Source organism: Sinimarinibacterium thermocellulolyticum (assembly GCF_040327995.1).
Taxonomy (GTDB): Bacteria; Pseudomonadota; Gammaproteobacteria; order Nevskiales; family Nevskiaceae; genus Solimonas; species Solimonas thermocellulolyticum.
In genome coordinates this window covers 167,401-279,089 of the sequence record NZ_JBEPIJ010000001.1, presented here as the reverse complement: position 1 = coordinate 279,089, position 111,689 = coordinate 167,401, and the positions used below count along the sequence as shown (strand labels likewise).

Sequence of the window (111,689 nt, the reverse complement as noted above, 5' to 3'; positions counted from 1 at the left end):
CTTCGGCGGTGCGAACGCGGGAACGCTCTACGACGGGGATCGCCGTTACGACATCGTAATCCGGCTCTCGGATGCGCAGCGGGCCGATCTGCAGATCCTCGCGCAGCTCACCGTCCCGTTGCCCGATGGTGGCTACGTGCCCTTACAGGACGTCGCACAGATCGAAGTCGCCCCTGGCCCCAACCAGATCAGCCGCGAACGCGGCAAGCGCCGCGTCGTCGTCACCGCCAACGTCCGCGGGCGCGACCTCGGCAGCTTCGTGCAGGAGGTGCGCGAGCGTGTGCGGGACGAGATTTCTTTACCTCCGGGCTATTGGCTGGATTACGGCGGCACCTTCGAGCAGCTGCAGTCCGCATCGAAGCGGCTGTCCATCGTCGTCCCCGCGACGCTGGCCTTGATTCTGGGTTTGTTGATTCTTGCGTTCCGCTCTCTGCGCGATGCTCTGGTGATTTTCAGCGGCGTGCCACTGGCGCTCACCGGCGGCGTGCTCGCGCTGTGGCTGCGCGGCATCCCGTTTTCGATCTCGGCTGGGGTCGGCTTCATCGCGCTGTCGGGTGTTGCGGTGCTCAATGGTTTGGTGATGGTCAGCTTCATCCGCAGCCTGATGGAGCAAGGCAAGGCGCTCGACGACGCCATCGTCGAGGGGGCGCTCACGCGCCTGCGACCGGTATTGATGACCGCACTGGTCGCGGGTCTGGGCTTCGTGCCCATGGCCTTCAACACCGGCATCGGCAGCGAGGTGCAACGGCCACTGGCGACGGTAGTGATCGGTGGCATCCTCTCCTCGACGCTGCTGACCCTGCTCGTGCTGCCGGGCTTGTTCCGGCTTGCGCAGCAGCGCCGTGCGCCGCGCCTCGTGTCCGAATGCGCCGCATGAGTCAGCGAGCCGAGACCGTTGCGTTCGGGACCGATCGCCGGCGCCGGGCGTCGCGACGCGGATCGACGCAAGGTCCGCGCAGAGCCCGGGCGGACGCTCACCTGGCCGCGGTCTCGATGCGGCGGAAGTCCACCTTGTCGCGCACCGCGCAGTCGGGGCAGGCCCAGTCGTCCGGAATCTGCGACCAGCGCGTACCCGGCGCGAAACCTTCGCGCGGGCAGCCGAGCGCCTCGTCGTAGACGTAGCCGCAGTCGGTGCACTGGTAGCGCTCGGCGCCGCTGCCGCTCATCGGCGCCGGGGCAGGGTCGCCGGGCAAGGCCTGGGGGCGGTCGTCATCGAGCGGTGCGCGCTGCCAGCGCCGCATCAGCGCCTCGCGCTTGGGCGGGTGCAGATTGGCCAGGCGCAGGTCGCCGTCGTAATGCTTCGCGACCAGCGGGTCCATCTGCCGGAACCACAGCCAGGGAATGTAGGCGAGGATCAGCATCGACGCATAGCCGGACGGAAGTTGCGGGCTTTCGTCGAAGTGGCGCAGGGCCTGGTAGCGGCGCGTCGGGTTGGCATGGTGGTCCGAATGCCGCTGCAACTGGTACAGGAACAGATTGGTGACGATGTGGTTGCTGTTCCACGAGTGCCGCGGCGCGCAGCGCTCGTAGCGGCCGCTGGCGAGTTTCTGGCGCAGCAAGCCGTAGTGCTCGATGTAGTTGATCACTTCGAGCAGGGACGCGCCGTAGAACGCCTGCAGGGTGAGGAACAGTAGGGCCGGCCAGCCGAGCCAGGCGGTCAGTGCGCCGAACAGCAGCACGGTCATGCCCCAGGCCTGCAGGTTCTCGTTGTCCAGGCTCCAGACCGGCTTGCCGATGCGCGCGAGGCGCTGTTTTTCGATGTCCCAGGCCGAGCGCAGGCTGCCGCTCATCGTGCGCGGCAGAAAGGCCCAGAAGCTTTCGCCCATCTTCGCGCTGGCGGGGTCTTCGGGCGTCGCCACGTTCTTGTGGTGGCCCTTGTTGTGTTCGACGAAGAAGTGTCCGTAGGCGACCGGCGCCAGCGTCAGCTTGGCCAGCCAGCGGTCGAGGCTTTCCTTCTTGTGGCCGAGCTCGTGCGCGGTGTTGATGCCGATGCCGTTGATCGCGCCGACCGTCAGCACCAGACCGACGTACTCCCAGATCGCGAGCCCGCCGCTGGCCGCGATCCACGCACCGAACACGGTGACGGCGTACTGCGTGGGCACATAGGCGTAGACGATCGCGCGGTAGTAGCGGTCGTTCTCCAGATGTGCGACCGCGGACTCCGGCGGGTTGTTGCGATCATCGCCGACCAGATGGTCGAGCACCGGAATGATGCCGTACAACAGGATCGCACCGGACCAGGCGAAGACGCCCCAGCCGAGGATCTCGTGCAGGCAAAGGCCGATCAGGGCCAGCACCGGCACCGCCGGACTCAGCAGCCACAGATAGCGCTTGCCGTCGGACCAGGCCGAGGGGTTGAGCGCGTCGAGGGTTTGCGTGGTCATGTCGATCTCTCCTGTTCCCGGATCTCGCGCCGCAATCGCTTGCGGGATGCGGGCATTGTTCGCCGCCGTCGGCGCTCACGACCTGTCATTTCTTGACATTGACCTGTCATTTCTAGACAGTGAGGCCATGCCTGCGCCACGATCGCGCCGCCGTCCGGTCACCGGCACCACCGTCCGGGTGCCGGCGCGCTACTACGCGCGCGCCGCCGAGGTGTTGCTGCGTCAGGGCGTCGATGTGGCACGGGCGCTGCGCGCCGCGCGGGTTGCGCCCGAGCGCATCGGTCATCCGGACGCGACGATGCGTCTGGACCAGGTCGAGGCCCTGGTCGCCGACGTGGTCGCGCAGACCGGCCGCACCGACTTCGCGCTCGATGTCGGTCGCGCGCTCAAGCTCAGTTCGCACAGTCTGGTCGGCTACGGGATGCTCAGCAGTCCCACGGCGGACTACGCGCTGCGGCTGGCGGCGCGCTTCTTTGTCCTGATCATGCCGAGCTTCCGCCTGCGCTATCGCGGCGGCGTGCCGACGCAGCTCCATTTCGAGCCCACGGTGCGGATGAGTCCGCTGTGCCTGCACTTTCATCTCGAAGTGCTCGCCGCCGCGGCGCATTGGGAGCTGCGCGAGCTGCTCGGCGGCGAGCTGCCGGCCTACGAGCTGTCGTTCTCGATGGCCGAGCCGCCACACGTTGCCCGCTATGCGGAACTGGTCGGCGCGCGGCCACGCTTTGCCAGCGAGAGCACGCCCGGCGTGCGCTTGCGTTTTGCCCACGACTTTGGCGCGCGACCGCTGGCGCTGGCGGATCCGACCTCGCTGCGCATGGCCGAGCTGCGCTGCAAGGAACTCGTGCACAAGGTCGTGGCCGTCGGCAAGGTGTCGGACTGGGTGCGCATGGTGTTGCGAGAATCCGGCGACGGCATGCCGACGCTGGTCGAACTGGCGCACACGCTCAACCTGTCGCCGCGCACGCTCGACCGCTACTTGGTACGCGAGGGCACCGGCTATCGGGCGCTGCTGCGCGAGGCGCGCCAGCAGAAGGCACTGGCGCTGCTCGATGGCGGCCAGATGTCGATCACCGAGATCGCGCTCGAACTGGGCTATACCGACGCTGCGAACTTCACCCGCGCGTTTCGCCGCGAGGCCGGCGTCAGCCCCAGCGCCTGGCGTACCCGCGGCCGAACTACGTCGTGATGCCGGACAGCCGTGCGGCCAGCCCGAGCAGCGCACAGGCGGCGAGTGTTTTGAGCAGCCCGACGCGCCAGCGCAGCAGCGCCAGCATCGCGCCGGCAGCGAGCGCGAGGGCGACGAGGTTCAGCGACGACCATCGCGGCAGCGCGAGCTGCAGCGCTCCGGCCTGCCAGCGTCCGACCTCGTCGAACAGCACGTGCAGCGCAAACCAGATCGACAGGTTCAGGATCACGCCGACGACCGCGGCGGTGATGCCGGTCAGCGCTGCAGCGAGCCAGACGTTGCCGCGCAGCCGCTCGATGAACGGCGCGCCGAGGAAGATCCACACAAAGCAGGGGACGAAGCTGACCCAGGTCGACAGCGTCGCGCCGAGCGTGCCGGCGAGCAGCGGATCGAGGCCGGCCGGATCGCGGTAAGCGCCGATAAAGCCGACGTAGGTGAGCACCAGAATCAGCGGTCCCGGCGTGGTCTCGGCCAGCGCCAGGCCCTGCACCATTTCGCCCGGGGTCAGCCAGCCGTAGCGTTCCACGGCCTGCTGCGTCATGTACGCGAGCACGGCGTAGGCGCCGCCGAAGCTGACGACCGCCATCTTGCTGAAGAACAGGGCCTGCTGCGTGTAGACACTGTGCAGGCCGAGCGTCGCGAGCAGCAGCAGCACCGGCACGCCCCACAGCGCCGCGCCGCTGAACAGCACGCGCAGAATCCAGCCGGCCGGCGGATGCGTGTGTGCCGGTGTCGTGTCGATCCCGGCGCCATCTTCGGAATTCTGCGCGGCGCTGCCGCCGAAGACCTGCGGCGCAAGACGATGGCCGGCGATGCCGATCGCCGCAGCCGCGGCGATGATCAGCGGAAACGGCACGCCGAAGGCGAAGATCGCGATGAAGGCGGCAGCGGCGAGCGCGTACAGCGCGCGATGTTTCAGCGCCTTGCGTCCGACGCGGATCACCGCCTCGACGACGATCGCCAGTGTCGCCGCCTGCATGCCGAAGAGCAGGCCCTGCATCCCGTCCAGCTCGCCGTAGCACACATAGGCAATCGCGATCGCCGTCATCAGGATGAAGCCGGGCAGGATGAACAGCACGCCGGCGACCAGGCCGCCGAGCGTGCGGTGCAGCAGCCAGCCGATGTAAGTCGCGAGCTGCTGCGCCTCGGGACCCGGGAGCAACATGCAGTAGTGCAGCGCGTGCAGGAAGCGCGCTTCCGAGACCCAGCGCTTCTCCTCGACGATGAGCCGGTGCATCAGCGCAATCTGGCCCGCCGGACCACCGAAGCTGAGCAGCCCGATCTTGAGCCACACGCGCACGGCCTCGGCGAACGGCACGGGGTTCATGAAGGGGATTCCTGGAGGCAACGAGGCGACATCGAGGCCGAAAAACGGCGCGCCGTCATGGAGGCCTGGCGGTGCTTGGCATCGCGACCTGACCGTGTCCATCCGCGCTGATTCGATCCGATCATGAAACGCAACGCGCGTATGCGCCCTCGCGCTGAGAATGCGGCGGCGTTCTCGGCTGCCGGTCGGGTCGTCGCTGAAACCGGCCATCGCTGGCGCGCCCGGCAGGAGTCGAACCTGCGACCCACGGCTTAGAAGGCCGTTGCTCTATCCAACTGAGCTACGGGCGCGTCGATGGCGCGCGGATTCTACGCCAGACGGTCTGGGGCCATTGAGCGCGCCGCCCCTGCGCGCGCGAGCCGACTACGGCGCCTGCTGCAGCGCCTCGACGTTGTGGATCGGTGCCGGCGCATCCTTGACGACGACGTCGATCGCGATGTCGTTCTCGAAGAACACCGACCAGCCGTCGTAGTCCCAGCGCGTGATCGGCGGCTGCCGCGGCTTGCCGCCACCGACCGGCGGGTGGCGACGCAGCGGCTCGCCGAACTGACGCACGACGGCACTCTGGTGCATGCCGCGGCTCGGCGCGCTGATCGCGGCGGCCGGATCGCCGGGCAGGCTGAGGACGTCCGCGTACGCGCTGCAGGCGAACACCGAAGCCACGACCACGAGCAGGCGAGTAACCGTGTGCATGACAGGACCAGGGCTGGAGCGTCGCAGCCGACTATAGCACCGGGCCGCCGGCGGCAGAACCGCGCTCAGCACTCGTCTGCGCGCGATGCTGTGGTCTAATGCGCACGCATGCGTAATCCCTACGAGCTCCATGCCGGCCTGCGCTATACGCGGGCGAAACGGCGCAATCATTTCATCTCCTTCATCTCGCTGGCGTCGATGCTCGGCATCGCGATCGGCGTGACCGCGCTGATCACGGTGCTGTCGGTGATGAACGGCTTCGAGCGCGAGCTGCGCACCCGCATCCTCGGCATGGCCGCGCACGCGACGATCTCGGGTTTCGACGGCGGCCTGCGCGACTGGCCGGGCGTCGCCGCGATCGCCGCGCAGAACCCGGACATCACTGGGCTTGCGCCGTACATCGAAGGCGAGGGCATGGTGCGCGTCGGCCAGGCACTGTCGGGCACGCTGCTGCGCGGCGTGCTGCCGGAGGAGGAGGTGAAGGTCTCGGACATCGGCCAGCACCTCGTCGCCGGTTCGCTGGATTCGCTTCAAGCCGGCGCCTTCAACATCGTGCTCGGCTACGAGCTGGCGACGGCGCTGGGCGCCACCGTCGGCGACAAGATCGACCTGATGATTCCGCAGGCCAGCGTCACCCCCGCCGGCGTGTTGCCGCGTTTCCGCCGCTTCACGGTGAGCGGCGTGTTCCGTGTCGGCATGTACGAGTTCGATCGCGGCCTGGTCGTCGTGCATCTGGCCGACGCACAGGCGCTGCTGCGCATGGACGACACCGTCACCGGCGTGCGCCTGAAGCTCGCCGACATGTTCCAGGCGCCGCGCGTGGCGCGCGAACTGGCCGGCGAGCTGCCGGGCATGTTCTACGTCAACGACTGGACGCGCAGTCATTCGAACTTCTTCCGCGCCGTGCGCACCGAGAAGATGGTGATGTTCATCATCCTGTCGCTGATCGTGGGCGTCGCCGCATTCAACATCGTCTCGACCTTGGTGATGGTGGTGCAGGACAAGCAGGCCGACATTGCCATCCTGCGCACGCTCGGGGCGACGCCGCGTTCGGTGATGGCGATCTTCATGGTGCAGGGCTCGATCATCGGCATCGTCGGCACCCTGCTCGGCGTCGCTGGCGGCATCGCATTGGCGCTCAACGTCGAAAGCCTGGTACCGCTGCTCGAACGCCTGATGGGGCAGCAGTTCCTGTCGCCGGACGTCTACTACATCAGCGACCTGCCCTCGGAGCTCAAGTCGAGCGACGTCGTGCGCATCGCCACGCTGTCGCTGGCGCTGGGCCTTTTGTCCACGCTGTACCCGGCCTGGCGCGCCGCGCGCGTGCAGCCGGCAGACGCGCTGCGCTACGAGTAGTGCCGATGACTGACGCGATTCTCAAGGCCGTCGGCCTGTCCAAGACCTTCGACGACGGGCGCCTGCGCCTGCAGGTGCTGCACGGCATCGACTTCGAAGTGCGGCGCGGCGAGCGCATCGCCATCGTCGGTGCCAGCGGTACCGGCAAGTCCACCTTGCTGCATTGTCTCGGCGGACTCGATGCGCCGAGCGCGGGCGAGGTCTGGGTCTGCGGCGAGCGCATGTCGGCGCTCTCCGATGCCGCACGCGGCAAACTGCGCAATCGCGCGCTCGGCTTCGTCTATCAGTTCCACCACCTGTTGCCGGAGTTCAGTGCGCTGGAGAACGTCGCGCTGCCGCTGCTGATCCGGCGCTTGCCCACCGATCAGGCCTATGCGCAGGCGCGCAGCCTGCTCGAACGCGTTGGCCTTCGCGAGCGCATCGCGCACAAGCCGGGCGAGTTGTCCGGCGGCGAGCGCCAGCGTGCCGCGGTGGCGCGTGCGCTGGTGACCCGGCCGGCCTGCGTGCTCGCCGATGAGCCGACCGGCAATCTCGACCGCAGGACCGCCGAGCGCGTGTTCGATCTGATGCTCGAACTCAACCGCGAACTCGGCACGAGCCTGGTCGTCGTCACCCACGATATGGCGCTCGCCGGGCGCATGGATCGGGTGCTGACGCTGGATGGCGGCACGCTCAAGGCCGCATAGTCGCGCCAGAGGCCGCCACGAGACGGCCGGGAGGATCGCGATGTGGATGCCGACTCCGCTCCGCCCGTGAGGGGCGCGGCCCCGATCATCGACCTGCGCACGCTGGCGCTGGCGTACAGCGCCGGCATCACCGCGGTGTTCCTGCTGCCGACGCTGCCGAGCCTGAGCGTCTGCGTGCTGCTGGCGCTGCCGGCGCTGCTGCCCTGGCGCGGCCGCCCGCTGTACGCCGCGACGCTGCTCGGCGTGCTGTTCGCCTGCTGGCAGGCGCAGCGCGCGCTCGATCAGCGCTTGCCGGCTGCGCGGCACGGCGAGAACCTGTGGGTCGAGGGCGTCGTCGCCTCGCTGCCCGAGCGCCAGACTCACGACGACGGCACGCTGACCTCTCGCTTTGCCTTCGAAACCGAGCAAGCCGGGGTGCCGCCGCGCCTGCGGGTGTCGTGGTATCGCAGCGAGGCGCAGATCGCCGCGGGCCAGTGCTGGCGCCTGCAACTGCGCCTGCGCGCGCCGCGCGGATCGCTCAATCCCGGCGGTTTCGACTACGAGGCCTGGCTGCTGCGCGAGCGCATCGGCGCGACGGCGAGCGTGCGCAGCGGTGAGCGCTGCGAGGATGCGCGCGGGCATCGCATCCTGCGCTGGCGTCGCGACATCGTCGCCGCCATCGACGACGTGCTCGGCGAGCGGCCGGCGGCGGCGCTGCTCGCGGCGCTGTCGGTCGGCGACACCTCGGCGATGCGCGAGGTCGACTGGCAGCGCTTTCGCGTCACCGGCACCACGCACCTGATCGCGATTTCTGGCTTCAACCTCGCGATCGTCAGCGGTTTCGCGTTCTTCGTGCTGCGCTGGATCTGGTCGCTGTCGCCGGCCCTGTGCCTGCGCCTGCCGGCGCAACGCGCGGGCTTGTACGCCTCGGCGGCGGTGGCCTTGGTCTACGCCTTGCTCGCCGGATTCGAGCCGCCGGTGACGCGCGCCTTGATCATGCTGCTCGTACTGATTCTCGCCGCGGCCTTCGACCGTCTGCAGCAGCCGTCGCGTGCGCTGATCTACGCGTTCGCGCTGATCGTCACCCTTGATCCCTTCGCCGTGCTCAGTCCGGGGTTGTGGCTGTCGTTCGCCGCCGTGGCGGCGATTCTGTACGTCAGTCTTGGCCGGGCCCGGCGGCCACCGGCGTGGCGGCTCGCCTTCCGCGTGCAGCTGTTCCTGAGCCTGGCCCTGGTGCCGCTGACGATGGGCTTTTTCGCCGGTTTCGCGTGGCTGTCGCCGCTGGCGAATCTGATCGCGGTGCCGGTGTTCGGCGTTCTCACGCCGATGCTGATGTGTTCGCTGCTCCTCTACGGGCTCTGGGCGGCGCTGGGCGAATGGTGTTTGCGCGTCTCCGGCTGGCTGCTCGACGGTGTCTACGCGGCGCTCGCCTGGGCCGCGGATGCCGCGCCGCTCGCCTGGTGGCCGGCGCGCCCGCATGCGGCGGCGCTCGCGCTGGGCACGCTCGGTGCGGTGCTGCTTTTTGCGCCGCGTGGTCTGCCGCTGCGGCCGTTGGCGCTGATCGGCCTCGCGACGCTCGCGTTGCCGCGCGCGCAGACCGTCGATGACCTCGACGTCACCGCGCTCGACGTCGGGCAGGGGACCGCCGTGGTCATCCGCACGCCGCGGCACACGCTGCTGTTCGACGCCGGGCCGGCGTTCGACGAGGGCTTCGACGCCGGGCGCTCGGTCGTCGTGCCGTATCTGCTGTCACAGGGCATCCGCCGCATCGACGCGCTGGTGCTGTCGCACGGCGACAACGATCATGCCGGCGGCATTGATGCGGTGCGTGCAGCACTGCCCGTTGCTCGCGTGATCGGCACCGCCGATGGCGAACCCTGCATGGATGGTCTGTCGTGGAGCTGGGAGGGCGTGCGCTTTCGCTTTCTGCATCCCGATCAGGGCTACTGGTCGCCGAACAATCGCTCCTGCGTGCTGCACGTCGACGGTGCGTTCGACGTGCTATTGCCGGGCGACATCGAGCGCGGTGCCGAGGCGCGCCTGTTGCGCACGCATCGCGAGCGCCTGGACGCGGATCTTTTGCTGTCGCCGCATCATGGCAGCGGCAGCTCCTCGACCGCGGGCTTCATCGCCGCGGTGTCGCCGGCGATCGTCATCCATCCGGCCGGCTGGCGCAGTCGCTACGGCCACCCGCGCGCGGACGTCGTCGCGCGCTACGCCGCCGCCCGGGCGCGGCAGTACGTCACCGGCGTGGAAGGTGCACTGCGCGTGTCCCGCGACGCGGCCGGTGAACTGCGGGTCGAGGGCTGGCGGCGGCGCGCGGCGCGCTGGTGGAACGCACCGGCGCAGCCGTGACCGGCGTTGTTACAGCTTGGTCGGGTTCGGCGCGTCGCCGTAGACGAGCTTCGGATCGAAGGTTTTCTCGCTCTCGCGGTAGATCAGCTCGCGTTCGGGCGGGCCGTCGCCGATGGGCACCGAGCGGTAGAAGCAGGAGCGAAAGCCGACGTGACAGCTCGCCTCGCCGACCACGTCGACCTTGAGCCACACGGCGTCCTGATCGTCGTCGATGCGCAGGTCGACGACCTTCTGCACCAGGCCCGAGGTCGCGCCCTTGTGCCAGAGCACCTGACGCGAGCGCGACCAGTAGTGCGCCTCGCCGGTAGCGATGGTGCGCTTGAGCGCCTCGGCGTTCATGTAGCCGAGCATCAGCACCTCGCCGGTCTTGGCCGCGGTGGTCACGCAGGGAATCAGGCCGTGCTCGTCGAACTTGGGCGCCAGTTCATGGCCTTCCTCGACCTGCTCGACGCTGACGCGGGGAAAGAAGCGGATGTCCGGAGCGGGTGCGGTGGCCATGATGAAGCGCTCGCCGGGGGCCTGAAAAGGGGCGCTGTTATACCACAGGCCCGCTCGTGGGGCGGAGCGTCTACCGTGCCAGCTGCTCGCGCAGCTTGCGCGCGTGTTCGATGGCGGCCGCCGCCGGGGGCTCCTGCTCGGCGCGTGGCGTCGGTCTTGGCGCCGGACGGTGCACGGGCTTGGGTGCGACCGGCACGGGCGCCGCAGGTGCGCGGGCATCCGGCGCCGGCCGAAGGACCTGCCCGGGCGCCGGCTCGTCATCGCGCAGCCGGATCAGGCGCGGCGGCTTGGGGGCGTAGACCGGCGGGGGATCCGCTGGCGGCGGCTCGGATGGCGGCTTGGGATGTGGTGGATGCTGATGCACCGGCGGTGGCGGAAATCCGCCGTAGTAGCCACCGTAGTAAGCGCCGTAGTACGGGTCGCGGTAATAGGGGAATGCACAGCCGTACCAGAGCTCGTGGCAGTATCGGTGGCCGCCGCGGTAGAACCACGGATCGTCGATGACGTAGACGCGACCGGCGGGCGGCGCGTAGCCGGGGCTGGCCACGCATGCCGATAGCGCACTGGCACTGGTCAACAGCAGAGGGCGCAGCAAGGCCATGATCCGGTTCATGTGCGCAGGCTACGCCGATGCACTGAACCCGGTCTGAATGCCGGTCAGACCCTGGCCCGCGCGATCGCGCCCTTCATGACGCCTTCGTAGGCGCGAACCTCGATCTCGCGGCCCGGGCGCAGCGGCGCCAGCAGGCGTGCCAGATGCTCGGCGATGCACTCGACGGTGCTGTCTCGGTCGAGCAGATCGACGTGCGTCTGCGGCATCACTAACTGATAGTGCCCCTCGGGGGCGGTATAGGCGAAGCGCACGCGGCCATTGCCCTGGGCGACGAGGTCGGCGCGCGTGCCGAGATAGACGTCGAGCCAGCGCGTCGCGACCTGCATTTCGAGTTCGGCGTCGCGCTGACCGGACACGTGCACGTGGATCTTCGAGCGGTGGCCGTGGGCGATGCGCTGGCAGGCGCCTCGATGCTTTCGCAGTCCATGGGTGTAGTGGTAGTACGCGCCTTGGATGCGCTCGGCGCGCAGCGTGGCGCGCACCGCGCCGACGTTCGCCGGCAACACCGCATGCAGGCGCGGCGCGAGGTCTGCCGCCACGACCTCGGGCGTGACCTCGGCGGCGTCGACGTAGAGCACCGCGACGGCGGGCGAGCGGTGCTCGATGACGCCGATGTCGGCGCGGAACACCAGATGCACGGCATCGTCCTTTTGCTCCAGGGTCTGCAATGCACTCGCCCGGGCGGGAACCAGCAGGCGGTGATCGGCGTGGGCGTCGACGACCCGCTTGAGGCGGCGTTTGACCTCGCCGAAGTCGATCACCATGGACTCTTCGTCGAGCGCACCTTCCAGTTCCACGTCGACGATCCAGCTCTCGCCGACCAGGCCGCGCGCCGAGTCGAGATAGGCGCAGTCGATGACGCTGAGGTGCTCGACGAACAGACGGGTCATGGCAAGCGGGGGATGGCGGAGCTATAGTCTAAAATGCGCGGCTTTCCGCCGCCGTAGCCCATCCGATGACCGTCGTCACCCGCTTCGCCCCGAGCCCGACTGGCTTTCTACACATCGGCGGTGCCCGCACGGCGCTGTTCTCCTATCTCTACGCCAGGCGTCATGGCGGCAAGTTCCTGTTGCGCATCGAAGACACCGACCGCGAGCGCTCGACGCAGGCGGCGGTGGACGCGATCTTCGAGGGCATGGCCTGGCTCGGCCTGCACTCGGACGTCGAGCCGGTCTACCAGACGCGGCGGTTCGAACGCTACCGGGAGGTGATCGCGCAGATGCTGGCCGCCGGATGCGCCTATCCCTGCTACGCGACCAAAGAGGAGCTTGATCAGTTGCGTGCCGAGCAGATCGCGCGCAAGCAAAAGCCGCGCTACGACGGCCGCTGGCGTCCCGAGCCGGGCAAGACCCTGCCGCCGCCGCCCCCGGGCGTTTCCCCCGTGGTGCGCTTCAAGAATCCGCTCGACGGCAAGGTGGTGGTCCGCGATCTGGTCAAGGGCGAGATCGTCTTCGACAACCGCGAGCTCGACGATCTGATCATCGCCCGCGCCGACGGTACGCCCACGTACAACTTCTGCGTCGTCGTCGACGACATGGACATGGGCGTCACCCATGTGATCCGCGGCGACGATCACGTCAACAACACACCGCGCCAGATCAACATCTTCAAGGCCCTCGGCGCCACGCCGCCGCAGTACGCGCACGTGTCCATGATCTTGGGCAGCGACGGTGCCAAGCTGTCCAAGCGTCACGGCGCGCTGGGCGTGATGGAATACCGGGCGATGGGCTTTCTGCCCGAGGCGATGCTGAACTACCTCGTACGCCTGGGCTGGTCGCACGGCGACCAGGAGCTGTTCACGTTGAAGGAGATGATCGAGAAGTTCGATTTCGATCACGTCTCGCCGTCACCGGCGCGCTTCGACATGGAAAAGGCGTACTGGGTCAATCACCAGTACCTCAAGACCGCGCCGCTTAATGCCGTCGTGCCCGAGTTCGAATGGCATCTGCGCCGCTTGGGCCTGGACCCGGCGCGGGGGCCGCGGCTCGAAGACGTGATCCTGGCCCAGCGTGAGCGCTGCCGCACGCTGCTGGAGATGGCCGAGAAGTCCGCGTTCTTCTTCGCCGAACTGAGCGGCTATGACGGAAAGGACGCTGCCAAGCACCTGACGGCCGACAGCGCGAGCCTGATCGAAGCGCTGGCGGAGGTGCTCGGCGCGCTGCCGCACTGGGAGGCAGCGGCCCTGCACGCCGCGATCGGAGGCTTCGCCGAGGCGCGCGGCCTGGCCCTGGGCAAGGTCGCGCAGCCGCTGCGCGTCGCCGTCGCCGGCATGGCGGTGTCGCCGCCGATCGACCAGACGCTGTTCCTGTTGGGACGCGAGCGCACGCTCGCGCGGCTCGAGGCCGCCGTCGGCTTCGCACGCAGCAAATCCATCCATGCAGACTCGCCGGTGAAACCCGAACATGGCGATTGAGATCACCTTCCCGGACGGCAACAAGAAGTCGTTCGACGAACCCGTCACCGGCCTTGCGATCGCACAGGGCATTTCCCCGGGCCTTGCCAAGAAGGCCGTCGTGGTCAAGGTCGACGGCGAACTCTGGGACCTGACCCGGCCGATCGACCGCAATGCCGCGATCAGCATCCTCACGCGCGATGCGCCCGAGGCGCTCGAAGTGATCCGTCACGATGCCGCGCACGTGCTGGCGCAGGCGGTGCAAGAGCTCTATCCGGGCACGCAGATCACCTTTGGGCCGGCCACCGAAACCGGCTTTTACTACGACTTTGCGCGCGAGACGCCGTTCACCGAGGCCGATCTCGACAAGATCGAGCAGCGCATGCGCGAAATCGTCAAGCGCGATCTGCCGATCCGGCGCGAGATCTGGCCGCGCGAGCGGGTCATCGAGCACTTCGACCGCCACGGCGAGACCTTCAAGGCCGAATGGGTGCGCGAAGGCATCGCCCCCGATGAGCCGATCAGCATCTACCGGCAGGGCGAGGACTGGCTCGACATGTGCCTCGGTCCGCATCTGCCGTCCACCGGCCAGCTCGGCACCGCGTTCAAGCTCACCAAGGTGTCGGGGGCCTACTGGCGCGGCGATGCGAACAACGCGCAGTTGCAGCGCATCTATGGCGTCGCCTTCGCCACCGAGGATGAGCTCAAGGCCTACCTGAAGATGGTCGAGGAGGCGGAGAAGCGCGATCATCGCAAGCTCGGTCGCGCGCTCGACCTGTTCCACATCCAGGACGAGGCGGTCGGCCAGGTGTTCTGGCATCCCAAGGGCTGGACGCTGTACCGCACGCTGGAAAACTACGTGCGGCGCCAGCTCGAAGCGGCGGGCTACGTGGAGGTCAAGACGCCGCTGCTGGTCGACCGCAAGCTTTGGGAAGCGTCCGGTCACTGGGAGAACTACCGCAAGAACATGTTCATCGCCGAGGTCGATGAAGGCGATGAGGCCGGCGTGCAGCGCAAGTCCGTGCTCGCGGTCAAGCCGATGAACTGCCCCTGCCACGTGCAGATCTTCCGTCAGGGCATCCGCTCTTATCGGGACTTGCCGCTGCGCATGGCCGAGTTCGGCGCCTGTCACCGCTACGAGCCCTCCGGGGCCTTGCACGGCCTGATGCGGGTACGCGGCTTCGTGCAGGACGACGCGCACATCTTCTGCACCGAGGAGCAGGTGTCGTCGGAAACGGTCGCCTTCTGCGACCTGCTCAAGCGCATGTACAAGGATCTCGGCTTCGACGACGTGCGCGTGAAGTTCTCGGATCGGCCGGCCCATCGCGCCGGCGACGACGCCGTCTGGGATCGCGCCGAGGGCGCGCTGCGCAAGGCGGTCGAAGACGCCGGCTTGCCGTATTCGATGAATCCAGGCGAGGGCGCGTTCTACGGACCTAAGCTGGAGTTCGTGCTACGCGATGCGATCGGTCGCGACTGGCAGTGCGGCACGCTGCAGGTGGACTTCGTCCTGCCCGAGCGGCTCGACGCCGAATACGTCGCCGAGGACGGTTCGCGAAAGCGGCCGGTGATGCTGCACCGCGCGGTGCTCGGCAGCTTCGAGCGCTTCATCGGCATCCTCATCGAGAACCACGCCGGGGCGTTTCCGTTCTGGCTGGCGCCGGTGCAAGTCGTCGTCGCGCCCATCGTCTCCGACGCCGACGGCTATGCCACCGAGGTCTGCGAGGCGCTCAAGCGCGCCGGCATCCGCGCCGAGACCGATCTGCGCAACGAGAAGATCAACTACAAGATCCGCGAGCACGCGACGCACAAGATTCCGGTGATCGCCGTCGTCGGCCGCAAGGAGGCCGAGGAACGCACCGTCACGCTGCGTTTTCGCGGTCAGGACCAGCAAAAGACCGTGCCCTTCGACGCGGTCCTCGCGCATCTTGAGCCATGATGCCGGCCGTGCGATGCGCCGTGCTGGCCGTGCTCGGCGTGTGCTGGGCCGGCGGCCTTGCCGCCGCCGAGCTCGCGATCCCCGGCGTTACGTTGCAAGGCGAATGGCGGCAGGGCAGCGTCTTGTTCGGCGAGGCCCCGCCGGGCACGCGCGTGTGGTTCAACGGCAGGCCGCTGCGTCTGACGGACTCTGGCCGCTTCGTGTTCGGCTTGCACCGCGACGAGCCGGCACAGGCCACCCTGCAGGTGCAACTGCCGGACGAGCCGATGCCGATCGCGATCCACGCTACGGTCGAGCGGCGCGAGTACAGCATCCAGCGCATCGAGGGTTTGCCGCAGCGCATGGTCACCCCGCCGGCCGAGGTGCTGCGTCGTATCGAGGCCGAACAGGCGCTGGTGGCGCGCGTGCGGCAGCGCGACAGCGCCCTCGACGGATTCACCGAGCGCTTCATCTGGCCCTGTCGAGGGCCGATCTCCGGCGTCTTCGGCAGCCAGCGCATTCTCAACGGCGAGCCCAAGCAGCCGCATTACGGGGTCGACATCGCCGTGCCGGTCGGTACTCCGGTACGCGCGCCGGCGAGCGGTGTGGTCAGTCTGGCGCAAGCGGATCTGTACTACACCGGCGGCACGCTGATGATCGACCACGGGCACGGCTTGCAATCGACCTTTTTGCACTTGTCGAAGCTGCGCGTGCGCGAGGGCGAGCACGTGCGGCGAGGGCAGATCGTCGCGGAGGCCGGGGCGACCGGACGCGCCACCGGTGCGCATCTGGACTGGCGCGTGAGCTGGTTCGACGCCCGCGTGGACGCCCAGACTCTGGTGCCGCCGATGCCGACGTCCGCGCGGGCCGAATGACGTTCAGTACGGATTCAGTCGCCAAGGCCGATGCTGCGTCGGCGCGAGGCGCGCATGCGCGCGTTTCGGGCAGACAGGAGGAAAGACCGATGAAACGCACCACCACGGCGCTTCTCATGGCTTTGATGAGTCTGGGGGCGGCACAGGCGCTGTCGGGCTGTGCCGGCACGCCCGGCAAGAACGACCGCGACACCGATCGGCAGCTCTCGCAGGCGCAAGAACTGGCCGCGGAAGAACGCGGCCGCCGGCGCGCCGAGGAAGAGGCGCGTCGGCGCGAGGAGTTGCGGTGCGCACAGGATCCCTTGTGCACGGGTTTGCCCAGGATCGGCAGCGTGGCTCTGCCCCCGCTGCCCGATCTGTCGCTGCCGCGCTGACCGGCGCGATCGAGCGGCGGCGCCGTTCGCAGGCTCAGTCGCCGCTGCGGCTGCTGTCCCAGGCTCCCGCACCCAGCATCACCAGGCGCATTTGTTTCTCGGCGTGGCGGTAGATCCGCACCAGCGCCGCCTTGTCCTTGGGCGGCGTATCGAGCAGCAGCTCGGTCGCGGCGATGACCACGTTGACCATCAGCCCTGCGAGCATCTGCAGGTCCTCGGCGCTGAACTTGCCGAGTGCCGGAAAGCGCGACAGGTCCACCGCCAGCTCGCCGACCCAGAGCCGTACCTCCTTGCGGATGGCGACGCGGATGGCCGTGGAGCCCGAGAAGCGCTCCTTGGCGATGAAGCGAAAATGCGCGCGATGCGCGTTGACGTGATCGAGGAAGGTCGTCACCGAGGCGCGGATCATGTGCGTGCTCGGCAGCCCGCCAGCGCGCGCCTTGCGCATCATCTCGTGTAGCGATTCGAAGGAATCCTCGATCAGCGCGTGGCCCAGTTCCTCCATGCCGGAGAAGTGGCGATAGAACGCGGCCGGGGTGATGCGCGCGCCGCGCGCAACCTCGCGTAGGCTCAGACTGGAAAAACTGCGCTCGCCTTCGAGCAGCGCCAGAGCCGCATTGATCAGGGCGCGGCGCGTGCGCCGCTTGCGCCAGTCGCGGCCGCCGTCGGACTCGGCGGCGACGGTCGCGTCGCCCTCGAGCATCGGCCCGGCTTCATCCGATCGCTTCCTGCTGCGCATGGTGAACACAGCATAACAGCAGGCGCGGTCTTCTGGCGACGATAAATCCAATAAAAACAGACCTGAAAGAAACAAAAGTAAACGAGTGTTGACTAAACGACGCCCTGCGTCTAAAGTTTACGAACGTTTACTGAATTGCCGATGAGGTCTGTATGGCTTTCGATCGTCTCGTGGTTTCTGCACTCCCCACCGGCCGCTGGCTGCAGCGTGCTGCCGCTGCGCTGACCTGGCCGCTGGATCCGGCCGACTATCTGGGTGCGCTGCGCGCCGATGCCGGCGCCGGCAACGCCGTGGTCGAGCGCATCGAGCACCCAACGCCGGATGCGGTGACGCTCACGCTGCGAGTGCCACGCGGCTTTTTGCGCCATCGGCCGGGTCAGTTCGTCCGTCTGGGTGTGGACATCGACGGCGTGCGCCACACGCGCTGCTATTCGATCGCGTCCGCCCCCGAGCGCGGCGACGGTTGTATCGAGATCACCGTCAAGGCCATCGCCGGCGGCCGCGTGTCCGTGCATCTCAAGACGCGGCTCGTGGTCGGCGCACGCGTGCAGCTCGACGCGCCGGCCGGCGACTTCGTGCTGCCGGAGCAACTGCCGGCACGCATGCTGTTCATCGCCGCCGGCAGCGGCATCACGCCAATGATGAGCATCCTGCGCAGCCTGGATGCGCGCGGCGCGGTGCCGCAGTTGACGATCGTTCACTGTGCGCCGGACGCGGCGTCGATGCTCTATGGCGACGAACTCGCGGTGCTGGCGGCGCGTCATCCGCGCATCACCCTGCACCGCATCCACACGCGCAGCCAGGGTCGTTTCGACGTGGCGCAGCTCGACACGCTGTGCCGCGGCTGGGCGCAGTGCGAAACCTGGGCCTGCGGCCCGGACGCGATGCTGCAGCAGATCGAGGACCACTGGCAGCGCTACGGCATCGGTGAGCGCCTGCACGTCGAGCGCTTCCGGCCGCGTGCGCTACGCGCGGTGGACGCGGCTGCCGGCCGCGTGCAGTTCGTGCGCAGCGGTCGCATCGCCGACGGTCGTAGCGATCAGCCGGTTCTGGAACTGGCCGAGCAGAACGGCATGGCGCCGGCACACGGCTGCCGCATGGGCATCTGCCACGGCTGCACGGCGACGCTCAAAGCCGGCTGCGTGCGCGACCTGCGTAACGGCAAAACCTACAGCGATGAAGGCGACCTCGTGCAGATCTGCGTCTGCGCGCCGGTCGGCGACGTCCAAATCGATCTCTAACGCGGTACCCAACGGAGTTCCACGATGCCCTACGCATACCTGACCGACGAGCAGGCCGAAGCCTTCGGCCGCGAACTCGACGCGATCCGCGACGAAGTCAAGACCAGCCTTGGTGAGAACGACGCGGCCTACATCCGTCGCTTGATCCGCATCCAGCGCAGCCTCGACATCGGTGGCCGCGGCCTGCTGTTCCTCGGCTTTCTGCCGCCGGCGTGGCTGGCCGGCACGGCGATGTTGTCGGTCGCCAAGATCCTCGAAAACATGGAGATCGGCCACAACGTCATGCACGCACAGTGGGACTGGATGAAGGATCCCAAGATCCACTCCTCGGCCTGGGAATGGGACACGGCCTGCCCGTCGGACCAATGGAAGCATTCGCACAACTACATGCACCACACGTATACCAACGTCGTCGGCATGGACCGCGACGTCGGTTACGGCATTCTGCGCATGAGCCCAAAGCAGCCGTGGCGGCCGTGGAACCTCGGCCAGCCGGTCTACAACGCGCTGCTTGCCGGGCTGTTCCAGTACGGCGTGGCCCTGCACGACGTCGAGTTCGAGCGCGTGCTCCAGGGCAAGAAGCGCTGGCGCGATGCGTTCACGCAGCTCAAGGCCATCGGCCGCAAGACCGGGCGGCAGACGCTCAAGGACTACGTGCTGTTCCCGCTGCTCGCCGGTCCGTTTTTCCTCTTCGTGCTCAGCGGCAACCTCGCCGCCAACCTCGTGCGCAACCTGTGGGCGTACACAATCATCTTCTGCGGTCACTTCCCCAGCGGCGCGCACACGTTCAGCGCCGGATCGGTCGCTAACGAATCGCGCGGCCGCTGGTATCTGCGGCAGCTGCTCGGCTCCTGCAACATCCGGGGCGGCAGGCTGTTCCACATCCTCTCCGGCAACCTCAGCCACCAGATCGAGCATCACCTGTTCCCGGATCTGCCGAGCAACCGCTATGCCGAGATCGCGCCGCGCGTGCAGGCGCTGTGCGCGAAGTACGGCCTGCCGTACAACACCGGCTCGCTCGCGCGCCAGTTCGGCACGACGATCTGGCGCGTGTTGCGCCTGAGCCTGCCCGGCGGAGCGTCGCTGGAGCCGCGGCTTGCTTGAGCGCGGGTGAACCGCCCGAGCGCTCGGGTCGGCCGGGGACGGCCGCGCTCGGATCAGGCCGAGCGCGCTCGGATGAGCGCTCGCGACGTCCGACCGTAACCAGACCGAAGGCAAGATGAGCCCGGGATCTCATCGACCACACCGACGCCGAGCCGACGCATGCCCGGTTGCGGATCGCTCGCGTCGCTAAGCCGAGGCGCCACACGCACCGATGACGTCGGCTTGCGGTCTGTAGAGCTCGGTGTCGACCGCGAACAGGCCGAGCACGATATCGAAGACGTTGTCGTGGCTGAGACGCCTTTGCGTTTGCTGCTCCAGACACTCGACTGAGAGCGCTCTGGACGCGATGAATGCGGGGGAAAGCCACATCAACATCGGCACCTGGGTCTGCGCCGCCGGTGCCAGGGCATACGGCAGTCCATGCAGGTAGATGCCGTTCTCGCCCAGGCTCTCGCCATGATCGGATACATACAGCATCGCCGTGTCGGCATCGGTGCTCGCGGCGGCGAGAAGCTGGATCAGTCTCGCGAGCACATGGTCCGTGTAGACAATGGTGTTGTCGTAGCTGTTGATCAGCATCTCGCGCGGACACCGATAAGCATCATCGGTCGTGCATTCCGGGGTGAACCGGGCGTAGGCGCGTGGATAGCGCCGGTGGTAACTCGGACCGTGACTGCCGAGCTGGTGCAGCACGATCAACTGATCACCTTCGGCATCGGTCATGCGCCGTGACAGGTCGTGGAGCAGAGCTTCGTCAAAGCATGCGCGGTCATCGCACAAGGCCGGTGTATCGGCTGGCGAAGTGTGCGCGTAGGCGACCCGATCACAGACGCCCTGACAGCCGGTGTTATTGTCCAGCCATTGCACGTGCACGTCCGCGCGCTGCAACACGTCCAGCAGGTTTTCGGTCCTGCGCGCCTCGTCGGAATCGAACTCGCTGCGGTCTTGTCGCGCGAACATGCAGGGTACCGACACCGCCGTCGACGTGCCGCAGGCGCTGACGTCGCGAAAACGCAGCAGCGTCGGGATCGCCGAAAGCGCGGGATTGGTATCGCGCGGATATCCGTAGAGTGAAAAATGGTCGGCGCGCGCGGTCTCGCCCACGACCATCACCACCACACGGCGGCGGCCGCTCGGCGCTCTGGGTTCGACACGGACGGCGAGTTCGCGGAACTCTGCGGCGGATGCCGACGTGATCAGACGGTCGCGCGCGAGCTTGTATGCAGACACCATCGGGAACACGGGGTTGGGGAGCTCGCGGACCTGCGAATGCGCCCGCGCCCACAGCGATGCCTCTTTGTAGTTGCTGCCGAGCAGCACGGCCGCCAGCGCCCACAGAAGCAGGGCGATGCCGCCGCGCTGCAGCAGTTGTTGCTTGAGCGGCCGCTGCGTGACGGGCACGAGTGCGATCACGATCACCGCGGTGCCACCGAAAACCACCACCTGCCAGATCAAGGGTCTGGTGATCAGCTCGGCGGCCTCGCGTGCGTCGGTGCGGATGACATTGACCCACATCTCTTGGTCGATGATCGCGCCATACCGGTGCATGAAGTGGTTGCAGACCACCGCGATCAAGGTCATCGCGATCAGTCCGATGCGCAGCGCCGGGCCCAGGCTGAGCGCGGCGGCGACGGTGAAGGTGCCGGCGAGGAGAATCGCGGCCAGAGTCGCGACCAGCAAGAGCCCTGTGGGGCTGCCCAGCCCGTCGACATGGGTACTGGCGAAACGCCACAGCGCATCGTTCTGCGACGCGGCGAGATAGAGGCTCGTGGCGAATACGAGACCGGTGTCGCTCAGCTTGAGGAACGAGCGTAGAGGTGCAAGGCCGCCGTGATGCGGCCGCTGATGGGCGATGTCGGGCATTGCGCCATCTTCAGACTCGGCGCATTGACGCCCATTTGCGCGGACATTACCGCGCCGTCACGCGCGTCCCGGACGCCGCCATCCACGCAGTCATCGCGCGGCGATTGCGCCGGCGCCGTCTCCCGCCCTGCGGGCACCGTCTCCTGCGAGCGGGAGAGGGAAGCAGGGCTCGCCCGTGGGACCATGCGCATCCACGCAGAACGCTGCCGGCTTCCAGCACCCTCATGCTCCGTATCACCGAACTCAGCTCGCCGATCGAGCATGCGCAAGACGCGCTCGCGCCGGCCATTAGCCAGCGGCTGAAGATTCCCGCGGCGAGGACTCCCAGAGCCTGAACACGCGCGGCCTGTATCCGGCGGGCGAGGGCGCGGGTTATGCCGGCAGCATCCTCTGCGCAGGCGTCGACGGCATCAGAGTGGCCGAGGCGGTGGCGCTGCGGATACTGGCGCGTCACGGCGCTGCAACCGGCACGGCCTAGCCTGCGCGCCGCGCGCCTGTCGGGCTTGGTCCTTGGCGTGATTGCGCAGTACGGCGCTTCCCGGCTTTCGTAGCATCCCGCGGCGAGGGGGCGGCGGCACCGCGCCGTGCGCCACGACAATGGGGAGAGCAGCATGCAGGGTCCGCAGCGGCGGAAGGCCGGCATCGTCGTCGCCGTCATCGGCGGCATCGCGTTGTCGGCCTGTGGCGATTCGACGGTGCCGGGAGACGGCGTCGGGGAGGCAGGTCGGGTGCGGATCGAGGGCCGCGGCCAGATGGTGTCGTCGCCGCGCACCCTCGACTGTTTCGCCGATTGCACGATGCCGCTCGCCGCCGGCGATCGTCTGCTCGCGATCGCCGCGCGCGACTGGCGTTTCGAGCGCTGGGACGGCGCCTGCGCGGGTCAGGCCACGGTCGAATGCGTGCTGCCGGCAGGCGGATCGATCGAGGTCGTCGCGCGCTTCGTGCCGGCGCCGCAGGATCTGTCCGGCGCGCAGTGGCGCCGCGGTGATCTGCACCAGCATTCCGATCATTCGTCCGACGGCAGCCTTGGCCGTCAGCTCGGCGACGATCAGGCACCGGGCAACATGCCGCTCGCCGACATCATCGCGCAGGCCGAGGCCGCGGGCCTCGATTTTCTGCCGATCACCGATCACCGCACGCATGACCAGCACTACGATCCGCAATGGGAGTCGTCGGGCCTGCTGCTGATCACCGGCGAGGAGGCCAACGGCAGTCCGCACGCGACGGTGCACGGCGCCGTCGACATGATCGACCAGAACGCGCGCATCGACGGCGAGCCGGAAAGCCGCGTCGTGCAGGAGTCGATCTGGCTCGCGCACAGCCAGGGTGCGGCCTGGGTCACCGCGCATCCGGACGACGGCTCGGTCGACGAGGGCGGCGTGCCCAATGCGCGCGCCGATGCGGTCGGCGTCGATCTCGTCGAGATATGGAATCGCGCCTCGTACGTCGAGGGCGAGATCGATTACGTCGAGAACCGCTGGAACGCGGGTTTCCGCTTTGGCATCGCCGGTGCGAGCGACAACCACTTCAAGGAGCTCTGGCCGCTCGGCGGCGGCACCGGCCGTCCGACGACCGAGGTGCTGACGCCTGAGCTCAGTGACCGCGCGCTGATCGATGCGCTGCGCGCCGGGCGCACCGGCGTCCATTCTGGCGATGCGCTGTCGCCGCGCCTGCGCATCGACGCCGACTTCGACGGCGACGGCGTCTTTGAGGTGCGTGCCGGTGAGGAGGTGTTCGTGCCGGCGGGCACGCCGGGCAAGCTGCGCGTGCGGATCGAGCAGGGTCTGGGCAACCGTGTTCTGGTCTATGCCGCACCCGGGCGCAGTGCCGGTGCGCTGGCGGAGGTGATCGCCACGTCGGTGATCGGCTTCGAGGAGCTGGTGCTCGACATCGTCGCTGGCGACACGCCGAGCTGGTATCGCGCCGAGATGCGTAGCCTCGGGCTGGCCGATCCGTCGAGCCTGCTGTTCGGCACCGTGCTCGGCCCCTACGATCTGGACAACCTGTTCCAGCAACTGCTGGCGCAGGTGCGGGCGCTGAGCGGGCCGATCTTCGTGTCGACCGCGCCGGTTACGCCGCAGGGCCAACACCTGCCGCCGCCGGATCGCGGCACCGACGACGGCGCCGAGTACGCGCTGGGCGCGCCCGGAGAGTTCGCCGGCTTCGTCGACGCCGCGCACGACGCGGCCAGTGGTCGCCTGCACCTCGTCGCCGAGGTGCACGACGCGGTATCGACGCGCGTGCACTACGCCGCGCGCGCCGCCGACGGCCGCTGGCGTGCGCCGCTCGAACTCAGCGCGTCGACCTCAGCGCGGTTTCCGCGCATCGCCGTCGCCGGCGACCACGTCGTCGTCGTCTGGCAGGACGAGCGTGCCGGCCAGATCCCGCGCCGTGCGGCGATCCACGCGCGCATCAGCCGCGACGGCGGCGCGCACTTCGGCGATGAGATCGTCGTGCGCGCCGTCGATGGTCGCGCGATGCACCCGGACGTCGCCCTCGCCGCCGATGGCCGCGCACACGTGGTCTGGCAGCAGATCCGCGCCGGCGAGCCCTTCGATGTCTGGTACACGATCCTCGATGCCGACGGCCGGCTCGCCGACCCGATCAACCTCAGCCGCGACGGCAAGGAGATCGTCGCCGCGAGCGGGCTCGATGCACGCAGCGCGCGCTATCCGGCATCGGTGCGGCCGGCGATTGCGATCGGCGCCGACGATGTGCCACTGATCGCCTGGCAGGACAACCGTTTCGACATCGATCCGCTGTGGACCGGGCAGGCCGGCAGCGGCGAGGGCACCGACCCCGACGACTGGCAGATCGCCGTCTACAGCCCCGGCCGTGCGATCGAGTATCTGGGTGCCGCCGATGCCGCCGACCGGCATGTCGATGTCATCGTCGATGGCCTCGGCCGCGCGCACGCGGTGTGGACCAGCAAGCCGCTCGCCGCCGCCGGCGCGAACCTGCGCGTGCTCGCAGCGGTGCGAGCAGCCGGCGCGGCATCGTTCGCGGCGCCGCAGGCGGTCGACGAGTTTGCCGCGAGCAGCGCGCGCGCACCGCGCCTCGGACTCGCAGCGGATGGCGCGGCGCGCCTGGCCTGGTTCGACAGCCGCAGCAGCGACTGGCGCTGGCGGGTGATGAGCGCGCGCTTCGAGCAGGGCGCATGGCGCGACGTGCGTCTCTACGGCGGTCGCGGTGTCAACACCTGGCCGGTGCCGGCGGGCGCGTTCCTCGCGTTCGCGACCACGCGCCATGCCGAGCGCGTGCAGCGCGATCGCACGCAGCAGATCTACGTGCTTGATGTCGAACCGAGCGAGTGAAGTCCCGGCCGCAGGCCTGCAGGCGGTCAGACGTGGTCGGCGAGATAGCGGCGTAACGCCGTTGCGGCCCGCTCGGGATCTTCCTGCATGAAACAGTGACCGCCGGGCACGGCGCAAACGGTGAGGTTCCGGTTCAGCCGCGCGGCGAGGCGCGCCGCCCGGGGCAGGAACGGATAACTCGATTCACCGTACAGGAACAGCACCGGACACCGCACGCGGCGGATCAGGCGCCACGGGTAGACCGGATTCTCGAAGATCGCGGCTTCGAGCTCGCGCGGGCAGCACAGCACGCGGCCGTCGCCGTCGTCGCGCGTCGCGTGATCGACGAAGCTCGCCAGCGCTTCCTCACACCAGCCGGCGTAGATGCCGCGGCCGCGCAGCCGCGCGAGCGCCTCGTCGCGCGAGGCCCAGCGCTCGCGGCGCCGGCGCGCGGCGTTGGCCATGGGGTTGCGGCCGAGCCGGCTCGCGAGCTTGACGCCGAGCCAGGACGGCGTCGGAAGCAGGATCGGATCTAGCAGCACCAGTACGCGGAACAGATCCGGTCGCCGCGCGGCGACGGCGAGCGTGACCGCCGCGCCGAAGCTGTGACCGACGCCGATCATCCATGCCGCCTGCGCGCACTGCTCGTCGATGATTTGCGGCACGCGCTTGATGATCGCCGCCGTGCCGGAATAGCGCGCCGGCGCGTCGCTGGCGCCATGGCCCTCCAGATCGTGACAGAACAGGTCGTAGTCGCCGGTCAAATGGCGCAGGAACGGCCAGTAGACGCCGCCGCAGAAGCCGTTGCCGTGCAGGAAGTGGATCAGGGCGCGGCCGTTGTCGAGGCGACGGCCGCGCAGCGTCGGGCCGGCGCCGGCATTCGACTGCCATGCGGTCGTGGCCTGCAGAAAATCGGCAGCGGGCGGCGTGTTCATTGCAAGGGCGGTGGTCAAAGACCCGCGAATCTAGCAGATGCGCTGCCGGCATCCGCGACCGCGACCGCGTTTTACTCGTCCAGCACCGGTCCGATCCGTGCGCCGTTGCGGCCGCCGCGCTTGACCTTGTACAACTGGGCGTCCGCACTGCGATACAGCAGCGACAGGCTGTGGCGGCCGTCCGAGATCACGCCGCCGGCGCTGATCGTGAGCTTGCGCAGCGGCGCGTCGTGGTTGTCGATGCCCAGCCCGCGTACCTGATCGACCAGCGCCTGCAGGCGTGTCTCGGCGGCGGCCGGATCGCAGTCGTAAAGCAGAATCGCGAACTCCTCGCCGCCCAGGCGCGCGACCAGATCCAGCGGACGCCGGCCGAACTGGCCGAGCACCACGCCCACTTCGCTGAGCGCGCCGTCGCCGTAGGCATGGCCGTAGCGGTCGTTGACGAGCTTGAAATGGTCCAGGTCGGCGAGCGCGAACAGCATCGAACAGCCGTCGCGCCTGGCCTGCGCCGCGGCGAGTTCGAAATGCAGTTCGAAGGCACGCCGGTTGCGCAGGCTAGTCAGCGTGTCCTGGTGGACCTGGAGCGTCAGCAGGCGCCGCGCCGCCCAGCTCCTGCGCTGCGTGGTCTCCATCCACAGCGCGGCCATCGCACTGACCAACAGCAGGCCGCCTTCGGCGACCCAGGCGATCGTCGTCAGCGGCGGCGTCCAGCCGAGCTCGATGCCGCCGACGACGATTGCGAGATAGCCGGCGTGGATCATCAGCACGCGATCGAAGCGAAAGCCGCCGAGCACCGCGAGCGCCACCGGGATCGCGAGCGCGAGTCCGTGATCGACGGTGTAGCCGAACGCGGCGCTTTTCGCGCGCAAGATCTCGAACGCCAGCAGCAGCACCAGGCCACCGGCGGCGATCACGGCGCCGGATACGGCGTGCTGCGGCAACAGCCAGGTGACCACAGCCGCGCACAGCGCGGTGGGGATGATTACGCACAGCGATAGCAGGCGCAGCAGTTCGACGACGGCCTCCGGCATGTCCAGCACGCTCGCCGGCAGCAGCAAGAGGAACCCGAAGACCAGAGCCGGCAGCACAGCGAGCAGCACGCGCATGTGATTGGCGGTGATGCGCCACTGCTCGCGGTAATGCGGCTCCACCTCGGCCGGCAGGCGCAGCAGCGGGCCGCTGGAGCGGGCGATGCGTTCCAGCGTCTGCACCGTCGCCGGCGGCAGTTCGTCGACCGGGCTGCGCTTGGAGGCGGCCACCACCAGCCCGCGGTGTCGTAACCGCAGGAAAAAACCCATCGGATCCGCCGTCGCTGGGCGGTCGTCGAACATGGGCCCCTCCCCAAAAGCATGCGGGGGCGCTCGGATCGATGCGGTGCGCACAGAGCGCACAGTGCGCTCGACATGGACTCCCCCACGACACAGTCTAGTCGCGGCCGTTGCCGTGCGATACCCCGCAAAAGGGGGGATCAGGGCGCGTCGAGGAAGGCGGCGATGGCTCGGCCGGTGGCCTCGGGCGCGTCGAAATGCAGCATGTGGCCGGCGCCGTCGATGCGCGCCACGGAATGATCGCGGAAGCAGGCGCGGCGCGCGGCGATCTCCTCAAGACCGATCGCCTGCGGGAAGATCGAATCGCCGGCATCGACGAACAGCGTGCGCGCGGTGACCTGTTGCCAGATCGCCTTGGATTCGGCGGCGCGGTACAGCGTCGCCATCGGCAGGTGGTGTTTGGGATCGGCGAGCAGGCGGATGCGGCCGTAGCCGTCGGCCGCGCCCCAGCAGCGCGCAATGAACAGCGCTCGCTCCGGTGACAGTCGCGGATGCTTGGCGCGCACGCGACGCGCCAGCGCCTCGAACGAGGGATAGAAGCGCTCGCGCGTGTCGCCGGGCCACAGCTCCAGCCAGCGGCGCAGCACCTTGGGTGCGCGCGCGGCCTCCATGTCGGGCAGGAACAGTCCGTCCAGACAGACGTAGCGTTCGACGCGCTCGGGCCGCAGGCCGGCGTACAGGCTCATGATCTGCGCGCCCATGCTGTGGCCGACCAGTTGTACCGGCGTGTCGGGCGCGTAGTGCGCGATCAGCGCGTCGAGATCGGCGACGTAATCGGGAAACCAGTAGCCGTCGGCCGGCCACTGCGTGTGGCCGAAGCCGCGCCAGTCCGGCGCCAGCACCTGCCAGCGTTCGAGCAGCGGCTGCACCATGAACTGGAAGGTCGCGGAGACGTCGAGCCAGCCGTGACCGAGGAACACCATCGGCGCGTCCGGCCGCCCCCAGCGGCGCACGTGGTAGCGCAAGCCGCGGATGCGCACGAACTCGGAGCGGCTGGCGATCGTGCCGGCCGGGACCGTCATGGCGCGCGGCGCATCCCGCACCGCGGTGCGACGACGATTCGCGCGGGTGCGCAGGCCACGGACGCCGTCACGGGCCGCTCCAGCGCGCCGCGCGCAGATCGAAGCGTACGCCGACCGCGTCTTGTACGGCGATAACGCCGCCGAGGACGGCCAGCGGCCTGATCCCGAAGTCGGTCTGACGCAGCACCAACTCGCCGCGGGCGCGCAGCGCCTCGCCATCGCGCTCGACGTGCACCAGCACGTCGTATTCGCGGCGCTTGCCGCGCCAGTCCACGGCGATGCGCGCGACCAGCATCGGCCAGTCGCCCTCGACCGCGAGCGAATGCACGCGCAGGTCCGGATGCCGCGCGACGTCGAGCACGCGCTCGCCGAGCATGTTGCGACGTGTGCCGGCGATGTCGGCCTCGGAGCGTACGCCGGCGAAGCTGCCGCCGGTGGCTGCGCGCAGCGCCGGGTCGTCGATGCTCAGGTCTTCGAACGCGAAGCGCAAATCGAACTGGGCGGTGTGCGCCGCCTCGCCGTCGAGGCTGACATAGCCGTCGAACGTCGGCGCCGACAGCACGTGGTTGTGGCCGAGCCCGGCCGCGCGGCCGCCGCGGAACACGTAGATGCGCACGTCCGATGCCGCCGGATCGACGCGATACACCGTGGCGCCGGCGGCGTGGCGCTCGCGGTAGCGAGCGGGCAGATCGAGCGCGGGCGCCGCGCCGTTCGCTGCCGCGGGCGCGCGCGGGACCGGCGTCTGGCAGGCACCGAGCCAGAGCAGTGCCGCGAGCAGCGCCGCGCGTGCCATCAGGCGGCGAGCCGGCCGCTGAGCACGCCTTCGAGCAGTTCGAGGCGGTCGTTGCCCCAGAACAGGGTGTCGCCGACGAAGAAGCTGGGCGCGCCGAAGACGCCGCGCCGCACCGCCTCGTCGGTGTTGGCCTTGAGCCGGTCCTTGACCGGCTGGGTCTGGGCCTGTGCGAGCAGCGCCTCGCCATCCCAGCCGAGCGAACCCGCCACCGCCTTGAGCACCTCGGGCTGGCCGATGTCCTGGTCCTGGCTCCAGTACGCCTGCATCACCGCCAGCGCCCAGCGGCCGACGTCGGCTTCCGCCAGTGCGCAGGCGATGCGCAGCGATGCGAGGCTCGCCACGGGAAACACCTTGGGAAACTTGAAGGGCACGCCGTAGTGCTGCGCCCACAGGGCCACGTCCTTGTATAGATACCGACCCTTGGCCGGTACCGCCGCCGGCATGCGGTTGCCCGTCGCCTCGAAGGCCTTGCCGAGCAAAAAGGGCTTCCACACCACGCGGGCACCGTGCCGCGCCGCCAGGGCCTCGATCTGCGTGGCGGCGAGATAGGTGTAAGGGCTGGCGGAGTCCCAGTAGAACTCGATCGTGGGGATGCTCATCGGACGGTCCGGTGGCCGGGCCCCGCAGTCTGGCACGCGCCTTTTCGCCGGCACAAGACGTGCGATCGAGCGGGTTTTCGGCGTGCGCGTCGCGGCGATCGCGAGCCGTTGCTAGAATGCGCCAACCGGTTTGCCGACATGACGCCGAAAAAAGCGCTGGAATTCAAGGGTCGCATGCTGTCGCTGACGCGGGCGCGCATCCTCGACCCCGACCCTGCCGCCATCACCGCCCAACTCCAGGCCTTCGCCCGCCAACTGCCGCAAGCCGTCAAGGGCATGCCAGTGATGCTCGAAGCCGACACGGCGGTGGATCTGGACGCGGTGCTCGCGGCGATGCGTGAAGTGGGCATGCAGCCGCTCGGTGTGGCCGAGGGGCCGCTCGCCACGGCCGCGCTGTCCTACGGACTGGCGGTGCTGCCGGCCGACGGGGCGCAGCGCGCGCGCACCGCCGCGTCCAGCGTCGAGCCCGCGCAATCGCCGGCTCCGGCGCGGTGTCCGGCGCGCATCGTCACCGATCCGGTGCGCTCGGGGCAGCAGATTTACGCGGCGGACGGCGATCTGGTCGTGCTCAATACGGTCAGCGCCGGCGCCGAGATCGCCGCCGACGGCTGCGTGCACGTCTATGGCACCTTACGCGGGCGCGCGATCGCCGGTGCGCGCGGCGATGCCCTCGCGCGCATCTTCTGCCGGCGCTTCGAGGCCGAACTGGTCGCGGTGGCCGGTGTCTACGCGGTGGCCGAGCAGATGCAGGGCGAGCTGCGCCGGCAGGCGGTGCAGGTGTGGCTCGCCGACGGCAAACTGCGTATCGAGCGGCTGGACGTCTGAGGGACGCAGCCTGCGGTGGGGTGATCCCGGCGTCCCCGGGGAGTGTGCACGGAAGAACAGGAGAACGCCTTGGCAAAAATCGTCGTCGTGACCTCGGGCAAGGGCGGGGTCGGCAAGACCACGACCAGCGCATCCTTCGCCACCGGCCTGGCCATGCGCGGCCACAAAACCGCGGTGATCGACTTCGACGTCGGCCTGCGCAATCTGGATCTGATCATGGGCTGCGAGCGCCGTGTCGTGTTCGATTTCGTCAACGTCATCCAGGGCGAGGCGACGCTGCGCCAGGCGCTGATCAAGGACAAGCAGCACGACAACCTCTACATCCTCGCCGCCAGTCAGACGCGCGACAAGGACGCGCTCACGGCCGAAGGCGTGGGCCGCGTGCTCGATGACCTCGCCAAGGAGTTCGAATACATCGTCTGCGATTCCCCGGCCGGCATCGAGAAAGGGGCGCATCTGGCGATGTACTACGCCGACGAGGCGCTGGTCGTGACCAACCCGGAGGTCTCGTCGGTGCGCGACTCGGATCGGGTGCTCGGCTTGCTCGCGAGCAAGACGCGCAAGGCAGAGCGCGGCGAGGGCCGCGTCAAGGAGCATCTGGTGCTGACACGCTACAACCCGGTGCGCGTCGCCAAGGGCGAAATGCTCTCGGTCGACGACGTCAAGGAAATTCTGGCGATCCCGCTGCTCGGCGTGGTGCCCGAATCGCAGGCGGTGCTGACCTCGTCCAATGCCGGCACGCCGGTGATCGCCGACAAGAACTCCGACGCCGGACAGGCTTACGACGATCTGGTCGCTCGTTTCCTCGGTGAACAGCGGCCGCATCGTTTCCTCACGGCCGAGAAGAAGGGGCTGCTCGGCCGCCTGTTCGGGACGTGAGGAGGATGCCCATGGACTGGCTCAGGTTGTTTCGATCGGAACCCAAGAACACGGCGGCGCTGGCCAAGGAGCGCCTCAAGGTCGTCGTCGCCCACCAGCGTGACGGCCGCGCGAACGCACCGGCGTATCTGCCGAAGCTGCGCGAGGACATCCTGGCCGTGGTGCGAAAATACGTGCAGGTGCCGGACTCCGCGGTCAACGTCCACGTTCAGCGCGAGGCGGGGCTCGAAGTGCTGGAGATGAACATCACCTTGCCGGAAGCGCGCTGATCCGCCGCGGAATGTCGTTAGAACGAACGCGGCGAGGGGGCTGACGCCGTCGACGACGCTGCGTATGGTGCGCGCCCGACACCCACCTGCTCGGACTGCCGCATGGTTGCCTTCGCCAACGAAACCGTCCTCAACGTCCGTCACTGGAACGAGTCGCTGTTCAGCTTCACCACGACACGCGACAGCGCGCTGCGTTTTCGTAACGGGCATTTCGTCATGGTCGGCATCCCGGTCGAGGGGCGTCCGCTCTTACGTGCCTACAGCATCGCCAGCCCGAATCACGAGGAGACGCTGGAGTTCCTCAGCATCAAGGTGCCGAACGGGCCGCTGACCTCGCGCCTGCAGCATCTCAAGAGCGGCGATCGGATCCTGGTCAGCCGCAAGCCGACCGGCACGCTGGTGCTCGACGATCTCAAGCCCGGCCGGCATCTGTATCTGCTCGCCACCGGCACCGGTCTTGCGCCGTTCCTGAGCCTGATCCGCGATCCGGAAGCCTACGAGCGCTTCGAAAAAGTGGTGCTGGTCCACGGCGTGCGCCGGGTGAGTGATCTCGCCTATCACGACTACATCCGCAACGAGCTGCCACAGCACGAGTTCCTCGGCGAGCAGGTGCGTGCGCAGCTGATTTATTACCCGACGGTGACGCGCGAGCCCTTCGTGCATCAGGGGCGTCTGACCGAGCTGATCGAGAGCGGCCGGCTCGCGGCAGACATCGGTCTGCCCCCGCTCAACCCCGAGACCGATCGGGTGATGCTGTGCGGCAGCCCGGCCATGCTAAAGGACACCAGCGCGATCCTCGACGCGCGCGGTTTTACGATCTCGCCGCACATCGGCACGCCCGGCGATTACGTGATCGAGCGCGCTTTCGTCGAGAAGTAGCCGGTCAATCTTGGTCGTGGCGCGCCAGCCAGCGGCGCAGCGTCAGGGTGCCGGTGCGCTGTTCGAAGCAGTGCTCGGCATCGCCGAGCAGCGCCGTGACTTCGCGCGAGAGCTCGTCACCGGCCGGCGGCATCGTCGTTGAGCCGGCGCGTGCCAACCGCCACAGCCTCGCCAGTTCGATCGAGTCCAAGTCCTGACCTGGTACGAGCCGGGTGCGGTCGCTGCCGGTCTCGATCAAGAGCCCATGGAACAGCAGTACTTCGACGACGCGCGCGACGTGGTCGGGTTCGGCGCGCAGCGCCAGCGCCAGTTCCTCCTGCGTGTAGCCGGGTTTGCCGTCCATGAAGCGGCGCCCGGCCAGCCCCATGATCGTCAGCGCGAGATACTCGGCGGCGCGTCCCGACAGGCTCGCCGGCGTGCGCCGCGGTTTGAGGTGCTCCGGATGCTGGATGTAGAAGGCGAGCTGGCAGCCGATCAACAGGATCAGCCAGCCGAGGTAGAGCCAGATCAAGAGAAAGATGCCGATGGCGAAGCCGGAGTAGATCGCGTTGTAGTTGGTCGAGTGTGAGACGAAGGACGCGAACGCGGTGCTGCCCGCCTGCCACAGCACGCCGGCGAGCAGGCCGCCGAGTGCTGCCGCGCGCAGACGCACGCGCGTGTTCGGCACGAATACGTACAGGAAGGTGAAGACGCCGATGATCAGCGCGTACGGCAGCAAGCGCGCGGCGATGAAGACCATCAGGCCGAAGGGTTCGATATCGGCGATGCGCGTCATCGCCGCGCTGTTGAAGATGGCGGCGGTGATGCCCAGAGCCGCGAACACCGCGACCGGCCCGACGGTGAGCACGGCGAAGTACTCGCCCAACCGTTGCGACAGCGGCCGCGGGCGCTCGATGCGCCAGATGTGGTTGAACGCCGCCTCCACCTTCTGGATCAGCGACAGCGCGGCGTAGAACAGCAAGGCCACGCCGAGCGAGCCGAGCACGCCGACGCGAATGTTTTCGACGAAGCCGATGACATTGGCGGTGATGGTCTCGGCCTGGTGCCCCAGCGGCCGCAGCAATTCGAGCAGTACCGGCTCCAGCGAGTTGTGCACCCCCAGCGCTTTGAGTACCGAGAATGCCAGCGCCAGCAGGGGCACGATCGACAGCAGGGTCGTATAGACCAGGCTCATTGCGCGCATGCTGAGCTGTCCTTCGAGCAGGTCGCGTGCGAGCACGAAGGCGTAGCGGCCCAGGGTGATCCATCGCGGTGAGGGGGGCGTCGGGGCTTCCCGTTCCCAGAGCAGCTCGCGCAGCCGTTGCAGATAGCGGTCCATGGCGCCGCAGGATACCGGATCGGTCTTGCGCGGCCGGGTGCGCTGGGACCGGTTGACAGGGGTGGCGACCCCGGCTATGATGCGCCGCAACAAATGTTGCATTGCAACATTGCGGCCGTTCAGCCAAGTGATTCGGGGTATTTTTTCGTGGAGGATGTGACATGACTGTGGAGTCGATCGTGAATGAGGTGAAGACGCGTGCCGATCTGGTGGTCACGCGTGGTCAGGAGGTACTGGAAGCCGGTGTCGAGACGCTCAAGGCCGTCAACGCCGTGATCGTGGACGGCGTGCAGACGCTGGTTCAGACCAACGTCGCTGCCGGCAAGGCGCTCGTCGAGCTGACCCAGGCCAGCTTCGAGAAGGCCAAGGCGGACGGCATCAAGGCTGTCGCCAGCAATCCGATGGCCTACCTGCCGGAAGGCAAGGCCACGGTGGTCAATGCCTATACCGATAGCCTGTCGACCGTCAGCAAGACCGGCGAGCAGCTCGCCAAGACGCTGAAGTCGGGTTACGGCAGCATCGCCGCCAAGCTCAGCGGCGAGTCGGTTGCGGCCCAGGCCGGCAAGGCGGCCAAGGCGGCGAGGAAGACCGTGCGTAAAGCGGCCGGCAAGGCGCGCAAGGCTGCTGCAGCCGCCTGAGCGGGCGGCACTGTAGCGCCGCGCATGAGAGAACGCCGGCCGTGCCGGCGGATCGAAGGGGTTGGGGCGACGTCCCCGACCCCTTTTCGTTTGGGATGTCCTGACTTCTCGTGACGCAGATGCCAAGACCCAATAGGCCCTCGCCGGGGCGCGCGCGTCGAGCGCCACTCACTCGGTTGATCGACGGCTTGACCCTGATCGTCTTGCACGAGGCCGACGCGCTGGATGCCCTCGCCAAGGCCGCCGGCGAGCGGCTGCGCCTGGCGCGACGGGCGCGTAGCCTGGGCGAGCTGTGGCGCGATCAGGTGGATCTATTGCCCGAGACGCGCAATCGCCTGCGCGGCGACCATGCGGTGCGGCGCCGACTGTGGGCCGGTCTGGTGCGGGATCTGAAGCCGGGCGCGCCGCGCTTGCGCCGCTGAAGTCTTGGGTTCAGGGCGCGGCATCGTCCTCGCGCTTGCGCCGGCGCCTGTTGGTGGCGGCCATGCCCTTGCGTCTGGTGCGTGTCGCGCCCTCGGCCGGCTCTTCGGCATCGGCGATGCGGATGCGGGCGACCAGCTTCTGCAGCGCCGGGTTCTTGCGCAGCGTGCCAAGATTCGTTTTGACGAAGTTCGCGGCATCGAACTCGCTGGCGGCGCCGGCGAGTTCGCGCACGAAGCCGACCACGTCGGCCGGCAGTGCGCTGACATCGGGCAAGCCGAGAAAGCGGCGCAGCTCTTCCGGGCGGACGTCGATTTCGATCTTGATCTGCATGCGAGACTCTCCCTGCCGGGACGCCGAGAGCGGCGCCGCGGTTCGCGGCCCGAGGCCGCCGGCCGAGCATAGCAGCGGCGCGAACGGTCCGTGCTACTTGTGCAGCACCCACCACTGCGAGATACCGGTCATCAGCATCTCGACGGCGATCGTCACCAGGATCAGACCCATCAGCCGTTCCACCGCGGCGAGTCCGCGCTCGCCGAGCCCGTGTCGCAGCAGCGTGCTCGACAGCATGATCGGCAGGCAGAGCCCCCAGGCGAAGAGCAGTGCGCCGGTCCACTCGAGCCAGCGCGCGGGCTCGCGGCTCATCAGCAGCAGCACCGTCGCCAGTGCCGACGGACCCGCGATATAGGGAATCGCCAGCGGCACGATGAAGGGTTCGGCCGCGTTCTCTGCGTGCAGCGCGTGCTCGCGCGAGGGAAACACCATGCGCAGCGCGATGATCATCAGGATGATGCCGCCTGCCGCCGACAACGCCGGTTCCGACAGGCCGAGCAGGCGCAGCATCTGCCCGCCGAGGAACAGGAACAGCAGCAGCACCGCGAGTGCGATGAGCATCTCGCGCAGGATCACCCGGCGCTGGCGCTCGGGCGGCACCTGCTTGAGCGCGGACAGAAACAGCGGCACGTTGCCCAGCGGATCCATCACCAGGAACAGCAAGACCACGGCGGAAAGAAAGCTCATCGCCGCGTCACGATCCGGTCAACAGGCGCTGCGCCTCACGGTACTTGGCCGCGCTCTGGTCGATGACCGTCTGCGGCAGCCGCGGCCCCGGGGGCTGCTTGTTCCAGTCCAGGGTTTCGAGATAGTCGCGCACGAACTGCTTGTCGAAGCTCGGCGGGCTGATGCCGGGCTGGTATGTCGCCGCCGGCCAAAAGCGCGAGGAATCGGGCGTCAGCACCTCGTCGATCAGGTGCAACACGCCGTGCTCGTCCACGCCGAACTCGAACTTGGTGTCGGCAATGATGATGCCGCGCGTGCGCGCGTAGGCCGCGGCCTCACGGTAGATGCCGAGCGCGGTGTCGCGCACCTGGGCCGCGAGTCGGGCGCCGAGGCGGCGCTCGACCTCGTCGAAGCCGATGTTCTCGTCGTGTTGGCCCACCGGAGCCTTGTCGGCGGGCGTGAAGATCGGCTCGGGCAGGCGGTCGGCGAGCCGCAGACCGGGCGGCAGCGCGATGCCGCAGACCGTGCCGGTTCTCTGATAATCCTTCCAGCCGCTGCCGATCAGATAGCCGCGCACCACCGCCTCGATCGGCAGCGCGCGCAGCTTGCGGGCGACGACGTAGCGCCCCTCGATCTGGCGCCGCTCGGCCGCGCTCAGATAGTGCGCGACGTCCACCTCGGGCGCGAGATGGTTGGGCAACACGTGGGCGAAGCGCGCCATCCAGAAGTTGCTGAGCGCGGTCAGCACGATGCCCTTGCCGGGGATCGGCTGCGGCAGGACCACGTCGAACGCGGAGAGCCGGTCGCTGGTGACGATGAGCAGGTGCGCCTCGCCCAGCGCGTAGATGTCGCGCACCTTGCCGCGGTGGACAAGCGGTACGGAGCCGAGGGTCGATTCGTAGAGGGCGTCCATCGCAAGGCCGGATCGAGAGGCGCGCATTGTGGAGAACGGGGGCGAGCGGGTAAAGCCCGGCGCTGCGAAAAAGTGCCAAACCAGCCCCCCAGGCTGGTTTGGCAATCAGGGACGCAGACGGCGATCCAGTGGACGCGCGCCTTCCGTGGCCGCGGTTAGCCGCGCGTCCCTGTCTGGCACAGCAGGCTGTCGCTCACGCGGGCCCGCTCGATCTCCTCCCCACTGAAATACGCACGGCGCAGGTCCTGCAGGGCCTGCGCACCGGCCGCCGAATCGCAGGGCGGCGTGGCCAACATCGCGTCGCGCTCGGCCGCGTATCGGGCATAGCGGCGCTCCCAGTCGGCGTAGCGGGCGTCGAGCTCGGCGAGGCGACGCGCCTCGTCGGCGCCCACGTGCGCTTCGCGGTAGCGCAGGATCTGCGCGTCGCCGGCGCCCGCGGCCCGCATGCGTGCGACGACGGCCTCACGTTCGAGGTGCCCGACGGCACGCTCGCGCACCTCGCGGATTTCCGCGGGCGCCGCGGCCTCCAGGGCGGCGAGGCGCGCCGTGCGCTGCGCGTCCGTCAGTTGGTCGTCCGTCTCGATGCGCAGGCGTTGCAAAGCGTACTCGCCGTAGCGCTCCTCGGCGCCAAAGAAGGCCTCGATCTCGTCGGTACTGAAAGACTGCCGGCGCCGTTCGACCAGGGTGCGGAACACCTGCTCGGCCGTTTGGTACCAATCGATGGACTGCGCCGGATCGACGCTCTGCGACAGATAGGTCTGCGCGGACTGCTTGTAGGCGATGTAGCGGTCCAAGAGATCGTGCGCCTGCCGGGCGGCGTCGGCGGGCAGGGTCGCGTCGGCCCGCCGGCGGATCTCGGCGACGATCTCCTCCAGACTCCGCTCGCCGTGGGTTGCGAGAAAGTAGTCGAACAGATCGCGCGTGCGGCGGGTGACGCGCAACTCGCCGTTCGGCCCCGTCTCGAAGTACCCATCGACCTCCGTGCCGACCAAGGAGGCGGCGAAGGGCACGGCGTCGTCGGCGGCATCCTCGACCGCGTGCGCCGACGCCGCCGGCGCATCGTGCGTCAGCGGCGCGCCAGTGTCGGGTGCCGTGGGCAGGGAAGGTGCGGGCGGCCACTGCGCCGGTTGCGGCGCTGGTGCCGTCTGTGGCGCGCTGCGCTCGGGTTCATCGCGCAAGACGATGAGTGCGGCGCCGATGAGCGCCCCGACCATCGCCATGCCGAGCCTGGATGTGCGCACGGATCACAGCCCCGCGTTCTTCAGTCGGTTGGCATGCTGGCGATACAGGGCCACGGGATCGGTCCAGCCGTTGATGCCGAACAGGTGGTTCACAGCGTCGATGTGATTGAGGTGGTAGTCGTCGCGGATCACCTGGCCGAAGGCGGCGCTGCACACGTCGACCAGACCGTCGTTGGGCAGATCGAAGACGGTGCCGGTGAACGACAGCAGCGGGTCGGTGACGTCCCAGCCGTTGGTCGACGCGGTGTTGCCCATCCACGAGTAGTAGCGCTGATGGTGCCAGTTGCCCCACGGATCGCTCGCCCAGGCCTCCCACTCGCCGCCGCCGGCGCAGTAGGCTGAGCGATTCACCCCACGCGGATAGCGGTTGTTGAACTCCGTGGTGCCGGGCGTCGACAGCGAGATGAGCGAGGCCAGCGAGTTCTGGTCGTGCCAGCGGCCGGTGAGGATGTTGATCAGTTGCCCGACCCGGTTGGCGACGTCGGCCGCGGAACCCTCGAAGCGCGAGCCGGGCGGAACGATGCCGCGGATCACGTCGGCGACGCGCGAACCCTTGTTGACGCCGTTGACCGAGGTCACCGACGCCACGCGATCCGGCCGGATCGCGGCGGCGTAGCGCGAGGTGGGCGCCCCCTGGCTGTGCCCGATCAGATTGACTCTGGGGAAGCCCCAGCCCTCGATCTGGTTCAACAGCTCCTGGCCGCGCTGCTCGGAGCTATTGAAGGCCGAGACGCTGGCGACGCGCACCGTGGCATGGCTGCGTTCGAGTTGGTAGGGGATGGCGAAGAAGTAGTTGAAGACGCCGCCCAGTTTGTTGAAGCCGGAGATGCCGTGGACGAGCACGATCGGATGGCGCGTCTGCGTGTAATTGCCGGAATTGAGGATGCGGAAGCGCTGGTTCGGGCCGCCGTGGCAGTCCCACTGATGGACGTTGGCGCCGTTGTTCGTAGACGGCCCGGAGACGTCCACGCACTTGCCGCTGTGCTCGGAGCGCAGCAGGTACCAGCCGTGCCCGGCATACTCGACGTGCCAGTTCTGGTTGGCGTTGCCGGTGCAGGCCCACTGATGGATGTTGCCGCCGTTGGCGGTGGACCAGCCGGCCACGTCCAGGCACTTGCCGCTGTGTTCGCTGACCAGGCGGTGGTAGCCGTCCCGGGTCTGTTCCAGACGCCAGCGTTGGTTAGCATTGCCGGTACAGGCCCACTGGTGGATATTGCCGCCGTTGGCGGTGGACCAGTCGGCGACGTCGAGGCACTTGCCGCTGTGTTGCGCGATGAACCGGTTTTCCGCCTGCGTCGGCGGGCTTGCCAGCAGTGCGGCCGCGGCGACGACCGCCGCGGCGCCCCAACGCACCAAACTGCCGACACTCTCGATGTAGGCCTTCATGAATCTCCCCCAAGTCGCACGATCTTTCGTGTCCACGCCGCAGGTTCTGTGACCCATTTAAAGGCGTGAACGTCTCCAAAAACACGCGCAGGATACATACATGTCTTCAAAAAGCAAGTCCGCTCCGGCGCTGGGCCAGCCGCTGCCGCGCGGCCGGCACGGGCTCGGTGCGGATTACGTGCGCGCATCGCAGCGTGCGCGCTTGGTGCATGCGATGCTCACTTTGGTGGGCGAGCGCGGCTATCACGCGACGACGGTACCGGCGGTGGTGGCGGCGGCGCGCGCGTCGCGCAACGCTTTCTATCAGTTCTTCGCCGACAAGCAGGCTTGTTTTCTCGCGGCCTGCGACGAGGCCTCGGCCGAGGTCGTGGCCAAGATGAAGGCCTTCGGGGCCTATCCCGATTGGAAGCTGGGTCTGCGCGAGGGCTACGCGGCCTATCTGCAGTGGTGGCAGGATCGGCCCGGTCTGTGCATGGCGTTTTTCGTCGAAATGCCCACGGTCGGCGCCGCGGCACACGATCGGCGGGCGCGCTACTTCCAGCCGTTCGAGGACATGTTCACGCGGCTGGCGGCGCGCATCCGGCGCGAGCAGCCGGCGCTGCCGCCGTTACCGGCCTTCGTGCCGCGCATGCTCGTGGTGGCCTTGCACGAAAACCTGGCCGAGCAGGTGCGCGAGGGCCGCGTCCAGCGTCTGACCGAGGCGCTGGACATGTTCTTGTACCTCACCGTCAAGCTGCTCGCCGACGACACGACTGCGCGCGATGTGTTGCAGGTCGCGGCAGGCAAGGCGGCGGCGCCCGCGTCCGCGCCCCCGGCGTCGACGAGTTCGGCGCGCACTGCGCGCCGCCGGCATCGGCGATAATGGCGCGTGCCCTCCGAGAACTCCCGCATGGCCCGGCTCGCGCCGCTGATCGCCCCCAGCATCCTGTCCGCCGATCTCGCCCGTCTCGGCGAGGACGTGGCGCGCGTGCTCGCCGCGGGCGCCGACATCGTCCACTTCGATGTCATGGACAACCATTACGTGCCGAACCTGACCTTCGGCCCGGCGATCTGCGAGGCCCTGCGCAAGTACGGCATCCGTGCGCCGATCGACGTGCATCTGATGGTCGAGCCCGTGGATGCGCTGGCGCAGCTCTTCGCCAAGGCTGGGGCGACCTACATCACCTTCCACCCCGAGGCGACGCGCCACGTCGACCGCAGCCTGCAGGCGATCCGCGACGCCGGTTGCAAGGCGGGCCTCGTGTTCAATCCGGCGACGCCGCTGGACTGCCTGAAGTACGTGATGGACAAGGTCGACATGGTGCTGCTGATGTCGGTCAACCCGGGCTTCGGTGGCCAGAGCTTCATCCCGTCGTCGCTGGACAAGCTGCGCGAGGCACGTGCCTTGATCGACGCCTACACCGCCACCCACGCTGGCCGCGAGATCCGCCTGCAGATCGACGGCGGCGTCAAGGTCGATAACATCCGCGAGATCGCCGCCGCCGGCGCCGACACCTTCGTCGCCGGCAGCGCGATTTTCGGCGCCAGGGACTATGCGGCTACAATCGCGGCGATGCGGGCCGAGATCGCCCGCGCGACCTAGCCCGGCAGAACGAATCGATGCATCGGAAACGTCCGCAACGGCGGTGGTGGCGATGGTGCTGACGCGCCGTCCGTCCCACTCTCGCCTTGCTTCGAGCACCGTTCCGATGACCGCCTACAACCGCATCGCCCTGACCCGCGAACTGCCGGGCGACCTCGACACGCCCGTCGGCGCCTATTTGAAACTCGCGCATCGACCCTACAGCTTCCTGCTCGAATCGATGCAGGGCGGCGAACGCTGGGGGCGTTATTCGTTCATCGGCCTGCCGTCGCGCGAGGTGTTGCGCGTGCGCGATCGCGCGGTCGAGCTGCGCCGCGACGACGCGCTCATCGAGCGGCTGGACACCGACGACCCCATCGCCTTCATCCGCACCTGGGCCGCTCGTTACCGCGTGCGCCCGGACCCGGACCTGCCGCGCTTCTCTGGTGGTCTGGTCGGCTATTTCGGTTACGACTGCGTGCGCTACTTCGAGCCCAGGCTCGCCGCCGCCACACGCAAGCCCGATCCGCTCGGCACGCCGGACATTCTGCTGATGCTGGCCGACGAGCTCGTCGCCTTCGACAGCCTGCGGGCGACGCTGACCCTGATCGTGCACGCCGATCCGCAAGATCCGGCCGATCTTGCGCGCGCCCGCCGCCGGCTCGACGAGATCGAGGCCCGGCTCGCGGCGCCGGCAGACCTGCCGCGCGCGCCGATGCACGCCGGTGCGGCGCTGCCGTTCACCTCCTGCTTCGGCGAGGCGTCCTTCAAGCAGGCGGTCGCGCGCATCAAGGACTACATCGCCGCCGGCGACTGCATGCAGGTGGTGCCGTCGCAGCGCCTGACCGCGCCGTTTACTGCCGACCCGGTGCAGCTGTATCGCGCGATCCGTCGGCTCAATCCGTCGCCGTATCTGTACTGCATGAATCTGGGCGATCACCACGTCGTCGGCTCCTCGCCCGAGATCCTGGTGCGGGTCGAGGACGGCGAAGTCACGGTGCGGCCGATCGCCGGCACGCGCAAGCGCGGCGCCACGCCCGAGGCGGACCGCGCGCTCGAAGCCGAACTGCTCGCCGATCCCAAGGAGATCGCCGAGCACCTGATGCTGATCGACCTGGGGCGCAACGACGTCGGTCGTGTCAGCCAGATCGGCAGCGTGCGCCTGACCGAGAAGATGGTCATCGAACGCTACAGCCACGTGATGCACATCGTCTCCAACGTCACCGGTCGCTTGCAGCCGGGGCTCGATGCCCTGCACGCGCTCGCCGCGACCTTTCCGGCCGGCACACTCTCCGGCGCACCCAAGGTGCGCGCGATGCAGATCATCGACGAGCTGGAGCCGGTCAAGCGCGGTATCTACGGCGGCGCCGTCGGTTATCTCGGCTGGGACGGCACCATGGACACCGCGATCGCGATCCGTACCGCGGTGATCAAGGACGGCCAAGTGCACGTGCAGGCCGGCGCCGGCATCGTCGCCGATTCCGACCCGCAGTCCGAATGGGACGAGACCATGAACAAGGCCGCGGCGATGCTGTGCGCCGCGGCTTCCGTGGTCCACGGAGCGAAGACATGCTCCTGATGATCGATAACTATGATTCCTTCACCTACAACCTCGTGCAGTACTTCGGCGAGTTGGGGGTGGAGGTCGAAGTCCACCGCAACGACGGCATCTCCGTCGAAGAAGTGGCGGCGCGGAAGCCGCGCCACATCGTGCTGTCACCGGGGCCGTGTACGCCCAACGAGGCGGGCATCTGCCTCGAACTGATCGACAGGCTCAAGGGCCGCTTCCCGATCCTCGGTGTCTGCCTTGGCCATCAGGCCATCGGCCAGGCGTTCGGCGGCACGGTGAAGCGCGCGCGCGAGGTCATGCACGGCAAAGTCAGTGCGGTGTATCACGCCGGTACCGGCGTGTTCCGCGGCCTGCCGTCACCGTACACCGCGACTCGCTATCACTCGCTGATCGTCGACAAGGCCGATCTGCCGGACTGCCTGCAGATCACGGCGTGGACCCAGCACGCCGACGGTGCCTTCGACGAGATCATGGGCCTGCGTCACAAGACCCTGCCGATCGAGGGCGTGCAGTTCCATCCGGAGTCGATCCTCACCGAGCATGGTCACGCACTGCTCAAGAATTTTCTGGAGAGCTACTGATGCCGATCACGCCGCAAGAAGCGCTGCAGCGCACGATCGAGCACCGCGAGATCTTCCACGACGAGATGATCGGCCTGATGCGCCAGATCATGCGTGGCGAGGTGTCGCCGGTGATGACGGCCGCGATCCTGACCGGCTTGCGCGTGAAGAAGGAGACGGTCGGTGAGATCGCGGCGGCCGCCACGGTGATGCGCGAGTTCGCGCGCAAGGTTACGGTGCCGCCGCATCCGCACTTCGTCGACATCGTCGGTACCGGCGGCGACGGCGCGCACAGCTTCAACATTTCGACGGCGTCGATGTTCGTCGCCGCCGCGGCGGGCGCGCGCATCGCCAAACACGGCAACCGCAGCGTGTCCAGCAAATCCGGCAGCGCCGACGTGCTCGAAGCCTTGGGCGCGGTGATCGACCTGCAACCCGAGCAGGTCGCCGCGTGCATCGAGGCCTGCGGCATCGGCTTCATGTTCGCGCCCAACCATCACCCGGCGATGAAGGCGGTCGCGCCGGTGCGCAAGGAGATGGGCGTGCGCACGATGTTCAACATCCTCGGTCCGCTGACCAACCCGGCGAACGCACCGAACATCCTGATGGGCGTGTTCCATCCGGATCTGGTCGGCATCCAGATCCGCGTGCTCGAACGCCTGGGCGTGCGCAACGCCATGGTCGTGTGGGGCAAGGACGGCATGGACGAGATCACGCTCGGCGGTGCGACCATGGTCGGCGAGCTGCGCGGCGGCGCGCTGCGCGAGTACGAGATCCATCCGGAGGACTTCGGCCTGCGCATGGCCGGCAGCCAGAACCTGCGCGTGGCCGATGCGGCAGAGTCCCGGCAGCGGATTCTCGAAGCGCTCGACAATCGCGATGGCGTCGCCCGCGACATCGTCCAGCTCAACGCCGGCGCCGCGCTGTACGTCGCCGGGCTGGCCGAGACGATCGCAGACGGCATCGCGCGCGCCGGTGCCGCGCTGGCCTCGGGTGCGGCACGTGCCAAGCTAGACGCCTACGTCGCGACGACGCACAAGCTCAAGGCGGCGTCCTGATGACCGACATCCTCGACCGGATCCTCGCAACCAAGCGCGACGAGATCGCGCGCCTGAACCGGCGTTATTCGCGCCGCACGCTGGAAGATCTGGCGCGTGCGGCCGATGCGCCCCGCGGTTTCATTGCGGCGCTGCAGGCCAAGGTGGCGAACGGGCAGGCCGGCGTCATCGCCGAGATCAAGCGCGCCTCGCCAAGCAAGGGCCTGATCCGCGCGGACTTCGACCCGGCCTGGATCGCCCGCGAGTACGCGGCCGGCGGCGCCGCCTGCCTGTCGGTGCTGACCGACGAGCCATATTTCCAGGGACACAACGCCTTTTTGGTCCAGGCGCGCGCGGCCTGCGCGCTGCCGGTGATCCGCAAGGACTTTCTGATCGACGAAGCGCAGATCGTCGAGGCGCGCGCGCTCGGCGCGGACTGCGTGCTCTTGATCGCCGCGGCGCTTTGCGCCACGCAGCTCAGGGCGCTCTACGAAGCGGCGCGTGCCTTCGGCCTCGACGTGCTCGTCGAGATCCACGACGGCGCGGAACTGGATCAGGTGTTGTCCGTGGGTCTGGGCGCGGGGTGGCTGCTCGGCATCAACAACCGCAATCTGCGCACGTTTGCGACGAGCCTTGAGACGACGCTCGATCTGCTGCCGCGTTTGCCGGCCGGTGTGGACGTGGTTACCGAGAGCGGCATCGGCGCGCCGGCCGACGTCCAGCGCATGCGCGCGGCCGGGGTGCACCGCTTCCTGATCGGCGAGTCATTGATGCGTCAGCCGCGACCGGGCGAGGCGCTGCGGATGCTCTTGGCCTGAGCCTCAGGCGCCCTCGGGCACGAACACGCCGAGCACGAGGATGCTGCGGCCGACGGTTTGCACCATGCCGTCTTCTTCGAGTTTCTTGAGCACGCGCCCGGCCATCTCGCGCGAGCAGCCGACCAGGCGCGCCAGCTCCTGACGCGAGGTGCGGATCATGGTGCCGCGCGCGTGCGGGATCGCGCCCGGCTTCTTGACCAGTTCGAGCAGGATGTGCGCCGTGCGTCCGGCCACGTCGAGGAAGGCGAGATCGCCGAGCCGGCGCGTGGTGTCGCGCAGGCGCGCGGCGAGCTGGCCGGCGAGCTCGAACATGATGTCGGGATGCTCGACCGCGAAGCTGCGAAACACCTGGTAGCCGACTTCGGCGACCAGCGTCGGCGTGCGCGTGCGCACGATCGCGGTGCGCACCCGCTGGTCCGGGAACAGACACATCTCGCCGAAGAACTCGCCCGGCCCGAGGTAGGCGAGCACGATCTCGCGGCCGTGTTCGTCCTCCAGCAGGATGCTGACCGAGCCTTCCAGCAGCAGATAAAGGGATTGCGGCTCGTCGCCGGCGTGGATCAGCGTGTGCTTCGGCGGGTAACTGCGCTTGTGCGCGAGCTCGATGAACGCCTGCACGACGGGTTTGTTGAGCATCGCATCCTCATCCGCGCTGTACGGAGCGTTGTTTTGCCCGAAAATAGCACATCCGCCACTGCGACCTCGGGAGCAAGCGCTTGAAAGCACGTATCAAATGGAATGGTGAGGCGAGCTTCATCGCCGAAAGTGGCAGCGGTCACCGTCTGGTCGTCGACGGTCCGCCCGAGATCGGCGGGCGCAACCTCGGACCGCGGCCGATGGAGCTCGTGCTGATGGGCGTGGGCGCTTGTTCGGCGGTCGACGTGACCTTGATCCTGAAGAAGTCCCGCCAAGCGGTGACGGATTGCTGGGTCGAGCTCGAGGCGCAGCGCGCCGACACCGAGCCCAAGGTGTTCACCGCCATCCATCTGCACTTCGTCGTCGTCGGCCGCGAGTTGGCAGAGGCGCACGTCAAGCGCGCCGTGCAGCTTTCGGCGGAAAAGTACTGCTCGGCCTCGATCATGCTCGCCCGCGGCGGCGTCGCCGTGACCCACGACTACGAGATCCGCGCCGCCCCCTCGCCAGACTGACGCCGAAATGCCGCATAATTGGCGGCTATCCCATTCGAAGGGGCGCGTGCCCGGTGCCGCGCCTCCGGCCACCGGAGCACTGCATTGGCCAAGGCAAAGCCCAAGCCGACCAACAACCCCAAGCTCAAGCTGCTCGGCTTCAACAACCTGACCAAATCGCTGTCGTTCAACATCTACGACATCTGCTATGCCCGTACACGCGAGCACCAGCAGGAGTACATCGAGTACATCGACGAAGCCTACAACGCCGAGCGCCTGACCGCGATCCTCACCGAGGTGGCGCGCATCATCGGCGCCAACATCCTCAACATCGCGCGCGAGGACTACCAGCCGCAGGGGGCGTCGGTGACCATGCTGATCTCCGAGGGCCATCACGATGGGCTGCCGACGCCGAGCAAGAAAAAGGGCGAGAAGGAATCGGTGGTCGCGCACCTGGACAAGTCGCACATCACCGTGCACACCTATCCGGAAACGCATCCGGACGCGGGCATCTCGACCTTCCGCGCCGATATCGACGTGTCCACCTGCGGCAAGATTTCGCCGCTGCGCGCGCTCAACTACCTGATCAAGTCCTTCGAGTCGGACATCGTCGTGATGGACTACCGTGTGCGCGGCTTCACCCGCAATGTGCGCGGCATGAAGCACTTCATCGACCACAACGTCGAATCGATCCAGGACTTCCTGTCGGCGGACATCAAGAACCGCTACCAGATGATCGACGTCAACGTCTATCAGGAGTTCATCTTCCACACGAAGATGCGCCTCAAGGAACTCGATCTCGACACCTATCTGTTCGGCGAGGGCGTATCCGAGCTGCCGCCGCGCGAGGCGCGCAAGATCCGCGACCGCGTCAATCGCGAGATCCTCGAGATCTTCTACGGTAAGAATATGCAGCACGCCTGACGCTGCTGCGGTCCGGCCTTGCACGACCACCACGTCGATCACGACCACCTGCGCGAGCCCGCGCACGACCACTCGCACGGACATGGCCGTGCGCCGGCGGCGACTGCGGACCGGCGGCTCAAGCTCGCCCTGGCGCTGACCGCCGGCTTCATGCTGGTCGAGGTGATCGGCGGCATCTTCTCGGGTTCGCTGGCGCTGCTCGCCGACGCCGGGCACATGCTCACCGACGTGCTGGCGCTGGCCCTTGCGCTGTGGGCGCGGCACCAGACGCTGCGACCGGCCGACGCTCAGCGCAGCTATGGCTATCACCGTTTGCCGGTGCTCGCGGCCTTCGTCAACGGCCTTGCGCTGCTGGCGATCATCGTCTGGATCGGCATCGAGGCGGTGCAGCGGCTGCTCACGCCGCCGCCGGTCGCCGGCGAGCTGATGCTCGGCGTCGCCGCCGCCGGACTCTTGGTGAACATCGCCGCCTTTTTCGTGCTGCGCGGGGCTCGGCACGACCACGATCACGCACACGACCTCAATCTGCGCGGCGCACTACTGCACGTGCTCGGCGACCTGCTCGGCTCGGCCGCCGCGATCGTTGCAGCGGTGGTGATCCTGGTCACCGGCTGGATGCCGATCGATCCGCTACTGTCGCTGCTGGTCGCGGCGCTGATCCTGCGCAGTGCGTGGCGCCTGGTGCGTGAGTCCGCGCACGTGCTGCTCGAAGGCACGCCGGAGGGCTTCGACGCCGCGCAGTTCGCCGACCGGCTGGTCGCCGATGTCGCCGGCGTGCGTGGCGTGCACCATGTCCATCACTGGATGCTCACGCCCGAGCGCTCGCTGATGACCCTGCACGCGGAACTCGCCGACGCGGTCGACGACGACCGCGTGGTGCGCGAGATCAAGGCCTGGGTGAAGTCGCACTATCGCGTCGCGCACGTCACGGTACAGACAGAGCGCGGCGGCTGCGCCGACGAGCATCCGCACTAAAAAAGCCGGTGCGCCCGCGTTGCGCGCGTTCGGCCGTTCAGATTCGGTAAGCGCCGAACTTCATCACGCCGGCCGCGGCGCGCATCAGCCGCCGCACTGGCTTCGGCAGCGGGCGGGCACCGGCCTGCGCCGCCTGCCGTCCGTGGCGCTCCTCGTCGGCGCGCATGCGCGTGAGGATGTCGCGGCTGCGTGCGTCGTCCGCCGGCAGGCGCGCGAGATGCTCGTCGAGGTGCGCGGCGACCTGGCGTTCGGTTTCCTCGACGAAGCCCAGGCTCCAGTCGTCGCCGGCGAGGCCCGCGGTCGCACCGATCGCATAGGCACCGGCATACCACAGCGGCGCGAGCCGGCTCGGACCATCGCCGAGCTCACGCAGGCGCTGTTCGCACCAGCGCAGGTGGTCGCGTTCTTCCTCGGCGGCCTTGAGCAGGTGTTCGCGCACGCGCGGGTCGCGTGCGACCCGCGCCTGGCCGCGGTACAGCGCCTGTGCGGCGATCTCGCCGGCGTGGTTGACGCGCATCAGCCCGGCGACGTGTGCACGCACGGCGTGGTCTAAGCCGCGCTCGAAGGCCCCCGGCGGCGTTGCCGTGGGCGGGTGTGGCAGGCGCGCGAGCGTGCGGCCGATGGCGGCGAGCAGGTGGTCGGTGGCACTCAACTGACGTTGCATGCGCCTATTCTATGCAGCCCGCCGCAGACCAGGCCGTTCCCGCCCCATGATCCTCCCGCGCTACCACGTCGCCGACTCGCGCATCCGCGGTGCTGGCAAGGGCCTGTTCATCGACGAGCCGGTGCGCCGCGGTGCCGTGATCATCGCCCCCGACAACGTACACACGGTCTGGCCGGAGTCGAAGCTGCGTGAGTATCCGGCGGACTCGAAGGAGGTCGAGTCCAGCGTGCGCTGGTTCGAGGACCGCTTCTCGTTGACGCCGGAATGGACCGACGAGTGCTACGTCAACCACTCGTTCACGCCGACGGGGCTCTGGCATCTGGGATTCGTCTTCGCGCTGCAGACGCTCGCGCCCGGCACCGAGGTGACGATGGACTACCGCTACGTGATCGGCGACGGCGAGCGCCTGCCCTTTGTCGACGCCGAGACCGGCCGCGAGATCGTCGGCCTGCCGTGGGCGCAGGTGCTGGCCGATGGCGCGCGCGCACTGCTGCGCCTGACTGCGGCTTGATGCGCAGGCCGCCTCAGGCGGCGTCGCGCAGCGTCCGTGCGTAGTCGCGGTCGAGAATCAGGATCTTGCGGCCCTGTGGACGCACCAAGCCGTCGTCGTGCAGCTTCTTGAGCGCGCGGCCGGCCATCTCGCGCGAACAGCCGACATGCCGCGCCAGTTCGATACGGCTGATGCACACCAAGGTGCCGGATGGGTGCGGCACTGCGTCCGGCTTGCGCGCGAGGTCGTGCAGCGTGCGGGCTAGGCGAGCGGTGACATCCAGAAACGCGAGATTGGCGACGCGCTGACCGGCTTCGCGCAGGCGCCTGGCGAGCTGGCCGGCGATCTCGAACATGCAATCCGGGTGCTCGGCGACGAAGCTGCGAAAAGCACCGGAGTCGAGCTCGGCGACCAGCGTCGGCCCGCGCGTGCGCACCCTCGCACTGCGCAGGTCCTGTTCGGGGAACAGGCAGATCTCGCCGAAGAATTCGCCGGGGTTGAGGTAGTCGAGCACCATCTCCCGGCCATCGCCGTCTTCGAGCATGACGCTGACCGAGCCTTCGAGAATCAGGTAGATCGATTGCGGGCGGTCGCCGGCGTGCAGCACGGTGTGCTTGGGCGGCAGGCTGCGCTTGTGCGCCCGTTCGACGAAGGCGCGGATGGCGTGGCGGTCGAGCATCTGCAGTCTCCCGTTGCTTGACGTGGCAATGCCGATAGCCTGCGCTCCTGTGACGCCGTCCACAATTGGCCGGATGGCTAATGTCCGGGGGCGCGCGTATTCGCCGATCGGCTAATGTCCCCGGGTGTGAGCAGCCGTTATCGTGGGCGCATTTGGCACATGGACGGCGGGGCCGATGTCGGACAGCGGATCGCGCGCAGGCGCAGCACCATCGAGACCGACGGTGGCAGCGGAGGATGGCCTGCGCTCGCTGCACGGCGAATTGGTGCAGCTGATCGCCACGCAGGCGCGGCGCATCCCGGTGGAGCGTTACCTGACCAGCGCGCTGCTGGCGGCGCTGCTCTGCGTGTATCTGCCGCCGTTGATCCCCATCGCCTGGGCGGTGCTGGTCCTGGGTGTCATTGCCCTGCGCACGCAGCTGCTGCACCGGCTCGCCGAAGACGGCACGCGCAGCGACGCGGACAAGCTGCGCGAGATCGCGTGGCTGTTCTGGCTCAGCGGCGCCGTGCAGGTGCTGGTCGTCGCCGCGTTCGCCTTCGTTCCGGTGGTCGTCGGCGCGGTGATCACGATCTACGTCGTCGGCGTGTGCTCGGCGACGATCCACGCCACCGCCGGCTACAAGCCGATCTGCCGGCCGTACACCCTGATCATGATGCTGCCGGTGGCGCTGGCCTGGGCGCTGGCGCCGAACCTTGCGGTGAGCACGCTCGAACGCACCGTGTTCGGCGCACTCACGCTGATCTACATCACCACGATGCTGAGCCATGCTCGCGGCCTGCACGAGGTCTTCGAGGAGTCCTGGCGCATCCGTCTGCAGCGGATCGAACTCAACCGCAAGCTGCGCGAGGCGCTCGACAAAGCCGAGTCTGCGAATCAGTCCAAGACCCGCTTTCTCGCCTCGGCGAGCCACGATCTGCGCCAGCCGATCCATGCACTGTCGCTGTTCAGCGGCTCGCTGCTGTTGCGGCCGATGGACGAGCGCACTGCCGCGATTGCACGGCAGATCGATCAGGCGGTGCAGTCGCTGGCCTCGCAGCTCGACGCGCTGCTCGACATCTCGCGGCTCGACGCCGGCGTGATCGAATGCGCGATCTCGACCGTGGACCTTCACCTCGTGCTGAGCCAACTCGCCGCAGAGTTCCGGCCACAGGCCGAGAACCGCAAGCTGCGGCTCGAACTGCGCTGCGAGCCGGGGCTGATGGTGCGCACCGACCCGACGCTGTTCCAGCGCATCCTGCGCAATCTGCTGTCGAATGCCATCAAGTACACCGAGCGCGGCAGCGTCGAACTGTTCGCGGCGCGCAATGGCCGCCGTTGCCGCGTGAGCGTGCGCGATACCGGGCCGGGCATACCCGAGTCCGAGCACGCGCGTATCTTCGAGGAGTTCTACCAGTTGCACAATCCGGAACGCGACCGCAGCAAGGGCCTCGGCCTCGGGCTCGCGATCGTGCGCCGGCTGACCGAGCTGCTCGGCGTCGAACTGGGGCTCGAATCGGCCCCCGGCGCCGGCAGTTGTTTTTACATCGAGCTGCCGATCGCCAGAGCCGCCGATGTGGCCGTACCGGAGGGAAACATGGCCAATGATCTGAACACACCGCGCATCCAGGTGCTGGTCGTCGACGACGAGGAAGCGATCCGCGTCGGCATGAAGACGCTGCTCGAGGAGATGGGCTTCGATGTCGAGGTCGCGGCGTCCACCGACGCCGCCATCGACGTGACGCGCCGCTACCGACCGTCGATCGTGCTGGCGGACTTTCGCCTGCGCGGCAGCGATAGCGGCATGCGCACCATCGAGGCGCTGCGCATGGTCTGGCCGGATCTGCCGGCGCTCTTGGTCAGCGGCGATACCGCGCCGGACCGCTTGCGCGAGGCACGCAAGGCCGGCATCGAACTGCTGCACAAGCCGGTGGCGGCACAAACGCTGCGTGATGCGATCCTCAAGGCCGTGAGGGTTTGAGCGCGCAGACGAGCTGAGCTTCGGCGCCGGGGGCGCGTTGCATGAGCAGAACCGAAGACGGGGCACGGGCGCCGCAGGGCAGGGCGCTGCGGGTCAGCGGCGATGAGCAGCGCTGCTAGCCCGCCGTCGGCCGGCAGCACGCGCTGGCTGTCGCGCGAGTTCGCCGAGCTGTTCGCCGACGCGACGCGCTGCCACGCGCACGCGCATGCCACCGAGGCGGCGTTCGACGTGCTCATCGTCGGCAGCGGCTATGGCGGTGCGATCGCGGCCGCGGAGCTCGCCGGCAGCGGCCGCGTCGGCGTACTCGAACGCGGCCGCGAGTACTTGCCGGGTGGGTTTCCGTCGCGGCTGGCCGAGCTGCCGACGCATCTGCGCGGCCGCTTTGCCGGTAAGGCGCGCGGCGGCGAGGCGTTGTTCGACGTGCGCGCCGACGGTGACGCCGGCGTGGTGCTCGCCAATGGCCTGGGCGGCGGGTCGCTGATCAACGCCGGCGTCATGCTCGAAGCGCCGGCCGAGGTTTTCGACCAGCGCTGGCCGGCGGCGCTGCGCACCGGGCGGACGCTGCGCGCGTTTTACGCCGAGGCGCGCACGCTGCTCGGCGCGCAGCTCGGTGAGCGCGCGAACACGATTCCGGCGCCGCTGCCGGCCAAGGCGCGCGTGCTCGGCCGGCTCGACGCCGCCGCCCAGCCGGTGCCGGTGACGATCGCCTTCGAGGATCGCCCCAGCAGCGCCGGCGTCGCTTTGTCGGCATGCAAGCGCTGCGGCGACTGCGCCACCGGCTGCAACCACGGCGCCAAGGAATCGCTCGACACCAATCTCTTGGTCAGCGCCGTGCGCCGCGGCGCCGAGATCTGGTGCGGCGCGACGGTGTTGCGGGTGCAGCGCGCCGCCGGCGGTGCGGGCTGGGCGGTCGAGGTGACGCATACCGACGAGGCGCTGCGCCGCTGCGAGACGGGCCCGCGCTGGATCGTCGCGCACCGCGTGATTCTCGCGGCCGGCAGTCTCGGCTCCACCGAGATCCTGCTGCGTTCGCAGCAGGCGACGCCGGGCTTGCGCTTCTCGCCGCGGCTCGGTGCCGGCTTTTCCGGCAATGGCGATCTGATCGCCTTCGGCTACGACTACGGCGAAACGGGCCGCGCCAACGCCGTCGCCCACGAGGACCAGGCGCCCGAGACCCGCGGCATCGGTCCGACGATCACCAGCGCCTTCAGCGCCGAGGTCCGCGACCGCGTCGGCCGGCGGCGCCGGCTGTTGGTCGAGGAAATGGCGGTGCCGGCGGCGCTGCGCCGGCCGGCCGAGGAGATCATCACCACGGTGCAGACGCTGCACCGCCTGGCGGCGCGCGATGCCGAGGTGCACTCCGGCGGTCATCCCGCCGACGATCCGCTGGCGCTGCGCCGCGAGCGCATCCGCGACCTGTCGGTGTTCGCAGTGATGGGCGACGACGACGCCGGCGGACGTCTGCGTCTGCGCGCCGACGACAGCGGCGCCGGCGATGGCGCGATCGACATCGTCTGGCCCGAGCTGCGCCGGCATCCGCTGTTCGACGCGCAGATGCAGTTGCTGCAGCGGCGCGCGCACGGCGCCGCGCACGCCGGCTTCGACGGCGTGACCCTGCCGAACCCGCTGTGGCGGCCACTGCCGGAGGCGATGGAACGGGCGCTCGGCGTGCCGCGCGGCGCGGTCGTCACCGTGCATCCGCTCGGCGGCTGCGGCATGGCCGATGCTGCCGATCGCGGCGTCGTCGACGACTGCGGTCGCGTCTTCTTGCGCGACGGCGATGCCTGGCGCGCGCAGGACGACCTCGTCGTACTCGACGGCGCCATCGTGCCTTGCGCGCTCGGCGTCAATCCGGCACTGACCATCGCCGCGCTGGCGCTGCGCGCGGTGCGCATCCTGCGCACCCAGTGGTCGCTCGCGGCAGCGCCGCCCGCGGCGGCCGCAACCATCGCGCGCCCGCGCCTCGATCCGCCGCCGACGCCGGCAGACACGCAAGGATCGGGCACGCAGGTCGGCATCAGCGAGCGCCTGAGCGGCACGCTGCCGCTGCGCATCGCCGGGCAGGGTGTCGTCGACTGTCATGTCGAGCTGACGCTTTGCTACCGGATGCTGCCGATCGAGCATCTGTTCGTGCCTGACGCCGAGGGTCGCCTGTCGTCGGCACGGCTCGATCTGATCAGCGAGGGGCCGAACGCGAGCCGTCTGCGCGTGGTGCCGGCAGCAACGCGCGCGCGCCTCATTGCCGAGGGCCTGGATGCGGATGCCCGTGCGCGCGAGGAGGAGCGTCTGGGTTGCAGCCATGCGCTCACCGGCAGCCTGGTCGTGTTCGAGCGCGTGCCGACCCGGGCGTGGCCGCGCACGCTGCGTGCGCTGTGGGCCTGGTGGCGCAATCGCGGCCTGCGCGACGCCGTGCAGAGTCTGTGCGCGCGCTGGCGCGGCGTCGGCCGTTCGGCCGGCAGCCTGCGTACGCAGATGCGCGACATGATCGCGCTCGCCAGCCACGCCGGCGAGGTCCGCTGTTTCCGCTACGAGATGCAGATCGGGCCGCGCTTGAGCGGCGGCGATGCGGGCTTCGTGCTGCCGCTCGACGAGGCCGCGCGCAGCCTGCGCGGACACAAGCACATCGGCTACGGCCGGCCGTCGAATCCGTGGCGGCAACTGCAGGAGATGCAGCTCACCGAGTTCGGCGGTGTGCTCGCCGGCAAGGGTCCGCAGGCTCTGGTGCTCGACCCAGCCTACTTTGCCGAGCGCAGCCAGCCGCTGCTGCGCATCGAGGCGCAGCGCTGTCATGTCGAGGCGCTCGCGGACCTGGCCGCGCTGGCCGCGCTGGTGCTGCGCCTGCTGCTGTCGACCCACCAGCTCAGCGCGCGCAAGCCGGATGCGCCGCGGCCGCGACAGGCGCAGCGCCTGCCGGGCCGGCTGCCGGGCCTGCCCGAGCCGCAGATCCACGAGATCGAGGTCGGCCGTCTCGACGATCGGCCGCTGCGCATCCGCCTTTGCCGCTACCGCCGCGAAGAGCGCGACGGCGCGAACGCGCCGCCGGTGCTGCTGATTCACGGCTACAGCGCCAGCGGCAACACCTATGCGCACCCGGCGCTGCGGCCCTCGCTGGCACAGGACCTCGCCGAGCACGGTCGCGATGTCTGGATCGTCGACCTGCGCAGCAGCGCCGGCCTGGCCACGGCGCAGCGGCCGTGGACCTTCGAGCAGGTCGCGCTCAGCGACATCCCGGCGGCGGTCGAACACGTCGTCGACTGCACCGGCGCGGCGCAGATCGACGTCGTCGCGCACTGCATGGGCGCGGTGATGTTCAGCATGGCGGTGCTGTCGGCCGAGCTGCCGGCGGATACGATCGCGGCGCTGCTGCGCGACCGCGGTGGTGGGTGCGATGCGATCGACCGCTTCCGCGGCGCGCGCGCCGCGCTGCCCGGCCGCATCCGCCGCGCGGTGCTGTCGCAGAACGGTCCGGCCATGGTGCTGACGCCACAAAATGTGTTCCGCGGCTATGTGCTGTCGTACTTCGAGGCCCTGCTCGGGCCGCTGGCCTATCGCTTCGACGCGGCGCCGGAGGGTCTGCTCGGTGAGCTCTTCGATCGTCTGCTGGCGACGCTGCCGTATCCGGACGACGAGCTGCTGCGCGAGAACAGCGCCTGCCTCGCTCAGTCGGTGCGCTTCGCCGGCGTGCGTCACCGCATGGATGCGCTCTACGGGCGCACGTTCTCGCTGCGCAACGTGGACGATGCGGTGCTCGATCACATCGACGAGCTGTTCGGGCCGCTGAACCTCGACACCGTCGCCCAGGTGATCCACTTCGCGCGTCATCAGGTCATCACCGATCGCGGCGGTCACAACCGCTTCGTCACACCGGCGGCGCTGCGTGCGCACTGGCGCTTCCCGACGCTGCTGCTGCACGGCAGCGACAACGGCCTTGCCGATCCGGCGACGCTGCATCGCAACGCGCGTCTGCTGCGCGATGCCGGCGTTGCGGTCGAGGCAGTGATGCTCGATGGCATGGGACATCAGGACTGCCTGATCGGCCGGCGCGCGGCCGAGACCTTCGAGCGCATCCGCGGCTTTCTCGATGCGCCGCCGCCCAAGGCCGCCGCGGCGGCACCGCAGTACCTTGCGCGCGTGCCCTGGCTCGGTCCGGTGCTGTACGCGACCGATGACGCCGCGCAATGGATCGGGCTGGGCGCGAGCCCGCGACTCGGCCGGCCGCATGAGATCGTGCTGCTGCCGCTCAGACGCGATGCCAGCGGTGTTTGGCGCAAGGCCGATCAGGCGGCCGAGACGGTTGCTGCGCCTGCGGACTGCGACTGGTGTCGGCTGCGTCTGCCGGCGTGGTCGGGCATCGACGGCGTGCTCGTGCTGCTGGTCTATGAACAGTCTGCCGCGATCGGCGCCTCGGATCGCGACGCACCGCCGGCCGGTGTCGGCGCCAGTGTCGAGGCGGCGACGGCGCAGGCGCTCGATGCCTTTTTGAAGGCGTCGCCGGCGCGTGCGCTCGGGCTGGTCGAGCTGCCGGCGCCGGCCGATCCGGCGCGGCTGCGCATCGCGCTCGGCAGTTGCCAGTACCCGCCGGGCATCTTCAACACCGCTCCGGCGCAGGCCTCGTGGCGCCGGCTCAATGCGCGCCTCGACGGTGGCGAGCGGCCGGACCTGCTGCTGCTCACCGGCGATCAGGTCTACGTCGATGCCACCGCCGGGCTGTTTGATCCGGCCGATCTGCACGACCGCTTTCGCAAGCCCTACGAGACCTGGCTACACGACGCCGAGGTGCGCGACGTGCTGCGCCGCGTGCCGCTGGCGACGCTGCCGGACGATCACGAGATCGTCGACAACTGGCAGCCGATCGCCGGTCAGCGCGGCGATGCGGCCTTCGACGCGAATCAGCAACTGCGCGAACTCGGCGTTGCGCAGTTCCTGCGCTTCCAGCGCGCACCCGGCGCGGATCCGGACCGTCTGTCGATGACTCTGCGCGTGGGCGACGTGCCGCTCTATCTGCTCGACACCCGCACGCGGCGCAGTCACCGCAGCGCCGCCCGCACCGAGGTGCCGATGTTCAGCGATCCGTGCGAATGGACGGCATTGCGCGAATGGCTGCGCTGCGCGCCATCGGAGCGGCCGAAGCTGATCGTCTCGCCCGCACCGCTCCTGCCGCGCCACCGCAGCGCGGTGCGTGCGCGGCTCGCCTTCGAGCGCTGCGATGTCGGCACGCACGCGGCGCTCAACGCCGATGGCTGGGACGGCTATCCGCAGACCTTTCACGCGCTGCTCGCGCTGCTCGCCAGCGAACCACAGGTCGGCCCGGTCGTGTTTCTCTGCGGCGATGCGCATCTGGGCCTGTTCGTCGAGGCCGAGGTCGAAGTGCAGGGACGACGCACGCGCTTCCACGTCGTCCACACCGCCGGGTTGAACACGCCGTATCGTTTCGCCAACGCGGCCCCTAGCGATTTTCTGCTCGACGAGGACTTCGCCTTCGTCGCCGACGGCCATCAAGGCCGCTGTCGCGTGCGCACGCAGGTGTCGAGCGGCGCCGGTTTCACTCACCTGACGCTGTATCGCGCAGCCGAGGGCTGGCGGCTGGATTACCGTTTCGATAGCGAGGACGGCCTTGGTCTGACCGGCAGCGTGCCGCTGTGATGCGCGTTAGATCGTCAGGCGCAGACGAGCGGTGACATAGACCGCCTCAGTGCGGTTGTGCACGCGCAGCGCGCGGAACGCCGCCGACAAATGGGCCTTGACCGTGGCTTCGGAGACGTCCATCTCGCGGGCGATGACCTTGTTCGACTTACCCTGCATCGCCAGCCGTAGCGCCTCGCGTTGACGGTCGGTCAGCGACATCAGCGGCGGCGCCTCATCGGGCGACTGTGCCTGCCCATCGTCGTGCGCGATGCTGAGCACGTGCGGTGGCAGATAGCTGCCGCCGGCGATGATCAGTTGCAGCGCGGCCATCATCGTCGCGTGGCTACTGGCCTTGGGGATGAAGCCGGACGCTCCCGCGTCGATGACGCGGCGGATCAGCAGCGGGTCGTCCTCGCCGGAGAGCACGACGATGCTGGCGGCCTCGTCCGCCGCGCGCATCGCCGCGAGCGCCTCGAAGCCCGAAGGGCCGGGCAGGCGAAAGTCGAGCAGCACGATGTCGAAGTGCTGCCGCCCGGCCAGCGCCAGCGCATGGTTGAGGTCGGCGGCCTCGGCGAATTCGCAGCCGTCGGCGAGATTCGCCAGCAGCAGCTTCAGACCCGCACGGAACAACTCGTGATCGTCGATGAGCAGAATCTTCAAGACAGCCCCCCAGCGGCCGCCCTGGAGCCGCGTCGCCAACTTTATGCGATCTCGATCGCCGGCTCATCCGCTCGGCATCTTCACACGTATGCTGTGCGGCGCGTAGGCTCGCGCGCAGCCCCCCGCACCGGCATCCGTCATGCGCTTCGATCAAGCCCTGTTGCTCACCGTGGCTGTGGCCATCATCGCCAAGACCGGCGCCTGGCTGTGGCAGTTGCGCACACGCAACGCCGGCATGGTCGATGCGATCTGGGCGTGGACGCTCGGCGGCCTCGCCGTCGTCTATGCCCTGTGCGGTGACGCACCGGCGTTGCCGCGCCTGCTCGTCGCGCTGATGGGCGGCGCCTGGGGCCTGCGCCTGGGCTGGCACCTTTGGGTGCGCAACCACGGCAAGCCCGAGGACTGGCGCTACGCGCGGTTGCGCAAGGACTGGGGCGATGCGGCGGACCGCAAGATGTTCTGGTTCTTCCAGTTCCAGAATCTGTTCACGCTGATGCTCGCCGCGAGCGCGTTCGCGCCGGTCGCGTACCGCGACACCATGCCGCCGGTCTGGGCGATGGCGTTGGCGCTGCTGCTGTGGATCGTCGCGATCGTCGGCGAGGGTGTCGCCGATCGCCAGATGGAACGCTTCCGCGCGAACCCGGCGAACAAAGGCAAGGTCTGCCGCAATGGGCTGTGGCGCTACTCGCGGCATCCCAACTACTTCTTCGAATGCGTGCATTGGGCAGCCTATGTGCCGCTGGCGCTCGGTGCGCCCTGGGGCTGGGCCGCGCTCGCCGCACCGGCGATCATGGCATTCTTGCTGCTCAAGCTCTCCGGCGTGCCGATGCTCGAAGCCGAGATGATCCGGCGCAAGCCCGGCTATGACGAATACGTGCGCACGACCAGTGCGCTGATTCCGTGGCCGCCCAAACGATAGTTGTTAGTTTCCAGTTTCCAGTTTCAGGAACGAAAAGGCTGCCCTGACCCGAATGGTCCCTTGACTGGAAACCGGAAACTACCCACTGGAAACCGCTGTGAATCTGATCGATCTGTGCGAACGCGGATACATCCCCGATGCGCTGGCCCGGCTGGGCATGCGCCAACTGATCAAGCGGCGGCTGGTCGACGAGGCCAGCCAGGACGGCGAGCTGCGCTCGCAGCGCTACAACCGATTCTTGGATGAGCTGCGCGCAAGTCCGATCGCGATCGAGACCGGTGCCGCCAACACGCAGCACTACGAGGTGCCCGCCGAGTTCTTCCATCTGCATCTGGGGCCACGGCTGAAGTATTCCTGCGCGCTGTACCCCACCGGCGACGAGACGCTGGCCGAGGCCGAGGAGCGCATGCTCGCTCTGTACGCCGAGCGCGCCGAACTGGTCGATGGCCAGCGCATGCTCGATCTCGGTTGCGGCTGGGGTTCGCTGTCGCTGTGGCTGGCCGAACGCTTTCCGAAGTCCGAGATCGTCGGCCTGTCGAACTCGCACGGCCAGCGCGCGTTCATCCTCGCGCGCGCCGCCGAGCGCGGTCTGCACAACCTGCGCATCATCACCGGCAACATCGTCGACTTCGAGTTTCCCGCCGAGGGCATCGAGGCCGGATTCGATCGGGTGCTGTCGATCGAAATGTTCGAGCACATGAAGAACTACGGCCTGCTGCTCGCCAAGATCGCGCGCTGGATGAAGCCCGAGGCCAAGCTGTTCGTGCACATCTTCGTGCACAAGCTACTCGCGTATCACTTCGAGGTTGCCAACCAGACCGACTGGATGAGCCGGTACTTCTTCACCGGCGGCACCATGCCCAGCGAGAACCTGCTGCTCAATTTCCAGGACGACGTCAAGCTCGAACGGCAGTGGTGGCTGTCCGGCACCCACTACGAGCGTACCGCGAACCACTGGCTCGCCAGCATGGACGCGAAGAAGGCACAGATCATGCCGGTGTTCCGTCGGGCCTACGGCGACGAGCAGGCGGCGATCTGGTTCCAGCGCTGGCGCATGTTCTACATGGCAGTCGCCGAGCTGTTCGGCTACGCCGGCGGCAACGAGTGGGGTGTGGCGCACTACCGTTTCGCGCGACGCGAGTCAAAGGGTGATACTCGGCGCTCGGACAAGCACGGAGCACGGTCATGAGTCGTGTCATCGCAGTGGCGGCACTGTGGCTCGCGCTGCCGCTGGGCGCGCAAACCACGGTCGATCGCTTTTACGGTTACGCGTTCGACCTGAAGACCGACGCCTACCTCTATACCGAGGTACACGAGCAGGTCATCGAGGACGGCCGCTGGGTGCGCGGCAGCATCGCCTACTACCGGCCCGACGGCAGCCGCATCGGCTTCAAGCCGCTGGATTTCAGCGCCGATCCCTTCGTCCCGGTGTTCGAGCTGAGCCTCGACGACACCGGCTATCGCGAGGGCATCACCGACAACGGCGATCCCATCGTGGTCATGCGCCGCGAAAAGGCCGGCGCAGCGGTGGAAACCCGGCGCATCGCCCGCGAGGGTCTGACCTGCGCGGACTCGGGCTTCCACAACGTCCTCGTCGCGAATTTCGACAGGCTGATGCAGCGCGAGCGGGTGCAGTTACGCCTGGTCGTCGCCGGCAGTCTCGACCAGTTCAAGTTCCGCGCGCGGCGTATCGACGACGGCACGTTCGAAGGGCGGACGACCGCGCGCTTTCTCGTCGAGCCGGATTCGTTGCTGCGTTTCGTCGTCGATCCGCTCGAACTGAGCTACGACCCCGACACGCGCAGGCTGCTCGAATACCGCGGCCTGTCGAACATTCCGGATCCCAAGACTGGCAAGCCTTACGTTACGCGCATCGCCTACTACAGCGAGCCGCCGGCGCAGGCCGGGCGCTTGCCGCCGCTGCAGCCGCCGGATGCGGCGGAACCGACTGCGGCGGACGAGGCGAGGGCGGCGCGCTGATGCGGCGCGCGCTGCTGCTGGGCACCCTGCTGGTCGCGGCCTGCGACCGCGCGCCGCCGGCGTCGGGCGCCCCGACATCGGCGGCCACGCCAGCCGCGGTCGAGGCCACGGTCGAGGGTTTGTCCTTCGAGCAGGGCCGGCGCCTCGCACACGAGCGGCGTCAGCCGCTGCTGGTCGAGTTCCACGCGCCGTGGTGCTATTCCTGCTACTACATGGCCCAGCACGTGATGACCGGACCGCAGTGGGCGCAGGTGCGCGAGCGCGCGGTCGTGGTCGAGGTCGATGTCGACGCACCGCAAGGGGCGGCGCTCAAGCAGCGCTATGGCATTCGCGCACTGCCGAGCTATCTGCTGCTCGACAGCGATGGTGACGAGCTTGGCCGCATTCTCGGCGAGCAGACGCGCGAGGACTTCTACGCCGCCATCGACGCGCTGCTCGCGCGTGGCACCGATCTCGATGCCCTCGCGCGGCTCGCCGATGGCACCGATGCCAAGGCCGTGGATGCCGCGCGGCAGGTGCTGGCGTCCTGGCACGCACGCGACGCTGCGGACGCGGCCCTGGCCTGGTTCGCCGCGCGCGAGGATGCGGTGCGCGCGGCGCTGGCCGCGGACGAGACGGTCGCGCAGTGGCTGGCGCGCCTGCGTTTCATGGCCGCGGCGCAGAGCGGCGATATGCAGGCCTGCCTCGATGCCGGCGAGGCCGCGCTCGAAGGCGAGCTGGGCTGCGCGCGCGCCTACGAACTCGGCCGCTACCTGGCTTGCGGCGGCGAGGTGCCGCCGCCGCGTGCGCGCCTGCTGGCACAGCGCGAACCGATGCAGGCGCTGGTCGAGCAGGGCGCTTTCGGCACGTCGCGCTGCGCCGACGAGCGCTCGCTGATCCTGACCATGGCAAAGCTCGAGGCCGCGCTCGGCGATCGCGAGGCCCAGATCGCGCTGTTGCGGCGCGCGATGGCCGATGTCGAGCGAAGGCTGGCCGGCGTTCTCGAGGCCGACCGCAACCTCGCCGACAACCTGCGCGTCTACGTCGAACAGCTCGCGATGTTGACCGGGGACTACACCGCGCTGGACGCGCTGATGCCGGCGCTGATCGAGGCCTGGCCGCAGGACTACGTCTATGCCTTGCGTCACGGGCGCAGCCTGCTCGCGCGTGGCCAACCCGAGGCCGCACTGGAGTATCTCGAACGGGCGGCATTGCACGCCTACGGCCTCAATCGCCTGCAGGTCGCCGAACAGCGCGTGCGCGCGCTGCTCGCGCTGGATCGCCGCGACGAGGCGCGGCGTGTCGTCGGCGAGGCGCTCAAAGCCAACGGCCCGTGGTTTGCGGAGCAGGCGGCGGCACTCAAGGCCCTACTGAAAACCTGAGCGCACTCGCCAAGCGCGGCCGCTCCCGCTATAACACGCGCCCGCTCATGCGCGGACTTGCCCGTGACCACGCTGCCCGACACCACTGCGCGCCTGCTGATCGACTGCCCGGACCGGCCGTGCTGACGTGCTCGGGGTCGCGCCGACACGGGGTGTCCTTTCTTTGCCCCCTCTTTCTTTGGACAAGCAAAGAAAGAGGGGTCGACCCGCCAGGGCCGAAACCGCTGTTCGGAGCGGCGCGTTACTCCCAGACCACCTTCGTCTTCACATCCCCCGCATGCTTTTCGAGCAAGGGCATGTAACGCTGCTCGACGATGTTGCGCTTGACCTTCATCGTCGGCGTCATCACACCGTTGTCGATCGTCCAGGCGTCCTTGGCGACGATGATCTTGGCGATCTGCTCGTGTGGTTCGAGTGTCGCGTTGACCGCATCCATGTCGGCGATCAGGCCCTTTTCGATCTCCTCGCGTGACTTTGTGGGCGGCTGCACCAGGGTGACGATCATGATCGGCTGCTTGAGGCCGGCGCCGACGAGGCAGAGCTGGTCGATGTCGGTGTTGCGTGACAGCGCGCCTTCGATCGGCGCGGGCGCGACGTACTTGCCCTTGAGGGTCTTGAAGATGTCCTTGACGCGGCCGGTGATGAACAGGTAGCCGTCCTGATCGATGCGGCCCTTGTCACCCGTGCGCAACCAGCCATCGGCGGTGAACAGCTCGGCGGTCTTTTCCGGATCTTTGTAGTAGCCGGGTGTCACGCCCGGATGCTTGTACTGGATCTCGCCCTCACCCTTCTCATCAGGCTCGAAGATGCGCATGTCGGCGCCCGGCAAGGCGCGACCGACCGAGCCGATGCGGTTGGCGCCGGGCAGGTTGGCGGTGGCGTAGATGTTGTTCTCGGTCATGCCGTAACCCTGCAGCACCGTGATGCCGATCTTCTCGAACCACTGCATCAGCGGAATCGGCATCGGTGCGGCGCCGACGAACAGATAGCGCGCGTTGTGCAGGCCGATACCCTTCTTGATCTTTTTCTTGACCAGGCTCGACAGCAGCGGAATCTTGAGCAGACGGTCGAGCTTTTCCTGCGGCATCTTGCGCAGCACGCCGGCCTGGATGCGACCGTAGACCAGTGGCACGCCGAAGAAGCGCGTCGGCGCGACGTGCTTGAGCTGCTCGGGGAGTTTGTCGAGGTTTTCGAGGAACCAGACCTCGGCGCCGAGATAGATCGACGCCATCTCTACGGCGCCGCGCTCGAAGGCGTGCGCGAGCGGCAGGTAGGAGAAGAAGCGCTCCTGCCCCTTGGCCGGCATCGTCTTCATCAGCCCACTGGTGGCGAAGGTGAGGTTCTCGGTGGTGATCATCACGCCCTTGGGATTGCCGGTGGTGCCGGAGGTGTAGATCAGCGACACCAGCGCCTTGGGGTCCGGCGGCTGATAGCCGGCGAAGGGCTCGTGGGCGCGCACCAGCTCGTCCCAGGCGTGATCGCAGCGCGGCACTTCGGCGTACGGAAAGCCGATGGTCTTGATGCCGGGTGGCAGCGCGCCCATGAACTGATCGACGTCCGGCATCGGGCCGATGAAGATCGCCTTGGCCTCGCAGTGGTTGAGGATGTAGCTGACCGCCTCGGGCGCCTGCTTCGGATACAGGCCGACGCTGATGTAGCCGGCCATCGCGATCGCCAGATCGGCGAGCACCCAGTGCGCCGTGTTGCGCCCCGAGATCGCGACGGCGCTGCCCGGTGGCAGACCGAGGGCGCGCAGCGCGCTCGCCATCGAGCGCACCTGCGCCTCGGCTTCGGCCCAGGTGTACTTCTTCCAGACGCCGTCCACGGGCTGGTAAAGCCAGGCTTGGTTGGGCTTCTCCTTGGCCCACTGCAGCAGCATCTCCACCGGATTCTTCTGCGACGACATGGTTCCCCCGGAATCTGAGCAAGGAAAAATTCGGCGCCGGCGCGTCGCCCCGCGGCGGATCTGACGGCCGCCTGTGCACAAGGGGCGAGGCCGCGAGCCGGTGCAGCAACGGGCATCAGCGGCGCCCGACGCGGCATTATAGGGACAAACCTGCGCGCGACCGATCGCGGAGGCGGACGGTGCAACCGGATCGGTGGCAGGCGGGTAGTGCGCAGCATCAGGGAGATCGAACCATGCGTCTGCTCAGTTATCTGGTCTTGCCGCTCGCCGCGCTCGCGGCCTATCTGCTGTTCTGGCCGGTGCCGATCGCACCGCAGGCCTGGCAGCCGCCGCCGCTGCCGACCGAGCGCTATGCGCCGAACCGCGTGCTGCAGGCGATCGAGCGCATCGGCGAGGGCATCGGCGTCGGTCCCGAGGGCCTCGCGATCGATGCACAAGGCCGTCTGCACACCGGCTATGTCGATGGCCGTGTGATGCGCATGAACGCCGACGGCTCGGCGCCGAAGCTGCTGGCCGAGACCGGCGGCCGTCCGCTGGGTCTGGCCTTGGCGCCCGACGGCGGCGTGCTCGTCGCCGATGCGATGCGCGGTCTTTTGCACATCGGCACCGACGGTAGCGTCGACGTCCTGGCGGATGCCGCCGACGGCCTGCCATTCCGGCTCACCGACGACGTCGACCGGCCGGCGGCAAGCCGCAAGGCCTATTTCAGCGACGCCTCGTCCAAGTTCGCGCTGCCCGAGCTGATGGCCGAAGTCTTCGAGCATCGCCCGCATGGGCGGCTGCTCGAATACGATTTCGACAGCGGGCAGGTGCGCACGCTGCTGTCCGGACTGTATTTCGCCAATGGCGTCGCCGTCGGCCCCGACGAGGCCTATGTGCTCGTCACCGAGACCACGCGCTATCGCGTGACGCGCTACTGGCTCAAGGGCGAGCGCGCCGGCACCTCGGAGGTGTTCATCGACAATCTGCCGGGTTTTCCCGACAACATCAGCTTCAACGGCAGCGACCGCTTCTGGCTGGCGCTGTACGCGCCGCGTACGGCGGCACTCGATGCGCTGTTGCCGCAGCCCTATCTGCGCCGCGTGATCTTCCGTCTCCCGCACTGGTTCCACCCCGAGCCGAAACTGCACGCCTGGGTACTGGGGCTCGATCTCGACGGTCGCATCGTCGCCGACTTGCAGTATGCGGGCGAGGACACCTTCGGCCCGGTGACCAGCGTCAAGCAGGCCGGCGACGCGCTGTATCTCGGCAGCCTCGGCGACACCGCGATCGGCCGCCTGCCGCTGAGTGCGATTCCGACCGCACCGTGAGCGACGCCGGCTACGACTGCATCGTCGTCGGTGCCGGACACAACGGCTTGGTCTGCGCCGCCTATCTCGCGCGCGCCGGCCGCAAGGTGCTGGTGCTCGAACGCCGCGGCATCGTCGGCGGCGCGGCGGTCAGCGAACAGATCGCGCCCGGCTATCGCGCGTCCACGGCCTCGTATCTGATCTCCCTGCTGCTGCCGCAGGTCGAGCGCGAGCTCGAGCTCAAGGCCCACGGCTACCGCGTGCTGACGCGCAACCCCTCGTCGTTCACGCCGCTGCCCGACGGGCGCTCGCTGCTGATGGGGCCGGACGCCGAACTCAACCGGCGCGAGATCGCCAAGTTCTCCGCGCGTGATGCCGAGGCGTATCCGCGCTACGAAGCCTGGCTGACCCGCATCGCCGAGGCGCTGGAACCGGCGCTCGAAGACATCGCCCCGGATCTGTTGCCGCTGCCGGCGAGTTATCGTCGCCGCGATCTCGGTGAGCGCGTTGCCAACGCCCTGCGCGCGCTGCGCTTGCATCGCCGCTTGAAGAAGCTCGGCGACGATCTGCCGGCCGCGCTGGAGCTGCTCGTCGGTCCGGCGCGGCCTATCCTCGACCGCTGGTTCGAGTCCGAGGCGCTCAAGGTGTCGCTGGCGACCGACGCGATCATCGGCGCCTTCGCACCGCCGTCGGCGCCGGGTACCGGCTACGTGCTGCTGCATCACGTCATGGGCACGGCCGGCGGCGCGCGCGGTGTCTGGGGTTATGTCGAGGGCGGCATGGGGCAGTTGAGCCAAGCCCTGCGACGCTCGGCCGAAAGCGCCGGGGTCGAGGTGCGCACTCATGCCGAGGTCGCGCGCATCGAGGTCGTGGGCGGCGCCGTGCGCGGCGTGCGCCTGGCATCCGGCGAGTTCATCGGCGCGCCCTGCGTGGCCTCGAATGCGACGCCCGAGGTCACCTTCCGCCGTCTGCTCGAACAGGACACGCTGCCGCCGGCGTTTCGCGACGCGGTCGCGCGCATCGACTATGCGAGCGCGTCGATGAAGATCAATCTCGCAGTCTCGGCGCTGCCGGACTTCGCCTGCCTGCCGGGTTGCGCCGAAGTCGGTCCGCAGCACCGCGGCACCATCCACATCAGCCCGTCGCTCGACTACCTGGAAGACGCCTTCGATGACGCCCGGCGCGGCCTGCCCTCGCGCGCGCCGGTGATCGAGCTGACGATTCCGACTTCGGTGGACCGCACGCTGGCGCCGGCCGGTCACCACATCGTGCAGATGTTCGTGCAGTACGCGCCGTACCGGCTCGCCGGCGCGCACTGGGACGAGATCGGCGAGGCGTTCGCACAACGCTGCATCGACACGGTGAACGCGTACGCGCCGAACTTCGCCGCCTCGGTACTGCATCGCCAGGTGCTGACGCCGCTCGAACTGGAGCGGCGCTTCGGTCTGACCGGCGGCAACATCTTTCACGGCGCGATGACGCTGCACCAGCTCTTTGGTTTTCGCCCGGTGCCGGGCTGGAGCGATCACCGCACGCCGGTACGTGGACTCTACCTGTGCGGTGCCGGCGCCCATCCCGGCGGCGGCGTCAGCGGCGCGCCGGGACGCAATGCCGCGCGGGTCATCCTGGGCGCCTGATGCGCCGATTCGCGCCGGCGCGGCGCCCGCGCGAGCTTGCGCAGCCGCGCTCCCCAGCCCATGAAACATGAAAAAGGAGCCAGACGATCCGTCTGGCTCCTTGATCATTTGGTCGGGGCGAGAGGATTTGAACCTCCGACCACTTCCACCCCAAGGAAGTGCGCTACCAGGCTGCGCTACGCCCCGCGATGATGACTCAAGGGGCGCGCAGTGTAGCGAAGCCCCCCCGGCAAGGAAAGCCGACGGTCATTCGGGGAACAGACGCAGCAACGATTCGAGCTCGTCGCGCAGTTCTTTGATTTCCTCGCGGCGACGGTTGCCGGAAGGTCGCGATCGCACGGGGCCGCTGGGGTTGGGGTCGTTCTCACGGCCACCACGCGCCATTTCCTTGAGGCGCTGGCGTGCGCCGCCGATGGTGAAGCCCTGTTCGTAGAGCAGGCTGCGGATGCGGCGCACCATCAGCACATCGTCCTGCTGGTAGTAGCGGCGATTGCCGCGGCGCTTGACCGGCTTGAGCTGCGGAAACTCCTGCTCCCAGTAGCGCAGGACGTGCGGTTTGACGTCGCACAGTTCGCTGACCTCACCGATCGCGAAGTAGCGCTTGCGTGGGATCGCCGGCAAATCGGCGGTGAGTACGCGATTATCGGCGGGGGACATCGGCTTCGACTCGCAGGCGCAGCTTCTGACCCGGCCGGAACGTGACCACGCGCCGCGCCGAGATCGGGATCTCCTCGCCGGTCTTGGGATTGCGGCCCGGCCGCTGGTTCTTGGAGCGCAGTTCGAAGTTGCCGAAGCCGGACAGCTTGACTTCCTCGCCGGCTTCGAGGCGGCCGCGTATCTCCTCGAAGAAGAGGTCTACGAATTCTTTTGCTTCGCGCTTGTTCAAACCCAGCTCGTCGAACAAGGCCTCTGCAAGCTCAGCCTTCGTCAGCGCCACACGCGCTCCCTGTTTACACGTGCCCCAACCATCACTGACGGATCGTCGCCGCCAGCTCCTTGCTCAAGGCCTGCATGATCCCTTGCGTGGCCGCATCGATGTCATCGACCGTAAGCGTGCGCGAATAGTCGTTGAAAATCAACCCCAAAGCGATGCTTTTGCAAGCGTCTCCAATGCTTTCGCCGCGGTAGACGTCGAACACGAAAACGTTCTGCAACAAAGGGCCTGCGGCCTTGCGCGCGCAATCGAGTAGGGCCTGCGCCGGCACCCGCTCATCGACGATGACGGCGATGTCGCGCCGCGACGACGGGAACTCGGACAGCGCCCGCGCACGCGGCACCGCCAGGTCGCGGATCGGCGTCCAGTCAAGCTCGAATAGCAGCGGTGCCTCGGGCAGATCGAGTGCGCGCACCGCGCAAGGGTGCAGCTCGCCGATCCAGCCGACGGCGACCTCGCCGCGCAGGATGCGCGCGCTGCGACCCGGATGCAGCGCGCCGTGCGCGGCGGCGACGTAGCGATACTCGTCGACGGCAGCGCCGAACAAGGCGCTCACGTCCGCCTTCAGGTCGTAGAAATCGACCGGCCGGTTCTTCTTGCCCCACTGTTCGGCAAAGGCATCGCCGGCGGCGAGGCCGGCGATGCGCAGCGTCTCGACCGCGGCGCCATCTTGCAGGGCGAAGCAGACGCCAGTCTCGAACAGGCGTACGCGCGCGACCTGGCGCTGGCGGTTGTGCAGCCACGCGCCGACGAGGCCGGGCCACAGGTTGGTGCGCATCACCGACTGGGTTGCGGCGATCGGGTTGTCGACGGCGATCGATGGCGTCTGCGGATCGAGCGCGGCCTGGCTACGAGGATCGGTGAAGGCCAGTGAGACGATCTCCTGCCAGCCGCGCGCCACCAGCGTGCTGCGTGCCGAGGCGAGCGTGCGCCGACCCTCCTGCGGGCGCGACGGCGCCAGCGCGGCGAGATAGGGCCGCGCTGGAATACGGTCGTAGCCGTGCAGGCGCGCGACCTCCTCGATCAGATCCACTTCCAGACGCAGGTCGTAACGGTGGCTGGGGATGCGGCAAAGCCAGGTGTCGCCGATCTCGTTGCGCGTGGTGATGCCGAGGCGGCCGAGCAGTTGCTCGACCTCGCGCCTTGGGATCTCATGACCGAGCAACTGCGTCATGCGCGCGTGGCGCAGCCGAATGCTGACCGGATCGGGCTGGTTGCGCCCGGCCTGGCTGACCGGGTGCACTTCGCCACCGCAGATGTCGATGATCAGTTGCGTCGCGCGATCCAGCGCGATGCGTTGCAGCCCAGGATCGACGCCACGTTCGAATCGGAACGCGGCATCGGAGACGAGCTTGTGGCGGCGCGCGGTACCCGCGATCGCCGTCGGGGCGAAGCAGGCCGATTCGAGGAAGACCGAGGTGGTCGCCTCGGTGACGCCGGAGTCCATGCCACCCATGACGCCGGCCAGCGCCAGCGGCCCGTCGTCGTCGGCGATCAGCAGTTCGCCGCGCTCGAGGGCCACCGTCTCACCGGTCAGCATCTTCAACTGCTCGCCCGGCCGCGCCCGGCGCACGCGGATCGTGTTGCCGATCTTGTCGCGATCGAAGGCGTGCAGCGGCTGGCCGAGTTCCAGCATCACGTAGTTTGTGACGTCAACCAGCGGATGGATGCAGCGCAGGCCGCTGCGGCGCAGACGTTCGCGCATCCAGTCCGGCGTACGCGCCTTGGCATTGAGCTTGGAGATGATGCGCCCGGCATAGCTCGGGCAGGTCTCGGCATCCTCGATCTCGACCTTGAGCATGCGGTCGCCGACGACCACCGCCGGCGGCAGGTTCGGCCGCTTCATGTTGACGCCGAACAGCGCGGCGACATCGCGCGCCAGGCCCATCACCGACAGGCAGTCGCCGCGGTTGGGCGTGATCTCCAGGTTGAGGATGTGGTCGTCGAGCTTGAGGTAATCGCCGATCGGCTGGCCGGGCTTGGCGCTCGCGTCGAGTTCGAGCAGGCCATCGGACTTGTCGGACAGCGCCAGCTCCTTGGCCGAGCACAGCATGCCGAAGCTGTCGACACCGCGCAGCTTGGCCTGGGTGATCTGCATGCCGCCCGGCAGGCGCGCACCGACGGTGGCGCACGGCGCATTCAGGCCGACGCGGGCATTGGGTGCGCCGCAGACGATCTGCAGCGGTTCGGCCTGGCCGACATCGACGCGGCACACCTGCAGCCGGTCTGCCTGCGGATGTTTCTCGGCGGCAATGATGCGGCCGACGACCACGCCCTGCGGCAGCGTGTCGAGCGCAGGCTCGATCTCCAGTTCGAGACCGCCCATGACCAGGCGTTGGGCGATCTCCTCGATGGTGGCGGGCGGGTTGACCCACTCGCGCAGCCAGGTTTCGCTGAGTCTCACTTGAACTGCTCCAGAAAGCGCAGGTCGTTTTCGAAGAACAGGCGCAGGTCGTCGACGCCGTAACGCAGCATCGCCATGCGCTCGACCCCCATGCCGAAGGCGTAGCCGGTGTAGCGCTCGGGGTCGATGCCCACGGCCTCGAACACCTTGGGATGGACCATGCCGCAGCCCAGAAGCTCCAGCCAGCGCGAGCTGCCGTCGGCCTGCGTCCAGCGCATGTGCACGTCCGCCCCCGGCTCGACGAACGGGAAGTAGGACGGCCGGAACAGCGCCTCGACCTCACGCTCGAAAAAGCGCGACAAAAAGCTCTGCAGGTCGTACTTCAGATCCGCGAAGGTCACCTTCTCGGCAACGTACAGACCCTCGACCTGATGGAACATGGGGCTGTGCGTGCGATCGGAATCGCAGCGAAAGACGCGGCCCGGGCAGATGATGCGGATCGGCGGCTTGCGCGACTGCATCGTGCGGATCTGTACCGGCGAGGTGTGCGTGCGCAGCAGGCGCGCGCCGTTCATCACGTAGAACGTATCCTGCATTGCGCGCGCCGGGTGTGCCTCGGGGATGTTCAGGGCGCTGAAGTTGTAAAAATCGTCCTCGATCTCCGGGCCTTCGACGGTCTCGAAGCCGAGCTCGCCGAACAGCGTGCAGATGCGCTCGATGGTGCGCGTGATCGGGTGGATGCCGCCGGTGGCCTCGCCGCGGCCCGGCAGCGAGACGTCGATGGCCTCGGCCGACAGGCGCTGCTGGAGCTGCGCCTCTTCGAGCGCCGATGCGCGTGCATCGAGGGCTGCGGTCACCGCTTCCTTGAGTTTGTTGACGCGCTCGCCGTGCGCCTTGCGCTCGTAGCCTTGGAGCGTCGAGAGCTGCTTGAGCAGCTCGGTCACGCGGCCTTTCTTGCCGAGCAGTTCGACGCGCAGTGCTTCGAGCGCACGCAAGTCGCCGGCGTTGGCGATGTCGGCCTTGGCCTTGTCCAGCAGTTCGTCGAGTGGATGGGTCATGAGCGGGCGGATCGGGATGGGGCGGCCTTGAAAAACAAGAAAGGGGAACGGCGGGCGCCGTTCCCCTTTCTACGGTACTACGCCGAATCAGGCGGGGATCAGGCTACGCCGAGCTGGGCTTTCGCCTGGGCCACCAGGGCGCTGAACGCCGCCTTGTCGTGCACCGCGAGATCCGCGAGGACCTTGCGGTCGAGGGCGACGCCGGCCTTGGCGAGCCCGTTGATAAATCGGCTGTACGACAGACCCAGTTCCTTGGCGGCGGCGCCGATACGGATGATCCACAGCGCGCGGAACTCGCGCTTCTTCACGCGGCGGTCGCGGTAGGCGTACTGGCCCGACTTGATGACCTGCTGCTTGGCCGAGCGGAACTGACGCGACTTGGCGCCGTAATAGCCCTTGGCCTTCTTCAGTACCTTCTTGTGTTTGGCGCGGGCGGTGACGCCCCTTTTGACACGTGCCATCGTTCGTTCTCCCGGTTACGCGTAGGGCAGCATGATGCGGACTTCGCGGTGATCCGACGGATGCACCTGGGTCTCGCCACGCAACTGGCGGATGCGCTTGCCCGACTTCTTGGTCAGGATATGGCGCTTGTGGGAGTGTGAACGCTTGAAGCCACCCTTGCCGGTCTTGGCAAAGCGCTTGGCCGCGCTCTTGACGGTTTTCATCTTCGGCATTTTTCGTTGACTCCTGCTTGGGTCGTTGCCGGCTTCACAGCCCTGCCTGGAAGGGCGCTGACCGGGCCCGTGCCGAGGCGGCACAGGACTTCCTGCATCTTCTGCGCCGAACGCAGAAAAGGGGCGCGATTCTGGCCGTTCCGGCAAAAAGTTTCAAGTTTCCGGTCGTCGGTTTCCGGGAAGAACGCAGCCCGGGGACGGCTCGACTGAAAACCCGAGGTTCCGAAACGGAGACTACTTTCGCTTCGGCGAAATGACCATGACCGACTGGCGGCCTTCCATCTTCGGGAACTGCTCGACCTGGACCGTCTCGCCCAGCTCGTCGCGCAGCCGGTTCATGACCTGCAGGCCCAGTTCCTGATGGGCCAATTCACGGCCGCGGAAGCGCACGACGACCTTGACCTTGTCGCCATCTTCGAGGAAGCGCGTGATGGCGCGGAACTTGGTCTGGTAATCGGCCTCCTCGGTCGTGGGCCGGAACTTGATTTCCTTGACCTGGATCTGCTTTTGCTTCTTCTTCGCCGCCTGCAGGGCCTTGTCCTTCTGGTAGAGGTACTTGCCGTAATCCATGATCTTGCAGACCGGTGGATCGGCATTCGGCGAGACCTCGACGAGGTCGAGTCCGGCGTCTTCGGCCCTTAGCAGCGCTTCGCGCGTCGGCAGGATGCCGAGCTGGGTACCGTCTTCTGCGATGACACGTACGCGCGGCGCGAGGATCTGGTGATTGCGCCGGTCTTCACGTTCCAGTGCGATGCGAGGTCTCCTTGAGTCAGGTCTGGGCCGAACCGCTGCGTCCACGCTGCGCTGGCGGGCTTGCCGCGGAGCGGGACGAGGGCGTCAGGGCGCGGATTGTAAGGGGGCGCCGAGACCTAAACAAGCGCGTCGGTGCGCCCGAGCGCGCGCGTGCTGCGTAGCGCTCATACGGTTTCGCCGTGGACGTGCGACGATATCGTTTTGATCGCAGCTTGAGCCCCGTCGAGACATGAGTCAGGACAGTTCCATTCCCGCCGATGCCCGCGAGATCCTGCGTCGGGCGGCGCTCGCGTATCACGAGCATCCGGTTCCCGGAAAGCTCTCTGTTACGCCGACCAAGCAACTGTCCAACCAGCGTGACCTCGCGCTGGCGTACTCGCCCGGCGTGGCTGCGGCCTGCGAGGAAATCGCCGCCGATCCGGCGGCAGCGGTGCGCTACACCGCCCGCGGCAATCTCGTCGCGGTCATCACCAACGGCACCGCGGTGCTGGGCTTGGGCAACATCGGCGCGCTCGCCGCCAAGCCGGTGATGGAAGGCAAGGCGGTGCTGTTCAAGAAGTTTGCCGGCATCGACGTGTTCGACATCGAGATCGACCAGGCCGATCCGGACAAGCTGATCGAGGTCATTGCCGCGCTGGAGCCGACTTTCGGCGGTATCAATCTCGAAGACATCAAGGCGCCGGAGTGCTTCTACATCGAACAGAAGCTGCGCGCGCGCATGAAGATTCCGGTGTTCCACGACGATCAGCACGGCACCGCGATCATCGTCGGTGCCGCCGTGCTCAATGGTCTGGCCGTCGTCGGCAAGCGCATCGAGGACATCAAGCTCGTCGTCAGCGGCGCCGGCGCCGCGGCGCTGGCCTGCGTCGGCATGCTGGTCGAGCTGGGCGTGCGCCGGGAGAACGTCTGGCTCACCGACATCGCCGGTGTGGTCTACGAGGGCCGCACCGAGCTGATGGACGATCTCAAGGCGCAGTACGCGCAGAAAACCGACGCGCGCACGTTGGCCGAGGTCATCGACGGCGCCGATCTATTTCTGGGGCTGTCCGCCGGTGGCGTGCTCAAGCCGCAGATGGTCGCGCGTATGGCGCCGCGGCCGCTGATCTTCGCGCTGGCCAATCCCCATCCCGAGATCCTGCCCGAAGACGTCAAGGCGGTGCGTGACGACGCCATCATCGCCACCGGCCGCACCGACTATCCGAACCAGGTCAACAATGTGCTGTGTTTCCCGTTCATCTTCCGCGGCGCGCTCGATGTCGGCGCGACGACGATCACGCGCGAGATGGAGGTGGCCGCGGTGCACGCGATCGCCGATCTGGCGCGACGCGAGCAGCACGACGTCGTCGCCAGCGCCTACGGCATCGATGATCTGCAGTTCGGCCCCGAGTACTTGATCCCCAAGCCCTTCGATCCGCGCCTGATCGTCAAGATCGCCCCGGCGGTCGCGCGCGCGGCGATGGCGTCCGGCGTCGCCACGCGGCCGATCGCCGACTTCGACGCCTACGAGCAGAAGCTGCAGCAGTTCGTGTTCCACAGCGGCACGATGATGAAGCCCATCATCGACGTGGCGCGGCGTGTGCCGGATGCCAACAAGCGCATCGTTTTCGCCGAGGGCGAGGAGGAGCGGGTGCTGCGCGCGGTGCAGGTGCTGATCGACGAGCGCATCGCGCGGCCGATCTTGGTTGGGCGGCCGCAGGTGATCGCCAGTCGCATCGAGCGCTACGGCCTGCGTTTGCGCGAGAACGAGCATTACACCGTGGTCAATCCCGAGTTCGACCCGCGCTATCGCGAGTACTGGCAGGACTACCACGCGCTGATGAAGCGCCGTGGCGTCACCGAGCAGTACGCCAAGCTGGAGATGCGCCGACGCACGACGCTGATCGCGGCGATGCTGCTCGCCAAGAACGAGGCCGACGGCATGATCTGCGGCGTGGTGTCGAATACCGCGCGCCACCTGCGCTACATCGACCAGGTGCTCGGCAAGCGGCCGGGAGCGAGTGTCTACGGCGCGATGAACGGGCTGATCCTGCCAGGGCGGCAGTTGTTCATCGTCGACACCCACGTCAATCTCGACCCGAGCGCCGAGCAGCTCGCGGAGATCACGCAGATGGCGGCCGAGGAGATGCGCCGCTTCGGTTTCGAACCCAAGGTCGCGCTGCTGTCGCACTCGAACTTCGGCAGTTCGGACGCGCCGTCGGCGCAGAAGATGCGCCAGGTGCTGCACTTGCTCAAGGCGCGTGCCCCCGAACTCGAAGTCGACGGCGAAATGCACGGCGATTGCGCACTCGATGAAGCCGTGCGCCGCGGCATCCTGCCCGACAGCACCCTGCGCGGTAGCGCCAATCTGCTGGTGATGCCCGATCTCGACGCCGCCAACATCGCCTACAACCTGCTCAAGACCGCGGCCGGCAGCAATGTCGCCATCGGTCCGATCCTGCTCGGCTGCGCGCGGCCGGTCCACATCTTGACGCCATCGGCGACGGTGCGCCGCATCGTCAACGTCACCGCACTGACGGTGGCCGACGCCCAAGCAGGACGCCCCGCGTGAACTCGCGCCCGATGCGTTTTGCCGCCGGCCAACGCGACGGCGACGGGCGCGCTCCGATCGCGCGCATGCGCCTTGGTGCCTTGCGAGCTCTACGCTTTCTCAGAGCAGGATCAGCGTTCCGAGTCCAAGGAACAGGAAGAAGCCCATCACGTCGGTGCAGGTGGTTACGATCACGCTACCGGCGAGCGCGGGGTCCAGCCCGAATCGACGCAGCAGTAACGGCACGAGCACGCCCGCGGCGGCCGCGAAGCTCAGGTTGAGAATCAGCGCGAGGCCGATGACCAGCGCTAGCGGCAGCTGACTGAACCACAGCCAGGTCACCGCGGCGACGGTCACGCCCCAAGCCACTCCATTGATGAGTGCAACGCCAAGTTCCTTGCGCAGCAGCAGTAGCGCGGTGCCGGCGGACACCTGACCGAGCGCCATGCCGCGGACCATCAACGCGACGATCTGGTTGGCGGTGATGCCACCCATGCTGGCGACAATCGGCATCAGCACCGCCAGCGCGACGACCTGAGCGATCGTCGCCTCGAAGCGTCCGACGACCCAAGCGGCGGCGAACGCCGTCATCAAATTGATGCCGAGCCAGATGCCGCGCCGCAGCGCGGCCTGGCGCACCGGCGCGAACAGGTCCTCGTCCTCGGCGAGGCCGGCCATCGACATCATGTTGTGCTCGCCTTCGGCACGGATCACGTCGACGACGTCGTCGATGGTGATGCGGCCGACGAGGATGCCTTTCGAATCCACCACCGGCGCCGAGATCAGATCGGCGGCCTCGAAGCGACGGGCGACATCGTGAGCCTTCTCCTGCGCCGGAATCGCCGGCAAGTCGCGGTGCATGACGTTGGCCACCAGCTCGTCGGTCGCGCGCGTGAGGATCTTGTCCAGCGGCAGCGCACCGAGATAGGCCCCGTAGCGGTCCACCACATACAGGGCATCGGTGTGCGCGGGCAACTCGCCGCGCAGGCGCAGATAGCGTTGCACCACGTCCAGCGACACGTCCGGCCGCACCGTCACCGTGTCGGTGTTCATCAGGCCGCCGGCGGTGTCCGGATCGTAGGCCAGCACCTTTTCGAGCCGGGCGCGATCGTCGGCGTCCAGGGCCTTGAGGACTTCGCGCGTGACCGTTTCGGGCAGATCTTCGAGTAGATCGGCGAGATCGTCGATCTCGAGTTCCTCGGCGGCCTTGATCAGCTCGGCGGTGTCCATCTGCCGGATCAGGCCGGCGCGGATCGACTCGGGCAGGTGCAGCAGCACCTCGCCGTCGTCCTCGGGGCTGACCATCTCCCAGACCAGATTGCGCTCGGATGGCGGCAACGAGGTGAGGAATTCCGCAATCTCGGCGGGATTGAGTGCGTGTAGCGCGCGCTTGACCGGCAGCATGTTGCCGCCGGAGAGGCGTTCACGCAGCCGCCGGATCGCGGCCTCTTGCGTATCTCGATCGCTCATCGGAGGGTGACGACGTCCGCGCTGCGGTGACCGCGGGCGAGCATAGCATCGAGGCCGGCGGGTCAGAGCTGGTCGAGCAGCGCGATGCGCTCGCGTAGCTCCTGCGGATCTTTGCGTTCGAGTGCGTCCTGCATCGCCGCACGCAGCTTGGCGACGTCGGACTCGACGACGATCTGCTTGATCTCGAGGATGTTGTTCGGGTGCATGGAGAAATCGGTGAGCCCGAGCGCGAGCAGCAAGCGCGTGAAGCGCGGATCGCCGGCCATCTCGCCGCACATCGCCACCGGGATCCCGGCGCTTCGTCCCGATTCGATCGTGTGGCGGATCAGGTGCAGCACGGCGGGGTGCAGCGGGTCATACAGATAATTGACTTCGTCGTCGACGCGGTCGATCGCCAGCGTGTACTGGATCAGGTCGTTGGTGCCGATCGAGAAGAAGCGCGCGTGCCGCGCGAGCATCGGCGCGGCGATCGCCGCCGCCGGAACCTCGATCATCGCGCCGATCGGCACGTCTGGCGCAAAGGGCTTGCCCTCGGCGCGCAGCTCCTCGCGCGCCGACTCGATCAACGCCGAGGCTTGGCAGAACTCCTGCAGGTTGGAGATCATCGGTAGCATGATCTGCACGCGGCCGTGGCTGGACGCGCGCAGTAGCGCGCGCACCTGCACGCGGAACAATTCGGGCTCTTTCAGGCACAGCCGGATCGCGCGCAGCCCCAGGGCCGGATTGGTCGGCAGCGGACCATGGCTGCGGCCGCTGTCGACCTGCTTGTCGGCGCCCAGATCCAGCGTGCGGATCGTGATCGTGCCGGACACCGCCGAGACGATACGCGCGTACGCCTCGTACTGTTCGTCCTCGCTCGGCAATTCCTTGCGGTTCATGTAGAGGAACTCCGTGCGGTACAGGCCGACGCCCTGGGCGCCGGCTTCCTCGGCGATGCGCGCGTCCTCCGGCAGCTCGATGTTCGCCAGCAGGCGGATCGGCACGCCGTCGCGCGAGATCGCATCGCGCCCTTTGAGCCGTACCAGGCCGGCGCGGTGACGCGCGTGCTTGCGCTGCTTGTCGCGGTAGAACGAAAGGGCCAGCTCATCGGGGTCGGCGAGGACATGGCCGGTCTCGCCGTCGACGATGACGGTTTCGTTGTCGCGCAGCAGGCGGCGCGCGTCGCGCAGGCCGACGACTGCGGGGATGCCGAGGCTGCGCGCCAGAATCGCCGTGTGCGACAGCGGTCCGCCGTACTCGGTGACGAAGGCGGCGACCTGCTGCTGTGCGAGCAGGATGATGTCGGCCGGGGTGACGTCGTCGGCGACGACGACCGTCGGTTCTCCTTGCTCGCCGCGCGCGCACAGCTGCCGGTCCGACTTGAGCAGGATGCGCAGGATACGGCTGCAGACGTGTTCGACATCGTCGCGGCGCGTGCGCAGATAGGCGTCGTCCATCTGCTCGAACACCGAGATCAACGCATCGCGCGTGCGCAGCAGTGCCGCCTCGGCATTGATGCGCGCGTTGCGGATGTGCGTGATCGTGGCGTCGGTGATGGAGCGATCGTCCATCATCAGGATGTGCGTGTCGATGAATGCGGCGATGTCGCCCGGTGTGCCCTCGGGGATGCGCTCGCGCACTTCGCGCAGCTGTGCCTTGGCGAGCCCGTGCGCGTCGAGGAAACGCTGTACCTCGTCGCCGACGTCCGCGGCGGCGAGCGTGTACTCCGGTACGTCGAGATCGCCGCCGTGCACCTTCTGTACGCGGGCGATGGCGATCCCGCGCGAAACGCCGATGCCGGAGAGCCACAGGCTCATGCGCGGCCTCCGGTCGCACGGTTTCCAGTAGCGGCAACGGCCGTTCTCCTGACTGGAAACTGGAAACTGGAAACTGGAAACGGCTTCATCACTCGTCTTCGCCGAAGCGATCGGCGACGAGCTGCGCCAGTTCGTCGAGGGCCTGTGCGGCGTCCTCGCCGTCTGCGATCAGCGTGATCTGCGAACCGCGCGCGGCCGCCAGCATCAGTACGCCCATGATCGACTTGCCGCTGACTTCGCGGCCGTCCTTGCGGATGCGGATCTCGGCCGCGAACTTGCTGGCCAGCGTCACCAGCTTGGCAGCGGCGCGGGCGTGCAGGCCGAGTTTGTTGACGATGTCGACGGTGCGTTCCATTCAGGGCAGTTTCCAGATTCCAGTTTGCGGTTTCCAGCAACAGCGATCCGCCAGTGTCTTTTCCGGGAACTGGCAGCCACCGACTGGATGCTGCCTGATCATGGACACTCGATGATGCCGCGGCTGCCGCCTTCGACGGCACTCTTGGCCATCTCGTGCAGCGGCAGCGTGGGGTAGTTGAAGATGCGCACCAGCATTGGCAGGTTCACGCCGGCGACCACCGCGCACCGGTGTGTCGCGCGCAGCTTGTTGGCAATGTTGCTCGGCGTCGAGCCGAAGGCGTCGGTGAGGATCAAAACGCCGTCCCCGGAGTCCAGGCGCTCGAGCATCTTGCTGCCCTGGCGGATCAGGACCTCGTGAGCGGACACGCGGCGCACCTCGAGCACGTCGGCGGCCAGCGGGAGCTCGCCGAGCATGTCGCGCAGCGTATCGAGCAGGTGATGGCCGAGCTTGCCGTGCATCACCAGCAGCAGGCCGACGCGACTCATGGCGAGCCTTCCGGCTTGCGCCGCTCGACGCCGTTCCACAGTTCACGATGGCGCACGGAGAGTTGTTCGTAGTTTGCGCGCAGCGCTTCGGCGAGGCGCTCGACCACGTAGACGCTGCGATGCTGGCCCCCGGTGCAGCCGATGGCGATCGTCAGGTAGGCGCGATCCTGCTTGCGGAACGCCGGCAGCCAGCGTTCGAGGAAATCGCGCAGGTCGCGGATCATGCGCTGCACTTCCGGGTGGTGCTCGAACCATGCGGCCACGGCGGCATCACGGCCGCTGAGCTTGCGCAGCGTCGGTTCCCAGTGCGGGTTGGGCAGACAGCGGACGTCGAAGACAAAGTCGGCGCTGTCGGGCAGGCCGTTGCGAAAGCCGAAGGATTCGAGCTGCACGATCAGCTTGCCAGCGCCGCCGCCGGGTACCTGAGCCTGAATCTCCTCGCGCAGCTCGTGAAGATTCTTGCCGGTGGTGTCGATGGTCGCGTCCGCACAACTGGCGATTGGCGCGAGCAGTTGCTGCTCTGCGCGGATCGCCTCCTGCAGCGAGACGTTGCCGCGGGCGAGCGGATGCGAGCGCCGGGTTTCCGAGTAGCGCCGCAACAGCACGCTTTCGTCGGCGCGCAGGAACAGCACCCGCGTCTGGATGCCGCGCGCGCGCAAGCGTTCGAGATAGCGTGGAAAGCGCGCGATCTCGCGCGGGCTTTCGCGTGCATCGACACCGATGGCCAGCTTGGCGTAGCGCTCGTCGGCGCCGCGCGTCGCACGCCGTGAGATCGGCCCAACCAGCGCCAGTGGCAGGTTGTCGATGCAGTAGTAGCCCAGATCCTCGTATTGCTTGAGGGCCACGGTCTTGCCGGCACCGGACAGGCCGCTGACGATGATCAGCTTCATCGCTGGCATCGCCCCTCGATGGCGAGCGCGGAGTCGTGGCGGCGATTCACGTGGGCTTGTCCGATGACTGGTGTCGATCCTGCTTGCTGATCTCCAGCATCTGCCTGCGCGTCAGGTCGACATCGGCGCGATAGCCTTTTCGACGCAGGCGCTCGTCGCGACAGGCGGCTTCGACCAGCACCGCGAGATTATGCCCGAGCCGCACCGGGATCGAGACCGTCGGCACTTCGACGCCGAGCACGCTACGCATCGAGCGTCGGCCGCTCAGGCGTTCGAGCCCGGTTTCCGATGGCGAGGCGGGTGTGTCCAAGGCAATGATCAGATCGAGACGGCTGGCGCCGAGCACGCTGCGCGCGCCGTAGAGCCGGCGCACGTTGAGGATGCCGAGGCTGCGTGCCTCGATGAAGCCCTGCAACAGGCGCGGACAGCGTCCGCGCAGCACGCCGCGTTCGACGGTGAACTCGGCGGCATCGTCGGCGACCAGACGATGACCGCGGCTGAGCAGTTCGAGCGCCAGCTCGCTCTTGCCGACGCCGCTGGCGCCGACGAGCAAGACGCCGATGCCATGCACGCGCATCAACACGCCGTGCAGCGTGGTCGGCGTGTTCGCCGCAGTGCGCGGCATGGGCGGATCAGCTCGCCGGCGTATAGGCGCTCAGTAGTCTGAAGAGCGCGCCTTCGTCGGCGGCCTCGCGCGCCTTTTGGCAGAACGTGCTGTCGGAGAACATCTCGGCGATCGCCGCGAGATGTTTGAGATGGGCTTCGGTTGCGCTCTGCGGGACCAGCAGGCCGAACACCAGATCGACTGGCTGGCCGTCGTGGGCGTCATAGTCGAGCGGGTGTTTGAGGCGCATGAAGGCGCCGACGCTCTCGTGGACACCGGCCATGCGGCCGTGCGGGATCGCGACCCCATGGCCAAGGCCGGTGCTGCCCAGCTTCTCGCGTGCCGACAGGCTGGCGAGGATGTCGGCCGCCTGCACCCCCGGCACGCCGCGCGCGAGCAGGTTCGACAGTTCCTCCAGCGCCTTCTTCTTGCTCGTGAACGTCTGCCCCTGGCTGACGCGGTCCTGCGACAGGATGTCTGCGATCTTCATGTTTCGTTTCGATACCCTTGCAAAAACTTGGGCCCGGCCACGGGGTGTGACCGGACCCTCGCGGATGCGCGGATTCTAGCAGCCGCGCGTCCGCCGTCCGTGGGCGTTGCGAGCGCTCACGGCCGTCGAGCCAAAGGCGCGGGGCAGGGCCTCACGAGCGCGTCGATATCGCCATGCGCTTGTGGGCTTGTTTCTGGTGATGGTCGCGCAGCTTCTCCTTGTACTTGCGCGTTTGCTGGTCCAGCTTGTCCGACATCAGATCGATCGCCGCGTACAGATCGCTATCGACGGCCTCCGCATGCATGTTGGCGCCGCTCGCGTGCACGGTCGCCTCCGCCTTCTGGCGCTGCTTTTCGACCGACAGAACCACCTCCGCACTGATCAGGTGGTCGAAGTGCCGTTCGAGCTTCTTGAGCTTGGCGACGACGTAGTCGCGCATCGGCGGCGTGACTTCGACATGGTGACCGGAGATGTTCAGATTCATCGTGGACCTCCTGGGCGTAACGGATGCCGGTTTCAGGCCGGCGGTCTGCGCTCGTGCGAGGGGGGGATCCCCAGGCCTTCGCGGTATTTGGCAACGGTACGACGTGCGACTTGGATGCCCTCCTTGAGCAAGAGTTCGGAAAGGGTGGCGTCGGACAGCGGGCGCGCGGGATTCTCGTTGGTGATCAAGCGCTTGATCATGGCCTGGATCGCGGTGGCTGAGCACACGCCGCCGCCCGTGGTCTGGACGTGGCTGGAGAAAAAATACTTGAGTTCGAAGAGCCCACGTGGCGTGAGCATGTACTTGTTGGCTGTGGCGCGTGAAACGGTCGATTCATGTATGCCCAGCTGTTCGGCGATGTCGCGTAGCACCAAAGGGCGCATCGCTTCGGGTCCATATTCCAGAAAAGCGCGTTGTTCTTCAACTATGGACTGGGCCACGCGCAGCAAAGTTTCGTTGCGGGCTTCGAGGCTGTTGAGAAAGTAACGCGCCTCCTGCAGATGCTGCTTGAGCATCTGCTGGTCCGTTGAGGTATCGGCACGGCGGATCAGACCTTGATAGTGGCTGTTGATGCGCAGGCGCGGGGTGAGTTCAGAGTTCAGGCTCACCACCCAGCGATCATTCTTGCGATGAACGAAGACGTCCGGCGCCACGTAAGCCGATTCGTGAGGCTTGAAGGCCTGACCCGGGTGCGGCTGCAGCGTGCGGATCAGGGCCAGCGCGGCGTCGACCGTCGCCACGTCCAGACCGCTGGCACGGCTCAGCGCCGCGCTGTCGCGACGGGCGAGCAGGGGCAGGTGGCGCTCGACCAGGATCAGCGCCGCCTGCGCTCCGGGCGTGCGCGCCGGCAGCGACTCGATCTGCAGACGCAGGCATTCGCCCAGATCGCGTGCGGCGACACCAGTCGGGTCGAACTCCTGCAACTTGGCGAGTACCGCTTCGACCTCGGCGGCGCCGGCGCCCAGGGTGTTCGAGAGCTCTTCGAGCAGCGCCGGCCAGTCGCGCAGATAACCGTCCTCGTCGATGGCGTCGATCAGATATTCGGCGATCGCCAGCTCCTCGACCGCGAACGGGGCGACGCGCGCCTGTTCGAGCAGATGTTCGCGCAGGCCGGTGGCCTTGTGCAGATTGGCTTCGAGAAACTCGCGCAGCTCGTCGTCGTCACGTCGCGCGGCCGCCGGCAGGTCATCGAAGACATCGCCCCAGTCGGCGTCGACCGGCATCTCGTCGGGAATGTCGCCGTCGTCGCGCAGTTCCAGGGACTCGGTAGCGTCGCGGTCGGCGGCTTCGGCCGGCTCGGTCGATTCGTCCGGACCAGCGGCCTCGGCCGGCGCCGGCTCGTCGCGTTCGAGCAGGATGTTGGCGTCCAGCGCCTGCTCGATCTCCTGCTGCAGGTCCAGGCTCGATAACTGCAGCAGGCGGATCGCCTGCTGCAGCGCCGGGGTCATCGTCAGCGACTGGCCGAGCCGCAGGCCGAGGGATGACTTCATCGAGCGGCGGTCTCCGGCGATGAGTTTTCAGTCTGCGACTGCGGCCGCTGCCCGGACGGGTTTCGCAACCGCTGCGGGCTCACTTGACGGTGATGGTGATCTTCTCGGATTGCACCGCGGGGTTGTGCGGTTGGTGCTTCCAGTCGGCGAGCAGCAGTTGCAGCGTGTGCTTGCCCGGCGTGAGCTCGATCATGGTTTCGGTCTGGCCGCCGCCAAAGTGCACGATCTGCTCGGTGGCCGGCAGTGGCTTGGTGTAGTCGATCTCGGGGCTGTCGATCAGCAGGTGGTGATGGCCCGTGCCGGCCTGGTTCACACCGGCCGGAGCCACGCCCATGCCGCGCAGGCCGAACACCACGCGCACCGGGCTGGTCACCACGGCGCCGTCGGCCGGCTCGATGATGTACACCTTGGCGCCAGGTGTGGCGGCTTGTGGCAGGCTGAGCTCCTCCTCGGCGCGCTGCGAGGCCTGCTGCTTGGCCACGTCCTTGAGCGCCTTCCAGCTGTCGGCGTGGGCAGGCAGCGCGAGCAATACGGCGGCGGCAAAGATGACGGGTTTCATGATCGGCGTCCTCGGGGCTGAGATTTGGTCAAAAGTTCGGCACACATCTTGCGTGCCACGTGATCCAAGATTAGGTGAATTGGTTCGCGATCGCTATACTGCTCGGCGTTTGTGAGGCGCATCGTCGGTTTGCGCTCAACGTCGTCGGGCGAGTTTGGTCCGTGACGCCGCAAACCGGCTGGCGAATCGTCCCCCCGCAAGCCTCGGAATTCCCCGCCTGAACCGGCCCCGGCAGCGCTTTGACTGTCCGGCAGGCTCCGCGGCTTTTTCGCCGCACCGATGTTCAGGAGATGACAATGTCGTTCGAAACGCTGGGCCTGGCGCCGCCCTTGCTACGCGCCGTGGCCGCCCAGGGCTACACCACGCCCACACCGATCCAGCAACGCGCCGTACCCGAGATTCTTGCCGGCCGCGACCTCGTCGCCGCCGCGCAGACCGGCACCGGCAAGACGGCCGCGTTCACGCTGCCGCTGCTGCACCGCTTGTCGCAGCAGCCGGCCGATGCATCACGCCGGCACGTGCGCGTATTGGTGCTCGTGCCTACGCGCGAGCTGGCGGTGCAGGTCGAGGACAGCGTGCGCACCTACGGCAAGGATCTGCCGGCGCTGCGCACCGCGCTGATCTTCGGTGGCGTCAACATCAAGCCGCAGATCGAGACGCTGCGCCGCGGCGTCGACATCGTCGTCGCCACCCCGGGGCGGTTGCTCGACCACGTCCAGCGGCGCACCGTGGATCTGTCGCACGTCGGCATCTTCGTGCTCGACGAAGCCGACCGCATGCTTGACATGGGCTTCATCCGCGACATCCACCGCGTCATCGCGCTGCTGCCGGCGCAGCGCCAGAACCTGCTGTTCTCGGCGACGTTTGCGCCGGAGATCCGCAAGCTCGCCGAGGGCTTGCTGCGCGATCCGGCCACCATCGACATCGCCCCGCGCAACAGCGCCGCCGAGGCGGTGACGCAGCGCGCGATCTTCGTTGAGAAATCGGATAAGGCGGGGCTGCTGGCCTATATGATCAGCCGCTTCGACTGGCGCCAGGTGCTGGTGTTCACGCGTACCAAGCACGGCGCCAACCGCCTGACCGAGCGCCTGATCAAGGACGGCATCGCGGCGGCGGCGCTGCACGGTAACAAGAGCCAGAACGCGCGGCTCAAGGCGCTGGACGGTTTCAAGTCCGGGCAGGTGCGCGCACTGGTTGCGACCGACATCGCCGCACGCGGGCTCGACATCGACCAGTTGCCCTACGTCGTCAATTACGAGCTGCCGGCAGTCGCCGAGGACTATGTGCACCGCATCGGCCGCACCGGGCGCGCGGGGCAGGTTGGCGAGGCGATCTCGCTGGTTTGCCGCGACGAGTACGGGCAGTGGCGCGGCATCGAAAAGCTGCTGCGCCGCCGCGTGCCCGCGTTCGAGGTCGAGGGCTACGTGCCGCGCGCCGCGTCGGCTGAATCGATAAAGACCGAGCGGCCGCAGGCCGATCGCGGTCGCGTCCAGCCGCGACACCCGCGCAACGCGCCGGCGAGCAAGCCCGCCGCGCGTGAACACCGGAGCGAGCACCCGGCTCCTGCCAAGCGTCGACGTCGCCGTCGCGGGGCACGCCAGGCATCCTGAACCACCCGAAAGGAGAACGACATGAAGCGAGTATTCGCTGGCAACCTGCCCTCAGACACGACCGAGCGTGAGCTCAGCGAGCTCTTTGCCGGCTTCGGCAAGGTGTTCTCGATCAAGCTGGCGCACGACGTGTTCAGCGGTCAGTGCAAGGGTTTCGGCTTCATCGAGATGGAGGGCCACGAAGCGCGCGCCGCGATCGCCGGCCTCAACGGCAAGGAGCTGCGCGGCAAGCCGCTCAAGGTCAATGAGGAGAAGCCGCGCGACCACAAGCGCGGCGGTCCGCGCCGGCGCTAAAGCGCGCTACCGCGCGCAGCAATGCCCCGGCGTCCCGGCGACGTCCGGGGCCTTTTACGTCATCGCGCCTTGATGGTCCGCGTGCCGGAGGGGCCGCCGACGATCAGCACGTCCGCTGGTCGCTGTGCGAACAGGCCGACGCTGACGACGCCGGCAATGGCGTTGACGCGTGCCTCCAGCTCGACCGGGTTGACGATGTCGAGGCCGCGCACGTCGAGAATCAGGTTGCCGTTGTCGGTGGTCACGCCGTCGCGCAGCACCGGATGACCGCCGAGCGCGGTGAGCTGGCGGCCGACGTAGGAGCGCGCCATCGGAATCACCTCGACCGGCAGCGGGAACTTGCCGAGCACGCCGACCAGCTTGGACTCGTCGACGATGCAGACGAACGTGCGGCTCGCGGCGGCAATGATCTTCTCGCGCGTCAGCGCACCGCCGCCGCCTTTGATCAGTTGCAGGTGTGCATTGGCCTCGTCGGCGCCGTCCACATAGATCGACAGCGTGCCGGTGTCGTTCAGATCGAGCACGCGGATGCCGATCTTCTTCAGGCGTTCGGTGGTCGCGTTCGACGAGGACACGGCGCCCGGAATGTCGGCCTGCAGGCGTTTTTCGGCGATCAGGTCGATGAAGTGGTTGACGGTCGAGCCGGTGCCGACGCCGAGCACCTCGCCGGGTTCGAGGTAGGCCAGAGCGGCCTCGGCGGCCTTGCGCTTGGCGGCGTCTTGGGTAGTCATGTTCATGCGCGAGAGTCTACGTCATCGCTCGCGCGCGTTCGCGAGCCGAAGATCGCCGTGCCGATGCGGACCATGGTCGAGCCCTCCATGATCGCGGCTTCGAGATCCTCGGACATGCCGGCCGAGATCGTGTCGAGGGCGAGGCCCTCGGCCTTGAGCGATTCGAACAGCACGCGCAGCAGGCGAAACGGCGCGCGGGCATCCGTGCCAGGGGTGATGGGCGCCGGAATCGCCATCAGCCCGCGCAGGCGCAGCCGCGGCAGGGCAGCAACGGCGCGGCACAGGGCCGGCGCTGCGTCCGGCGTGCAGCCGGATTTGCTCGCCTCGCCGGACACGTTCACCTGGACGCAGACGTCGAGCGGCGGCAGATCGTACGGGCGCTGGTCGGATAGTCGCTGCGCGATTTTCAGCCGGTCGATGCCGTGCGCCCAGTCGAAATGCGCGGCGATGTCGCGCGTCTTGTTGGACTGGATCGGCCCGATGAAATGCCATTCGAGCCGCAGGTCGCGCAGCATCGCCTGCTTGGCCAGGGCCTCCTGCACATAGTTCTCGCCGAAGGCGCGCTGACCGGCGGCGGCGGCTTCGCGCACCGCGTCGGCGTCGAAGGTCTTGCTCACCGCGAGCAAGGCCACCGTGCCGGCATCGCGCCCGGCGAGGGTGCAGGCGCGCTCGATGCGCGCGCGCACCGCGTTCAGGCGGTCAGCGATGCGCGTCATGTTGCCTCGCCCCGGAATTGCCGATAACGTGCAGCCGGCCGGCGCCGGCGGATATTTCGCTGGGATTTCGGGGCATTGGACCACACGCTCAGGGAACGACTCGGATGGATATTGCGCAGTTGCTGACGTTCAGCGTCAAACAGGGCGCGTCGGATTTGCACCTGTCGGCCGGGGTCGAGCCGATGATCCGCGTCGACGGTGACGTCAAGCGCATCAACCTGCCGCCGCTGGACCACAAGCAGGTCCACGACATGGTGTACGACATCATGAACGACAAGCAGCGCAAGGCCTGGGACGAGTTCCTCGAGACCGACTTCTCGTTCGAGATTCCGGGTCTGGCGCGCTTTCGCGTCAACGCCTTCACCCAGGCGCGCGGCGCCGGTGCGGTGTTCCGCACGATTCCCTCGAAGATCCTGACGCTGGAAGAACTCAAGTGCCCGGCGATTTTCAAGGAGATCGCCGAATACCCGCGCGGCATCGTGCTCGTCACCGGACCCACCGGCTCCGGCAAGTCGACGACGCTGGCGGCCATGATCAACCACATCAACGAGAACGAGTACGGCCACATTCTCACCGTCGAGGACCCGATCGAGTTCGTGCATCAATCCAAGCGCTGTCTGATCAACCAGCGTGAGGTGCACCGTGACACGCTCGGCTTCAACGAGGCGCTGCGCTCGGCCTTGCGTGAGGACCCCGACGTGATCCTCGTCGGCGAGATGCGCGATCTGGAAACCATCCGCCTTGCGCTGACCGCGGCCGAGACCGGCCACCTGGTCTTCGGCACGTTGCATACCTCGTCGGCGGCCAAGACCGTCGACCGTATCGTCGACGTATTCCCGGCGGCGGAAAAAGACATGGTGCGCGCGATGCTGTCCGAGTCGCTGCGCGCGGTGATCTCGCAGACGCTGCTCAAGAAAAAGGGTGGCGGTCGCGTCGCCGCGCACGAGATCATGATCGGCACACCGGCGATCCGCAATCTGATTCGTGAGAACAAGGTCGCGCAGATGTACAGCGCGATTCAGACCGGCCAGAAGGAAGGCATGCAGACTCTCGACCAATGCCTCAAGGAACTGGTGCGCAAGGGCGTGACCTCGCTCGAAGAGGCGCGGATGCGCGCGGCCGATCCGCGCAGCTTCACCGTGTGAGTCCGGCAGGAGGCCGCCATGGATCGTGAACAAGCCGTCAAGCTGGTGCAGCAGCTGTTGACGCTGATGAAGCAAAAAGGTGCCTCGGATCTGTTCATCACCGCTGGTTTTCCGCCGGCGATCAAGCTCGACGGTCAGATGACGCCAGTGATGGACAAGCCGCTGTCGGCCGAGGCCGCCGCGATCATCGTGCGCTCGCTGATGAACGATCGCCAGATCAAGGACTTCGAGGCCAATAACGAATGCAACTTCGCGATCGCCCCGCCCGGCATCGGACGCTTTCGCGTCAACGCCTTCGTGCAGCAGAACCGCGTCGGCGGCGTGTTGCGCACGATCAATACCGAGATCCCGACCTTCGAGCAGCTCGGTCTGCCGCCGCAGCTCGCCAAGATCGTCATGGAAAAGCGCGGGCTGGTGCTGATGGTCGGCGCCACCGGTTCGGGAAAGTCCACCTCGCTGGCGGCGATGGTCGGCTATCGCAACCAGAACTCGCGCGGTCACATCATCACCATCGAGGACCCGATCGAGTACGTGCACCCGCACCAGGGCTGCATGATCACGCAGCGCGAGATCGGCACCGATACGCACTCCTGGGAGAACGCGCTCAAGAATACGCTGCGTCAGGCGCCGGACGTGATCCTGATCGGCGAGATCCGCACCCGCGAAGGCATGGAGTACGCGGTCAACTTCGCCGAGACCGGTCACCTCGTGCTGGCGACGCTGCACGCCAACAGCGCCAATCAGGCACTCGACCGCATCATCAATTTCTTCCCGGAGGAGAAGCGCGAGCAGTTGTTGATGGATTTGTCGCTCAATCTCAAGGCCATCATCTCTCAGCGACTGGTCCGTCGCGAGGGTGGAGGCCGCGTCGCGGCGATGGAGATCATGATCAACTCGCCGCTGATCGCCGACATGATCTTCAAGGGCGAGGTTGCCGGCATCAAGGAGGTCATGGCGCGCTCCAACGAGCAAGGCATGATCACCTTCGATCAGTTCCTGTTCCAGTTGTTCGAGGATGGGGTGATCGGTTACGACGAGGCGATCCGCAACGCCGATTCGCAGAATGAGCTGCGCCTGCGCGTGAAGCTCGAATCCAAGCGGGCACGCCAGAACCTGATGGACGACGAGGTCGTGCGCAAGATGCAGATGAAGGAGGACCCGTCCGCGAACATCGTCCGGCGCTGATCGAGTCGGCCCATGCTCAAGATCCTGCCTTACCTCAAGCTGTGTGTGGAGAAGAACGGCTCCGACCTGTTCTTCACCGCCAACGCGCCCGCTCAGATCAAGATCGAAGGCGAGCTGATGCCGATCGGCAAGAACGTGCTGACCCGCGAGTTCATCAAGGAGCTGGCGCTGTCGATCCTGTCGGACGAGCAGCAGAAGCACCTGCAGGAGCATCTGGAAATCGATCTCGCGACAGAGGCCGGCGGTCTTGGGCGCTTCCGCGTCAACATCTTCCACCAGCGCGGTTCGATCGGCATGGTGCTGCGCTACGTCCGTGCGCAGGTGCCCAGGCTCGATGATCTCGGCGGCATGCCGCCGGTCCTCAAGGATCTGATCCTGCACAAGCGCGGCCTGATTCTGATGGTCGGTGCCACCGGCGCAGGCAAGACCACCACGCTGGCGGCGATGATCAACCATCGCAACGAAACGCAGACCGGGCACATCCTCACCATCGAAGATCCGATCGAGTTCATCCATCCCAACAAGCGCAGCATCGTCAACCAGCGCGAAGTGGGGCAGGACACGGTGAGCTACGAGCGCGCGCTCAAGAGCGCTTTGCGCGAAGCCCCGGACGTGATCCTGGTCGGCGAGGTGCGTACGCGCGAGACCATGGATGCCTGCATCCAGCTCGCCAACACCGGCCATCTGGCGATCTCGACGCTGCACGCCAACAATGCCTATCAGGCGATGCAGCGCATCGTGAACCTGTACCCGGAAGCGATGCGCGAGCAGCTCTACATGGATCTGTCGCTGACCCTGCGCGCGATCATTTCGCAGCGACTGGTGCGGCGCAAGGATGGCAAGCGCTGTGCGGCGATGGAGGTCATGATCAACACGCCCTACGTGCAGGAGCTGATCCTGAGCAGGCGCATCGATGAGCTGCGCGAGGCCATGAACCAGTCCTCGGACAAGGGCATGCTCACCTTCGACAGCTCGCTCTACGGCCTGTACAGGTCGGGCATGATCACGCTCGAAGAGGCCCTGTCCAACGCCGATTCGCGCACCAATCTCGAAGCGAAGATCAATTTCGGCGGTTGACGCCCGTGCTTTGCACGCGCCGGCCAACCATGGCGCGGACGGTACACGTCAGCGGTGGAGTGGCTGCTTGCTTGATGGCGGTGTCGCAGGTAAAATCCGCGGCCTTTTCGAGGTTGCCGGACCCTCGTCGGTGCGGCAACCGAACCATAAATCGCCCCCAAGGGGCCTACTGGACTGGACCGATGAAGACCCTCTTCGCCAAGTCCGAGACCGTCAAGCGCGACTGGTTCGTGGTTGACGCAACGGACCAGCCGCTCGGCCGACTCGCGAGCGAAATCGCCCGTCGCCTGCGCGGCAAGCACAAGGCCGAATACACCCCGAACGTCGACACCGGCGATTACATCGTCGTCGTCAATGCCGAGAAGGTGAAGGTCACCGGCAACAAGCTCAAGGACAAGATCTATTACCGGCACACCGAGTATCCGGGCGGCATCCGCTCGCAGACGCTCGAAGAGCTGCTGGCCAAGCACCCCGAGCGCGCCATCGAGAAGGCGGTGAAGGGCATGCTGCCGAAAGGACCGCTGGGCTACGCCCAGTTGCGCAAGCTGAAGGTCTACGCCGGCGCGGAGCATCCGCATTCGGCGCAGCAGCCCAAGGCCCTCACACTCTAAAAAGCCCGGGACTTTCCAGCCATGGCCAAGACCATCGATTACAAGTACGGCACCGGTCGCCGCAAGACGGCGACGGCGCGCGTGTTCCTCAAGCCCGGCAAGGGCGAGATCACCATCAACGGCAAGTCCGTCGAGGACTATTTCGGCCGCGAGACCTCGCGCATGCTGGTGCGCCAGCCGCTCGAAGTGACCGACTCGGTCGGCCGCTTCGACATCAAGGTCACGGTCGCGGGCGGCGGCCCCAGCGGCCAGGCCGGTGCGATCCGCCACGGCATCACCCGGGCGCTGATCGACTACGACGAAGCCTTGCGTCCGGGCCTGCGCGCTGCCGGCTTGGTCACACGCGATGCGCGCGAGGTTGAGCGCAAGAAGGTCGGTCTGCACAAGGCGCGTCGCGGTACGCAATACTCCAAGCGCTAACAGGACCCGGCCGTCGGAAACACTCGGGTCTGTGCGGTATACTCTGCGGCCCGAGTGCCCCGGAACCTCGGATCGGTTCATTGGGGGATCGTCTAATGGTAGGACTGCAGACTCTGACTCTGCCTATCTAGGTTCGAATCCTAGTCCCCCAGCCAATGCCGACCCCGGCGTCGCAAGGCGCCGCGGCCACGAAAAGCCCGCACCGCGCGGGCTTTTCCGTGTTCACTGTTCGGACGCGCATCGGGACGGAATCTTGCTTGCCTTGCCGGCGGGCTATCATCCGGTCGCGTCGCTCTTGCTACACCCCCATGGCCAAACCCAGAATCACCGCCTCGATGCTGCGCAAGCGTCCCCAGCCGCGGGACCCGGCGCAGCCGCCGGCGGATCAGCCCGAGGACGCCGCATCGGCGGTCTTCGATGCGCAGTCGGAGCATTCGCTGTCGATGGTCGATGACCCCTTGTTTCGCGCGCCGCAGTTCGGCATCAAGCCACGCCCCGCGACCCCGACCGTGCGGGTGCTACGGGCGTCCAAGCGACGCGTCGATCGCGAACGTCCCTGAGGCGTCGCGCGCGCTCGTGCGTGCGGGCTGGGCGTCGAGTCGTCCCCGATGGCCGCTTTTGCACTCCTGCTCGGTTGTCTGACGCTCGGCGTGCTGGTTGCGCGCCTTGCGCGCCCGCCGCTGGGGCTCGCCCAGGGGCTCAACTGGTGGGTGATCAACATCGCCCTGCCGGCATTGATCCTCGATGTGGTGCCACGACTGCGATTCGACGGTCAGTTCTGGTTCCTGGTGGTCTCGCAATGGCTGGTGTTCGCCGGTGCCTTCGTGCTGTTTCGCACGCTCGGCGCGCACCTGGGCTGGAGCCGCGGCCGCATCGGCGCGCTGACGCTGGTCTGCGGCCTCGGCAATACCTCGTTCATGGGTTATCCGCTGTTGGAGGCGCTGCGCGGTCGAGAGGGTCTCGCGCTCGGGGTCGTCGCCGACCAGCTCGGTTGCTTCGTCATGCTCGCCGTCGGCGGCACGCTGGTCGCGGCGCTGTACTCGGGCGCGCAGACCCATCCGCGCGCGATCGCACGGCGCGTGCTGTTGTTTCCGGCCTTCGTCGCGCTGCTGGCCGGCGTGCTCGTCGGCCGCTTCGGCGGCTGGCCGCTTCTGATCGAGGACATCCTGCACCGCATCGGTGGCACGCTGGTGCCGTTGGCGCTGTTCTCGGTGGGTCTGCGCCTACGTCTGCGTCTGGAACGCGGTCAGACGCTGCCGCTGCTGCTGGGGCTCGGCTGGAAACTGCTACTCGCACCGCTCGTGGTGCTGCTGCTGGGGTGGGCGGCCGGCGTCGGCGGCCTGACGCTGAGTATCGGCGTGCTGCAGGCGGCGATGGCGCCGATGATCTCGGCGGCGATCCTCGCCGACCAGCATCAACTCGACCCGTCGCTGGCCAACAGCGTGCTCGGCGCCGGCATCCTGCTGTCGCTGGCGACGGTGCCGCTATGGAGTCTGGTTCTCGTCTGACGCGCGCGCGAGCACGGTTGGTGCGATCATGGCGCGGCCCATGAGTGATCGCTTGCCCCAAACCCTTGCCCGCCTGCGCGCCGTCGTCGGCGACGGCGGCTGGATCGACGATCCTGCGGCGATGGCGCCGTTTCTCGAAGAGCAGCGTGGCCGCTATCGCGGCCGCGCGGCAGCGGTGGTCGCGCCCGCCAGCACCGACGAGGTCGCCCGTGTGCTGGCGCTGTGCAACGAGGCGCGGCTGGGCGTGGTGCCGCAGGGCGGCAACACCGGGCTATGCGGCGGCGCGGTGGCCGCCGAGGGGCAGATCATCCTGAGCCTGCGGCGCATGCGCCGCATCCGTGCGCTCGATGCGCGCAATCGTACGCTGACCGCCGAGGCCGGCTGCATCCTCGCCGACGTGCAGTCGGCCGCGGCCGCGGCCGGCCGGCTGTTCCCGCTGAGCCTGGCCGCCGAAGGCAGTTGCCAGATCGGCGGCAATTTGGCGACCAACGCCGGCGGCACCAATGCGCTGCGCTACGGCGTCGCGCGCGATCTGACGCTGGGCATCGAAGTCGTGCTCGCCGACGGCAGTGTCTGGGACGGACTGTCGACGCTCAAGAAGGACAACACCGGCTACGACCTGCGCGATCTGTTCATCGGCTCCGAAGGCACGCTGGGCGTGATCACCGCGGCGACGCTGCGCCTGTTCCCGCGGCCGGGGGATGTGCAGACCGCCCTGCTCGCGCTGGACGACGTCGATCGGGCGCTCGCCGTGCTCGACCGTCTGCAGGACGCCAGCGACGGGCGCGTCAACGCCTGCGAACTGATGGGCGCGATGAGCGTGGCGTTCGCCGTGCGCCATGTCGCCGGTTGCCGGGCCCCGTTCGCGACCTTGCCGCCGTGGCTGCTGCTGGTCGAGATCAGCGGCGGCCGTGCGGTCGATGAGCTGCGCCCGCTGTTCGAGGCCACGCTCGCCGAAGCGCTGCAGGCCGGCGAGATCGCCGACGCGGTGCTGGCCGAATCGCGCGCGCAGGCGCAGGCGTTCTGGCGTCTGCGCGAGAGTATTCCCGAGGCACAGAAATTCGAGGGCGGCAGCATCAAGCACGATGTCTCGGTGCCGGTCTCGGCAGTGCCGGCGTTCCTGCGCCGCGCCGGCGCGGCTGTCGAGGCCGCACTGCCGGGCGTGCGCGTCTGCCCGTTCGGCCATCTGGGCGACGGCAACATCCACTTCAACGTCTCACAGCCGATCGGCGCGGACCGTGCCGCGTTTCTCGCCGAATGGGAACGCTGCAACCGCATCGTGCACGACATCGTCGCCGAGCTCGGCGGATCGTTTTCCGCCGAGCATGGTATCGGCCGGCTCAAGCGCGACGCGCTGCGTCGCTACAAGTCCCCCGTCGCCGTCGAGGCGATGCGCCGGATCAAGCAGGCGCTCGATCCGAACGGCATCCTCAACCCGGGCGCGCTGCTGTAATCCCTACGCCGGCTGGCGCGCCGTGCTGGGGCGCGCGTTGCCCAGCGAGCGCGGCTTGCCGGCAGGCTTGAGGGTGTAGGCGAGCGGATCGAAGCGCCGGGTCGCGCGGCGGAACTGCCAGGTGAAGCCCGGCCACAGCGTGACGTTGCGGCCGCTGACCGGGTGCACGTACCAGCTCTTGCAGCCGCCGACGCTCCAGATCGCCTTCTGCAGCCGTTCTTGCAGGGATGCGTTGTAGGCCTTCTGCGCCGCCGGATGCACTTCCACCGAGCGCAGCCGGCGCCGGTCCATGATCTTCAGCGCATCGGCCACATAGGCGATCTGCGACTCGATCATGTAGACCATCGAGTTGTGGCCGAGTCCGGTGTTGGGCCCCATGATGAAGAACAGATTCGGGAAGCCGGCGACCGCCGCGCCCTTGTAGGCCTCGGGACCCTGCGGCCAGGCGTCCACCAGATCGCGACCGTCACGGCCGTAGACGACGCCGCGCGGGACTGGATCGGTGGCCTTGAAGCCCGTGCCGAAGATGATCGCGTCGACTTCGCGCTCGACGCCGTCGGTGTCGATCAGGCTGTGGGCGCGCACTTCGCGGATGCCGCTGGTGATGACCTCCACGTTCGGTTGCGTCAGCGCCGGGTAGTAGTCGTCGGAGATCAGCACGCGCTTGCAGCCCATGGTGTAATCGGGCGTGAGCTTGGCGCGCAGCACCGGATCCTCGACCTGGCGGCGGATGTGCGCCTCGGCCATCTTCTGCGCGAGCTTCATGATGCGCGGCTCTACGCTGAAGGCCAGCGCGCGGCTTTCGAGCATGCCGTAGATCGCCGCGCGCAGCGCGGTCTGCACGAAGGGCAGATTCTCGAACACGGTTTTCTCGGCCGCCGTGATCGCGCGGTCCGGCTTGGGCACGATCCACGGCGGCGTGCGCTGGTACAGGTCAAGGCGCGCGACCTTGGGCTGGATCTGCGGCACGAACTGGATCGCCGAAGCGCCGGTGCCGATCACGGCGACGCGCTTGCTGGTGAGGTCAAAGTCGTGGTCCCATTGCTGCGAGTGGAAGGTCTTGCCCTTGAAGTGCTCGATGCCCGGCACGTCCGGGTAGGCGGGCGTGGACAGCCCGCCCATGCCCGAGATGAGCACCTTGGCGGTGTGTTCGATGCCGTCGGCGTCGGTGATGCGCCATAGGGCTGCGTCCTCGTCCCAGCGTGCGCTGCGGATCTCGGTGTTGAAGCGCAGATGCGGCAGCACGCCGTATTTGCGCGCGCAGTGTTCGAGATAGGCCTTGATCTCCGGCTGCGGAGCGAACATGCGTGACCAGCGCGGATTCGGCTCGAACGAATACGAGTACAGATGCGACTGCACGTCGCAGGCGCAACCTGGGTAGTGGTTCACACGCCAGGTGCCGCCGACGCCGCCCTCTTTCTCGAAGACGACGAAGTCGTGCTCGCCCGACTGCTTGAGGCGGATCGCCATGCCCAGGCCGGAAAAGCCGCTGCCGATGATCGCCACGCGGTGCTGCGTCGGTCCGCGCGGCGCGGGGTTCTCGTACATGCCCATGTTCGTTCTGGCTCCGGTGGGTCAGGCGGCGGCGCGAAGCTCGCCCAGCGTGCCGTCGATCTGCTCAAGGAAGTGGCGGTTGTCGTGATCCCAGGGATGGAAGTCGCGACGAAAGTAGTCCAGATACGGCCTGAGCAGGCCCGGGAAGAACGGCACCTTGGTGAAGCTCTGCTGGAAGAAGTAGCGCCAGCCCTTGAGATCGGTGAGCTTGCCCTCGCGGCGGATCACCGCGAGATAGGCCGGAATCATGATCGACCAGAAGATCACCGTCGCCAGCACCATGCCCGCGCTGCGCTCCAAGTAGGCTGCGGTACCGCGGCCCATGACCGTGTCCCAGACATCGAAGGCCACGGCCTTGTGCTCGGTCTCCTCGAGCGCGTGCCAGCGCCACAGGCGTGCAAAGTGTGGCTCTGCGCCGTCGAGCAGGCGCTCATCGCCGAGCAGGCCATCGGCCATGATCGCGGTGAAGTGCTCCAGCGCGATGGTCGCGGACAGGCGCATGCGTGGCGGCAGCTTCTTGACGTTCTCCAGCAGGGCGAACACGAAGCGCTCGACCTGGGCCGCTTCCGGCACGCGTGCGAACAGCAGCGCGTTGTATTCCTCGTGCTCACGGCCGTGCATCGCCTCCTGGCCGATGAAGGCGGTCACCGCCTTCTGTAGCTCGGGGTCGGTGATCTGGTCGCGGTACTGACGCACCGCATCGATGAAGAAGCGCTCGCCGACCGGGAAGAAGATCGACAGCGTGTTCATGAACTGCGAGAGATGCACGCTGCCCTTGTTCCAGTCGGCGATGTGCTCGGCGGGCAGATCGAAACGGATGTCGCGGCGCGTCGGCAGCACGGGGGATTGCGCCTTGGCGGTGAGGTGCGTGACCTTGGACGGCTTCATCGGGAGTCTCCTATGCGGCTCGCCGGGAGGCGATGTGTACAATCGTCTACCGCTACGGTAGACGAGCGTCTACGACGATGTCAACGATTGATGTCATGGTTCCATTGTAATTTTCATCCATGCCACTGAAATGAAAAAGAATTCGGGGTCGGGTCGGGCCCGGCCGAAGGCGGGCCGAACGCCGCCGGAGGCGCCGCGCAGCGGACGCCAGAAGCTCATGGCCGCCGCCTTGCAGCTCGCCGCGACCACGCGCAGCCTGGCCTCGCTGGGCTTGCGCGAGGTGGCGCGGCAGGCCGGGCTGAACCCGAACACCTTCTATCGCCATTTCAAGAGCTTCGACGATCTGGGTCTCGCCGTGATCGAGGCGCTGGCCGGCGAATTGCGGCAGGGTCTGCGCGAGCGTCGGCGGCGGCCGATGGGGGATGCGCTGCGGCTCGACGACGTGCGCGATCCGTTGGAGCTGATGCGCCGCGCCGAGGCCATCGTCGAAGAATCGGTGGCGCTGGTGCTGGAGTTCGTCACCGAGCACCAACAGGCTTATGTCGTCGGCATCCGCGAGCTGCACGGCACCTCGCCGGTGCTGCGCGCTGCGCTGCGCACGGTGTTCGACGACCTGGCGCGCGACATGGCCGAGGACGTGCTGGAGATCGTGCCGCCGCAGTTCGTCGATGCCGATGCCGTTCACGGCATCGCCACCGTGGTGATCCGCGAGATGGCGTTCTACTCGCTGGACTATCTCGAACAGCCGCAGCGCCGTGAACAGATTCGCATCGAGGCGCAGCGCTTCATCCTGATGCTGCTGTGGGGCGCGATGGCGATGCGCATGCCGCAGGCGCTCAGGGCGCTCGCTCGCTGATCAGGCGAGTGTCGCGAACAGGTCGTAGTCGTCGGCGTCGACGACCTTCGCCTTCACCCGCTGGCCGGGCAGGATCTTGAGCTTGCCGGTTTTGCCGAGGCCCTTGACGTAGACCTTGCCGTCGATCTCCGGCGCATCCGCCCAGGAGCGGCCGACGCTGGCCGCATCCTCGTGAATCTCGTCAATCAGCACCTCGATGGTCTGCCCGATCTTCCTCCTCAACTTGGCGGCGCTGATGGCGGCCTGCTTCTGCATGAAGCGGTGGTAACGCTCCTGCTTGACCTCGTCCGGCACCGCGCCGGGCAGCTCGTTGGCCTTGGCGCCTTCGACCGGCGAGTACGTAAAGCAGCCGACGCGGTCGAGCTGTGCCTCGTCGAGCCAGTCGAGCAGCAACTGGAAATCCGCCTCGGTCTCACCGGGAAAGCCGACGATGAAGGTCGAGCGGATGGTCAGATCAGGGCAGATGCGGCGCCAGGCGGCGAGGCGCCTGAGCGCGTCCTCGGCCGCGGCCGGACGCTTCATCGCCTTGAGCACCGACTTCGAGGCGTGCTGGAACGGGATGTCGAGATAGGGCAAGAGCTTTCCCTCGGCCATCAGCGGAATGATGTCGTCGACGTGCGGGTAGGGGTAGACGTAGTGCAGCCGCACCCACGGACGCATGCCGTCCGTGCCGAGTTCGCCGAGGCCGCGGCACAGGTCGAACAGGCGCGTCGCGTACTCGGCGTCGCGCCAGCGGTCCGGCGCGTACTTCAGATCGGCGCCGTAGGCCGAGGTGTCCTGCGAGATCACCAGCAGCTCCTGCACGCCGGATCTCACCAGCTTCTGTGCCTCGCTGAGCACCTCACCGATTGGGCGCGAGGCGAGCCTGCCGCGCATGGTCGGGATGATGCAGAAGCTGCATTTGTGATTGCAGCCCTCGGAGATCTTCAGATACGCGTAGTGCCGGGGCGTGAGCTTGACGCCCTGCGGTGGCAGCAGGTCGAAGAACGGATCGTGCGCCGGCGGCACGGCGGCGTGCACGGCGTTCATCACGCTCGCGTAATCCTGCGGGCCGCTGATCGACAAGAGGTCCGGAAACTTTTCGCGGACGAGGCCGCTCTTGGGTCCGGCGCCGAGGCAGCCGGTGACGATGACCTTGCCGTTCTCGGCCAGGGCCTCGTCGATGGCCTCGAGCGATTCTTCGACCGCGGCATCGATGAAGCCGCAGGTGTTGACGATGACCACGTCGGCCGCGGCGTAGCTCGGTACGGTCTCGTAGCCCTCGGCGCGCAACTGGGTGAGGATGCGCTCGGAATCGACCAGGGCCTTGGGACAGCCCAGTGAAACGAAGCCGACCTTGGGCGCGGCCTTGGCCGCGCGCGGCTTGCGGGGACGCTCGGCTGCGGAGGAACGGGTCGCGGCCATGGTAGACGGCTCGGGGCCGATCGAGAACGGGCGCGCATTGTAGCGGCTCGGATGCTCGCGGCATCCGTTCGGCGATGAACGGACGTACGGTGCTAGGCTGATCCGACCCGAGAGCGGAGTACCCCGCGATGAGCAGCTACTACGAATCCGAAGACCTCAAGAAGTTCGGCGATATCGGCCGCCACGCTGGGCCGCTGGCCGAGCAGTTTTTCAAATACTACGGTCAGGTCACCGGTGCCGACGGCGCGCTGACCCGGCGCGAGAAGGCGCTGATCGCGTTGGCGATCGCGCATGCCGAAAAATGCCCGTACTGCATCGACGCCTACACCACCGCCTGCCTCGAAGCCGGCGCCAATCCCGAGCAGATGATGGAGGCGGTGCACGTGGCGGCGACGATGAAGGCCGGCATCACGCTCGCCCACGCGATCCAGATGAATAACCATCTCGACAAGCTGGTGCTGTGAGCGATCGCTTCTCCACGGAGCTTGAGCGGCGCGGCATCGCGCTGCCGCCGCGCCGCATCGACACCTTGCAGCTCAACATCACCCGGCGCTGCAATCAGGCTTGCCGGCACTGTCATGTCGACGCCTCGCCGGCGCGTACCGAGATGCTGTCGGCCGAGGGCATCGCCGCCTGTCTCGATGTGCTCGAACGTCACCCGCAGATCGGCACGCTGGATCTGACCGGCGGCGCGCCGGAGCTGCATCCGCAGTTCGTCACGCTGGTCGAGCGCGCGCGAGCGCTCGGCCGGCGCGTGATCGTGCGTCACAACCTCACGGTGCAGTTCGACGGCGATCCGGCGACCAAGCAGCCGATGGATCATCTGCCGGCGTTTTTTGCCCGGCAGCGCGTCGAGGTGGTGTCGTCGCTGCCCTATTACCAGCCCTATTTCACCGATGCGCAGCGTGGCAGCGGGGTGTTCGCCAAGAGCATCGAGGCGCTGAAGCGACTCAACGCGGTGGGCTACGGCATCCCCGGCAGCGGCCTGGTGCTGAATCTGGTCTACAACCCGGTGGGGCCGTATCTGCCGGCGCCGCAGGCGAGCCTGGAGGCGGATTACCGCAAGGCGCTCGCACAGCAGTTCGGTGTGTACTTCAACGCCCTGTTCACGATCACCAACATGCCGATCCACCGCTTCCGCCTGCATCTCGAAAAGAGCGGGCAATACGCGGCCTACATGGACAAGCTGCTCGCCGCGTTCAATCCGGCGGCCGCCGAAAACGTCATGTGCCGCGATCTGATCAGCGTCGATCATCAGGGCCGGCTCTACGACTGCGACTTCAACCAGCAGCTCGGCCTTTACCTGCAACGCGAAGACGGCAGCGCGGAAACCATCTTCGATTTCGACGCCGAGCGCCTGCTGCGCCGGCGCATCCGTCTCGGCGATCACTGCCTCGGCTGCAGCGCCGGCGCCGGCTCCTCCTGCGGCGGCGCCACTGCGTAAGGGCGAGCGCGTCCGGCGCGACCGCTGATCGGCGCACCGCGACCGCCCGTTCCCGCAGGGCTGCGGTCCCGCCGTGCGGCGGCCGATGCAGCATGCGGTACGCCCCAATCCAGGACGCCATGGACACCGCCATGCGCTCGGCACGGAACAACTCGACGGCAGCACGGGCGGCGCGTTGATGCAGCGCAAGCTCCGCACCGTGCTGCGCGATGCCGCGCTCTGTCTGCTGGTTCTGGCCATCGCCGTGGTCGCGGCGGACCAGGTACGTCGCTTCGAGCAGCGTCGCGACCAGGCGCATTTCCAGCACGAGAGTCTGCGGCTGCAGGCGCAGTTGCGCGATCGCCTGCTGGCCTACGAGCAGGTGCTGAGCGCCGGCGCCAGCTTTCTCGCCGTGTCTGAGGCGGTCGGACGCGAGGACTGGCAGCGTTTCATGCGCGGATTCGACATCCCGCGACAGTTTCCCGGCCTGGACGCCGTGGCCTATGCCGACTGGTTGCCGGCGCACGCGGTTGCGGCGTACGTGGCGCGCCAGCGCGCCGCGACGCCCGATTTCACCGTCTGGCCGTCGGGATCCGGCGCGCAGAGCGCCATCGTCAGGCTGATCGCGCCCGTCGACGAGGCGCGTAGGCGGGTCTTTGGTTACGACCTGTACACGAGTCCGCTGCGTGCCGAGGCGATGCAGCGCGCCCGCGACGAGGGTCGCGCTGTGATGAGCGGTCGCGTGGTGCTCGCCAGCGCGCTGCCGGGCGACCGCACGCCGTCGGTGCTGCTGTTCGTGCCGGTCTACGCCGGAGGCGCAGTGCCGCCCACCGTGACCGAGCGCCGGTCGTCACTGGTCGGCTTCGTCTACGCGGCGATCCGCATGCCCGATCTGATCGGCGGGCTGAGCGATGTGCGCACGCCCGGCCTGCATCTGTACCTGACCGAAGGCGACGGCACGAAGCTGCATGGAGACGCGCCGCCAGAGCAGGTGGTGTTCCGCGAGACGCAGGACTTCGAGGTTTACGGGCGTGTGTGGACGTTCGGACTTGCGGCCGACCGCCACGTCGGCCCGCATCGCCGCTCGGCGGCTCCGTATGTCTTCGGCGGCGTGCTGCTGCTGAGCCTGATGCTGTGGTGGGTGCGGCGCACCTCCGGTCAATCCGAAGCCCGCGCGCAAGTACTCGCGCGGCAGATGACCGAGGCGCTGCGCGCGTCCGAGGCCGCGCACCGCGCGATCGTGGAGAGCAGTATCGAGGGCATCCTCACGATCGACCCGCACGGCACCGTGCTCAGCTTCAACCGTGCGGCCGAGCGCATGTTCGGCTATCGCGCCGACGAGGTCATCGGGCGCAACGTCTCGATGCTGATGCCCGAGCGCTTCCGTGCGCGTCACGACGCGCTGGTCGCCAACTTCCAGCGCGGCGGCAGTCGCAACATCGTCGGCCTGCGTCGCGAGGTCATCGGCCTGCGCCGCGACGGCGAGGAGTTCCCGATGTCGCTGGCGATCAGCGTCGTCGAGGACGAGAGCCCGGTGCAGCGCCTGGTCGGCGTCATCGCCGACATCACCGAGAGCAAGCGCCAGGAACAGCGCATCCGCAGGCTTGCCGACCACGACGCGCTCACGCAACTGCCGAACCGCTCGCTGCTGCAGGACCGGCTCGACGTGGCGATCACGCAGGCCGCGCGTGAGCGCCGCATGATCGGCGTGATGATGATCGATCTCGACCAGTTCAAGCGCATCAACGACTCGCTCGGGCACGAGATCGGCGATCGCGTGCTGCTGATGGTCGCCGCGCGGCTGTGCAGCCGCGTGCGCGACTGCGACACCGTCGCGCGCATGGGCGGTGACGAGTTCGTCGTGCTGGTCGACGGCGTGACCGACGGCGATGCGATCGCACGCATTGCCGGCAGCATCCTCGCCGCCTTCGAGACGCCGATGCTGATCGACGGTCACGAGCTGCACGTCGGCGCCAGCGTGGGCGTGAGCTGCTATCCGAACGACGGCGACGATGTCGCGACGCTGCTGCGCAATGCCGACGCGGCGATGTACGACGCCAAGGCCTCGGGGCGCGGGCACTACCGCATGTTCAGCGCCGAGATGATGCGCCGCGCGCGCCACAAGCTCGAGCTCGAAGGGGCGATCCGCAAGGCGCTCGCCGGCGGGCAGTTCGTGATGCACTACGAGCCGCTGATGTGCCTGCGCACCGGCGATCTGCTCGGTGCCGAAGCGCTGATCCGCTGGCAGCATCCGGAACGCGGCATGATCTCGCCGGCCGAGTTCATTCCGGTGGCCGAGGAAACCGGCCAGATCGTCGCGATCGGCGAATGGACGCTGCGATCCGCCTGCGCCGAGGCGCGCCAGATACAGTTGCGCCTCGGTCAGCCGCTGTCGGTTTCCGTGAACCTGTCGCCGCGCCAGTTCGCACGGCCCGACATCGCCGCGATGGTCGAGTCGGCCTGCGCCGACGGCGGCCTCGATCCGCAGTTCCTGGTGCTGGAAATCACCGAGGGCACGCTGCTCAAGCCGTCCGAGCAGATCCTGAACACGCTCGATCGGCTGCGCGCGCTCGGCGTGCGCGTCGCGGTCGATGATTTCGGCACCGGCTATTCGAGTCTGGCCTACATCACGCGCTTTCCGATCGATCTGCTGAAGATCGACGGCAGCTTCGTGCGCGACCTCATCGACGATCCGGCCGATGCCGCGATCGTCAACGCGATCATCGCGATGGCGCACAGTCTCGGCATCGGTGTCGTCGCCGAGGGCGTGGAGACGGCGGAGCAGCTTGCGGTGCTGCGTGAACGCGGTTGCGATGCGGCACAAGGCTACTTCTTCGGCAGGGGCGCACCGGCCGCGCAGTTCGCGGCGCAGCGCCAGGACTTCTCGCAGTCGCGCACGGCACCGCAGCCGGCGCGGCTTATCGCGGCGGTGGACGCGGACGCGCTGTTCTGATCAGCTGCGCGTCGCCGCGTCGGCCACCTCACTGAGCAGCCGCGGCAGATGCGCGCGCAGCGCCGGCAGCCGTGCCTGCCATGACGCAGCCGTGCTCAGCAGTGCCTCGGGGCGGCGCAGCCGCGCGGCGACGCGCGCGAGCGCACGCTCGATGCCCTCGGCATGCGCATACGAGAGCAGCAGGCGCGTGAAGGCGTCGGCGTCGGTCGCGCGGCCGCCGGCGCGGATGAACCAGTTGGACGCGGAGGCGATCTGCACCGCGGCATGTGCGCAGAAGGCGTCGAGCGGCTGCGTGTGGTGCTGCGCCCAGTCGAGTGCGAGCGCATGGTCGAGGGCGAGGTCGAGCACGATGCCGGCGTAGCGACGCTGGCCGTCGGCGAAGCCGGCGCGCATCTGCACGATGAGCGGGTGGCGGTCGGTCGCCGCATCGACGCGACGGTGCAGGCGGATGCCCTGCGCGAGCGCCTCGGGATAGGCCGACAGGTCGGTGCCACGAACCACGTCGCCGAGCACGGCGCCGGCGAGTGAGGTGCCGGTGCGATCGGCCAGCCACAGGTGGGCGAGAAAGTTCAAGCGCCGACGACCGCGTCCACGAGGCCCCATTCCAGGGCCGTCTGCGCGCCGATGCGCTGGCCGCTGAGCACCAACCAGGCGGTGCGCTCCCGGCCGATGCGGCGCGAGATGCTGACGCAGCCGCCGGCACCCGGAATCAGGCCGTACTTGAGTTCGGGCAACTGGAACCAGGCGTCCGCGCGCGCCTCGATGCGGCCGGCGAAGGCCGGAAACTCGATGCCGCTGCCGACGCAGGCGCCATGGACCTCGACCGTCGCGCGTTCGGCGCAGCGCGCCAGCAGCCGGCCCGGCAGCGCGAGACTGCGCACCGCGTGTGCGGTGGCGCTGTCGGGCGTGCTGCCGAACTCGGCCAGATCGCCGCCGGTGGAGAAGCACTTGCCGCGTGCGCGGATACGCAGCCGCGCGATGCCGTCGTCGCAGACGGCCAGCTGCAGCGCCTCGCACAAGGCGTCGCGCATCTCCACGCTCATCGCGTTGCGATTCGAGGGGCGGTTCAGCGTCAGCGTCAGGCATTCGTTCTCGCGCTCGATGACGACGGCCGGGCCGCTGTCGCAATCTGCCGGCGGCGGCGCGCGATAGCTGGCCAGCCAGTCGCGGAACTCGCGCCCGCCCTGCAGCGTGGCGTAGGCCAGCGATTCGACGACGAGCGCGGCGTCCAGCGGCAGATGCTCGATGGTGCGCAGCACCTGCACCAGCACCGTCGCCGCCAGCGGCGCGCGCCGAATCGACGCGGTGATCGCACGCAACTCGCGTTCGCTGCCAGCAACGACGTCGCAGGCGTGCGCGCTGGCCTCGGGACTCACCGCGATGACCGGGCAAGGGCGCGTGCGCAGCCACTCGGTCAGCGCGATATCACCGTCCAGGCCGCGCGCATCGCACAAGAGATAGGGCGTCTCGGCGAGTGGATGATGCGCGTCGTCGCCGGCACCGCGCAGCGCCCGCAGGGCATCGACTCCGAGCACCTCGTCGTTCATGCGCGCATGCTAACGCTCGCCGCGCTTGAGCATCGTGAAGAAGGCATACGAAGGATCGTCCGGCCCCGGCTTGCCGATGTGCGCGCCGGCGAGGAACGGATGATCGAGCTTCACCGCCGAGGGCGTGGCCGGATATGCCCAGTCGGCGACGATCGCGCGGTGGCTGAATTTCCAGACGCCGTTGCGCTTCTCGTACTTGTCGAAGTAGCGGCCGCCGATCAGCACGTCGTAGCCTTGGGCGCCGTCTTTGACCTTGTGGAAGGCGAGGATGTAGACCTCGCCCTCGGCGCGGTCGCCGTCGAGCTTGAGATTCACCGTCGTGACGTTGTGATGCAGGATCGCCATGCCGGCCTGGATCTCGGGCAGCTTGTCGATGAACTCCATCGCCGATCCCTTGGCGAAATGACCGTGATCGTCGATCGCATCCTCGTGGTAGAGCGCGCGCATCTTGACGTGGTCGTGGCGGTCTGCGGCGTTGCAGTAGGCCATGATCAGCTCGTGGATCGCCTGTTTGTCGAGCAGCTCGTCGAGCTGCTGCTCGCGCGTCTTCGTCGTCATGGCTGCGTCCCGTTCGTGGTGCACAGCGCAGTGTCCGCGTACGCGTGCCGGCGCGGTTCGTCCGAACGTATGAAGCCGCCTCAGGCCGGGCTTGCGTGGGCGCGCGCCTGCGTCAGCAGTCGCCGCTGGGCGCCAGGTGCCTGGCGGTACCAGCGCCGGCAGGCGCGCGAGAAGGTGCTTTGCTCGCTGTAGCCGAGCAGGCCGGCGACGTGGGCGAGCGGAATGCGACGGTCGGCCAGCAGTTCGAGCGCGCGCTCGCGGCGGATGCGGTCGAGCATATCCTCGAACACCAGGCCCGCCTGCGCCAAGTGCCGCTGCAGCGTGCGCTCGTGCATCGACATCTGTGCGGCGACGCTGGCCAGGCGGCAATTGCCCGAGGGCAGCATGCGCGCGATCAGCTCGGCGACCTGACGCTCGATCGACAGCGGCTGGCGGTCGATCATCGGCTGCAGGTACTCGTCGATCGCGCGGCGCATGATTGGCGCGACGATCTCCAACGGTTGTTGCAGCTCGCACTGGGTCAGTTCGATCGCATTGACCTCGGCGCCGAAGCGCGGCACCACGCCGAAGTGGCGGCGATAGACATCGGCCGGCTTGTTCGGCTCGTGCCGGAACAGGACCGCGCGTGGCCGGTAGGACGGACCGATCAGCAAGCCGAGCACGGCGTGCATGAAGGCCAGCGAGAACTCCGTCTTTTGCACGCGATGCGGCACGCCGGGCACGCCCTGCAGCACGTCGTATTCGAAACGCACCGGCCCGGCCGGCGGCTCGACCAGGCGCAGCGTCGTCGACGGGCTGTAGGTGTGCAGGTTGCGCGTGAGCGTGCGCAAGGCGGCGCCAACGGTAGTGCAGTTGGTGACCAGCAAGGCCAGCGGACCGAGCTTGTCCAGGCTCTGGTAGCCGGCGAGGCGCAGGCCGAGATCGGCGCAGTCCAGCTCTGCGGCCGTCGCTTCCATCATGCGCACCACGTTGTGGTACGGCACGAACTCGTGTGCCGATTCGACCGAGACGCCCTCCAGATGGAAGCGGCGGAGGATGGAGGCCGGGTCGCCGCCGAGTTTGGCGGCAAGGTCGGGAAAGCCGGCCAGTACCGAGGCGCGGATCAGGTCTGCCATACATCAAATGCTAAAAGTCTGTCGCCAAATGTCAATTCACGGGTGGGCCGCGCGCCGATACTCGATGCGGTACGCCGGCGCCAGACCGGCACTGGAAGGAGAGATCGACATGGATGCTTTGATCGACGCGCCGCTGCGCGGTGCGGCCTCGTCGACGCCGCCGACGGCGGCGCATGCGGTGCTCGGCCCGGACGAGCTGACGGCGGGGGAACTGCGCGTTCTGCGCCTGCTGGTCGGCGGCGCGACCAACCGCGAGATCGCCAGTTGCGCCGAGATCTCGGAAAACACCGTCAAGTTCCACCTGAAGAACGTCTACGGCAAGCTCGGCGTGTCCTCGCGCGCCGCCGCCGTGTTCGCTGCCGTGCAGCGCGGCTTGGTCGCATCGGCCTGAGGGGCTGCAGCGCGACTGCGGATGCACTACTCTGGTGCGGCATTCATCCCACCGCACAAGGAGTCTGCGTATGAAGCACCAGAGCGTGATGCTCGCTGCCCTGCTGGGCGCCTCGGTGATGGTCGCTGCCTGCAAGAAGGAAGAGCCGACGCCGGTCGAAAAAGCGGTCGAGAGCACCCAAGATGCGCTCGACATGCGCGAGAACGAGGCCGCCAAGGACGCCGTCGAGGACTTGCAGTCCGCCGGCGAGAACGCCGCCGAAGCCATCGAGGAGAAGGCCGAGGAGATGGGCGAGGCGATGAAAGAAAGCACCGAGGAAGAACCGGCGCACTGATCGCGAGCAGCTCGCGTTTGCAACACGAAGGCGGCCTGCGGGCCGCCTTCGTCGTTGCAAACGGCGCTCTTCAATCGAAGCCGACGAAGCGGGCGAACGCCTCCACTGGCAGTCGCTGCGAGCGCAGCCGGTTCACGGGCGCCTCGGGATCGGCGTAGCCGATCGACATGCCGCAGAACAGCATCAGCTCGGGCGGTACCTGCAGCACCGAGCCGACGGTCTTGGGGTAGACGCTCCAGCACTCCTGCGCGCAACTGTCGAGGCCGCGCTCGCGCAAGAGCAGCATCAGCGTCTGCAGATACATGCCCAGGTCCGACCACTGCGGCGGCCCCATGCGCCGGTCGATGTAACAGAACAGCGCGGCCGGCGCGCCGAAGAACTCGTAGTTGCGGGCGAACTGCTGCAGGCGGCCGAGCTTGTCCTCGCGGGTGACGCCGAGCGCTGCGTACATCTGCTCGCCGATCTCGAAACGCGCCGTGCGGTGCGGTTCCCACAGCTTTGGTGGGTAGATCGCGTACTCGGGCCGTTCATCCGGATCGGCCTTGCGCAGGCGTTCCAGCACACGCTCGGAGATCTGCTTGAGCGGCGCGCCGCCGACCGCGACGATGTGCCAGGGCTGCAGGTTGCCGCCGGACGGTGCGCGCGCGGCGAGCGCGATCACCTCGCGCAGCAGCGAGGCGGGGACCGGGCGGTCGAGAAAGGCGCGCACGCTGCGGCGCGTTAGTACGGCTTCGGTGACATCCATGTGGCGGGATTCGCTGTCGGCGGGAGTCCATGCTAACCGCGATGCAGGCGCTGCTGCCGCGCCGCGCGCAGCGCTGCCGGCCACGCACCCAGCAGCAAGGCGAGCACGGCACCGAGGCCGAGCGCACCGCCGCCGCCGCCGGCCGCGCCCACCGCGGTGGATGGCGGCACGGTGACCTCGCCCCCTGGATCGTCGGACGGCTCCGGATCGATCGGCGCATACAGATGCGCCAGCGCGGCGATGTCGTCCGATCCGAGCCTTGCGCCGCGGCCGTTGCCGTGCAGCGTCGGCCGCATCAGCGCGCGATCGGCTTCGGTGCCCGGTTCGCACAGCGACAGCAGGCCGTCGCCGCAGGAATGCTCCAGTCCGAGCACGTGGCCCAACTCGTGCGCCAACAGTTCTTCGGCATTCTCGTTGCGCGGGCCTTCGAACAGACAGCGGATGCCGTCTTGCATGACGACGTCGGCCTCGGTGATGACGCGATAGCTCACGTCGCCACGCATGCGCGTGCCCAGGCTTCTCCACTGCGTATAGGCGCCGAGGCCGCCGAGCAAGCAGTCGAACGTTCCGGCCAGCTCGTCGTTGGGATCGTCGAACAGGATCAGGTTGACGCCGTCGAGGCCCGCGAGCCCGGTCGACTGGCCACCGACACCGCCGTAGCCGAGCAACACGCGGCTGCCCGGATCGTCGTTCCAGGCCTGGATCGCCGTGACCAACGCGGCGGTCGCCTCGCGTCCCGACAGCGTCTCGTTGCGCATGCTGGTGTAGATCGGCACGTGCAGCCCGAGGTCGAACTCGAACCAGCGCGCCGGCACCTCGGGTAGCACGTACTTGCCGTCGGTCACCGCCTCGTCGGTCCAGTAGTCGGCATCGCCCGGACGTCCGTCGATGCGCGCGCGCAGCCAGTCGGCGAAGGCCTCGGCGCGGCGGTGCCGGCCGGGTCGATGCTCGCCGCCGATCGCATGGGCGGCGGTAAGATCCTGCGCCCACACCGCTTCGCCCGATCGTGTCCGGCGGGCGCGGAACACGCCCAGTGCAAGCTGCGTCGCGCGGTAGCTGCCATCGGGCTGGGCCCGCAACATCAGCAGCACACGCTCGCCTGGCGCAAAGCGCGGCGCACCCGGCACGATGCGCGCACCGACGGCGTTGCGATCGAGGGCGCCGGGCACGCGGATCGCCAGATCGCCGGTGGCCACCGCGCCCTTCGCGACCCACTCGGGCGACAGCAGATAGGTGGTTTCGTCGAGCTCCCTGCCGACGCTCGCGTGTGCGCCGGCAACGGTGCCGACCACGACGACGTCCGCGGCATCGAGCAGACTGTCGTCGCTCATCGGCAGGTAGCTCATCGCTGCCGCGGGGATGGACACCAGCCCCGCGAGCGCGGCGCCGTAGCTCGCAAGGCATCGCCCGGTGCCCAAACCTCGGATACGCCAGAAGCCGACCGCGGACATCGCAGATCCATCGTGAATCGAATGGAACTGCACGCTATCGCAGGTGCCGCTTGGCGCCCGTGTCGATGTCACGGACGTGCGGCATCGCCCGCCGAACGGCGCGGTGCGCGCCAAGCCGCGGATCCCGCGCGCGCTGCTGCCGCGTCGGCGTTGCGCATCCGCATGAAAAAGCCCCGATGGTTCGGGGCTTGATCATGATTGCATTGGTAGGCGCGATTGGACTCGAACCAACGACCCCCACCATGTCAAGGTGGTGCTCTAACCAGCTGAGCTACGCGCCTGCGGCGACTGCCGAGGGGCGCGAATTATGGCGGCTGGTCCGGTCTGGCGCAAGGTTTGATCGTGCGGCCTTCAGCGCATCTGGAAGTAGGCGTGATTGACCCAGAAATGCACGGCGATGCTGATGGCGTAGCCCAGTGCGATCGCCCAGGTCCAGCGCAGGTGGGCGAAGAAGGTGTAGACGCCGCGCGCCTGGCCCATCACGGCGACGCCGGCGGCGGAGCCGATCGACAGCAGTGAGCCGCCGATGCCGGCGGTGAGCGTGACCAGCAACCATTGGCCGTCGCTCATCTCGGGGTACATGCTGAGCACGGCGAACATCACCGGGATGTTGTCGATGACCGCAGACACCACGCCGACGAGGACGTTGGCGGTGGTCGCGCCCAGTTCCCCGTAGAGCAGTTGCGAGCCCACGCTGAGATAACCGAGGGTGCCGAGGCCGCCGACGCACAGGATGATGCCGTAGAAGAACAGCAGGGTGTCCCATTCCGAGCGTGCGAGCTGGTTGAAGGTGTTGAGGCGGCGCCTTTCGTGCGGATCGCTGCTGCCGGTGTCGCTGATGCCGCCTTGTTCCATCATGGTGTTGCGCAAGGTCTTGCCGTGGCGACCCTTGCCGATGCGGTTGAGGATGTAGCTGACCAGCATCAGCGCGCCGAGGCCACCCATCATGCCCAGCGCCGGTGGCAGGTGGAGCCAGGCGTGCAGGGTGACGGTGAACGCGATGGTGGCGATGAACAGGCACAGAATGACGATGCCGCCGTGGCGGATCTCCGGTTTCACGTTGAGCGGCTCGGGGTTTGCGCGCGGCACGGTGAACGACATGATCAGTGCTGGGATCAGCCAGCTCACGATGGACGGCACCAGCAGCGCGAGGAACTCATGGGCCGGGAATACGCCTTTTTGCCAGACCATGAGGGTGGTGATGTCGCCGAAGGGGCTCCAGGCGCCGCCGGCATTGGCGGCGACGACGATGTTGATGCACGACACGACGATGAAGCCGGGATGCCCGCGGCCAACGGCCATCGCCACCGAGGACATGACCAGAGCCGTGGTCATGTTGTCGGCCACCGGGGAAATGAAGAACGCCAGCAGGCCGGTGAGCCAGAACAGCGTGCGCAGTGACCAGCCGCGTGACACCAGGTAGCCGCGCAGGGCGTTGAATACGTCGCGCTCGTCCAGGGTGTTGATGAAGGTCATCGCCACCAGCAGGAACAGAAACAGCTCGGCGTATTCGACCAGGTTGTGGCGCACGACGCGGCCGACGGTCTCGGTGTCGCCGAGGCTTGCGTAGACGCCGCCGATCATGATCCAGATGATGACCGCGCCGAGCAGCACCGGAATCGATTTGCGCAGGTGCAGCCATTCTTCGGCGATGACCAGCGCGTAAGCAACGAGAAAGACCGCAATGGCGGCGAAGCCCACCCAGTGGCTGGTCAGGTCGATCGTCGCAGCGGCTTCTGCGGCCA

106 protein-coding genes and 4 tRNA genes (2 of these 110 only partly in view) are annotated in these 111,689 nt (G+C 67.9%); 54 read left to right on the top strand and 56 right to left on the bottom strand.

From position 1 onward, the window contains the following. Positions 1–877, top strand: the end of a protein-coding gene (locus tag ABSH63_RS01380) for an efflux RND transporter permease subunit (protein ID WP_352886698.1). The gene continues 2,258 nt to the left of window position 1, outside the view; only the last 877 of its 3,135 coding nucleotides appear in the window; the start codon falls outside the window, past its left edge; its stop codon occupies positions 875–877. Positions 878–974: 97 nt separating this feature from the next. On the opposite strand, the gene ABSH63_RS01375 is transcribed toward ABSH63_RS01380, so the two are convergent. Further along, positions 975–2,384: a fatty acid desaturase gene (locus tag ABSH63_RS01375; protein ID WP_352886695.1), complete on the bottom strand. Its 1,410-nt coding sequence runs from the start codon at positions 2,382–2,384 to the stop codon at positions 975–977. Between the two features lie 127 nt (positions 2,385–2,511). On the opposite strand from ABSH63_RS01375, the gene ABSH63_RS01370 reads away from it, so the two are divergent. Further along, positions 2,512–3,570, top strand: a complete 1,059-nt coding sequence (locus tag ABSH63_RS01370) for an AraC family transcriptional regulator (RefSeq protein ID WP_352886693.1) — start codon at positions 2,512–2,514, stop codon at positions 3,568–3,570. On the opposite strand, the gene chrA is transcribed toward ABSH63_RS01370, so the two are convergent. The 3 genes from chrA to ABSH63_RS01355 all read right to left on the bottom strand — a co-directional run bounded on the left by chrA (position 3,560) and on the right by ABSH63_RS01355 (position 5,590). Further along, entirely contained in the window at positions 3,560–4,897 is a 1,338-nt protein-coding gene (gene chrA, locus ABSH63_RS01365; RefSeq protein ID WP_352886690.1) for a chromate efflux transporter, read from the bottom strand. The genes ABSH63_RS01370 and chrA overlap by 11 nt on opposite strands. Positions 4,898–5,110: 213 nt before the next feature. Next, positions 5,111–5,187: transfer RNA gene (locus ABSH63_RS01360), tRNA-Arg, on the bottom strand. Positions 5,188–5,260: 73 nt separating this feature from the next. Further along, the gene (locus tag ABSH63_RS01355) at positions 5,261–5,590 is read right to left on the bottom strand and encodes a hypothetical protein (protein WP_352886688.1); all 330 of its coding nucleotides are present in this window, start codon (positions 5,588–5,590) and stop codon (positions 5,261–5,263) included. A gap of 108 nt (positions 5,591–5,698) precedes the next feature. On the opposite strand from ABSH63_RS01355, the gene ABSH63_RS01350 reads away from it, so the two are divergent. The 3 genes from ABSH63_RS01350 (at position 5,699) to ABSH63_RS01340 (ending at position 9,966) form a co-directional block, all read left to right on the top strand. Next, complete coding sequence (locus ABSH63_RS01350) at positions 5,699–6,946, top strand: lipoprotein-releasing ABC transporter permease subunit (RefSeq protein ID WP_352886686.1); 1,248 nt, start codon at positions 5,699–5,701, stop codon at positions 6,944–6,946. 5 nt (positions 6,947–6,951) lie between these two features. Next, the gene (gene lolD / locus ABSH63_RS01345) at positions 6,952–7,632 is read left to right on the top strand and encodes a lipoprotein-releasing ABC transporter ATP-binding protein LolD (protein ID WP_352886683.1); all 681 of its coding nucleotides are present in this window, start codon (positions 6,952–6,954) and stop codon (positions 7,630–7,632) included. Positions 7,633–7,698: 66 nt separating this feature from the next. Continuing rightward, positions 7,699–9,966 (top strand): DNA internalization-related competence protein ComEC/Rec2, encoded by a 2,268-nt coding sequence (locus ABSH63_RS01340; protein ID WP_352886680.1) that lies wholly within the window; start codon positions 7,699–7,701, stop codon positions 9,964–9,966. A 9-nt stretch (positions 9,967–9,975) separates the two neighbouring features. Here ABSH63_RS01340 and hisI read toward each other — a convergent pair whose 3' ends face one another. The 3 genes from hisI to ABSH63_RS01325 all read right to left on the bottom strand — a co-directional run bounded on the left by hisI (position 9,976) and on the right by ABSH63_RS01325 (position 11,967). Further along, positions 9,976–10,464 (bottom strand): phosphoribosyl-AMP cyclohydrolase, encoded by a 489-nt coding sequence (gene hisI / locus ABSH63_RS01335; RefSeq protein WP_352886677.1) that lies wholly within the window; start codon positions 10,462–10,464, stop codon positions 9,976–9,978. Between the two features lie 70 nt (positions 10,465–10,534). Then, a complete protein-coding gene (locus ABSH63_RS01330) occupies positions 10,535–11,077 on the bottom strand; it encodes a hypothetical protein (RefSeq protein WP_352886675.1) in 543 nt (180 codons plus the stop codon). A gap of 44 nt (positions 11,078–11,121) precedes the next feature. Further along, positions 11,122–11,967 (bottom strand): 6-carboxytetrahydropterin synthase, encoded by an 846-nt coding sequence (locus ABSH63_RS01325; RefSeq protein WP_352886672.1) that lies wholly within the window; start codon positions 11,965–11,967, stop codon positions 11,122–11,124. 65 nt (positions 11,968–12,032) lie between these two features. Here ABSH63_RS01325 and gltX point away from each other — a divergent pair, with 65 nt between their 5' ends. The 4 genes from gltX to ABSH63_RS01305 all read left to right on the top strand — a co-directional run bounded on the left by gltX (position 12,033) and on the right by ABSH63_RS01305 (position 16,636). After that, positions 12,033–13,490 carry a glutamate--tRNA ligase gene (gene gltX / locus ABSH63_RS01320; protein WP_352886670.1) on the top strand — a complete coding sequence of 486 codons (1,458 nt, stop codon included), beginning with the start codon at positions 12,033–12,035 and terminating at the stop codon, positions 13,488–13,490. Further along, entirely contained in the window at positions 13,480–15,408 is a 1,929-nt protein-coding gene (gene thrS / locus ABSH63_RS01315; protein ID WP_352886667.1) for a threonine--tRNA ligase, read from the top strand. Before gltX ends, thrS begins: the two co-directional genes overlap by 11 nt. After that, the gene (locus ABSH63_RS01310; RefSeq protein WP_352886666.1) at positions 15,408–16,262 is read left to right on the top strand and encodes a M23 family metallopeptidase; all 855 of its coding nucleotides are present in this window, start codon (positions 15,408–15,410) and stop codon (positions 16,260–16,262) included. The genes thrS and ABSH63_RS01310 overlap by 1 nt, the downstream gene beginning before the upstream one ends. Positions 16,263–16,351: 89 nt before the next feature. Further along, positions 16,352–16,636 carry a hypothetical protein gene (locus ABSH63_RS01305; RefSeq protein ID WP_352886664.1) on the top strand — a complete coding sequence of 95 codons (285 nt, stop codon included), beginning with the start codon at positions 16,352–16,354 and terminating at the stop codon, positions 16,634–16,636. 34 nt (positions 16,637–16,670) lie between these two features. Here the strand turns inward: ABSH63_RS01305 and ABSH63_RS01300 are convergent, their stop codons facing one another. Continuing rightward, positions 16,671–17,339: a TetR family transcriptional regulator gene (locus tag ABSH63_RS01300; protein ID WP_352886662.1), complete on the bottom strand. Its 669-nt coding sequence runs from the start codon at positions 17,337–17,339 to the stop codon at positions 16,671–16,673. A 188-nt stretch (positions 17,340–17,527) separates the two neighbouring features. On the opposite strand from ABSH63_RS01300, the gene ABSH63_RS01295 reads away from it, so the two are divergent. Together ABSH63_RS01295 and ABSH63_RS01290 are read left to right on the top strand one after the other, a co-directional pair. Beyond that, positions 17,528–18,616: a ferredoxin reductase gene (locus ABSH63_RS01295; RefSeq protein WP_352886661.1), complete on the top strand. Its 1,089-nt coding sequence runs from the start codon at positions 17,528–17,530 to the stop codon at positions 18,614–18,616. Between the two features lie 24 nt (positions 18,617–18,640). Beyond that, on the top strand, positions 18,641–19,720 hold the full coding sequence (locus ABSH63_RS01290; RefSeq protein WP_352886659.1) for a fatty acid desaturase family protein: 1,080 nt from the start codon (positions 18,641–18,643) through the stop codon (positions 19,718–19,720). A 186-nt stretch (positions 19,721–19,906) separates the two neighbouring features. Here the strand turns inward: ABSH63_RS01290 and ABSH63_RS01285 are convergent, their stop codons facing one another. Beyond that, a complete protein-coding gene (locus tag ABSH63_RS01285; RefSeq protein ID WP_352886657.1) occupies positions 19,907–21,583 on the bottom strand; it encodes a phosphoethanolamine transferase in 1,677 nt (558 codons plus the stop codon). Between the two features lie 611 nt (positions 21,584–22,194). Here ABSH63_RS01285 and ABSH63_RS01280 point away from each other — a divergent pair. Beyond that, on the top strand, positions 22,195–24,897 hold the full coding sequence (locus tag ABSH63_RS01280; RefSeq protein ID WP_352886655.1) for a CehA/McbA family metallohydrolase: 2,703 nt from the start codon (positions 22,195–22,197) through the stop codon (positions 24,895–24,897). A 26-nt stretch (positions 24,898–24,923) separates the two neighbouring features. Here the strand turns inward: ABSH63_RS01280 and ABSH63_RS01275 are convergent, their stop codons facing one another. The 5 genes from ABSH63_RS01275 to ABSH63_RS01255 all read right to left on the bottom strand — a co-directional run bounded on the left by ABSH63_RS01275 (position 24,924) and on the right by ABSH63_RS01255 (position 29,553). Next, positions 24,924–25,811 carry an alpha/beta fold hydrolase gene (locus ABSH63_RS01275; protein ID WP_352886653.1) on the bottom strand — a complete coding sequence of 296 codons (888 nt, stop codon included), beginning with the start codon at positions 25,809–25,811 and terminating at the stop codon, positions 24,924–24,926. 71 nt (positions 25,812–25,882) lie between these two features. Next, a complete protein-coding gene (locus tag ABSH63_RS01270) occupies positions 25,883–27,142 on the bottom strand; it encodes a GGDEF domain-containing protein (RefSeq protein WP_352886651.1) in 1,260 nt (419 codons plus the stop codon). Positions 27,143–27,279: 137 nt separating this feature from the next. Further along, positions 27,280–28,161: an alpha/beta fold hydrolase gene (locus ABSH63_RS01265; protein WP_352886649.1), complete on the bottom strand. Its 882-nt coding sequence runs from the start codon at positions 28,159–28,161 to the stop codon at positions 27,280–27,282. Positions 28,162–28,228: 67 nt separating this feature from the next. After that, complete coding sequence (locus ABSH63_RS01260) at positions 28,229–28,954, bottom strand: YceI family protein (RefSeq protein WP_352886646.1); 726 nt, start codon at positions 28,952–28,954, stop codon at positions 28,229–28,231. Continuing rightward, on the bottom strand, positions 28,954–29,553 hold the full coding sequence (locus ABSH63_RS01255; RefSeq protein ID WP_352886645.1) for a 2-hydroxychromene-2-carboxylate isomerase: 600 nt from the start codon (positions 29,551–29,553) through the stop codon (positions 28,954–28,956). Before ABSH63_RS01255 ends, ABSH63_RS01260 begins: the two co-directional genes overlap by 1 nt. Before the next feature lie 138 nt (positions 29,554–29,691). Here ABSH63_RS01255 and minC point away from each other — a divergent pair, with 138 nt between their 5' ends. From minC to ABSH63_RS01235, 4 genes are all read left to right on the top strand, one after another. After that, positions 29,692–30,378 carry a septum site-determining protein MinC gene (gene minC / locus ABSH63_RS01250; RefSeq protein ID WP_352886644.1) on the top strand — a complete coding sequence of 229 codons (687 nt, stop codon included), beginning with the start codon at positions 29,692–29,694 and terminating at the stop codon, positions 30,376–30,378. A 69-nt stretch (positions 30,379–30,447) separates the two neighbouring features. Next, on the top strand, positions 30,448–31,257 hold the full coding sequence (gene minD, locus ABSH63_RS01245; protein WP_352886643.1) for a septum site-determining protein MinD: 810 nt from the start codon (positions 30,448–30,450) through the stop codon (positions 31,255–31,257). An 11-nt stretch (positions 31,258–31,268) separates the two neighbouring features. Further along, positions 31,269–31,526 carry a cell division topological specificity factor MinE gene (gene minE / locus ABSH63_RS01240; protein ID WP_352886642.1) on the top strand — a complete coding sequence of 86 codons (258 nt, stop codon included), beginning with the start codon at positions 31,269–31,271 and terminating at the stop codon, positions 31,524–31,526. 102 nt (positions 31,527–31,628) lie between these two features. Continuing rightward, positions 31,629–32,405, top strand: a complete 777-nt coding sequence (locus tag ABSH63_RS01235) for a ferredoxin--NADP reductase (protein WP_352886641.1) — start codon at positions 31,629–31,631, stop codon at positions 32,403–32,405. Between the two features lie 4 nt (positions 32,406–32,409). Here the strand turns inward: ABSH63_RS01235 and ABSH63_RS01230 are convergent, their stop codons facing one another. Then, complete coding sequence (locus tag ABSH63_RS01230) at positions 32,410–33,723, bottom strand: YihY/virulence factor BrkB family protein (protein WP_352886638.1); 1,314 nt, start codon at positions 33,721–33,723, stop codon at positions 32,410–32,412. A 179-nt stretch (positions 33,724–33,902) separates the two neighbouring features. On the opposite strand from ABSH63_RS01230, the gene ABSH63_RS01225 reads away from it, so the two are divergent. Next, the gene (locus tag ABSH63_RS01225; RefSeq protein WP_352886636.1) at positions 33,903–34,361 is read left to right on the top strand and encodes a hypothetical protein; all 459 of its coding nucleotides are present in this window, start codon (positions 33,903–33,905) and stop codon (positions 34,359–34,361) included. A gap of 188 nt (positions 34,362–34,549) precedes the next feature. After that, positions 34,550–34,783, top strand: coding sequence for a hypothetical protein (locus tag ABSH63_RS01220; RefSeq protein WP_352886634.1), 234 nt, complete (start codon positions 34,550–34,552; stop codon positions 34,781–34,783). A 10-nt stretch (positions 34,784–34,793) separates the two neighbouring features. On the opposite strand, the gene ABSH63_RS01215 is transcribed toward ABSH63_RS01220, so the two are convergent. The 5 genes from ABSH63_RS01215 to ABSH63_RS01195 all read right to left on the bottom strand — a co-directional run bounded on the left by ABSH63_RS01215 (position 34,794) and on the right by ABSH63_RS01195 (position 39,320). Further along, positions 34,794–35,114, bottom strand: coding sequence for a hypothetical protein (locus ABSH63_RS01215; protein WP_352886633.1), 321 nt, complete (start codon positions 35,112–35,114; stop codon positions 34,794–34,796). 93 nt (positions 35,115–35,207) lie between these two features. Then, entirely contained in the window at positions 35,208–35,801 is a 594-nt protein-coding gene (locus ABSH63_RS01210; protein ID WP_352886632.1) for a MarC family protein, read from the bottom strand. Between the two features lie 7 nt (positions 35,802–35,808). After that, the gene (locus tag ABSH63_RS01205) at positions 35,809–36,693 is read right to left on the bottom strand and encodes a phosphoribosylaminoimidazolesuccinocarboxamide synthase (protein WP_352886630.1); all 885 of its coding nucleotides are present in this window, start codon (positions 36,691–36,693) and stop codon (positions 35,809–35,811) included. Positions 36,694–36,848: 155 nt separating this feature from the next. After that, positions 36,849–37,934 (bottom strand): lipase secretion chaperone, encoded by a 1,086-nt coding sequence (locus ABSH63_RS01200; protein WP_352886628.1) that lies wholly within the window; start codon positions 37,932–37,934, stop codon positions 36,849–36,851. A gap of 3 nt (positions 37,935–37,937) precedes the next feature. Beyond that, positions 37,938–39,320: an alpha/beta fold hydrolase gene (locus ABSH63_RS01195; RefSeq protein ID WP_352886625.1), complete on the bottom strand. Its 1,383-nt coding sequence runs from the start codon at positions 39,318–39,320 to the stop codon at positions 37,938–37,940. Positions 39,321–39,420: 100 nt separating this feature from the next. Here ABSH63_RS01195 and ABSH63_RS01190 point away from each other — a divergent pair, with 100 nt between their 5' ends. The 6 genes from ABSH63_RS01190 to trpC all read left to right on the top strand — a co-directional run bounded on the left by ABSH63_RS01190 (position 39,421) and on the right by trpC (position 44,866). Then, the gene (locus ABSH63_RS01190; protein ID WP_352886624.1) at positions 39,421–40,182 is read left to right on the top strand and encodes a TetR/AcrR family transcriptional regulator; all 762 of its coding nucleotides are present in this window, start codon (positions 39,421–39,423) and stop codon (positions 40,180–40,182) included. 27 nt (positions 40,183–40,209) lie between these two features. Continuing rightward, positions 40,210–40,902: a ribulose-phosphate 3-epimerase gene (gene rpe, locus ABSH63_RS01185; RefSeq protein WP_352886623.1), complete on the top strand. Its 693-nt coding sequence runs from the start codon at positions 40,210–40,212 to the stop codon at positions 40,900–40,902. Between the two features lie 106 nt (positions 40,903–41,008). Continuing rightward, a complete protein-coding gene (gene trpE, locus ABSH63_RS01180) occupies positions 41,009–42,460 on the top strand; it encodes an anthranilate synthase component I (RefSeq protein ID WP_352886622.1) in 1,452 nt (483 codons plus the stop codon). Continuing rightward, entirely contained in the window at positions 42,451–43,032 is a 582-nt protein-coding gene (locus ABSH63_RS01175; protein WP_352886621.1) for an anthranilate synthase component II, read from the top strand. The genes trpE and ABSH63_RS01175 overlap by 10 nt, the downstream gene beginning before the upstream one ends. Beyond that, entirely contained in the window at positions 43,032–44,069 is a 1,038-nt protein-coding gene (trpD, locus tag ABSH63_RS01170) for an anthranilate phosphoribosyltransferase (RefSeq protein ID WP_352886620.1), read from the top strand. The genes ABSH63_RS01175 and trpD overlap by 1 nt, the downstream gene beginning before the upstream one ends. Further along, positions 44,069–44,866, top strand: coding sequence for an indole-3-glycerol phosphate synthase TrpC (gene trpC, locus ABSH63_RS01165; protein ID WP_352886619.1), 798 nt, complete (start codon positions 44,069–44,071; stop codon positions 44,864–44,866). Before trpD ends, trpC begins: the two co-directional genes overlap by 1 nt. 3 nt (positions 44,867–44,869) lie before the next feature. Here the strand turns inward: trpC and ABSH63_RS01160 are convergent, their stop codons facing one another. Next, on the bottom strand, positions 44,870–45,502 hold the full coding sequence (locus ABSH63_RS01160) for a cyclic nucleotide-binding domain-containing protein (protein ID WP_352886617.1): 633 nt from the start codon (positions 45,500–45,502) through the stop codon (positions 44,870–44,872). An 80-nt stretch (positions 45,503–45,582) separates the two neighbouring features. Between ABSH63_RS01160 and ABSH63_RS01155 the strand changes: the two genes are divergently transcribed. The 3 genes from ABSH63_RS01155 (at position 45,583) to ABSH63_RS01145 (ending at position 47,892) form a co-directional block, all read left to right on the top strand. Beyond that, positions 45,583–46,014, top strand: coding sequence for an OsmC family protein (locus ABSH63_RS01155; RefSeq protein ID WP_352886615.1), 432 nt, complete (start codon positions 45,583–45,585; stop codon positions 46,012–46,014). A gap of 84 nt (positions 46,015–46,098) precedes the next feature. Beyond that, positions 46,099–46,917 carry an adenosylmethionine decarboxylase gene (gene speD / locus ABSH63_RS01150; protein ID WP_352886614.1) on the top strand — a complete coding sequence of 273 codons (819 nt, stop codon included), beginning with the start codon at positions 46,099–46,101 and terminating at the stop codon, positions 46,915–46,917. An 18-nt stretch (positions 46,918–46,935) separates the two neighbouring features. Beyond that, positions 46,936–47,892 (top strand): cation diffusion facilitator family transporter, encoded by a 957-nt coding sequence (locus ABSH63_RS01145; RefSeq protein ID WP_352886613.1) that lies wholly within the window; start codon positions 46,936–46,938, stop codon positions 47,890–47,892. 37 nt (positions 47,893–47,929) lie between these two features. Here ABSH63_RS01145 and coq7 read toward each other — a convergent pair whose 3' ends face one another. Beyond that, positions 47,930–48,556: a 2-polyprenyl-3-methyl-6-methoxy-1,4-benzoquinone monooxygenase gene (gene coq7 / locus ABSH63_RS01140; protein ID WP_352886612.1), complete on the bottom strand. Its 627-nt coding sequence runs from the start codon at positions 48,554–48,556 to the stop codon at positions 47,930–47,932. 46 nt (positions 48,557–48,602) lie between these two features. Here coq7 and ABSH63_RS01135 point away from each other — a divergent pair, with 46 nt between their 5' ends. Then, positions 48,603–49,067 (top strand): SET domain-containing protein-lysine N-methyltransferase, encoded by a 465-nt coding sequence (locus tag ABSH63_RS01135; protein ID WP_352886611.1) that lies wholly within the window; start codon positions 48,603–48,605, stop codon positions 49,065–49,067. Positions 49,068–49,080: 13 nt separating this feature from the next. Here ABSH63_RS01135 and ABSH63_RS01130 read toward each other — a convergent pair whose 3' ends face one another. Further along, complete coding sequence (locus tag ABSH63_RS01130; RefSeq protein WP_352886608.1) at positions 49,081–49,725, bottom strand: cyclic nucleotide-binding domain-containing protein; 645 nt, start codon at positions 49,723–49,725, stop codon at positions 49,081–49,083. A 223-nt stretch (positions 49,726–49,948) separates the two neighbouring features. On the opposite strand from ABSH63_RS01130, the gene ABSH63_RS01125 reads away from it, so the two are divergent. Together ABSH63_RS01125 and ABSH63_RS01120 are read left to right on the top strand one after the other, a co-directional pair. After that, positions 49,949–51,682 (top strand): ATP-binding response regulator, encoded by a 1,734-nt coding sequence (locus ABSH63_RS01125; protein WP_352886607.1) that lies wholly within the window; start codon positions 49,949–49,951, stop codon positions 51,680–51,682. Positions 51,683–51,784: 102 nt separating this feature from the next. Then, complete coding sequence (locus ABSH63_RS01120; RefSeq protein WP_352886604.1) at positions 51,785–57,325, top strand: alpha/beta fold hydrolase; 5,541 nt, start codon at positions 51,785–51,787, stop codon at positions 57,323–57,325. Positions 57,326–57,331: 6 nt separating this feature from the next. Here the strand turns inward: ABSH63_RS01120 and ABSH63_RS01115 are convergent, their stop codons facing one another. Next, a complete protein-coding gene (locus ABSH63_RS01115) occupies positions 57,332–57,967 on the bottom strand; it encodes a response regulator (protein WP_352886602.1) in 636 nt (211 codons plus the stop codon). A 139-nt stretch (positions 57,968–58,106) separates the two neighbouring features. Here ABSH63_RS01115 and ABSH63_RS01110 point away from each other — a divergent pair, with 139 nt between their 5' ends. The 4 genes from ABSH63_RS01110 (at position 58,107) to ABSH63_RS01095 (ending at position 62,227) form a co-directional block, all read left to right on the top strand. Next, on the top strand, positions 58,107–58,886 hold the full coding sequence (locus ABSH63_RS01110; protein ID WP_352886600.1) for a DUF1295 domain-containing protein: 780 nt from the start codon (positions 58,107–58,109) through the stop codon (positions 58,884–58,886). Between the two features lie 157 nt (positions 58,887–59,043). Further along, a complete protein-coding gene (locus tag ABSH63_RS01105) occupies positions 59,044–60,075 on the top strand; it encodes an SAM-dependent methyltransferase (protein ID WP_352886905.1) in 1,032 nt (343 codons plus the stop codon). Then, positions 60,072–60,866 carry a hypothetical protein gene (locus ABSH63_RS01100; protein WP_352886598.1) on the top strand — a complete coding sequence of 265 codons (795 nt, stop codon included), beginning with the start codon at positions 60,072–60,074 and terminating at the stop codon, positions 60,864–60,866. The genes ABSH63_RS01105 and ABSH63_RS01100 overlap by 4 nt, the downstream gene beginning before the upstream one ends. After that, positions 60,866–62,227 (top strand): thioredoxin fold domain-containing protein, encoded by a 1,362-nt coding sequence (locus tag ABSH63_RS01095; RefSeq protein ID WP_352886597.1) that lies wholly within the window; start codon positions 60,866–60,868, stop codon positions 62,225–62,227. Before ABSH63_RS01100 ends, ABSH63_RS01095 begins: the two co-directional genes overlap by 1 nt. Before the next feature lie 241 nt (positions 62,228–62,468). On the opposite strand, the gene ABSH63_RS01090 is transcribed toward ABSH63_RS01095, so the two are convergent. Then, on the bottom strand, positions 62,469–64,133 hold the full coding sequence (locus tag ABSH63_RS01090) for an AMP-binding protein (RefSeq protein ID WP_352886595.1): 1,665 nt from the start codon (positions 64,131–64,133) through the stop codon (positions 62,469–62,471). A 233-nt stretch (positions 64,134–64,366) separates the two neighbouring features. Here ABSH63_RS01090 and ABSH63_RS01085 point away from each other — a divergent pair, with 233 nt between their 5' ends. Together ABSH63_RS01085 and ABSH63_RS01080 are read left to right on the top strand one after the other, a co-directional pair. Beyond that, complete coding sequence (locus tag ABSH63_RS01085) at positions 64,367–65,443, top strand: SMP-30/gluconolactonase/LRE family protein (RefSeq protein WP_352886594.1); 1,077 nt, start codon at positions 64,367–64,369, stop codon at positions 65,441–65,443. Further along, complete coding sequence (locus ABSH63_RS01080; protein ID WP_352886593.1) at positions 65,440–67,059, top strand: phytoene desaturase family protein; 1,620 nt, start codon at positions 65,440–65,442, stop codon at positions 67,057–67,059. The genes ABSH63_RS01085 and ABSH63_RS01080 overlap by 4 nt, the downstream gene beginning before the upstream one ends. 109 nt (positions 67,060–67,168) lie before the next feature. On the opposite strand, the gene ABSH63_RS01075 is transcribed toward ABSH63_RS01080, so the two are convergent. The 8 genes from ABSH63_RS01075 to infC form a co-directional block, all read right to left on the bottom strand. Further along, positions 67,169–67,245, bottom strand: a tRNA-Pro gene (locus ABSH63_RS01075). A gap of 60 nt (positions 67,246–67,305) precedes the next feature. After that, on the bottom strand, positions 67,306–67,716 hold the full coding sequence (locus ABSH63_RS01070; protein WP_352886592.1) for a MerR family transcriptional regulator: 411 nt from the start codon (positions 67,714–67,716) through the stop codon (positions 67,306–67,308). Continuing rightward, positions 67,700–67,996 carry an integration host factor subunit alpha gene (locus ABSH63_RS01065; RefSeq protein WP_352886590.1) on the bottom strand — a complete coding sequence of 99 codons (297 nt, stop codon included), beginning with the start codon at positions 67,994–67,996 and terminating at the stop codon, positions 67,700–67,702. Before ABSH63_RS01065 ends, ABSH63_RS01070 begins: the two co-directional genes overlap by 17 nt. 31 nt (positions 67,997–68,027) lie before the next feature. Continuing rightward, positions 68,028–70,397, bottom strand: coding sequence for a phenylalanine--tRNA ligase subunit beta (pheT, locus tag ABSH63_RS01060; protein ID WP_352886588.1), 2,370 nt, complete (start codon positions 70,395–70,397; stop codon positions 68,028–68,030). Further along, the gene (gene pheS, locus ABSH63_RS01055; RefSeq protein WP_352886587.1) at positions 70,394–71,395 is read right to left on the bottom strand and encodes a phenylalanine--tRNA ligase subunit alpha; all 1,002 of its coding nucleotides are present in this window, start codon (positions 71,393–71,395) and stop codon (positions 70,394–70,396) included. Before pheS ends, pheT begins: the two co-directional genes overlap by 4 nt. A gap of 98 nt (positions 71,396–71,493) precedes the next feature. Further along, positions 71,494–71,856 carry a 50S ribosomal protein L20 gene (rplT, locus tag ABSH63_RS01050; protein ID WP_352886586.1) on the bottom strand — a complete coding sequence of 121 codons (363 nt, stop codon included), beginning with the start codon at positions 71,854–71,856 and terminating at the stop codon, positions 71,494–71,496. Positions 71,857–71,871: 15 nt separating this feature from the next. Beyond that, positions 71,872–72,069 carry a 50S ribosomal protein L35 gene (gene rpmI, locus ABSH63_RS01045; protein ID WP_352886584.1) on the bottom strand — a complete coding sequence of 66 codons (198 nt, stop codon included), beginning with the start codon at positions 72,067–72,069 and terminating at the stop codon, positions 71,872–71,874. A gap of 234 nt (positions 72,070–72,303) precedes the next feature. After that, positions 72,304–72,867, bottom strand: coding sequence for a translation initiation factor IF-3 (infC, locus tag ABSH63_RS01040; protein WP_352886583.1), 564 nt, complete (start codon positions 72,865–72,867; stop codon positions 72,304–72,306). Positions 72,868–73,051: 184 nt separating this feature from the next. Here infC and ABSH63_RS01035 point away from each other — a divergent pair, with 184 nt between their 5' ends. Further along, positions 73,052–75,370, top strand: a complete 2,319-nt coding sequence (locus ABSH63_RS01035) for an NADP-dependent malic enzyme (RefSeq protein WP_352886581.1) — start codon at positions 73,052–73,054, stop codon at positions 75,368–75,370. Between the two features lie 99 nt (positions 75,371–75,469). On the opposite strand, the gene mgtE is transcribed toward ABSH63_RS01035, so the two are convergent. The 10 genes from mgtE to ABSH63_RS00985 all read right to left on the bottom strand — a co-directional run bounded on the left by mgtE (position 75,470) and on the right by ABSH63_RS00985 (position 83,975). After that, a complete protein-coding gene (gene mgtE / locus ABSH63_RS01030; protein WP_352886580.1) occupies positions 75,470–76,819 on the bottom strand; it encodes a magnesium transporter in 1,350 nt (449 codons plus the stop codon). 62 nt (positions 76,820–76,881) lie between these two features. After that, positions 76,882–78,615: a phosphoenolpyruvate--protein phosphotransferase gene (gene ptsP / locus ABSH63_RS01025; protein WP_352886577.1), complete on the bottom strand. Its 1,734-nt coding sequence runs from the start codon at positions 78,613–78,615 to the stop codon at positions 76,882–76,884. 88 nt (positions 78,616–78,703) lie between these two features. Beyond that, a complete protein-coding gene (locus ABSH63_RS01020; protein WP_352886576.1) occupies positions 78,704–78,970 on the bottom strand; it encodes an HPr family phosphocarrier protein in 267 nt (88 codons plus the stop codon). A 98-nt stretch (positions 78,971–79,068) separates the two neighbouring features. Further along, complete coding sequence (locus ABSH63_RS01015) at positions 79,069–79,458, bottom strand: PTS sugar transporter subunit IIA (RefSeq protein ID WP_352886575.1); 390 nt, start codon at positions 79,456–79,458, stop codon at positions 79,069–79,071. After that, positions 79,455–80,348 carry an RNase adapter RapZ gene (gene rapZ, locus ABSH63_RS01010; protein ID WP_352886573.1) on the bottom strand — a complete coding sequence of 298 codons (894 nt, stop codon included), beginning with the start codon at positions 80,346–80,348 and terminating at the stop codon, positions 79,455–79,457. The genes ABSH63_RS01015 and rapZ overlap by 4 nt, the downstream gene beginning before the upstream one ends. 46 nt (positions 80,349–80,394) lie before the next feature. After that, a complete protein-coding gene (locus tag ABSH63_RS01005) occupies positions 80,395–80,973 on the bottom strand; it encodes a hypothetical protein (protein ID WP_352886572.1) in 579 nt (192 codons plus the stop codon). A gap of 7 nt (positions 80,974–80,980) precedes the next feature. Continuing rightward, the gene (locus tag ABSH63_RS01000) at positions 80,981–81,442 is read right to left on the bottom strand and encodes a PTS sugar transporter subunit IIA (protein ID WP_352886570.1); all 462 of its coding nucleotides are present in this window, start codon (positions 81,440–81,442) and stop codon (positions 80,981–80,983) included. A gap of 151 nt (positions 81,443–81,593) precedes the next feature. Further along, the gene (gene hpf, locus ABSH63_RS00995; RefSeq protein WP_352886568.1) at positions 81,594–81,926 is read right to left on the bottom strand and encodes a ribosome hibernation-promoting factor, HPF/YfiA family; all 333 of its coding nucleotides are present in this window, start codon (positions 81,924–81,926) and stop codon (positions 81,594–81,596) included. A 32-nt stretch (positions 81,927–81,958) separates the two neighbouring features. Then, the gene (locus ABSH63_RS00990) at positions 81,959–83,416 is read right to left on the bottom strand and encodes an RNA polymerase factor sigma-54 (RefSeq protein WP_352886567.1); all 1,458 of its coding nucleotides are present in this window, start codon (positions 83,414–83,416) and stop codon (positions 81,959–81,961) included. A gap of 79 nt (positions 83,417–83,495) precedes the next feature. After that, entirely contained in the window at positions 83,496–83,975 is a 480-nt protein-coding gene (locus ABSH63_RS00985; RefSeq protein ID WP_352886565.1) for a DUF4399 domain-containing protein, read from the bottom strand. 296 nt (positions 83,976–84,271) lie between these two features. Here ABSH63_RS00985 and ABSH63_RS00980 point away from each other — a divergent pair, with 296 nt between their 5' ends. Continuing rightward, positions 84,272–85,585: a DEAD/DEAH box helicase gene (locus ABSH63_RS00980; RefSeq protein WP_352886563.1), complete on the top strand. Its 1,314-nt coding sequence runs from the start codon at positions 84,272–84,274 to the stop codon at positions 85,583–85,585. Between the two features lie 21 nt (positions 85,586–85,606). Continuing rightward, positions 85,607–85,879 carry an RNA recognition motif domain-containing protein gene (locus tag ABSH63_RS00975; protein WP_352886561.1) on the top strand — a complete coding sequence of 91 codons (273 nt, stop codon included), beginning with the start codon at positions 85,607–85,609 and terminating at the stop codon, positions 85,877–85,879. 59 nt (positions 85,880–85,938) lie between these two features. On the opposite strand, the gene rpiA is transcribed toward ABSH63_RS00975, so the two are convergent. Both rpiA and ABSH63_RS00965 read right to left on the bottom strand, forming a co-directional pair. Beyond that, on the bottom strand, positions 85,939–86,610 hold the full coding sequence (gene rpiA / locus ABSH63_RS00970; protein WP_352886904.1) for a ribose-5-phosphate isomerase RpiA: 672 nt from the start codon (positions 86,608–86,610) through the stop codon (positions 85,939–85,941). Between the two features lie 2 nt (positions 86,611–86,612). After that, the gene (locus ABSH63_RS00965; RefSeq protein WP_352886558.1) at positions 86,613–87,326 is read right to left on the bottom strand and encodes a YggS family pyridoxal phosphate-dependent enzyme; all 714 of its coding nucleotides are present in this window, start codon (positions 87,324–87,326) and stop codon (positions 86,613–86,615) included. Between the two features lie 104 nt (positions 87,327–87,430). Here ABSH63_RS00965 and ABSH63_RS00960 point away from each other — a divergent pair, with 104 nt between their 5' ends. The 9 genes from ABSH63_RS00960 (at position 87,431) to ABSH63_RS00920 (ending at position 94,725) form a co-directional block, all read left to right on the top strand. Then, positions 87,431–88,471 (top strand): type IV pilus twitching motility protein PilT, encoded by a 1,041-nt coding sequence (locus tag ABSH63_RS00960; protein WP_352886555.1) that lies wholly within the window; start codon positions 87,431–87,433, stop codon positions 88,469–88,471. An 18-nt stretch (positions 88,472–88,489) separates the two neighbouring features. Continuing rightward, positions 88,490–89,656: a PilT/PilU family type 4a pilus ATPase gene (locus tag ABSH63_RS00955; RefSeq protein WP_352886553.1), complete on the top strand. Its 1,167-nt coding sequence runs from the start codon at positions 88,490–88,492 to the stop codon at positions 89,654–89,656. Positions 89,657–89,668: 12 nt separating this feature from the next. Continuing rightward, on the top strand, positions 89,669–90,733 hold the full coding sequence (locus tag ABSH63_RS00950) for a PilT/PilU family type 4a pilus ATPase (RefSeq protein ID WP_352886550.1): 1,065 nt from the start codon (positions 89,669–89,671) through the stop codon (positions 90,731–90,733). A 182-nt stretch (positions 90,734–90,915) separates the two neighbouring features. Beyond that, a complete protein-coding gene (gene rplM, locus ABSH63_RS00945; protein WP_352886548.1) occupies positions 90,916–91,344 on the top strand; it encodes a 50S ribosomal protein L13 in 429 nt (142 codons plus the stop codon). Between the two features lie 21 nt (positions 91,345–91,365). Then, entirely contained in the window at positions 91,366–91,764 is a 399-nt protein-coding gene (rpsI, locus tag ABSH63_RS00940; RefSeq protein ID WP_352886545.1) for a 30S ribosomal protein S9, read from the top strand. Positions 91,765–91,845: 81 nt separating this feature from the next. Beyond that, a tRNA-Gln gene (locus ABSH63_RS00935) sits at positions 91,846–91,919 on the top strand. Positions 91,920–92,072: 153 nt separating this feature from the next. Continuing rightward, positions 92,073–92,324 carry a hypothetical protein gene (locus ABSH63_RS00930; RefSeq protein ID WP_352886542.1) on the top strand — a complete coding sequence of 84 codons (252 nt, stop codon included), beginning with the start codon at positions 92,073–92,075 and terminating at the stop codon, positions 92,322–92,324. A gap of 48 nt (positions 92,325–92,372) precedes the next feature. Continuing rightward, positions 92,373–93,272 carry an AEC family transporter gene (locus ABSH63_RS00925; RefSeq protein ID WP_352886539.1) on the top strand — a complete coding sequence of 300 codons (900 nt, stop codon included), beginning with the start codon at positions 92,373–92,375 and terminating at the stop codon, positions 93,270–93,272. A 40-nt stretch (positions 93,273–93,312) separates the two neighbouring features. Further along, the gene (locus ABSH63_RS00920) at positions 93,313–94,725 is read left to right on the top strand and encodes an FAD-binding oxidoreductase (RefSeq protein WP_352886537.1); all 1,413 of its coding nucleotides are present in this window, start codon (positions 93,313–93,315) and stop codon (positions 94,723–94,725) included. 3 nt (positions 94,726–94,728) lie between these two features. On the opposite strand, the gene ABSH63_RS00915 is transcribed toward ABSH63_RS00920, so the two are convergent. Both ABSH63_RS00915 and ABSH63_RS00910 read right to left on the bottom strand, forming a co-directional pair. Then, positions 94,729–96,273, bottom strand: coding sequence for a flavin-containing monooxygenase (locus ABSH63_RS00915; protein WP_352886902.1), 1,545 nt, complete (start codon positions 96,271–96,273; stop codon positions 94,729–94,731). 27 nt (positions 96,274–96,300) lie between these two features. Further along, positions 96,301–97,167 (bottom strand): metal-dependent hydrolase, encoded by an 867-nt coding sequence (locus ABSH63_RS00910; RefSeq protein WP_352886534.1) that lies wholly within the window; start codon positions 97,165–97,167, stop codon positions 96,301–96,303. A 217-nt stretch (positions 97,168–97,384) separates the two neighbouring features. Between ABSH63_RS00910 and ABSH63_RS00905 the strand changes: the two genes are divergently transcribed. Continuing rightward, on the top strand, positions 97,385–98,023 hold the full coding sequence (locus ABSH63_RS00905; protein ID WP_352886531.1) for a TetR family transcriptional regulator: 639 nt from the start codon (positions 97,385–97,387) through the stop codon (positions 98,021–98,023). Here the strand turns inward: ABSH63_RS00905 and rimO are convergent, their stop codons facing one another. Next, positions 98,024–99,427, bottom strand: coding sequence for a 30S ribosomal protein S12 methylthiotransferase RimO (gene rimO / locus ABSH63_RS00900; RefSeq protein WP_352886529.1), 1,404 nt, complete (start codon positions 99,425–99,427; stop codon positions 98,024–98,026). Positions 99,428–99,555: 128 nt separating this feature from the next. Between rimO and ABSH63_RS00895 the strand changes: the two genes are divergently transcribed. The 3 genes from ABSH63_RS00895 (at position 99,556) to ABSH63_RS00885 (ending at position 103,803) form a co-directional block, all read left to right on the top strand. Next, complete coding sequence (locus ABSH63_RS00895) at positions 99,556–99,891, top strand: arsenosugar biosynthesis-associated peroxidase-like protein (RefSeq protein WP_352886526.1); 336 nt, start codon at positions 99,556–99,558, stop codon at positions 99,889–99,891. Then, the gene (gene arsS, locus ABSH63_RS00890; RefSeq protein ID WP_352886525.1) at positions 99,888–100,871 is read left to right on the top strand and encodes an arsenosugar biosynthesis radical SAM (seleno)protein ArsS; all 984 of its coding nucleotides are present in this window, start codon (positions 99,888–99,890) and stop codon (positions 100,869–100,871) included. The genes ABSH63_RS00895 and arsS overlap by 4 nt, the downstream gene beginning before the upstream one ends. A 178-nt stretch (positions 100,872–101,049) precedes the next feature. Then, positions 101,050–103,803, top strand: a complete 2,754-nt coding sequence (locus ABSH63_RS00885; protein WP_352886524.1) for a bifunctional diguanylate cyclase/phosphodiesterase — start codon at positions 101,050–101,052, stop codon at positions 103,801–103,803. Here ABSH63_RS00885 and ABSH63_RS00880 read toward each other — a convergent pair whose 3' ends face one another. The 4 genes from ABSH63_RS00880 to ABSH63_RS00865 all read right to left on the bottom strand — a co-directional run bounded on the left by ABSH63_RS00880 (position 103,804) and on the right by ABSH63_RS00865 (position 107,023). Further along, entirely contained in the window at positions 103,804–104,376 is a 573-nt protein-coding gene (locus tag ABSH63_RS00880) for an acyl carrier protein phosphodiesterase (RefSeq protein ID WP_352886521.1), read from the bottom strand. Continuing rightward, the gene (locus ABSH63_RS00875) at positions 104,373–105,350 is read right to left on the bottom strand and encodes an enoyl-CoA hydratase/isomerase family protein (protein WP_352886518.1); all 978 of its coding nucleotides are present in this window, start codon (positions 105,348–105,350) and stop codon (positions 104,373–104,375) included. The genes ABSH63_RS00880 and ABSH63_RS00875 overlap by 4 nt, the downstream gene beginning before the upstream one ends. 9 nt (positions 105,351–105,359) lie before the next feature. Beyond that, the gene (locus ABSH63_RS00870; RefSeq protein WP_352886517.1) at positions 105,360–105,908 is read right to left on the bottom strand and encodes a nuclear transport factor 2 family protein; all 549 of its coding nucleotides are present in this window, start codon (positions 105,906–105,908) and stop codon (positions 105,360–105,362) included. Positions 105,909–105,988: 80 nt separating this feature from the next. Next, positions 105,989–107,023: an AraC family transcriptional regulator gene (locus ABSH63_RS00865; RefSeq protein ID WP_352886514.1), complete on the bottom strand. Its 1,035-nt coding sequence runs from the start codon at positions 107,021–107,023 to the stop codon at positions 105,989–105,991. Between the two features lie 109 nt (positions 107,024–107,132). Between ABSH63_RS00865 and ABSH63_RS00860 the strand changes: the two genes are divergently transcribed. Then, positions 107,133–107,414 carry a helix-turn-helix domain-containing protein gene (locus tag ABSH63_RS00860; RefSeq protein ID WP_352886512.1) on the top strand — a complete coding sequence of 94 codons (282 nt, stop codon included), beginning with the start codon at positions 107,133–107,135 and terminating at the stop codon, positions 107,412–107,414. A gap of 70 nt (positions 107,415–107,484) precedes the next feature. Further along, complete coding sequence (locus ABSH63_RS00855) at positions 107,485–107,748, top strand: hypothetical protein (RefSeq protein WP_352886510.1); 264 nt, start codon at positions 107,485–107,487, stop codon at positions 107,746–107,748. Positions 107,749–107,818: 70 nt separating this feature from the next. Here the strand turns inward: ABSH63_RS00855 and ABSH63_RS00850 are convergent, their stop codons facing one another. The 4 genes from ABSH63_RS00850 to nhaD form a co-directional block, all read right to left on the bottom strand. After that, positions 107,819–108,493, bottom strand: a complete 675-nt coding sequence (locus ABSH63_RS00850) for a nitroreductase (protein ID WP_352886509.1) — start codon at positions 108,491–108,493, stop codon at positions 107,819–107,821. Between the two features lie 32 nt (positions 108,494–108,525). Then, positions 108,526–109,944: a matrixin family metalloprotease gene (locus ABSH63_RS00845; RefSeq protein ID WP_352886507.1), complete on the bottom strand. Its 1,419-nt coding sequence runs from the start codon at positions 109,942–109,944 to the stop codon at positions 108,526–108,528. Between the two features lie 204 nt (positions 109,945–110,148). Then, positions 110,149–110,225, bottom strand: a tRNA-Val gene (locus ABSH63_RS00840). 70 nt (positions 110,226–110,295) lie between these two features. Next, on the bottom strand, positions 110,296–111,689 hold the 3' portion of the coding sequence (gene nhaD / locus ABSH63_RS00835) for a sodium:proton antiporter NhaD (RefSeq protein ID WP_352886506.1). The gene runs 55 nt beyond the window's last position; only the last 1,394 of its 1,449 coding nucleotides appear in the window; its start codon lies off the right edge, out of view — the gene reads right to left on this strand; its stop codon occupies positions 110,296–110,298.

Coding starts and splice junctions, on each gene's coding strand:
- ABSH63_RS01375 (WP_352886695.1), bottom strand. CDS start 2,384: ATGACCACGCAAACCCTCGACGCGCTCAACCCCTCGGCCTGGTCCGAC.
- ABSH63_RS01370 (WP_352886693.1), top strand. CDS start 2,512: ATGCCTGCGCCACGATCGCGCCGCCGTCCGGTCACCGGCACCACCGTC.
- chrA (WP_352886690.1), bottom strand. CDS start 4,897: ATGAACCCCGTGCCGTTCGCCGAGGCCGTGCGCGTGTGGCTCAAGATC.
- ABSH63_RS01355 (WP_352886688.1), bottom strand. CDS start 5,590: ATGCACACGGTTACTCGCCTGCTCGTGGTCGTGGCTTCGGTGTTCGCC.
- ABSH63_RS01350 (WP_352886686.1), top strand. CDS start 5,699: ATGCGTAATCCCTACGAGCTCCATGCCGGCCTGCGCTATACGCGGGCG.
- lolD (WP_352886683.1), top strand. CDS start 6,952: ATGACTGACGCGATTCTCAAGGCCGTCGGCCTGTCCAAGACCTTCGAC.
- hisI (WP_352886677.1), bottom strand. CDS start 10,464: ATGGCCACCGCACCCGCTCCGGACATCCGCTTCTTTCCCCGCGTCAGC.
- ABSH63_RS01330 (WP_352886675.1), bottom strand. CDS start 11,077: ATGAACCGGATCATGGCCTTGCTGCGCCCTCTGCTGTTGACCAGTGCC.
- ABSH63_RS01325 (WP_352886672.1), bottom strand. CDS start 11,967: ATGACCCGTCTGTTCGTCGAGCACCTCAGCGTCATCGACTGCGCCTAT.
- gltX (WP_352886670.1), top strand. CDS start 12,033: ATGACCGTCGTCACCCGCTTCGCCCCGAGCCCGACTGGCTTTCTACAC.
- thrS (WP_352886667.1), top strand. CDS start 13,480: ATGGCGATTGAGATCACCTTCCCGGACGGCAACAAGAAGTCGTTCGAC.
- ABSH63_RS01310 (WP_352886666.1), top strand. CDS start 15,408: ATGCCGGCCGTGCGATGCGCCGTGCTGGCCGTGCTCGGCGTGTGCTGG.
- ABSH63_RS01305 (WP_352886664.1), top strand. CDS start 16,352: ATGAAACGCACCACCACGGCGCTTCTCATGGCTTTGATGAGTCTGGGG.
- ABSH63_RS01300 (WP_352886662.1), bottom strand. CDS start 17,339: ATGCTCGAGGGCGACGCGACCGTCGCCGCCGAGTCCGACGGCGGCCGC.
- ABSH63_RS01295 (WP_352886661.1), top strand. CDS start 17,528: ATGGCTTTCGATCGTCTCGTGGTTTCTGCACTCCCCACCGGCCGCTGG.
- ABSH63_RS01290 (WP_352886659.1), top strand. CDS start 18,641: ATGCCCTACGCATACCTGACCGACGAGCAGGCCGAAGCCTTCGGCCGC.
- ABSH63_RS01285 (WP_352886657.1), bottom strand. CDS start 21,583: ATGCCCGACATCGCCCATCAGCGGCCGCATCACGGCGGCCTTGCACCT.
- ABSH63_RS01280 (WP_352886655.1), top strand. CDS start 22,195: ATGCAGGGTCCGCAGCGGCGGAAGGCCGGCATCGTCGTCGCCGTCATC.
- ABSH63_RS01275 (WP_352886653.1), bottom strand. CDS start 25,811: ATGAACACGCCGCCCGCTGCCGATTTTCTGCAGGCCACGACCGCATGG.
- ABSH63_RS01270 (WP_352886651.1), bottom strand. CDS start 27,142: ATGTTCGACGACCGCCCAGCGACGGCGGATCCGATGGGTTTTTTCCTG.
- ABSH63_RS01265 (WP_352886649.1), bottom strand. CDS start 28,161: ATGACGGTCCCGGCCGGCACGATCGCCAGCCGCTCCGAGTTCGTGCGC.
- ABSH63_RS01260 (WP_352886646.1), bottom strand. CDS start 28,954: ATGGCACGCGCGGCGCTGCTCGCGGCACTGCTCTGGCTCGGTGCCTGC.
- ABSH63_RS01255 (WP_352886645.1), bottom strand. CDS start 29,553: ATGAGCATCCCCACGATCGAGTTCTACTGGGACTCCGCCAGCCCTTAC.
- minC (WP_352886644.1), top strand. CDS start 29,692: ATGACGCCGAAAAAAGCGCTGGAATTCAAGGGTCGCATGCTGTCGCTG.
- minE (WP_352886642.1), top strand. CDS start 31,269: ATGGACTGGCTCAGGTTGTTTCGATCGGAACCCAAGAACACGGCGGCG.
- ABSH63_RS01235 (WP_352886641.1), top strand. CDS start 31,629: ATGGTTGCCTTCGCCAACGAAACCGTCCTCAACGTCCGTCACTGGAAC.
- ABSH63_RS01230 (WP_352886638.1), bottom strand. CDS start 33,723: ATGGACCGCTATCTGCAACGGCTGCGCGAGCTGCTCTGGGAACGGGAA.
- ABSH63_RS01215 (WP_352886633.1), bottom strand. CDS start 35,114: ATGCAGATCAAGATCGAAATCGACGTCCGCCCGGAAGAGCTGCGCCGC.
- ABSH63_RS01210 (WP_352886632.1), bottom strand. CDS start 35,801: ATGAGCTTTCTTTCCGCCGTGGTCTTGCTGTTCCTGGTGATGGATCCG.
- ABSH63_RS01205 (WP_352886630.1), bottom strand. CDS start 36,693: ATGGACGCCCTCTACGAATCGACCCTCGGCTCCGTACCGCTTGTCCAC.
- ABSH63_RS01195 (WP_352886625.1), bottom strand. CDS start 39,320: ATGAAGGCCTACATCGAGAGTGTCGGCAGTTTGGTGCGTTGGGGCGCC.
- ABSH63_RS01190 (WP_352886624.1), top strand. CDS start 39,421: ATGTCTTCAAAAAGCAAGTCCGCTCCGGCGCTGGGCCAGCCGCTGCCG.
- rpe (WP_352886623.1), top strand. CDS start 40,210: ATGGCCCGGCTCGCGCCGCTGATCGCCCCCAGCATCCTGTCCGCCGAT.
- trpE (WP_352886622.1), top strand. CDS start 41,009: ATGACCGCCTACAACCGCATCGCCCTGACCCGCGAACTGCCGGGCGAC.
- ABSH63_RS01175 (WP_352886621.1), top strand. CDS start 42,451: ATGCTCCTGATGATCGATAACTATGATTCCTTCACCTACAACCTCGTG.
- trpD (WP_352886620.1), top strand. CDS start 43,032: ATGCCGATCACGCCGCAAGAAGCGCTGCAGCGCACGATCGAGCACCGC.
- trpC (WP_352886619.1), top strand. CDS start 44,069: ATGACCGACATCCTCGACCGGATCCTCGCAACCAAGCGCGACGAGATC.
- ABSH63_RS01160 (WP_352886617.1), bottom strand. CDS start 45,502: ATGCTCAACAAACCCGTCGTGCAGGCGTTCATCGAGCTCGCGCACAAG.
- coq7 (WP_352886612.1), bottom strand. CDS start 48,556: ATGCAACGTCAGTTGAGTGCCACCGACCACCTGCTCGCCGCCATCGGC.
- ABSH63_RS01135 (WP_352886611.1), top strand. CDS start 48,603: ATGATCCTCCCGCGCTACCACGTCGCCGACTCGCGCATCCGCGGTGCT.
- ABSH63_RS01130 (WP_352886608.1), bottom strand. CDS start 49,725: ATGCTCGACCGCCACGCCATCCGCGCCTTCGTCGAACGGGCGCACAAG.
- ABSH63_RS01120 (WP_352886604.1), top strand. CDS start 51,785: ATGAGCAGCGCTGCTAGCCCGCCGTCGGCCGGCAGCACGCGCTGGCTG.
- ABSH63_RS01110 (WP_352886600.1), top strand. CDS start 58,107: ATGCGCTTCGATCAAGCCCTGTTGCTCACCGTGGCTGTGGCCATCATC.
- ABSH63_RS01105 (WP_352886905.1), top strand. CDS start 59,044: ATGCGCCAACTGATCAAGCGGCGGCTGGTCGACGAGGCCAGCCAGGAC.
- ABSH63_RS01100 (WP_352886598.1), top strand. CDS start 60,072: ATGAGTCGTGTCATCGCAGTGGCGGCACTGTGGCTCGCGCTGCCGCTG.
- ABSH63_RS01095 (WP_352886597.1), top strand. CDS start 60,866: ATGCGGCGCGCGCTGCTGCTGGGCACCCTGCTGGTCGCGGCCTGCGAC.
- ABSH63_RS01090 (WP_352886595.1), bottom strand. CDS start 64,133: ATGTCGTCGCAGAAGAATCCGGTGGAGATGCTGCTGCAGTGGGCCAAG.
- ABSH63_RS01085 (WP_352886594.1), top strand. CDS start 64,367: ATGCGTCTGCTCAGTTATCTGGTCTTGCCGCTCGCCGCGCTCGCGGCC.
- ABSH63_RS01070 (WP_352886592.1), bottom strand. CDS start 67,716: ATGTCCCCCGCCGATAATCGCGTACTCACCGCCGATTTGCCGGCGATC.
- pheS (WP_352886587.1), bottom strand. CDS start 71,395: ATGACCCATCCACTCGACGAACTGCTGGACAAGGCCAAGGCCGACATC.
- rplT (WP_352886586.1), bottom strand. CDS start 71,856: ATGGCACGTGTCAAAAGGGGCGTCACCGCCCGCGCCAAACACAAGAAG.
- rpmI (WP_352886584.1), bottom strand. CDS start 72,069: ATGCCGAAGATGAAAACCGTCAAGAGCGCGGCCAAGCGCTTTGCCAAG.
- ABSH63_RS01035 (WP_352886581.1), top strand. CDS start 73,052: ATGAGTCAGGACAGTTCCATTCCCGCCGATGCCCGCGAGATCCTGCGT.
- mgtE (WP_352886580.1), bottom strand. CDS start 76,819: ATGAGCGATCGAGATACGCAAGAGGCCGCGATCCGGCGGCTGCGTGAA.
- ptsP (WP_352886577.1), bottom strand. CDS start 78,615: ATGAGCCTGTGGCTCTCCGGCATCGGCGTTTCGCGCGGGATCGCCATC.
- ABSH63_RS01020 (WP_352886576.1), bottom strand. CDS start 78,970: ATGGAACGCACCGTCGACATCGTCAACAAACTCGGCCTGCACGCCCGC.
- ABSH63_RS01015 (WP_352886575.1), bottom strand. CDS start 79,458: ATGAGTCGCGTCGGCCTGCTGCTGGTGATGCACGGCAAGCTCGGCCAT.
- rapZ (WP_352886573.1), bottom strand. CDS start 80,348: ATGAAGCTGATCATCGTCAGCGGCCTGTCCGGTGCCGGCAAGACCGTG.
- ABSH63_RS01005 (WP_352886572.1), bottom strand. CDS start 80,973: ATGCCGCGCACTGCGGCGAACACGCCGACCACGCTGCACGGCGTGTTG.
- ABSH63_RS01000 (WP_352886570.1), bottom strand. CDS start 81,442: ATGAAGATCGCAGACATCCTGTCGCAGGACCGCGTCAGCCAGGGGCAG.
- hpf (WP_352886568.1), bottom strand. CDS start 81,926: ATGAATCTGAACATCTCCGGTCACCATGTCGAAGTCACGCCGCCGATG.
- ABSH63_RS00990 (WP_352886567.1), bottom strand. CDS start 83,416: ATGAAGTCATCCCTCGGCCTGCGGCTCGGCCAGTCGCTGACGATGACC.
- ABSH63_RS00985 (WP_352886565.1), bottom strand. CDS start 83,975: ATGAAACCCGTCATCTTTGCCGCCGCCGTATTGCTCGCGCTGCCTGCC.
- ABSH63_RS00980 (WP_352886563.1), top strand. CDS start 84,272: ATGTCGTTCGAAACGCTGGGCCTGGCGCCGCCCTTGCTACGCGCCGTG.
- ABSH63_RS00975 (WP_352886561.1), top strand. CDS start 85,607: ATGAAGCGAGTATTCGCTGGCAACCTGCCCTCAGACACGACCGAGCGT.
- rpiA (WP_352886904.1), bottom strand. CDS start 86,610: ATGACTACCCAAGACGCCGCCAAGCGCAAGGCCGCCGAGGCCGCTCTG.
- ABSH63_RS00965 (WP_352886558.1), bottom strand. CDS start 87,326: ATGACGCGCATCGCTGACCGCCTGAACGCGGTGCGCGCGCGCATCGAG.
- ABSH63_RS00960 (WP_352886555.1), top strand. CDS start 87,431: ATGGATATTGCGCAGTTGCTGACGTTCAGCGTCAAACAGGGCGCGTCG.
- ABSH63_RS00955 (WP_352886553.1), top strand. CDS start 88,490: ATGGATCGTGAACAAGCCGTCAAGCTGGTGCAGCAGCTGTTGACGCTG.
- ABSH63_RS00950 (WP_352886550.1), top strand. CDS start 89,669: ATGCTCAAGATCCTGCCTTACCTCAAGCTGTGTGTGGAGAAGAACGGC.
- rplM (WP_352886548.1), top strand. CDS start 90,916: ATGAAGACCCTCTTCGCCAAGTCCGAGACCGTCAAGCGCGACTGGTTC.
- rpsI (WP_352886545.1), top strand. CDS start 91,366: ATGGCCAAGACCATCGATTACAAGTACGGCACCGGTCGCCGCAAGACG.
- ABSH63_RS00930 (WP_352886542.1), top strand. CDS start 92,073: ATGGCCAAACCCAGAATCACCGCCTCGATGCTGCGCAAGCGTCCCCAG.
- ABSH63_RS00925 (WP_352886539.1), top strand. CDS start 92,373: ATGGCCGCTTTTGCACTCCTGCTCGGTTGTCTGACGCTCGGCGTGCTG.
- ABSH63_RS00920 (WP_352886537.1), top strand. CDS start 93,313: ATGAGTGATCGCTTGCCCCAAACCCTTGCCCGCCTGCGCGCCGTCGTC.
- ABSH63_RS00915 (WP_352886902.1), bottom strand. CDS start 96,273: ATGTACGAGAACCCCGCGCCGCGCGGACCGACGCAGCACCGCGTGGCG.
- ABSH63_RS00910 (WP_352886534.1), bottom strand. CDS start 97,167: ATGAAGCCGTCCAAGGTCACGCACCTCACCGCCAAGGCGCAATCCCCC.
- ABSH63_RS00905 (WP_352886531.1), top strand. CDS start 97,385: ATGGCCGCCGCCTTGCAGCTCGCCGCGACCACGCGCAGCCTGGCCTCG.
- rimO (WP_352886529.1), bottom strand. CDS start 99,427: ATGGCCGCGACCCGTTCCTCCGCAGCCGAGCGTCCCCGCAAGCCGCGC.
- ABSH63_RS00895 (WP_352886526.1), top strand. CDS start 99,556: ATGAGCAGCTACTACGAATCCGAAGACCTCAAGAAGTTCGGCGATATC.
- ABSH63_RS00885 (WP_352886524.1), top strand. CDS start 101,050: ATGCAGCGCAAGCTCCGCACCGTGCTGCGCGATGCCGCGCTCTGTCTG.
- ABSH63_RS00875 (WP_352886518.1), bottom strand. CDS start 105,350: ATGAACGACGAGGTGCTCGGAGTCGATGCCCTGCGGGCGCTGCGCGGT.
- ABSH63_RS00870 (WP_352886517.1), bottom strand. CDS start 105,908: ATGACGACGAAGACGCGCGAGCAGCAGCTCGACGAGCTGCTCGACAAA.
- ABSH63_RS00865 (WP_352886514.1), bottom strand. CDS start 107,023: ATGGCAGACCTGATCCGCGCCTCGGTACTGGCCGGCTTTCCCGACCTT.
- ABSH63_RS00860 (WP_352886512.1), top strand. CDS start 107,133: ATGGATGCTTTGATCGACGCGCCGCTGCGCGGTGCGGCCTCGTCGACG.
- ABSH63_RS00855 (WP_352886510.1), top strand. CDS start 107,485: ATGAAGCACCAGAGCGTGATGCTCGCTGCCCTGCTGGGCGCCTCGGTG.
- ABSH63_RS00850 (WP_352886509.1), bottom strand. CDS start 108,493: ATGGATGTCACCGAAGCCGTACTAACGCGCCGCAGCGTGCGCGCCTTT.
- ABSH63_RS00845 (WP_352886507.1), bottom strand. CDS start 109,944: ATGTCCGCGGTCGGCTTCTGGCGTATCCGAGGTTTGGGCACCGGGCGA.